88 protein-coding genes and 6 pseudogenes (1 of these 94 running past the window's edge) are annotated in these 115,343 nt (G+C 59.9%); 42 read left to right on the top strand and 52 right to left on the bottom strand.

Features of this window, described 5'->3' with window-relative positions; all coding sequences use genetic code 11:
* A protein-coding gene (locus tag P3T25_RS17210) for an indolepyruvate ferredoxin oxidoreductase family protein (protein WP_429358480.1) crosses the window boundary here: on the bottom strand, positions 1-1,321 show its start. 2,267 nt of this gene lie to the left of the window's left edge; only the first 1,321 of its 3,588 coding nucleotides appear in the window; the start codon lies at positions 1,319-1,321; its stop codon lies off the left edge, out of view.
* 98 nt (positions 1,322-1,419) lie between these two features.
* Here P3T25_RS17210 and P3T25_RS17205 point away from each other — a divergent pair, with 98 nt between their 5' ends.
* Positions 1,420-2,325, top strand: coding sequence for a LysR family transcriptional regulator (locus P3T25_RS17205; protein WP_154559499.1), 906 nt, complete (start codon positions 1,420-1,422; stop codon positions 2,323-2,325).
* 229 nt (positions 2,326-2,554) lie between these two features.
* The gene (locus P3T25_RS17200; RefSeq protein ID WP_429358479.1) at positions 2,555-4,441 is read left to right on the top strand and encodes an alpha/beta fold hydrolase; all 1,887 of its coding nucleotides are present in this window, start codon (positions 2,555-2,557) and stop codon (positions 4,439-4,441) included.
* Between the two features lie 16 nt (positions 4,442-4,457).
* Here the strand turns inward: P3T25_RS17200 and P3T25_RS17195 are convergent, their stop codons facing one another.
* The gene (locus tag P3T25_RS17195) at positions 4,458-4,979 is read right to left on the bottom strand and encodes a phosphatase PAP2 family protein (RefSeq protein WP_266260685.1); all 522 of its coding nucleotides are present in this window, start codon (positions 4,977-4,979) and stop codon (positions 4,458-4,460) included.
* Positions 4,980-5,771: 792 nt separating this feature from the next.
* On the opposite strand from P3T25_RS17195, the gene P3T25_RS17190 reads away from it, so the two are divergent.
* The gene (locus tag P3T25_RS17190; RefSeq protein WP_429358478.1) at positions 5,772-7,217 is read left to right on the top strand and encodes a sigma 54-interacting transcriptional regulator; all 1,446 of its coding nucleotides are present in this window, start codon (positions 5,772-5,774) and stop codon (positions 7,215-7,217) included.
* A gap of 5 nt (positions 7,218-7,222) precedes the next feature.
* On the opposite strand, the gene P3T25_RS17185 is transcribed toward P3T25_RS17190, so the two are convergent.
* Positions 7,223-8,683 (bottom strand): mannose-1-phosphate guanylyltransferase/mannose-6-phosphate isomerase, encoded by a 1,461-nt coding sequence (locus P3T25_RS17185; RefSeq protein WP_429358503.1) that lies wholly within the window; start codon positions 8,681-8,683, stop codon positions 7,223-7,225.
* Positions 8,684-9,445: 762 nt separating this feature from the next.
* Here P3T25_RS17185 and P3T25_RS17180 point away from each other — a divergent pair.
* On the top strand, positions 9,446-10,255 hold the full coding sequence (locus P3T25_RS17180; RefSeq protein ID WP_154559477.1) for a Crp/Fnr family transcriptional regulator: 810 nt from the start codon (positions 9,446-9,448) through the stop codon (positions 10,253-10,255).
* 35 nt (positions 10,256-10,290) lie between these two features.
* Here the strand turns inward: P3T25_RS17180 and P3T25_RS17175 are convergent, their stop codons facing one another.
* Positions 10,291-10,548 carry a hypothetical protein gene (locus P3T25_RS17175; protein ID WP_429358477.1) on the bottom strand — a complete coding sequence of 86 codons (258 nt, stop codon included), beginning with the start codon at positions 10,546-10,548 and terminating at the stop codon, positions 10,291-10,293.
* Between the two features lie 283 nt (positions 10,549-10,831).
* On the opposite strand from P3T25_RS17175, the gene P3T25_RS17170 reads away from it, so the two are divergent.
* The 3 genes from P3T25_RS17170 (at position 10,832) to wbaP (ending at position 15,251) form a co-directional block, all read left to right on the top strand.
* The gene (locus tag P3T25_RS17170; RefSeq protein ID WP_154559474.1) at positions 10,832-12,319 is read left to right on the top strand and encodes a lipopolysaccharide biosynthesis protein; all 1,488 of its coding nucleotides are present in this window, start codon (positions 10,832-10,834) and stop codon (positions 12,317-12,319) included.
* A gap of 184 nt (positions 12,320-12,503) precedes the next feature.
* Entirely contained in the window at positions 12,504-13,724 is a 1,221-nt protein-coding gene (locus tag P3T25_RS17165; protein ID WP_154559472.1) for a glycosyltransferase family 4 protein, read from the top strand.
* A 45-nt stretch (positions 13,725-13,769) separates the two neighbouring features.
* Positions 13,770-15,251 carry an undecaprenyl-phosphate galactose phosphotransferase WbaP gene (gene wbaP, locus P3T25_RS17160; protein ID WP_266239599.1) on the top strand — a complete coding sequence of 494 codons (1,482 nt, stop codon included), beginning with the start codon at positions 13,770-13,772 and terminating at the stop codon, positions 15,249-15,251.
* A 52-nt stretch (positions 15,252-15,303) separates the two neighbouring features.
* Here the strand turns inward: wbaP and P3T25_RS17155 are convergent, their stop codons facing one another.
* Complete coding sequence (locus P3T25_RS17155) at positions 15,304-16,965, bottom strand: beta-glucosidase (RefSeq protein ID WP_429358476.1); 1,662 nt, start codon at positions 16,963-16,965, stop codon at positions 15,304-15,306.
* A 480-nt stretch (positions 16,966-17,445) separates the two neighbouring features.
* On the opposite strand from P3T25_RS17155, the gene P3T25_RS17150 reads away from it, so the two are divergent.
* The 4 genes from P3T25_RS17150 to P3T25_RS17135 all read left to right on the top strand — a co-directional run bounded on the left by P3T25_RS17150 (position 17,446) and on the right by P3T25_RS17135 (position 22,545).
* On the top strand, positions 17,446-18,603 hold the full coding sequence (locus tag P3T25_RS17150) for a glycosyltransferase family 4 protein (RefSeq protein WP_266260677.1): 1,158 nt from the start codon (positions 17,446-17,448) through the stop codon (positions 18,601-18,603).
* A gap of 136 nt (positions 18,604-18,739) precedes the next feature.
* Entirely contained in the window at positions 18,740-19,912 is a 1,173-nt protein-coding gene (locus P3T25_RS17145) for a glycosyltransferase family 4 protein (RefSeq protein ID WP_429358475.1), read from the top strand.
* A gap of 215 nt (positions 19,913-20,127) precedes the next feature.
* Positions 20,128-21,363, top strand: coding sequence for a flippase (locus tag P3T25_RS17140; RefSeq protein ID WP_429358474.1), 1,236 nt, complete (start codon positions 20,128-20,130; stop codon positions 21,361-21,363).
* Positions 21,364-21,399: 36 nt separating this feature from the next.
* Positions 21,400-22,545 (top strand): hypothetical protein, encoded by a 1,146-nt coding sequence (locus P3T25_RS17135; protein ID WP_154559466.1) that lies wholly within the window; start codon positions 21,400-21,402, stop codon positions 22,543-22,545.
* Positions 22,546-22,703: 158 nt separating this feature from the next.
* On the opposite strand, the gene P3T25_RS17130 is transcribed toward P3T25_RS17135, so the two are convergent.
* The 3 genes from P3T25_RS17130 to glf all read right to left on the bottom strand — a co-directional run bounded on the left by P3T25_RS17130 (position 22,704) and on the right by glf (position 26,859).
* Entirely contained in the window at positions 22,704-24,443 is a 1,740-nt protein-coding gene (locus P3T25_RS17130; protein WP_429358473.1) for a PQQ-binding-like beta-propeller repeat protein, read from the bottom strand.
* A 356-nt stretch (positions 24,444-24,799) separates the two neighbouring features.
* The gene (locus tag P3T25_RS17125; RefSeq protein ID WP_429358472.1) at positions 24,800-25,771 is read right to left on the bottom strand and encodes a glycosyltransferase family 2 protein; all 972 of its coding nucleotides are present in this window, start codon (positions 25,769-25,771) and stop codon (positions 24,800-24,802) included.
* Positions 25,768-26,859 (bottom strand): UDP-galactopyranose mutase, encoded by a 1,092-nt coding sequence (gene glf, locus P3T25_RS17120; RefSeq protein ID WP_429358502.1) that lies wholly within the window; start codon positions 26,857-26,859, stop codon positions 25,768-25,770. Before glf ends, P3T25_RS17125 begins: the two co-directional genes overlap by 4 nt.
* A 1,171-nt stretch (positions 26,860-28,030) precedes the next feature.
* Here glf and P3T25_RS17115 point away from each other — a divergent pair.
* The 7 genes from P3T25_RS17115 to P3T25_RS17085 all read left to right on the top strand — a co-directional run bounded on the left by P3T25_RS17115 (position 28,031) and on the right by P3T25_RS17085 (position 38,342).
* Entirely contained in the window at positions 28,031-29,248 is a 1,218-nt protein-coding gene (locus P3T25_RS17115; protein ID WP_429358471.1) for a glycosyl hydrolase, read from the top strand.
* 307 nt (positions 29,249-29,555) lie between these two features.
* Positions 29,556-31,901, top strand: coding sequence for a polysaccharide biosynthesis tyrosine autokinase (locus P3T25_RS17110; RefSeq protein ID WP_429358470.1), 2,346 nt, complete (start codon positions 29,556-29,558; stop codon positions 31,899-31,901).
* Positions 31,902-32,015: 114 nt separating this feature from the next.
* Complete coding sequence (locus P3T25_RS17105) at positions 32,016-33,179, top strand: hypothetical protein (RefSeq protein ID WP_429358469.1); 1,164 nt, start codon at positions 32,016-32,018, stop codon at positions 33,177-33,179.
* Between the two features lie 237 nt (positions 33,180-33,416).
* Complete coding sequence (locus P3T25_RS17100; RefSeq protein ID WP_429358468.1) at positions 33,417-34,607, top strand: carboxylate--amine ligase; 1,191 nt, start codon at positions 33,417-33,419, stop codon at positions 34,605-34,607.
* Positions 34,608-34,705: 98 nt separating this feature from the next.
* Positions 34,706-35,959, top strand: a complete 1,254-nt coding sequence (locus P3T25_RS17095; protein ID WP_429358467.1) for an NAD(P)-binding domain-containing protein — start codon at positions 34,706-34,708, stop codon at positions 35,957-35,959.
* A gap of 109 nt (positions 35,960-36,068) precedes the next feature.
* Positions 36,069-36,953, top strand: coding sequence for a polysaccharide deacetylase family protein (locus P3T25_RS17090; RefSeq protein WP_429358466.1), 885 nt, complete (start codon positions 36,069-36,071; stop codon positions 36,951-36,953).
* Positions 36,954-37,649: 696 nt separating this feature from the next.
* Positions 37,650-38,342, top strand: coding sequence for a glycosyltransferase (locus tag P3T25_RS17085; RefSeq protein ID WP_429358465.1), 693 nt, complete (start codon positions 37,650-37,652; stop codon positions 38,340-38,342).
* 65 nt (positions 38,343-38,407) lie between these two features.
* Here the strand turns inward: P3T25_RS17085 and P3T25_RS17080 are convergent, their stop codons facing one another.
* The 3 genes from P3T25_RS17080 to P3T25_RS17070 form a co-directional block, all read right to left on the bottom strand.
* Complete coding sequence (locus P3T25_RS17080; RefSeq protein WP_429358464.1) at positions 38,408-40,015, bottom strand: methyl-accepting chemotaxis protein; 1,608 nt, start codon at positions 40,013-40,015, stop codon at positions 38,408-38,410.
* A gap of 447 nt (positions 40,016-40,462) precedes the next feature.
* Positions 40,463-40,870: a DUF2471 domain-containing protein gene (locus tag P3T25_RS17075; protein ID WP_429358463.1), complete on the bottom strand. Its 408-nt coding sequence runs from the start codon at positions 40,868-40,870 to the stop codon at positions 40,463-40,465.
* Between the two features lie 38 nt (positions 40,871-40,908).
* Entirely contained in the window at positions 40,909-41,190 is a 282-nt protein-coding gene (locus P3T25_RS17070; RefSeq protein ID WP_429358501.1) for a hypothetical protein, read from the bottom strand.
* Between the two features lie 489 nt (positions 41,191-41,679).
* On the opposite strand from P3T25_RS17070, the gene groES reads away from it, so the two are divergent.
* Entirely contained in the window at positions 41,680-41,970 is a 291-nt protein-coding gene (gene groES, locus P3T25_RS17065) for a co-chaperone GroES (RefSeq protein WP_007178996.1), read from the top strand.
* Between the two features lie 54 nt (positions 41,971-42,024).
* Complete coding sequence (gene groL, locus P3T25_RS17060; protein WP_154560268.1) at positions 42,025-43,665, top strand: chaperonin GroEL; 1,641 nt, start codon at positions 42,025-42,027, stop codon at positions 43,663-43,665.
* Between the two features lie 264 nt (positions 43,666-43,929).
* Here the strand turns inward: groL and P3T25_RS17055 are convergent, their stop codons facing one another.
* Positions 43,930-44,790 carry a hydroxymethylpyrimidine/phosphomethylpyrimidine kinase gene (locus P3T25_RS17055; RefSeq protein ID WP_154560269.1) on the bottom strand — a complete coding sequence of 287 codons (861 nt, stop codon included), beginning with the start codon at positions 44,788-44,790 and terminating at the stop codon, positions 43,930-43,932.
* Positions 44,791-45,088: 298 nt separating this feature from the next.
* Between P3T25_RS17055 and P3T25_RS17050 the strand changes: the two genes are divergently transcribed.
* The 7 genes from P3T25_RS17050 (at position 45,089) to P3T25_RS17020 (ending at position 51,196) form a co-directional block, all read left to right on the top strand.
* Entirely contained in the window at positions 45,089-45,259 is a 171-nt protein-coding gene (locus P3T25_RS17050) for a rubredoxin (protein WP_006047743.1), read from the top strand.
* 258 nt (positions 45,260-45,517) lie between these two features.
* Entirely contained in the window at positions 45,518-46,927 is a 1,410-nt protein-coding gene (locus P3T25_RS17045; RefSeq protein ID WP_429358462.1) for a hypothetical protein, read from the top strand.
* 265 nt (positions 46,928-47,192) lie between these two features.
* Positions 47,193-47,771: a YqgE/AlgH family protein gene (locus P3T25_RS17040; protein WP_429358461.1), complete on the top strand. Its 579-nt coding sequence runs from the start codon at positions 47,193-47,195 to the stop codon at positions 47,769-47,771.
* Positions 47,768-48,208, top strand: a complete 441-nt coding sequence (gene ruvX / locus P3T25_RS17035) for a Holliday junction resolvase RuvX (protein ID WP_093636449.1) — start codon at positions 47,768-47,770, stop codon at positions 48,206-48,208. The genes P3T25_RS17040 and ruvX overlap by 4 nt, the downstream gene beginning before the upstream one ends.
* Entirely contained in the window at positions 48,195-48,725 is a 531-nt protein-coding gene (gene pyrR, locus P3T25_RS17030) for a bifunctional pyr operon transcriptional regulator/uracil phosphoribosyltransferase PyrR (RefSeq protein WP_429358460.1), read from the top strand. Before ruvX ends, pyrR begins: the two co-directional genes overlap by 14 nt.
* 72 nt (positions 48,726-48,797) lie before the next feature.
* A complete protein-coding gene (locus P3T25_RS17025; protein ID WP_429358459.1) occupies positions 48,798-49,823 on the top strand; it encodes an aspartate carbamoyltransferase catalytic subunit in 1,026 nt (341 codons plus the stop codon).
* A gap of 92 nt (positions 49,824-49,915) precedes the next feature.
* Positions 49,916-51,196: a dihydroorotase gene (locus P3T25_RS17020; RefSeq protein WP_429358458.1), complete on the top strand. Its 1,281-nt coding sequence runs from the start codon at positions 49,916-49,918 to the stop codon at positions 51,194-51,196.
* A gap of 100 nt (positions 51,197-51,296) precedes the next feature.
* Here the strand turns inward: P3T25_RS17020 and P3T25_RS17015 are convergent, their stop codons facing one another.
* Positions 51,297-52,439: an RNA-guided endonuclease InsQ/TnpB family protein gene (locus P3T25_RS17015; RefSeq protein WP_429358457.1), complete on the bottom strand. Its 1,143-nt coding sequence runs from the start codon at positions 52,437-52,439 to the stop codon at positions 51,297-51,299.
* Positions 52,440-52,552: 113 nt separating this feature from the next.
* On the opposite strand from P3T25_RS17015, the gene P3T25_RS17010 reads away from it, so the two are divergent.
* Positions 52,553-53,431: a lysophospholipid acyltransferase family protein gene (locus tag P3T25_RS17010; RefSeq protein ID WP_429358456.1), complete on the top strand. Its 879-nt coding sequence runs from the start codon at positions 52,553-52,555 to the stop codon at positions 53,429-53,431.
* A 22-nt stretch (positions 53,432-53,453) separates the two neighbouring features.
* Here the strand turns inward: P3T25_RS17010 and P3T25_RS17005 are convergent, their stop codons facing one another.
* Positions 53,454-54,365, bottom strand: coding sequence for a symmetrical bis(5'-nucleosyl)-tetraphosphatase (locus tag P3T25_RS17005; RefSeq protein ID WP_154560276.1), 912 nt, complete (start codon positions 54,363-54,365; stop codon positions 53,454-53,456).
* Positions 54,366-54,587: 222 nt separating this feature from the next.
* Between P3T25_RS17005 and P3T25_RS17000 the strand changes: the two genes are divergently transcribed.
* The 6 genes from P3T25_RS17000 to P3T25_RS16975 all read left to right on the top strand — a co-directional run bounded on the left by P3T25_RS17000 (position 54,588) and on the right by P3T25_RS16975 (position 59,795).
* Positions 54,588-55,499 (top strand): GDP-mannose 4,6-dehydratase, encoded by a 912-nt coding sequence (locus P3T25_RS17000; RefSeq protein WP_429358455.1) that lies wholly within the window; start codon positions 54,588-54,590, stop codon positions 55,497-55,499.
* Between the two features lie 260 nt (positions 55,500-55,759).
* Entirely contained in the window at positions 55,760-56,821 is a 1,062-nt protein-coding gene (rfbB, locus tag P3T25_RS16995; protein WP_429358454.1) for a dTDP-glucose 4,6-dehydratase, read from the top strand.
* A 9-nt stretch (positions 56,822-56,830) separates the two neighbouring features.
* Entirely contained in the window at positions 56,831-57,712 is an 882-nt protein-coding gene (gene rfbA, locus P3T25_RS16990; RefSeq protein ID WP_429358453.1) for a glucose-1-phosphate thymidylyltransferase RfbA, read from the top strand.
* Positions 57,709-58,260, top strand: a complete 552-nt coding sequence (rfbC, locus tag P3T25_RS16985) for a dTDP-4-dehydrorhamnose 3,5-epimerase (protein WP_429358452.1) — start codon at positions 57,709-57,711, stop codon at positions 58,258-58,260. The genes rfbA and rfbC overlap by 4 nt, the downstream gene beginning before the upstream one ends.
* An 11-nt stretch (positions 58,261-58,271) precedes the next feature.
* Positions 58,272-59,168 (top strand): dTDP-4-dehydrorhamnose reductase, encoded by an 897-nt coding sequence (gene rfbD, locus P3T25_RS16980; RefSeq protein ID WP_429358451.1) that lies wholly within the window; start codon positions 58,272-58,274, stop codon positions 59,166-59,168.
* A gap of 45 nt (positions 59,169-59,213) precedes the next feature.
* Positions 59,214-59,795 (top strand): GDP-mannose pyrophosphatase, encoded by a 582-nt coding sequence (locus tag P3T25_RS16975; RefSeq protein ID WP_429358450.1) that lies wholly within the window; start codon positions 59,214-59,216, stop codon positions 59,793-59,795.
* Between the two features lie 21 nt (positions 59,796-59,816).
* On the opposite strand, the gene P3T25_RS16970 is transcribed toward P3T25_RS16975, so the two are convergent.
* The 20 genes from P3T25_RS16970 to rfbF form a co-directional block, all read right to left on the bottom strand.
* Complete coding sequence (locus P3T25_RS16970) at positions 59,817-60,626, bottom strand: ankyrin repeat domain-containing protein (RefSeq protein WP_429358449.1); 810 nt, start codon at positions 60,624-60,626, stop codon at positions 59,817-59,819.
* Positions 60,623-61,546, bottom strand: coding sequence for an acyltransferase family protein (locus tag P3T25_RS16965; protein WP_429358448.1), 924 nt, complete (start codon positions 61,544-61,546; stop codon positions 60,623-60,625). The genes P3T25_RS16970 and P3T25_RS16965 overlap by 4 nt, the downstream gene beginning before the upstream one ends.
* Before the next feature lie 133 nt (positions 61,547-61,679).
* The gene (locus P3T25_RS16960) at positions 61,680-61,862 is read right to left on the bottom strand and encodes a hypothetical protein (protein WP_429358447.1); all 183 of its coding nucleotides are present in this window, start codon (positions 61,860-61,862) and stop codon (positions 61,680-61,682) included.
* Positions 61,863-61,953: 91 nt separating this feature from the next.
* Entirely contained in the window at positions 61,954-62,994 is a 1,041-nt protein-coding gene (locus P3T25_RS16955) for a glycosyltransferase family 2 protein (RefSeq protein WP_429358446.1), read from the bottom strand.
* Positions 62,991-64,307 carry a hypothetical protein gene (locus tag P3T25_RS16950; protein ID WP_429358445.1) on the bottom strand — a complete coding sequence of 439 codons (1,317 nt, stop codon included), beginning with the start codon at positions 64,305-64,307 and terminating at the stop codon, positions 62,991-62,993. Before P3T25_RS16950 ends, P3T25_RS16955 begins: the two co-directional genes overlap by 4 nt.
* Positions 64,308-64,370: 63 nt before the next feature.
* Positions 64,371-65,441, bottom strand: coding sequence for a nucleotidyltransferase family protein (locus tag P3T25_RS16945; RefSeq protein ID WP_429358444.1), 1,071 nt, complete (start codon positions 65,439-65,441; stop codon positions 64,371-64,373).
* Positions 65,442-65,693: 252 nt separating this feature from the next.
* On the bottom strand, positions 65,694-67,751 hold the full coding sequence (locus tag P3T25_RS16940; RefSeq protein ID WP_429358443.1) for a hypothetical protein: 2,058 nt from the start codon (positions 67,749-67,751) through the stop codon (positions 65,694-65,696).
* 90 nt (positions 67,752-67,841) lie between these two features.
* Positions 67,842-68,846, bottom strand: coding sequence for an N-acetylneuraminate synthase (neuB, locus tag P3T25_RS16935; RefSeq protein WP_429358442.1), 1,005 nt, complete (start codon positions 68,844-68,846; stop codon positions 67,842-67,844).
* 84 nt (positions 68,847-68,930) lie between these two features.
* Positions 68,931-70,706, bottom strand: coding sequence for a thiamine pyrophosphate-binding protein (locus P3T25_RS16930; RefSeq protein ID WP_429358441.1), 1,776 nt, complete (start codon positions 70,704-70,706; stop codon positions 68,931-68,933).
* Between the two features lie 45 nt (positions 70,707-70,751).
* Positions 70,752-71,366, bottom strand: coding sequence for an acetyltransferase (locus tag P3T25_RS16925; protein WP_429358440.1), 615 nt, complete (start codon positions 71,364-71,366; stop codon positions 70,752-70,754).
* 25 nt (positions 71,367-71,391) lie between these two features.
* On the bottom strand, positions 71,392-72,564 hold the full coding sequence (gene neuC / locus P3T25_RS16920) for a UDP-N-acetylglucosamine 2-epimerase (RefSeq protein ID WP_429358439.1): 1,173 nt from the start codon (positions 72,562-72,564) through the stop codon (positions 71,392-71,394).
* A complete protein-coding gene (locus P3T25_RS16915; RefSeq protein WP_429358438.1) occupies positions 72,561-73,706 on the bottom strand; it encodes a DegT/DnrJ/EryC1/StrS family aminotransferase in 1,146 nt (381 codons plus the stop codon). Before P3T25_RS16915 ends, neuC begins: the two co-directional genes overlap by 4 nt.
* Positions 73,703-74,692: an NAD-dependent epimerase/dehydratase family protein gene (locus P3T25_RS16910; RefSeq protein WP_429358437.1), complete on the bottom strand. Its 990-nt coding sequence runs from the start codon at positions 74,690-74,692 to the stop codon at positions 73,703-73,705. Before P3T25_RS16910 ends, P3T25_RS16915 begins: the two co-directional genes overlap by 4 nt.
* A 95-nt stretch (positions 74,693-74,787) precedes the next feature.
* Positions 74,788-76,176 (bottom strand): nucleotide sugar dehydrogenase, encoded by a 1,389-nt coding sequence (locus tag P3T25_RS16905; protein ID WP_429358436.1) that lies wholly within the window; start codon positions 76,174-76,176, stop codon positions 74,788-74,790.
* 14 nt (positions 76,177-76,190) lie between these two features.
* Positions 76,191-77,276, bottom strand: coding sequence for an NAD-dependent epimerase/dehydratase family protein (locus tag P3T25_RS16900; RefSeq protein WP_429358435.1), 1,086 nt, complete (start codon positions 77,274-77,276; stop codon positions 76,191-76,193).
* 7 nt (positions 77,277-77,283) lie between these two features.
* A complete protein-coding gene (locus P3T25_RS16895; protein WP_429358434.1) occupies positions 77,284-78,225 on the bottom strand; it encodes a glycosyltransferase family 2 protein in 942 nt (313 codons plus the stop codon).
* A complete protein-coding gene (locus P3T25_RS16890) occupies positions 78,222-78,653 on the bottom strand; it encodes a GtrA family protein (RefSeq protein ID WP_201128588.1) in 432 nt (143 codons plus the stop codon). The genes P3T25_RS16895 and P3T25_RS16890 overlap by 4 nt, the downstream gene beginning before the upstream one ends.
* 49 nt (positions 78,654-78,702) lie before the next feature.
* The gene (rfbH, locus tag P3T25_RS16885) at positions 78,703-80,022 is read right to left on the bottom strand and encodes a lipopolysaccharide biosynthesis protein RfbH (protein ID WP_429358433.1); all 1,320 of its coding nucleotides are present in this window, start codon (positions 80,020-80,022) and stop codon (positions 78,703-78,705) included.
* The gene (rfbG, locus tag P3T25_RS16880; RefSeq protein ID WP_429358432.1) at positions 80,019-81,086 is read right to left on the bottom strand and encodes a CDP-glucose 4,6-dehydratase; all 1,068 of its coding nucleotides are present in this window, start codon (positions 81,084-81,086) and stop codon (positions 80,019-80,021) included. The genes rfbH and rfbG overlap by 4 nt, the downstream gene beginning before the upstream one ends.
* Positions 81,083-81,853 (bottom strand): glucose-1-phosphate cytidylyltransferase, encoded by a 771-nt coding sequence (rfbF, locus tag P3T25_RS16875; protein ID WP_429358431.1) that lies wholly within the window; start codon positions 81,851-81,853, stop codon positions 81,083-81,085. The genes rfbG and rfbF overlap by 4 nt, the downstream gene beginning before the upstream one ends.
* A 763-nt stretch (positions 81,854-82,616) precedes the next feature.
* On the opposite strand from rfbF, the gene P3T25_RS16870 reads away from it, so the two are divergent.
* The 4 genes from P3T25_RS16870 to P3T25_RS16855 are packed head-to-tail and all read left to right on the top strand — an operon-like array spanning position 82,617 to position 87,339.
* Complete coding sequence (locus P3T25_RS16870; protein WP_429358500.1) at positions 82,617-83,462, top strand: glycosyltransferase family 2 protein; 846 nt, start codon at positions 82,617-82,619, stop codon at positions 83,460-83,462.
* Positions 83,459-84,415, top strand: a complete 957-nt coding sequence (locus tag P3T25_RS16865; RefSeq protein ID WP_429358430.1) for a UDP-glucose 4-epimerase family protein — start codon at positions 83,459-83,461, stop codon at positions 84,413-84,415. The genes P3T25_RS16870 and P3T25_RS16865 overlap by 4 nt, the downstream gene beginning before the upstream one ends.
* A 9-nt stretch (positions 84,416-84,424) precedes the next feature.
* Positions 84,425-85,444, top strand: a complete 1,020-nt coding sequence (locus P3T25_RS16860) for an MraY family glycosyltransferase (protein WP_429358429.1) — start codon at positions 84,425-84,427, stop codon at positions 85,442-85,444.
* A 17-nt stretch (positions 85,445-85,461) separates the two neighbouring features.
* The gene (locus P3T25_RS16855; protein ID WP_429358428.1) at positions 85,462-87,339 is read left to right on the top strand and encodes a polysaccharide biosynthesis protein; all 1,878 of its coding nucleotides are present in this window, start codon (positions 85,462-85,464) and stop codon (positions 87,337-87,339) included.
* 289 nt (positions 87,340-87,628) lie between these two features.
* Here P3T25_RS16855 and P3T25_RS16850 read toward each other — a convergent pair whose 3' ends face one another.
* The 11 genes and pseudogenes from P3T25_RS16850 to P3T25_RS16800 form a co-directional block, all read right to left on the bottom strand.
* On the bottom strand, positions 87,629-88,828 hold the full coding sequence (locus P3T25_RS16850) for an acyltransferase family protein (protein ID WP_429358427.1): 1,200 nt from the start codon (positions 88,826-88,828) through the stop codon (positions 87,629-87,631).
* 248 nt (positions 88,829-89,076) lie between these two features.
* A complete protein-coding gene (locus tag P3T25_RS16845; RefSeq protein WP_429358426.1) occupies positions 89,077-89,382 on the bottom strand; it encodes a hypothetical protein in 306 nt (101 codons plus the stop codon).
* 215 nt (positions 89,383-89,597) lie between these two features.
* Positions 89,598-90,919: pseudogene (locus P3T25_RS16840) on the bottom strand (IS5 family transposase).
* A gap of 111 nt (positions 90,920-91,030) precedes the next feature.
* Complete coding sequence (locus P3T25_RS16835) at positions 91,031-91,999, bottom strand: DMT family transporter (RefSeq protein ID WP_429358425.1); 969 nt, start codon at positions 91,997-91,999, stop codon at positions 91,031-91,033.
* Positions 92,000-92,271: 272 nt separating this feature from the next.
* A pseudogene (locus tag P3T25_RS16830) lies at positions 92,272-92,635 on the bottom strand (IS110 family transposase); the annotation flags it as partial.
* 111 nt (positions 92,636-92,746) lie between these two features.
* Positions 92,747-92,913: pseudogene (locus P3T25_RS16825) on the bottom strand (IS6 family transposase); the annotation flags it as partial.
* 189 nt (positions 92,914-93,102) lie between these two features.
* Positions 93,103-94,263 carry a dTDP-4-amino-4,6-dideoxygalactose transaminase gene (gene rffA, locus P3T25_RS16820; RefSeq protein WP_429358424.1) on the bottom strand — a complete coding sequence of 387 codons (1,161 nt, stop codon included), beginning with the start codon at positions 94,261-94,263 and terminating at the stop codon, positions 93,103-93,105.
* Positions 94,264-94,270: 7 nt separating this feature from the next.
* Positions 94,271-95,143, bottom strand: a complete 873-nt coding sequence (locus tag P3T25_RS16815) for a class I SAM-dependent methyltransferase (protein ID WP_429358423.1) — start codon at positions 95,141-95,143, stop codon at positions 94,271-94,273.
* A gap of 6 nt (positions 95,144-95,149) precedes the next feature.
* Positions 95,150-95,539, bottom strand: a complete 390-nt coding sequence (locus P3T25_RS16810) for a GtrA family protein (protein WP_429358422.1) — start codon at positions 95,537-95,539, stop codon at positions 95,150-95,152.
* A gap of 93 nt (positions 95,540-95,632) precedes the next feature.
* Positions 95,633-96,511 carry a methionyl-tRNA formyltransferase gene (locus P3T25_RS16805; protein WP_429358421.1) on the bottom strand — a complete coding sequence of 293 codons (879 nt, stop codon included), beginning with the start codon at positions 96,509-96,511 and terminating at the stop codon, positions 95,633-95,635.
* Complete coding sequence (locus tag P3T25_RS16800; protein WP_429358420.1) at positions 96,508-97,509, bottom strand: glycosyltransferase family 2 protein; 1,002 nt, start codon at positions 97,507-97,509, stop codon at positions 96,508-96,510. The genes P3T25_RS16805 and P3T25_RS16800 overlap by 4 nt, the downstream gene beginning before the upstream one ends.
* A gap of 281 nt (positions 97,510-97,790) precedes the next feature.
* On the opposite strand from P3T25_RS16800, the gene P3T25_RS16795 reads away from it, so the two are divergent.
* The gene (locus P3T25_RS16795; RefSeq protein ID WP_429358419.1) at positions 97,791-99,803 is read left to right on the top strand and encodes a type II secretion system protein GspG; all 2,013 of its coding nucleotides are present in this window, start codon (positions 97,791-97,793) and stop codon (positions 99,801-99,803) included.
* Between the two features lie 493 nt (positions 99,804-100,296).
* On the opposite strand, the pseudogene P3T25_RS16790 reads toward P3T25_RS16795, so the two are convergent.
* From P3T25_RS16790 to P3T25_RS16780, 3 genes and pseudogenes are all read right to left on the bottom strand, one after another.
* A pseudogene (locus tag P3T25_RS16790) lies at positions 100,297-100,829 on the bottom strand (IS6 family transposase); the annotation flags it as partial.
* A gap of 281 nt (positions 100,830-101,110) precedes the next feature.
* The gene (glmS, locus tag P3T25_RS16785) at positions 101,111-102,928 is read right to left on the bottom strand and encodes a glutamine--fructose-6-phosphate transaminase (isomerizing) (RefSeq protein ID WP_429358418.1); all 1,818 of its coding nucleotides are present in this window, start codon (positions 102,926-102,928) and stop codon (positions 101,111-101,113) included.
* A 174-nt stretch (positions 102,929-103,102) separates the two neighbouring features.
* Positions 103,103-103,576 (bottom strand): annotated as a pseudogene (locus P3T25_RS16780) (glycosyl transferase); the annotation flags it as partial.
* Positions 103,577-103,931: 355 nt separating this feature from the next.
* Here P3T25_RS16780 and P3T25_RS16775 point away from each other — a divergent pair.
* Entirely contained in the window at positions 103,932-104,600 is a 669-nt protein-coding gene (locus P3T25_RS16775) for a nuclease-related domain-containing protein (RefSeq protein WP_171926807.1), read from the top strand.
* 566 nt (positions 104,601-105,166) lie between these two features.
* On the opposite strand, the gene P3T25_RS16770 is transcribed toward P3T25_RS16775, so the two are convergent.
* A complete protein-coding gene (locus tag P3T25_RS16770; protein ID WP_429358417.1) occupies positions 105,167-105,535 on the bottom strand; it encodes a hypothetical protein in 369 nt (122 codons plus the stop codon).
* 9 nt (positions 105,536-105,544) lie between these two features.
* The gene (locus P3T25_RS16765) at positions 105,545-106,639 is read right to left on the bottom strand and encodes an integrase domain-containing protein (protein ID WP_171926805.1); all 1,095 of its coding nucleotides are present in this window, start codon (positions 106,637-106,639) and stop codon (positions 105,545-105,547) included.
* A gap of 2,175 nt (positions 106,640-108,814) precedes the next feature.
* Between P3T25_RS16765 and P3T25_RS16760 the strand changes: the two genes are divergently transcribed.
* Both P3T25_RS16760 and P3T25_RS16755 read left to right on the top strand, forming a co-directional pair.
* Complete coding sequence (locus P3T25_RS16760) at positions 108,815-109,435, top strand: hypothetical protein (RefSeq protein ID WP_429358416.1); 621 nt, start codon at positions 108,815-108,817, stop codon at positions 109,433-109,435.
* 63 nt (positions 109,436-109,498) lie between these two features.
* Complete coding sequence (locus P3T25_RS16755; RefSeq protein ID WP_429358499.1) at positions 109,499-110,209, top strand: nuclease-related domain-containing protein; 711 nt, start codon at positions 109,499-109,501, stop codon at positions 110,207-110,209.
* A 45-nt stretch (positions 110,210-110,254) separates the two neighbouring features.
* On the opposite strand, the pseudogene P3T25_RS16750 reads toward P3T25_RS16755, so the two are convergent.
* Both P3T25_RS16750 and P3T25_RS16745 read right to left on the bottom strand, forming a co-directional pair.
* Positions 110,255-110,672 (bottom strand): annotated as a pseudogene (locus P3T25_RS16750) (glycosyl transferase); the annotation flags it as partial.
* Positions 110,673-112,374: 1,702 nt separating this feature from the next.
* Entirely contained in the window at positions 112,375-113,046 is a 672-nt protein-coding gene (locus tag P3T25_RS16745) for a hypothetical protein (protein WP_429358415.1), read from the bottom strand.
* Between the last annotated feature and the right edge of the window lie 2,297 nt (positions 113,047-115,343).

Here is a 115,343-nt window from a genome sequence, read left to right as displayed (position 1 = left end):
GTTCCTTCGCTTCGATGATGGCGATGCGTGCTTCGATCCGGGCGCGTACGTCCGCAGGCAAATCGGCTTTCGCGAGACGCCGCGCGATCGCCTTCGCGATCAGCGCCGGCGACAGTTCGTATTGCATCGGCAACAGCGCCTGACCGCGCGGGACCGACCACTCGCCGCCGGCGTCATCGCGTTGATCGAACTTGCCGAATACCTTCGGGCGCACGTCGTCGCGCCAGTTGTAAAGCTCTTCCTTCAGTGCGTATTCGAGGATCTGGCGTTTCTCTTCGACCACCAGAATCTCGTCGAGTCCCGTTGCAAAATCGCGCGCGTTCTGCGCATCGAGCGGCCACACGCAACCGACCTTGAGCACGCGAATGCCGATCCGTGCGCAGGTGTCGTCGTCGAGCGACAGGTCTGCCAGCGCTTGACGCACGTCGAGATAGGCTTTGCCCGCGGTCATGATGCCCAGACGCGGCGTCGGGCTGTCGATCACCACGCGGTTCAGCTTGTTCGCGCGCACATAGGCGAGCGCCGCATACCACTTGTGGTTGAGCAGACGCGCTTCTTGCGCGAGCGGCGGATCGGGCCAGCGGATGTTCAGCCCACCTTCGGGCATTTCGAAGTCATCCGGCAACACGATTTGTAAGCGGTCCGGATCGATGTCGATCGACGCGCTGGCCTCAACGACGTCCGTCACGCATTTCATCGCGACCCACAGACCGGAATAGCGGCTCATGGCCCAGCCGTGCAGGCCATAGTCGAGATATTCCTGCACGCTCGCCGGATAGAGCACCGGAATGCCGCTCGCGACGAACATGTGCTCGGACTGGTGGGCAACGGTCGACGACTTCGCCGCGTGATCGTCGCCCGCCAGCACCAACACGCCGCCATGCGGATCGGTGCCTGCCGAGTTGGCATGCTTGAAGACGTCGCCGGTGCGATCGACACCCGGTCCCTTGCCGTACCACATGCCGAATACGCCATCGACTTTCGCGTCGGGCCACAGGTTGAGTTGCTGCGTGCCCCACACCGCGGTGGCGGCGAGGTCCTCGTTAACCCCAGGCTGGAACACGACGTCGTGTTCCTTCAGATGCTTCTTCGCTTTCCACAATGCCTGGTCGAACGCCCCGAGCGGCGAGCCGCGATAGCCCGATACGTAACCCGCCGTGTTCAGTCCCGCGCGACGGTCCCGTTCTTTCTGCAGCATCGGCAAGCGGACCAGCGCCTGAGTGCCGCTCATGTAAACGCGGCCTTTCTCAAGCGTGTATTTGTCGTCGAGTGAAACGGTGGCAAGCGCGTCGTGCAGCGGGGGCGATAGGGGGGCGTTCATAGGCGGCGTCTCCGGGAGCTTTATTGTCCTGGCGAGTATAGGAAGCCGAATTCCCATCGTAAAATCACAAATACCGAACCCTGCTATGCGAAAAACACATGTCAAAAGACGTCACTTTGCGGCAGATGCGTTACTTCGTTGCGGCCGCGCAAAACGGGCAGTTTTCGATGGCGGCGGCGACCGAACACGTGTCGCAATCCGCGATTACCAATGCGGTACTTGCCCTGGAGGAGACGCTGGGAACCCGGCTTTTCGAACGCCTTCCACAGGGTGTCGCGCTGACGCCGGATGGGCAGGACTTTCTCAATCACGCGCGTCACATCCTCGATTCCGTGCGTGACGCGATCTACAAGGCGCCGTTTCGCTCACACGACCTTAAGGGCACGGTGCGTATTGCTGCCTCGTACACCTTGCTCGGTTATTTCCTGCCGGAACTGTTAGGGCGGTTTCGCGCGACCTACCCGCACGTCGAACTGGATCTGCGCGACGCCGATCGTCCCGAGATCGAGCAGGCCGTACTCGACGGCGACATCGATCTGGGCGTGGCGTTGCTGTCGAATGTGGATCATCTCAAGCGGTTTCAGCATCACGTGCTGATTCGTTCACGGCGTCAGTTGTGGACCGCGCCGACGCATCCGCTGGCACAGGTGAACTCGCCGTCGCTCGCGGATATTGCAGCGTATCCGTATATCCTCATCACCGTCGACGAGAGCGAACGAGCGACGCTGCGTTACTGGAAAGAAAACGGCGTCGAGCCGAATATCGCATTTCGCACGAGTTCAATGGAGGCGTTGCGCGGACTGGTGGCGCATGGCTTCGGCGTGACGATCCTGTCGGACATGGTGTTTCGGCCCTGGTCGCTGGAAGGCAAGCGGATCGATGCCCGGCCGATTCTCAATGCGATCCCGCAGATGGATGCGGGGATGTTGTGGCGCAAGGGCGCGACGCTGGATGCGCCGGCTTTGGCGTTCCAGCAGTTTCTGATCCATGCGTGCGGCAGCTAGATATCGGCGCATTAGTTCTGAGTGGCCACATCGGTAGCGTCGGCCTGTAGCAGCGGGTGCCGGGACAGGAGGCGATCGCTCGGGCGCCGGATCGTGTGTGTGAGAGCGCACTTAACTTTGGCGGGGAACGGCGCTTACTGGGCGCGTTAGTACTGTCTGAGGTAACGAGCATGCCATTCGGTAATCCAACCCTGACGCGAGACGTTAACCGCTACCAGCGCTTAGAACAATGAAACCTGTCATTTTCAATGGGCATTTTGGCTGGCTGCATCCGGCCGACGGTAACAAGGGTGTGGTGCTTTGTAACCCCTTCGGGCACGAGGCAATGTGGCTGCATCAAGCGCTGCGCGAACTCGCGCAGCGTCTGGCCGCACGCGGCGTTCCGGTTTTGCGTTTCGATTATCGGGGGACAGGCGATTCCATTGATGGCGAAGGTCTGGTGTGTCCCACCGATTGGGCGGACGAAGTTATCGAGGCAATCGACTATTTGAGGAGCATCACCGGCATAGAGAGGGTTTCCCTCGCGGGGTTTCGCTTGGGCGCAACGGTCGCTGCATGGGCGGCGCGCAAGCGCGAAATCGAATCGATCGCCATGCTCGCGCCGGTTCGGTCGACGCGTCTTTTTTGGCGCGAAATGAACATCCTGAATCAGACCTGGAAACAGACCGCAGGTGTTGGCGCAGACCATGAGAAGACGCAGCCTGGGGCGCGGGACATCCTGGGCCATAGGGTCAGTGCGCAGGCGCTTGAAACAATCGGCGACCTCGACCTGTGCAATGAGCCACAGGTACCCGCGCAGCGGATCCTGATCGCTCACAGCGGCCAGCGCGACGGCAGTCACCAGCTCAGTGCCCACTATGAACGCAACGGCGCCTGCGTGGAGTCTGTAGCCTTCGAGAACTACACACAGGTACTCCAGACCGCATGGCTGACCGAACTCCCGGAATCACTGTTGAACAGGGTGGCGGACTGGCTGTCGGAGGGGGGTGAGCGGTGCGTCCGGGCGCCGGCAGTGTCGGTTGACGCGAGCCCGGTTCTCGTCAGCACGTCCGCCATGGAATACCCGGTGCACGTGGCGCGCGGGCGTGTTTTCTGCATCCTGTGTGAACCTGCCATGCGGCGCACAGCGCGTGAGCACACGCCCGTGCTTCTAATCGCCAATACGGCCGCCACGCATCACGTCGGCGACGGACGTTTTGGTGTGGAGCTCGGACGGGAACTCGCGAAGCGCGGTTTCGCGTCGCTGCGAATCGACGCCGAAGGGCTTGGCGACAGTTGTTCTGCGGCACACACCGGCGGTCCTGGCCAAACGGTTCTCGATGCGATGGGGGGGGATCTGTCCCGCGCGGCGGATTGGCTTGCCGGACGCGGTTACCGAGACGTCGTAGTTTTCGGCATCTGCGCGGGGGCATACGCGGCGCTGCAGGCGACGAGACTGAACCGCGCGGTGCGTGGACTCATTATGGTCAATCCGGTCGCCTTTGTCCTGCCGGACGGATGCACGATGCAAGGCGCGGCCGAGCGTAGGCCGGGGTCGCCGCGAGTCTATCTGCGCTCCATGATGCGCGCCGGGAAGTGGCTCGAGGTGATCCGCGGCCACGCGCGGCTTGGACCCGCCCTGCGCACGATGTGGCGACACGCAATTGCGTATGTACAGGACATGGTGGCGGCCTGGAGTGGCGAAGTGCTGTGCCCGGCGACGGAAAGCCACGAGGTCCGCAAACTGTTTCAGCGACTGGACGCGGACGGTGTTCACATTCGTCTGCTCTTTAGCCCGCGGGACCATAGCCTCGGCGAACTTCATATGCACTTTGGTGTGAATGGTCGCCGTTTGAAAAAGCTCTCGCGTGCGCATGCACTCATTGTTCGCACCATGGATCATGAGGTGCTGAGTCGAATTGCACGGGAAGATGTGATAGCCGTATGTGAGGAGCTGCTACGCGCAGTATTCCATAGCGCCGCCACAGACGACAAAGTCTCCCCTGCAACGAAAGCGGTCGGCGCCGCAGTTGCATCGCGCCCAGCTCATGCCGGCATCGGCGCTGGAAAAAATAGAAGCGCGAGTCGCGAATCGGACGTCCCGGCAAGTTCTCCCCGGGCCAAAAACTCGGCATGACGCGACACAGTTCTGTCTAGCGCGGTTCAACCGCTTGCGCTTTGCTCCATTGCGTCACTTCGGACGCGTTGCTGTCGAGCCAGCTGGAAACGGGCACGACCTTACCGTGACAAATCACGATGAGCGCCATAGCGACCGCGGCGAACGGCGTGGAGTCGTGCATCGAGAATTTCCCGACTGAAAAGGTGCGGACACGTGACTGAGCCATCAGGCTGCATGTCATGCCGGCGATAAGCGTGCCGAGCAGCCACCCGGTCACGACTTCGGCGGTTGAATGCAAGCCCATGAGGACCCGCGATACGCCGATCGCTAATGCGCAAGCGAGGCCGAAAAGATAAGCCAGCGCAATAGTGCGTGGTTTCGCCTGAGTCGCGCAGAGGCCAAAAGTCGTTGGATAGACCGCGCTGGCCAGCATGGAATGACCGCTGATGACCGCAAAGTTCAGCGCGGGTATTTCGACCCCCCAGGCTGCGTGGGCAATCCGGCTTGCTGCGACGGCCAATACTCCCACACTAAAACAGCACGTCCAGGCAAGCAATGGTCGCCACGCCCGCGTCGCTGCAAGCCACAGCATGACGACACCCGCGAGGAGCGACGTCAGGTAAGGATCGCCGAAGTTGGTGACATAAGATAGCAGCCGCACAGTAACTCCTTATGTCAGACAGATCATTTGTCTAGTTAGAAACTAATTGCGCGATTTCGTGCGACCTGGCGCAATGGCATTCCGCGCAATCCGGCGCTACGCAAGCGGGTAAATGCTGCGCTCAGCGGCCACACTACCCAGAGCGTTCGCGCCTGTCACACGCCGTTCAATTTTTTTCCATATAACATGGCTGCGTGACTCGCAACGCGCGGCACGCAACCCACAGGGACCGACCCGCTATGTCGACTCGCTCGGTGCGCCTGGTCATCATCGCAGCGCTGCCAACTGCATATCGCGATCTCCAGTGCGACCCCGGCGTTTCCTGTTGATTGATTAGGAATGCGGTGATTCGCGCCCAGTTGGTCAGGCGCACGGCGCCAATAAGAGCGATAGTTTGGCGGATGTTGATGCGCATAATGGACAACCCTAAGTGGCGTGAAAAAGGTGTAATTCGTCTTATTTTATTAAAGCTTCCTACGGAGTCTGGAAGCTGCGTGTTTTGTCTGATAGTTAGCACCTGAGTTGGTGACGTACAACCTACCCGACCAGTCGACAAGAATTGCTGTTGCGTGGAAGTCGATTTTATTTACGGATCCGCATACGACAATTTCAACAATCCGCATACCAAATGGGGTGATAGTCCTGGCAGTCCTGGGTAAAGGATCATCAACAGGAAAAGGTTCCGATTTGGACAACCAATCTTATCGATCGTTAGTTTATGTGTCCCGTTCACCCGAGCGGAGTCTGTGCGACAAACTCGGACAACGTGGCTGGGAGGTTGCGCCGCTGAGATCCGGTCGGGCGGCAAGGGCTTATCTCGCCGCGCACCATCCAACCGTAGGCGTGTTCGATTTCGCGAGCGGCTTCTCGTCACGCGAACTTGCCAGTTTCCAATCTTGCTTCGCCACGGGGGGGATAGGCTGGGTCGGCATCCTCGCCGTGCCTCAGCTAACGAACGAACTTCAGCGCAGTGTGATCCGGCGGTATTTCTCACGGTTTGTCACCGTTCCTTATGAGCTCGACAGCCTTGTCGATACCATTGGGCATGAGCATGGCATGATGGTACTCAGCACGGAACCAGATCCGCTCACGGTTGACAATGAAATGGTCGGTACCTGTCGTACGATGAAAGAGCTGTTTCGCGCCATAACCAAAGTTGCGAACAGCGACGCACCCGTGCTGATTTCCGGCGAGTCGGGCACGGGTAAGGAATTGACGGCCGTGGCCATCCACAAGCGTTCGGTGCGGCGCAATGGCCCCTTGGTAGCAATCAATTGCGGGGCGCTTCCCTATCATCTCGTGCAATCCGAGTTGTTCGGGTATGAACGCGGAGCCTTCACGGGTGCGTTCCAACGTAAAATTGGCCGCATCGAGGCTGCGCACGGCGGCACGCTGTTCCTCGACGAGATCAGTGATTTGCCGTTCGAAAGTCAGTCTATCGTGCTGCGTTTTCTGCAGGACAGGAAGATTCAGCGGCTCGGTAGTACGGAGTCCATCGATGTGGACGTGCGGATCATTTCCGCAACTAATGTCGCGCTCGAAAAGGCCGTCGCCGAGCAAACGTTTCGCGAAGATCTCTATCACCGGCTGTGTGTGTTGCGCATAGCGGAGCCACCGCTCAGGGAGCGTGGCGAGGACATCGAGGTACTCGCATATCACATACTGGAAAAATACCGCGCCGACGCCGCTCATCGGATCCGCGGATTCTCCGGTGAAGCGATTAAGGCGATGTACGCGCATAGCTGGCCCGGTAATGTTCGCGAGCTCGTGAACCGCATCCGTCGTGCGATCGTGATGTCGGATAGGCGCGTGCTTGGCCCGGCCGAGCTGGAACTGCACTATCTGTTGAGCGAAGGCGACAACACGCTGACCCAGGTGCGCGAAGCCGCGGAACGAAATGCCATTGCAGCGGCCCTGCGTCGTCATCGCGGCCGGTCACTTCACGCAGCACGCGAGCTCGACATCTCGCGTGCGACACTCTACCGGCTAATGGCGAACCACGACGGCCGTGCGCATCGGGACGGCATTGCCGCTTCCACGCGATGCCCGGATGTCCCCGCCGCATGCGACGCGGAACAGGAAGCGTGGGAGGATCGCTACGCCAAAGTGGGCAACACCCGGCGCAAAGATTGAGCGCGTCAGGAATGCATGCGTCCATAGTTGTCCTCGAACCTGACAATGTCATCTTCGCCCAGATACGTACCGGACTGCACCTCGATCATCTCAAGCGCTGTCTTTTCCGGGTTGCTCAGGCGATGCACCGTGCCGAGCGGAATATAGGTAGACTGATTTTCACTCAGCAGGAAGGTCTTTTCGCCGCACGTCACCTGCGCTGTCCCGCGAACGACAACCCAATGCTCTGCCCGGTGGTGATGCATCTGCAGCGACAGGCTGCCGCCCGGCTTGACGACGATACGCTTCACCTGAAAGCGATCGCCCGAGTCCAGCGAATCGTAAAAACCCCACGGCCTATGCACCATGCGATGGTGATCCGCTTCTGAACCGTGCTCAGCACGAATACGTGACACGACGGACTTGATCTGCTGGGCGCTCTGCTTGTCCGCGACGAGGATCGCATCCGCTGTTTCGACGACTACTACGCCGTTCAAACCAACGCACGCAATGAGACGACCTTGGGAGTGCGCAAAGGTGTTGACGGTGTCTTCGAAGATGACCCGGCCGCGCGCCACGTTTCCACTCGGATCCTTCGGCATCATCTGCCAGACGGCATCCCATGAGCCGACATCGGACCACGACGAATCCATCGGCACAACAACGCCGCAGGTGCCCTTACATTCGCCGAGTCGTTCCATGACACCGTAATCGATCGATTCGTCAGGACAACCGTCGAAGTCTCTCGCAGCGAGATGCACGAACTTGCCGACCAGTGAACGGTTGCGGTGTGCGGCCTCGCAGGCGGCGTAAATCGCCGGGTGCAGCTCATGGATAACCGATAGCCAGACCGAAGCCCGGACAACGAAGATGCCGCTGTTCCACCAATATTCGCCGGACCGAACGTACTGCTCCGCAAGCTCACGGTGTGGTTTTTCGACGAACCGGTCGATGACGAAGCCGTCATCGCTTCCCAACGGCACGCCTACCCGAATGTATCCGTAGCCCGGCTCGGCGTGGCGGGGCACGATGCCGATGGCGACGACGGCGCCGTCGGCGGCATAGTGCGCGGCGCGCGACACGGCGCCCTGGAATGCGGGTGCGTCGGGGACAACGTGATCTGCAGGCATCACAACGAGCACGGCATCCTTGTCCCCGGCGACCGCCTCCAGCGCCGCCGCAGTGAGCGCAGGCGCTGTGTTGTGTGCTGACGGTTCAAGCAGAATGCGAGACGGTTTGCCGCACTCGCCTAGCTGTTCCGCACTGATGTGGCAATGATTCTCGCCACACACTAAAAGCAGGGTGCTGGAAACCGGCCACAACGTTTCAAGGCCATCAAGGCGTCGTGCGGTCGTGGCCAGCAGGGACTCCTCTCCAATCAGCTCGATGAGTTCTTTCGGATATTGCTCGCGGGAGAGGGGCCACAGTCGCGTGCCGGCCCCGCCCGCCAGAATCACCGGCTGGATCGATAGTCGCTCGTCAGTCATGGACGTGAACTGCAGCAGTTTCGATTGAGGCGCAAATGCGATAGTCATCCGGCGGCTCCGTTTTAGGTGGGCAAGCCTTCGTCATTGCGAAGGGTCTCGCCCTGATTCAGACAACGAAGTGGTAACGGGGACACCATATGTCGGTAACAAGAGCCTCTCTGTGCGGATTCGAACTTAACGGTTTGCGACGTGGTTATGTAATACGCGAAGCATGGTTAGCCACGCTAATCCGCGCGTCGTTTAAAGTGATGATTCGTATGATTAGAAAGAGGAACGCAGGATAGCGAATTAATCATCCAGACGTGATGTCTGGAGTTTAAGCATGGTTCAGAACTGAGACACTTTTGGTTCGAACTCGGGTGTTCGGCGCTGCCCTCTCTCGCGCTCGCGGGGCATATTGCGAACCCTATCTTCCGCCATAGCCCGCAGGGCGTACGTCTATCTCGAAACGCACCGCGTCGCAGCAATTATTGCGCCGCGCCACAGAAATTCGCTGAGCCCGCAAAGTTGTTCAGATATGAGACGGTTCGCGGACCGAATCCGGCGCCCGATCGACATCTATTAATAAAGTCCTTTAAAAACAGTCGTTTGAAACGTATGGCACGCCTCTGGCTAAAGAAGGGATGCCCATGGGGTAATGCCTTCGGGCATTTCTACCGGGCACTTCAGTGGACTATCGCAGTGCAGTAATTTTTAGGCGGTAAACCGTTGCCCTCACACTCTGCATGCCTTTTGGTGTGCTAAGACCGGCAGGAAACGACCATGCTCGACTTTACGAACTATCCATTCGCGAATCACCTGCTAGCCGTCGTACCGGAGCCCGAGATGGCATTGATGGCTCCTCACCTCAAGCTTCAGCGATTACGCGCTGGTGAATTACTCTCGGACTCAGGCGAAACCGTCAAACACGTGTATTTCCCGACTACGGCGATTGTGTCGATGCTCTTTCTGATGGCGGACGGCGCGACTGCGGAGGTGGCCGCTGTCGGTAACGAAGGCGTGATCGGCGTTCCGGTGTTGATGGGCGGCGCGACCATGCCCAACCGTATCGAAGTGCGCAGCGGCGGCTATGCCTACTCCATGAGCGCCCAGATATTCAAGCGCGAGTTCGAGCAGCATGGCCCCGTGCATAAGCTGATGCTGCTTTACATCCAGGCGTTACTCACCCAGATCGCTCAGAATGCGCTTTGCAACAGGCACCATCACATCGTCAAGCAGGTGAGCTCCTGGCTCCTGCTCACCCATGATCGGCTGAAGTCGGACGAACTGGTCGTCACCCAGCAACTGATCGCGACCATGCTCGGCGTCCGTCGCGAGGGCGTGACGGAAGCGGCGGGCAAGCTCCAGGACGCCGGACTCATCAGCATGCGTCGGGGTCACATTACCGTACTCGACCGCGAAGGTCTGGAAGAGCATGCCTGCGAGTGCTATGGGATCGTCAAACGGGAATTCCGCCGGCTGCTGCTCGCTAGTGCGGCAGAGAAAGAAGGGGCCACACCGATTGCCTCGCCACCGCCCGTGTACCGCAGAGACAGGGAGCGCGAACGCCAGGTGGTCTGTAGCGGACGTTGACGTCTGAAAGTCACGTGGCGGGGCAGCACCCAGAGTCAGTTGCCGCTTTTGTCATGATCGCGAGTTCGCAGCACGGCCGCCAGCCAGCGCCACGTCATGCGCTTGCGGAACGGGGCCCGCCGCACGTGCCGACGCACGTCGTCAACCTGCCGTCGGGCCTCGACTTCGTCGTGCGATAGCGCGCGTTCCGTTCGTTCATCGGTGCGCCGCGCCGCCACGCATAACGATACGGCAAAAATTACCGCAACGATTTCGAGTATGGCAAGGATGGTCAAAAGGCGCATGGCGTCCACGAAAAGTCGCGCTGTGTCGCGCGGAATAATGGGTTGACAGTCATAGTGTGACATACGGCTCGGGCCGGGCATTTTTGAAAGAACTGCCAATATTCGCCGCTATTCGACGAATAGCCCGTGGTCTGCGATCGGGCGGTGGCCGGTTACGATTCGGCATCCGAACCACTTTGTAGTGATCCTGATGCGGAGTCGCCGGAAGGGGCTGTGTTCGCATTCGCACATTGCTCATGATTTGGGGCGGCTACAGTCACTGCGCAATGTATTCCCTCCTCCTCTTACGACGATGCTTAGACGCAGCCTGCTCGCCAACTATGCTGGCCAGATTGCTACCGTTGCGCTCGGCATCGTCATGGTGCCGGCGTACGTTCGATATCTTGGCGTCGAAGCGTATGGTCTGATCGCGCTCAATGCCGCGTTGCAAGCGTGGGTGCAGATATTGGATCTTGGACTTTCGCCCACATTGTGTCGCGAACTTGCGCGCGCGCAGGATGAAGCATCAAGGAAGGAGGCGAGTGTCCTCCTGCAGTCACTCGAAAAATTCGTGGCGGCCATGTGCACGCTGCTCTTCGTGCTTTCTTTGCTGGTGGCACCGTTCTTTGCGAAAGACTGGTTGCACGCGGCGGGGTTGCCTGCGCACGAAATCGAAAGCGCGTTTGTCTTGATGGTTTTAACCGCTTCGTCGCGTTGGCTTTCTTCGGTCTATCGAGCAGGCATGGTGGGCATAGACAGGCAAGCCACGCTCAACGGAGTGGTTGTGGGCTTTGCCGTCATCCGGGCTGCGCTCGTTGTTCCCGTCATCGCGAGGTGGCCGCAAATCGACGTTTTTTTCCTGTGGCAACTGGGCGCAATTGCCGGCGAAAGTCTGGTCATGCGATTGCTGCTTGCCCGCGTGATAAAAGCGCCGCTACTCACGCGAACGTTTTCGCGCGCCGCATTATCGGCGCGCGCAAGATTGTCACTGTCCATCGCGTTCTCCGCGCTCGTGTGGGCGACCACCACGCAGATCGACAAGGTCATTCTGTCGAAGGTTCTGTCTCTGCAAGCATTCGGCGTATTTAGCATGGCCACGCTTCTCGCCAGCGGTATCCTGCTGCTGGCCAATCCGGTCCAGCAGGCGTTTATTCCGCGCTTTGCCGCCAACGGCGTGGGCGATAGCCGGAACATCATACCGAGCTATCTGCTCGCGAGCGAGATCACGATGATCGTGGTCATTCCTGCTGCAATGATCTTTGCGATAGCGCCTGACCTCGTTCTCAGGCTGTGGTCAGCGAGCGCGCCCTCGACGCCGGAAGCCTGGCGTGTCCTGCAGTGCTATGCGATCGGTAACGCATGTTCCGCTATTGCGGAGTTGGCTTTCCTCGTGCAATGCGCGCAAGGAAATCTGTCCCTGCAGATCAAGGGTAACGTCGCATTCCTGGTGATTCTCGTACCGGCCGTTTTCCTGGGTTCGCTCAACAATGGGGCAGTCGGCGTGGCTTACGCGTGGCTTGCGTTAGGTCTGTTCCGGGTGCTCGTCTGGGTCAGTATCGTGCACCGCAAATTCCTGCCAGGAATCAACGTGAGGTGGTACAGGGATATGGTCGCGCGCACTGTGGCGACGGGATTAGTAGGCTTCGCATTTCACTACACAACCCTGCTTCGCGCATCTAGAACTCAGATTTTCGTTTTCCTTCTCCTCATGTGGCTGTCAATGATGGTGGCCGCCGTGGCTGTCTCACCGATCTCGCAACGCAAAGCGCGCAGTCTCGCCGGGCGTCTCGTCTTCAACTGAACGCGTTGCATGTTCTCTTCGACGTGATCGTCGGTGACGTCGCAAATTCATCGTTCAGCCGGAAGGCCTTCTGTGCGAATCCGAACCGAAGGGTAGCAAGGTGCCGCCTAGGATCGGCAGTAATGGCGCACTGCGGCATGACCGCGCCACGGTTGCTGAACCGTTCAATCATGGAGGTATCGCGATGCGGGTTGCAATTGTTCATGAATGGTTAGTGACATTTGGCGGGTCCGAACGCGTGGTTGAACAGATGCTCGAATGCTTTCCTGAAGCCGACGTCTTTAGCTTGATCGACTTCATGGATGATCGTGCTTTTTTGAAAGGGAAGAGGGCGACGACCTCGTTCGTGCAAAAGCTGCCGTTCGCCAAACGCAAGTACCGTAACTATTTGCCGCTCTTTCCGCTAGCGATCGAGCAGTTTGACCTGTCTGCTTACGATCTCGTTCTTTCAAGTTCGCATGCCGTTGCGAAGGGCGTGTTGGTAGGACCCGATCAACTTCATATCAGCTATGTTCATTCGCCCATCCGCTATGCGTGGGATCTGCAGCATCAGTACCTGACGGAAGCGAATCTGCTGAAGGGCTTTCGTTCGTTGTTCGCGCGCGTCGCGCTGCACTACATACGCACGTGGGACGTGCGTACGGCGAACGGAGTCGATACGTTCGTTGCCAATTCGGACTTTATTGCGCGCCGTGTTAATCGTGTTTACCGCCGCGATGCGACAGTCGTTTACCCCCCGGTAGACACCGAGGCTTTCGAGTTAGGCACGCACAAGGAGTCGTTTTACGTCACGGTCTCCAGAATGGTGCCGTACAAAAAGGTGGATCTGGTAGTGGAGGCCTTTTCGGCCATGCCTGAACGTTCGCTGGTGGTGATCGGGGACGGTCCCGATATGGAAAAGATCCGTTCCAAGGCGGGACCCAACGTCGTAATCCTGGGGCATCAGCCCTTCCCCGTCCTCAGGGACTACCTGCAGCGTGCGCGGGCATTTGTATTCGCTGCAGAGGAAGACTTCGGCATCTCGATTGTGGAGGCACAGGCATGCGGCACCCCTGTGATTGCGTTCGGTAAGGGCGGGGCGTGTGAAACGGTGATCGACGACACACAGCCGCAGCCGACGGGTGTGTTCTTCGACGAGCAGACAGTCGAATCAGTGCAAGCTGCGGTACGCAGATTTGAAGCGAGCGCCGATCAATTTTTGCCCGACAGTTGTCGCGCCAATGCGGAGCGGTTTTCCGAGGCGGCTTTTCGTCGGGGGTTCCTGGCAGTCGTCCTGAAGGCCATGGAATCGCACCGGAATTCTCGCGTCTGGCGCAAGCTCCGTGCGTCAATTCGACCGCCGGTGTGCGCCATGGCAGTCGAAGAAGAACCGGCGGAGTTTGGCGTGACTTCGCTTCCATCCTAATCGGTCTGGAAGGTCTGCCGGCTGCTCAACACGAGGAAATGCCAAGTGAACTCAACCATCAGAATCGAATACGCATCACTGCCTGAACTGGGCGTCACTCCATTTCCTGCCCTGACGAATAAAGTCGCACTGGCGGCCGCGGACATTGTTGGCTTTACTGTGGCACTCCTGGTGACGAATCGCGTGCTGGGCAGCTTTGTCGCCGAGTCGCAGAAGAGCGTGTGGTCGATCTTTTCACATCAGCCCATGCTGATCTACCTGGCGCTAGCCTGTATTGGAACCGTGTGGTTCTGGGCGAGGTTGCGGCACTACTCCTGTCGCAGGCCCATGTGGCGTGAGCTCCAGGAGATTTTCCGGATGTTGATCGTGCTCGCGGTCATTCATCTGGCGCTTACCGCGCTGGCCAAAGGTACGTTTTCGCGCGGATGGTGGGCCTTGACCTGGAGCGGCGCCCTGATCTGCGTGCCCGTGTTCCGATCGGTGACAAAGCGCGCACTCGACTGGGCAAACCTGTGGAAAAGGCCAACGCTCATTGTCGGGTGTGGGGAAAGCGCGTTGGAAGCCAGGCGGGCACTGTCGAACCAGTCGTTTCTGGGTGTGGACGTGATCGCCTATGTCGCGCCGGACGCCCAGGCCGCGGTGGACAAAGAGGCGATCTTTGTCTCGGACGCCCCCATTCTGCAGGGCATTACCCCCGCGACGTTCAGATCGTTGCCTGGCATACAGGTTGTGATAGCGCTGGAGCACGATCACCGCGCTTTGCGCGATATGTGGGTTCGTGGACTCACGAAGTACGGCATTCGCGACGTCACTGTGATGGCATCAATGCGTGGCGTGCCGTTATGCGGTACCGACATATCGTACTTCTTCGGCCACGAAGTGATGATGTTGCGCGTGCAAAACAACCTCGCGCGTTTTTCGGCCAGAGTTCTCAAGCGGAGCTTCGACGTCGTGGTGGGAGGATTTCTGTTACTCATGCTGCTGCCCATCTTCGCGATCATTGCGGCCCTGGTGGCCAAGGACGGTAGTTCCGCGTTTTTTGGGCACACGCGTATCGGACAAAACGGCAAAAAGTTCAACTGCTACAAATTCCGTTCGATGGTGCCTGATGCCGAGAAGGTGCTGAAGGAATTGCTCGAACGCGATCCAGTCGCAAGGGCCGAATGGGAGAAGGATTTCAAACTGAAGGACGATGTCCGGATCACGTCAATTGGTGCGCTACTGCGCAAAACAAGCCTCGACGAATTGCCGCAGTTGTGGAACGTGCTGCGCGGGGATATGAGCCTTGTGGGACCGCGCCCGGTAATCGAAAAGGAGATCGTCCGGTACGGAGAGGAATCCGCTTACTATTTCCTGGCAAAGCCGGGCATGACGGGTCTCTGGCAGGTGAGCGGTCGCAATGATACGGATTACGCGCGGCGCGTTTTCCTGGATGCGTGGTATGTGAAAAACTGGTCGCTTTGGTACGACATCATGATCATGTTGAAGACGGTCGCCGTGGTGATCCGGCGCGACGGCGCATACTGATCGACGGGATGCGGATACCGGCGCCGGCTACTCGGACCGACGACACCGTAGGTTACTGTCTATCTGCAATGAGGTAACGGGGCATCGGGCCCACTCGCCAGTCGAAGCTTTGTGCGGTGATCGTTACAGGCGTATCGACACCTTGCCAGTCGCGCTGAACATATCTTCCGGCCGGCAGGTGTAAGGAGGCCGTACTTTCCTTGCCATCGGTGGTCCAGCCGACGACGACTGGATCATCGGTTCCGTACTGATACGCCTTGACGCTCTCCGCGTCGACTAGCGCCTTTGCCCAGTTACGCTTGCCGACCGTGCTGCTCAATACCGAAGCAGCGACGAACGCCGGTTTGGGCGTCAAATCGTGGTGCAGCAAGCCAAAGTTGTGCTCGATGTTGTTGACGTCGGTGCCATCGTCGACAAAGTCGTACCAAAACACCACCTTGACCGTGCCATAGCGCCGCGACAGCAAATAGGTGCGCACGAGATTGGACGCCTGCGTTGCTTCATCTTGCCCCGGGTCTTTAGGATTCACAGGCCAGCCTAACTCCGTCACCCAAATCTGTAGTGGTCGCCCATCTGCTTTCACATTGTCTGCAGTCAGTCGTTTCAGGTAGGGCCACACCGTTGGAATGCTCACGAAATCGATCGGCGCGCCCGTGGCTCGATAGCCTCTCTCTGGCGTATTGGGCGGCATATAGGGATGTACGCTAAAGCCGTCCTGGTCGTTCAGCCCTCCGCCCTTCATCAATCCAACAATGCAATCACCCCCCGGGCCGCCGCCCGAGCCGCCGCCGCCGCAGGAAATCACGGATGCGTCCGGACTTCGTTGCTTGATGGCGCCGAACGTGTCCTTCAAAAGGGCAAGGTAGGTGGGGTAGTTGATCTTGCCGAAATCCGGCTCGTTCCAAACCTCCCAATGCTTAACCGTCCTACCGTACCGGGCGACCACAGCATCAACGTATCGGGCAAACCGCGCCCGGGCCTCGGGTGACTGCGGAAAGTTCGATTGCGAAAAGAGCGCCGGGTAAGCAACCGGGTTACCGTAGTCGAGAACGACTAAAGGCGAAATGCCGAACTGGGCACATGCGGCAAGGTACGTATCGAAACGCGCGGGAAAGTTAAAGCGTCCTGGCGTTCGTTCGATTGCCTCCCAATAGAGTTCGTCTCGAATCCACGAGAACCCGGCCTGCTTGACGAGCGGCAACAGTACCGAAGGCGGCGGTGTGCCGCCCTGAGCAAAATGGGTGACGACACCGAAGTCGGAAGGCCCCACTTCGTCGCGTTTCGTGACGACGGCCAGCGTGGTCGCTGTCTTGTCGAGCGTTTCTCCATCTGGTGATTTGAAGGTCGCGTCGACGCGGAACAAACCAGAGCGCGGTACGGCTATGCTGACGTCGATCGCCTTGCCTCCCGGTATTTCGCTGATGGCTTTCTGGTACGTGGTGAGCGCAGCCGGCATCAATTTGCCGTTGCTGTCATAGGGGAACACGCTAACCGTTAACTTTGCCTGGCGCATATCGTCCGGCGTCGCGACGACGAACCGGACGATCTTCTTTCCGTTTATCGGCATGACTAGCGAGCCCGGCGGACTAGCGAGGCGTATCTGAAACTGAGCATATGAGGCGCTCGAGAAAGCCAGAAAAAAGAATGCGGACAGCGTAGTGCGCCGGAGTAGGGATGGTTTTAAAAGGCTTCGATGGAGGTGAATCGTCAGCATGGGATCATCCTCGTTGAATCGCTCGTGGAAATAGCCCGTTCGGTTCGACGAGCAAAGATGCAGGTGCTGAGAGGCCACGCGGGACGCCGCTTTTTCTGGGCAACAGGCCAGACCAAAATAGGGTGCCCGGCTCCACTCATCAGTACGGAATCGAACTTTCAAAGCTGTCGGCGGCGCGCTTACGTTTGCCGCCGGGCCTTGTGTGTGAAACCGTACTGAGGGAGCTTCCCGCGAGATTGCTTAATGCAGCCTTGGGATGGCTGGCGACCGGCTTCGGCACCCGCACCGTCTGGCACGCCGGAATGGTGCGACAAATCGGCAGGCGACGTAATTCGAACGTCGCGGGCGAAACCTGGGCGCACGGCGCTGCGGTCTCAGGATCATCTGGGGAGATATCTGATGGACGAGTTTGCGGAGCGATCCAACACTCATCGGAAAGTTGTTTCCGTTCAGACGGCGACGCCAACCGACGCTGGCGCGATGCAAAGTCGCAACTGGCCGGTACCGTTTGCGGGGTTTGCAATTAACGGCAAATTCGCATCGCAGCGGATCACTGGCGTGCAACGCGTTGGCTATGAACTGGCGATGGCGTTTCAGCGGCTGTTTCCCGAGGACACCGACCTCCCGTTGCTACTTCCCGTTGACGCGCGCACGGACGTCGCGCTGCCGAAAGCAAAAACGGTCGGGCGCTGGTTGAAGGGTTCTTCGTGGGAGCAACTTGCGCTGCCGTTCGCGACCGGCGGGCGAACACTGCTTAGCCTCTGCAACATGGGGCCGTTGTTCGCACGTCGTCAGGTGGTCATGATGCATGACGTGGCAGTCTACGATTTGCCGGAAAACTATTCCTGGAAGTTCAGACTCTGGTATCGCTTCGCGTTTTCAATCTTGAAGCACAGCGCCAGTCACATCGTGACGGTGTCGGAATTCTCGAAGAAACGAATCATGGCGCGTCTCGGGATAGACGCGTCGCGTATTTCGGTCGTCTGGAATGGCGTGGACCATTTCGACAGAATCGCGGCGGACAAGTTGATTTTGTCACGGCTGAATCTACAGCACGACGGTTATGTCCTCGTGGTCGGCAATCTGTCAGTAGGAAAAAACCTTGCCCGTGTGCTTGCCGCAATCGAGCGCCTGAGTGAGCGTCACGACTGGAAGTTTGTGGTTGTCGGCGGGTGCGATTTGCGGATCTTCAATCCTAAAGCCAAGGTGGGCTACGACCTCTCGGAGAACATCGTCGCCGCCGGCTTCGTATCGGACGGTGAGTTGCGTGCGCTGTATGAAAATGCAGCCTGTTTTGTGTTTCCCTCGCTTTATGAAGGCTTCGGCTTGCCGCCGCTCGAGGCGATGTTGTGCGGTTGTCCGGTGGTTGTATCGCGAGAAGCCTCGCTGCCGGAAATATGCGGCGATGCCGCGGTCTATTGCGACGCGCGCTCTGTCGAAGACATCGCCGACAAAGTGGCGCAGTTGATGGGCGACGCAGCGCTACGCGACGTCTGGCGCGCACGCGGCAGAGAGCATGCGCGCCAGTTCCGGTGGGAGCGCTCCGCACGTCAGTTGCTGGATGTTCTCGAGCAACAGCTCGGGGCGGGCGGGGCCGCTCGCCCGGTCTGCGCACCTCCCGTCGCATCAAGGTTTTGACTTGTTACGCTTGCCTGGTAGCCAGGGATCAGAACCGCAACCTGAGCCTCGGTGCGATTCCGAACATAGCGTTTCATATGCCACCAAGTACTCTTGCTTGGTGGAGCGCACCGCGCTTGCTTGACAAGAGGCAGGCATGCAGCAATACAGAGTCTTGGTTATCAACGATTTCGAGCAAAAGGGCGGGGCGGAGGTCGTCTATCGGCAGTCCGCTGACCTTCTACGCGCAATGTCCGGCGTGGAAGTGGAATGCTTTGACGTCAGTCGATTCCAGGGGAGTTTGTCGTTGCTATCCAGATCGTGGAACCTGGCGGCCGCGCGCGCGCTCAAGCAAACTCTTGGCGCCTTCCGGCCGGATAGGATTCTTGTCCACAACTACCACAATGCTTTATCAGCATCGGTACTCGGCGTGATCGCTCGACATAAGCGAGAGTTAGGTTACGCCGCGTATATGACATGTCACGATTTTCATCTTATCTATTACAACCCGACGCTGCACTACATGGTGAACGGCAATATCGAGCATTTGACGCTCGACGCGTTGCAAACGGGGCATGTCTTGATGTTGCGCGTCAGCGCAAAAGGCGCACTCCATGACATCTTTTCGAAAGCCTACTGGCATACAGTGCGCGCGGTGTACAAGCCAGAGCGCATCTTCGATCGGATAATTTGTCCAAGTGATTTCATGCAGGAGGCTTTGCATCGCAGAGGGATCGACAACACGGTGGTCCTTTACAACCCCTCGGTCGTCGGTGTGACGAACAAGCCGGTGAGCGTGCGCGATCGGGAGCGCTTCAGCCTTGCATTTGTCGGACGCGTTGTACGCGAGAAGGGTCTCGCGGAATTTATCGCGCTCGCGAGCTCGATCGATTTTGCGCGTATCGAGCGCATAGGTGTTTTCGGCGACGGTGCCGACCGCGAAGAGATCGAGCAACGATATGCGCCGCTGATCGAGTCGGGAAAGCTTGTTTTCTTCGGCAGCCTGCCGCAGGACCGGTTGTTCTCGGAACTGCGACGTTTTGCCGATGCGATCGTCCTGCCCTCAGTGGGGGTGGAAGTCGCACCGCTTGTCATTGTCGAGGCGGCGATGCTGGGGTTGCCCACGCTGATCCGGGAGGGTGCCCATCGGTTGGATTTTGGCAATGCCGTCGGCAGCAAGATAACGTATCGCGATGACCCTGAAAGTCTTCGAGCGGCGCTTGATGGGCTTGCCGCGCATCTCGCTACGCCGGAGCGGCGTTACGACGTTAGCCCATTTTTGCCCCAGTGCTATGCGGAGCGGCTGGCACATATCATGCGGATGACATAGACCCAGACACGGACCGCCGGCAGCACGCATGGCAGGCGGTTTCCATGGGTGACGGTGGTCGAAAACTATTTAGCATATCAAAGCGTAGAAAAGTCGATCGGGCAACTGCTCTGTGGTGGATGCGCGCGTAACTCGCGCACCATCTCCTCCTGCATTCAGAGAATCGGTGAATAACCACGGACTGACCCACTATGGCGCACGGAATATTGCGGAACATGCTGGCCCTGTCGGTCTTGCAAGTGGCGAATATGGTGCTGCCGCTCGCGACGTTACCGTATCTGTTCCGCGTGCTGGGTCCCAACCACTTTGGCGCCTACGTTTTTGCTCAGGCGGTGGTGACCTATCTGGTCCTGCTGGCCGACTACGGCTTTAACTGGTCAGCTACGGGCGAGATTGCAAGGGTGCAGAACGACCGCGACGCTGTTTCGAGAATTTTCTGGAAAACGCAGGTGGCCAAAACGCTGGTAGCGTGCGTTGGCCTTGCGCTTCTGGTACTTGGCGTTTTGCTGGTGCCGAAGTTCATTGAGATTCGGCCCATCATGTTTGCGACCTTTCCGTTGGTGATCGGCACCGTGTTATTTCCGCAATGGCTCTTCCAGGGTTTGGAGCGGATGTCCTTTGTCACCATATCAACGTTGAGCGCACGCTTGCTTGTCATACCCGCTACCTACCTCCTCGTCCACTCGCCCGACGACACGTGGCGAGCGGCGCTCATCGCATCAATGAGCACCGTCGTCGCCGGGCTGATCTCACTGACGCTGATCGCGCGCATGAGATTGATCTCGTTCTGGCTTCCGGGCGTAAGCGATGTCATCGGAGCCTTCAGGGACGGATGGCACGTGTTCATGGCGACCGCTGCAATCAGTCTTTATACGACGACGAACAGCGTGTTGCTCGGATTTCTGGCAGGCAACGTAACGCTAGGTTACTTTGGTGCCGCCGACAAGATTCGCAACGTGGCGCAGTCCCTGATCGCGCCGCTCAGCAACGCCATGTATCCGCGCGTCAATGCACTGTTTGCCGAGGACACCGTGAAGGCCTATGCGCTCGTGCGCAAGGCGCTTTACGCGATGAGCACAATCATGTTCGCCGTATCGGTGATGCTCTGGGCGCTTGCTCCATGGATCGTTCGCATTGGTATGGGACCTCAATATGCGCCGGTGGTCGACGTTCTACGGTGGATGGCGTTTGTGCCGTGGATGGTGGCGCTAAACAACGTGCTTGGGCTCCAGATGATGCTACCGCTCGGCATGAAGAAAAAATTCAGCGAGATCCTGCTGGGATCCGGTGTGTTCAACATCGCGCTGTTGGTGCCGCTTTCGATTCGTTTTGGGGCGCAAGGCGCAGCGATGTCGATACTTGCGACAGAAGCGCTTGTCACCGGCTGCATGGCGCTTTACCTGGTTAAGAAAAGAGTTCCGATTTTCCTGGCAAGGGCATCGACTGATTAATGCCAAATGCACGAGTTTGTTAAAAGGAGTTGACGCATGAACACATCGCATCCAGACGTTGAGGCACGCAGAATGGCTGTAGTGATACTTGCGTGTCGCGACTATGCGGCGCTCGAGCTGGCGCTTGCGAGTCAAATGGCCTACCGACCGCCGGGTGTGCCGTTCTACGTGCTGCAGAATTGCCGCGGCGGGTACGACGCCGAGCGCACCCTCGGTGTGGCCCGGCGCTACGAAAGACTGTTTCCCGGTGTCGTCAACGTCGTCGACGACATCGTACCAGGGGACCCCTATCGGTCGATCAGGAAGTTACTGTCCAAACCGGAGTTCGAAAACATCGACCTGGTTTGCAAGGTCGACGACGATGCATTTCCGATTGCGCATCAATGGCTCGACCAGATGGTCGAGGCCTATGACAGCGCTGAGCGGGGAAATGGCCGGAAGCTGGCGTACGTGACGCCGCTCATCAATAACAACGCATGGGGTTTTCCTCAGCTGCTGAAGGCGATGAATCTGGAGCAGGAGTACTTTGCCACGCAGGCGCATCCGCATTTCGTCGGTTCGGGCAGCAGCGGGCGCTTTCCGCTGCGGATCATTCCGGCGGAGCAGATCGAGACCGGTACGAACGGCACCATATGGGGCTATCCGCACATCGCGCGCTGGCTGCACGAGCGCACCACCCTTCAGCCTGACGCATTCATCGCTGCGACGCAATCGCTGGAGCAGTGCGATGTGCCATCGCAATCTCGCTATTCGATCGGCTGCATCCTGTTTCGCAAGTCGCTGTGGAATGCGATCGACGACGGGGGCCGCGATGACGAGCATATGATGCACATGCATTGCGAACGCAACGATCTCCGTATCGTCTGCGTGCGCCGCGTACCGTTTGTCCATCTTGCGTACTTCACGCAGCGCGAGGAGAACCGCGACATCGTGGACACGGCGCTCGCGCTCTATGGTCCGCGGCTTGCGCACCCGTTTCCTCTAGTGCTCTACGCTGATCGTGAGCGGGAAAATGAGGCGCGATTGCGCTGGCTTGAAGATCGATTGAATGCACCGGCCGCGCCCAGGCCGGAGTGGCTTGGGAAGCTTACGCCGAAACGGATAAAAGGTGCCGTGCGGCGGCGCCTGGTTTGGCTTTGGCCGGCGCGCAGCGCGCGTGGCGTGCCAGGGGAGCTGAGATAATCGGGCGCGAAGGCATTTTTGAAATTGGGGGGCTGAGTAGATCCGGCTTTAGCGATAGCGGGAGAGACGCAAGGGAAAGAAGACGGGTGGATGACGAGGGCTGCCCGAGACGCGCGCGTGAGTTGACGTGCACGGCTTGCCCCGGGCAGCTTGATCAGTTAAAGGCCATAGGCATGAACCACATGGTCGCTGCCCGCGACGAAGACCTGCCCGTTCACGACCGACGGCGATGAGAAGTTACCCTCGCCGGATTGAACTGGCGTGTAGTGGTCGTGGAAAAGTATGGCTCCGGTTGTCGCGTTGAATGCATACACATCGTTGCCCATCCCGTCGGCGTAGTAGACCACACCGTTTGCGGCGACCGGCGGAATAGCCGGATTGAAGTTGGGGCTGTTGATGCCGACTTGCGTCTGCCACACAGGTTTGGGGGTGACGGAACAGGTGCTACCGATGGACAGTGCAATGAGCCCGTGTTTATATAAAGTCCCCGAATCGGAGGGAGACACGACGTAAAGCTGATTGAGCACCGGGTCGAACGCAGGCATGCCTATGTTGCTGCCGTCGTTCGAACTCTGGGCAATCGTCAACGTTTGAATGGGACCCGCCTGCTGAATGGTGGCCCGGTTATAAATGAACAGAGGGCCCGACTTGTTGTAGGCAGCGAGCATCGTCGGGCAGTTGGGACGCTGGAACAGCAATGCCGTAGCGCCGAAGTCGATGTCTGCGTTGGGCGAGGGAGTCAGTGGCGAGTTCGACGCGGCCACCGCCAGGGTTGGGGTGAGCTTCACGACGTGTTCGGCGAACCCTGCGTTTTCGGGAGTGGCGAATGCGTTGCCCGTCAGTGCATAGACGACTGTACCGTCAGGTGGAATCGATACGCCCCCAAAGCCCCATATGCCGCCCCCGTTCGGTCCGGTTGCCCCGGTGGGGAACCAGCGTTGCAGAATGGCGGCTGGGTTGGTGGTCGAGGCGCGGATAACCTGTCCGTGGTACGGCTGCGTATCGCAGGGGTCACCGGCCGTCGCAACGTATATTGAGGAACCGTCGGGACTGAGCGTCAAACCGCCGTACACCATCGTTAGCGGAGAAGCATTCGCCGCGTCGAGGAGAGGCAAGTTGAAGCCCGGGAGATCCACGCCGGTCGCCATATCGTACGCATGCAAGTAACCTTTCCCGCTCGCGACGAACAGGCGGTTGTTGGCATGGTCGATTACGGGCGTCCCCTGCACACCAATCTTGCCTTGGAATAGCCCGCTACAGCCCTGCGACAGAATTGCCTGAGGGATGGGGGCACTCTTCCAGATGGTGGCCCCCGTCGTGGCATTCAGCGCCCACGTTGTGTTTCCCTCCGTCGCAACATAGACGATATCGGTCGGAACGTTGTTGATCAACACGCCGGTAGCCAAAACCGGCTGAGTCAGGATGGCGCCGTCAAGAACAGGGGACGCCCAGTGTTGTTTCAGCGTGCTCACGTTGGTCGCGTTCAGCACCGTCTCGACAGGGTTATACCCGGTCCGCTGCCTGTTCATGCCATACGTCGGCCAGTCGGTTGCTGCAAAGGTCGCGGCGGTGGAGGCTCCCGGTGTCCGGGCCAACGTAGCAGCGGTTGCCAGTTCGGGAGCCTGGAATGGCGTATCGGCGGCCGGCCCGCTATCGTCGCGGAATCGATTCGGATTGACCGTGTTTCCGCCGTTCTGTTTGTCTATCTGCGATCCGTCGAGCGCGCTGGCGGGCGCGACGTGCGGTCCGTTGCCGAACGGGTGGAGGCCATGAGGGAACGGGAACGGTACCTTTGCTGCCGCCGCTGCGGCTGCCGCAACATCCGGCGCGAGCGCTGCTGCTGGTGCTGCGTTCGAGCTTTGCGCCTGTACGCCTGAACCGGCCATGCCGGTGAGCATCAAAGCGGCAACAAGTCGAGCAGCGTTGATTATGCTTAGTGCGTTAGCCATAAATCCACCTCCTGAACTTCAAGTTATTGCAATGTTGAGAAGTCCGCAAACAGGCGACTTCTAACCACGATTTACGACAAGGACGCGCGTTGCAATCGTGAAATCAATCCTAGGAGGCGATCAGAGCCGAAGCGCGAGAAAAGGCGTTATTTGACTAAGCTTTGTCGAAACGACAGTTCTCCTTACGAATGATAAATGTTCATAGCGCGCTCCATGCGAGGAGGAAATGACGCTTCAACTGTAATGTACGGGTATGCGGCGGTAGGCCTATCAAGGGAGGTCGCCTGCTGCGGGCCCGGTCGGGCTCAGGAATCACCAAGAGATCTCTTCCAGTCGGTCGGTCTGACTGTATCGAACTGCCTTCGACCCACTGCCTGTTCAAAGTAGCGGACATAGAGCACGATGACGCTAAAACGGCGATCGCCGAAGACGAGAATACGAGCAAGCCTTCTTGCAAAAATCGATGCGGCCCAAAACGGTGCGGGACCGCGATGCCTGAACACCATATCGACATAGTTGCGCAGCCCGCACGCGTACTTCCACTGCGTTGCTGCGGGCATGCGCCTGGTCTCGATCCACGCGCGCAAAGAGCGCGGACGCTGGATCAAATCGCGGTTTTCTCCGTCCTTGTGTGTCATCTGGGAGGCGGTTACGCAACGCAGCTCACCAATGCGGCTCAGGCGCGCGGTATATTCGACGTCGTCGTTCCACACAAAGTACTCGTGGGCGGGGAACCCTACGCGTTGAATCGCATCGTGCCGGATGCACGCTCCAACGAACGACATATAGTCGGTCTTGAAGGAGGCGGCCGCGTGGTGCTCGGGCATTGACACAATGAGTCGCATCCGTTCGTCGAACGTTCCCTGATGCCAGAACTGCACACGCCGATCGATGCCAAATACCGTGCCGCACAGTGCAACAACGTCAGTGCGTGCGGCGTCCTTGGACACCAGCAGTTTTTCGAGCGCATCGGGCATAGGCTCTGCGTCGTCGTCCATGAGCCAGTACCAATCGAAGCCTTTGGCAAAGGCAGTGCTGATGCCCCTTGCGAACCCGCCGGCCCCGCCGGTGTTGCTCTCCGACAGAACGACGAAAACCCTGTCGTGCTTTGCCTCAACGGCAGCCAGATACTCGCGCGAACCGTCGTTGCTGCCGTTGTCGACTACGTAAATCGCATCGACGGGCCACGTTTGAGCAAGCAGCGCTTCGACGCATTCTTCCAGCAAGGCTCGCCGGTTGTACGAAACAACGATTGCGGCAGCGCTTACGGGGTTCATTCGATCAGCTCCTCGGCGGCTTTCAGCGCAGCGCCCACAACCTGGTCCATGTTGTAATAACGATATTGCGCGAGCCTTCCGACAAACGTGACGTCGGGCGTGGCCTCCGCGAGTTCGTGGTAGCGCTTGAAAAGCGCCTCGTTCTCGGGACGAGGAATGGGATAGTACGGATCACCTTCGGCTCGCGGATACTCCCTCACAATCGACGTGCCGCTATGCTGCTGGCCGGTCAGATGCTTGAATTCCGTTATCCGCGTGTATTCCTGGTCGTTAGGGTAGTTGATCGTCCCGGTCTGCTGGAAGCGTTCTACTTCGCCCAGATGTTCATGCTGAAAGAACAGGCTGCGGTAGGGGAGCTTGCCGAAGCGAAAGTCGAAATAGGCATCAATGGGCCCCGTATAGATTGTGTGCTCGCGTTCCACGATCGACCTGATGGCGCGAAAATCCTCTGACAGGCGCACCTCGATGTTCGGATGTTCGAGCATCTTCTCGAACATCGATGTGTAACCCTGGGCGGGCATGAACTGGAACGCATCGGTAAAGTAGCGGTCGTCGTCGTTTGCGCGGGTCGGTATGCGTGCAGCGACCCCCGCTGACAGTTCAGAGAGGTCGAGTCCCCACTGCTTTTGCGTATAGCCGCGGAAGAATTTCTCGCAGAGATCATGGCCGACGCTGCTTAACACCACGTCTTCGCTCGTCGCGACAGCGTCCCGGGGCTCGCGAACGGATTCGAGGTACGCCGTCACGCCCTGCTCGTCCAGATCAAGGTCGTATAGCCTGTTGATCGTCGTCCGGTTGATAGGGATGGGATAAAGCTCTCCGTCCACATGAGCGAGTACACGGTGCTCGTAGGGCCGCCAGTCGGTGAAATTCGACAGATACTCGAAAATTCGCTTGCCGGATGTGTGAAAGATGTGCGGACCGTATGGATGGATCAGCACGCCGTTCTCATCATGACAATCGAACGCGTTTCCGCCGATGTGACTCCGCTTGTCGATGATCAGCACTCGCTTGCCGGCAGCGGCAAGGCGCTCAGCACACACTGCGCCCGCAAAGCCGGCCCCCACGATCAAGGCATCATATTTCATCTCTCGAAGTCCTTTAGAGAAACGCGCAACGGTGGCGGCCATTCAAGTCATCAGCAGCACATGAACGGCCGTGGAGAGCTCGGGCACCCAACGGCACCGCGGTGGAACGGGCACGCGCCGGATCCGGCACTGGTCACCTTCGAAAAACGCGGCCGCGCTGCAAATCAAAAGCAGGCATGAGCAGGACGGGGCCGGGAATGCGGTGTCTTGCGCGCGACCGTGCAGACAACGTCACCGAGGAGAAGGGTGCCCACTTGATATTTCGCCTTCGGTACGTTTGCGCACACAGCGCAAATCCCGTCGTGTACCGCGCGTTCGGGTGTCGCGAGCTAATTTCTTGCGGTTGACTACTTTGGCAGTGGTCGATGTTTTTGTATGGAGAGCGAATCACATGGACCGCGTCACCTTCAGTCTGCCGAACGGATATTTATAGTCGGTTTGATTGGGGTCGCATGGGATTTTGATGAGTCCGCTGCACCTTTGATTATTTAATGTGAAGAAAGCGTAAATTGGATTCGCTAAATGAGGGGAATTACCTGCTTAATCAATTTGTCCGGATGCCGGCTTTATTAATCATACAAATTGGAGGAGGCGATCTGCTTGCATATTCGTATGAATAAATCCATTGCCGAGTGGTTTTTTATAAGGGGCGGATAGCGTGGAAAACCGGGGAATCGCCCGGCGGCAAGGCGCGAGCACAAAATTAAACTTCTGTGAATAGATAATTAACGGAACTAATTCTTTTTTTTCACCGCGTGAATGCAACAAAGATATGTGCGCGAGCACACACTCGTTCTCATTTTGCGTATCAGTAATGCAGATATTTACCTTTTGTATTAGGTATGGAGAATGATCGCCTTTTCGTCGGATTTTTACATCCAGTTACAACATCGGAAAAAGTGTGACGCATATACTGCGATCCCCAAACAGAAATGCGTAAGTTGTACTCATGACCTTATCTAAACGATCAAGGAATCAGACACATCTTCTGGATTCCGTCCCCGCTTTAATTCCCACTGCATCTGTCCCTCGAAGGAAATTTCTCGCCGGCCTGGTTGCGGGCGCAGGGTCCTTCGCCCTTTCGGCATGCGGTGGCGGTGGCGCAGACTCGCCCGGCGCGGTAGCCAATAGCGCGAAGGTGGCTAACACGGCAAGCCCAGGCAGTTTTACGGTGACCGCCCCGACAGCCAACGCGACTGTATCCGGTTCTGTCACGGTGACAGGCACCGCGGGCAGCAATTGGGTCAACGTATGCATATTCGACCACGCGAGCGGCGCCAAGATTGGCGCCGACACGAAACCGAGCAACGGTACGTTCGCTATCAAGGTTGACACGACCAAACTGTCCACAGGCGCGCATCAGTTCGACGTGATGGGATTTACCGTCGCGGCCGGACAGCCGGGCGGCACCAAGACCACGACGTCTGTTCCAGTCACCGTCGCCGCACCGAGTTCCGGCGCGCTGTTCTACGGCATGAACGGCCATCTTGCCTACCCGAGCGGCATCTACCACACCATGTCGGCGGCCGCGCAACTCGCATTGCTCAAGGATCTCGGCGTCACGAATTATCGCGTTGACGTCGCCGATGGCGGAATGGCTCAAACGGTCGCCAACGCACTGACCGGTGCGTTTGCCGGCAGCGGCGTCGCCATCATGCCGGTGCTCAATCCTATTTCGGCTGGCTGGAATAAGAACGGCTCCGAATCGGCGGCGTACACCTTGGGCTACAACCTGGCGGTCGCATGCACCAAGCCGCTCAAGGGGCTCGTCAAGTACATCGAGTGTGGTAACGAACTCGACGCGACTGGCCTGATCACCACGGGTAACGGCAGCCTGACGAGCAACTACAGCCCCGCCATCTGGCCGGCGTTCCGCGGCGTTATCCGTGGCATGATCGACGGAGTCAAGGCGATCGACTCGTCGATTCAGTGTGGCGTGAATGTCGGTATCCCGCTTGCATACCGCGGCTTGCAGATGCTGTGGTCCGGCATCCAGCCTGATGGCAGTGCCAACGGCGTTTCGGGTCAGCAGCAAGTCCGCTGGGACTACACGACGTACCACTGGTACCAAAGCTCAGGCGATATCACCTGTGGATGGCAAAACAACGCGTGCCTGAACGTACTGCAGGTTCTGAAGGACTCCTTTAACGTGCCGATCTGGTTGACGGAATGGGGTTGGTCGGGCAGCCAGGACAGCGCAGCGCAAGCGGCCAGCTACACGACCGCGGCGCTGAAGGAGTATCGTGCGCTCAAGGATCAATACAACATCCAGTCGATCATGATGTATTGCCTGATCGATCCGGCTTATGGCCTCGTGCAAGAAGATGGTGTCACGAAGAACCCGGCTTACACGAGCTTCAAACAATTCGTTGCCGCGAATCCCGTCTGATCCGCCATTTCGCTAGCCTGCTAGCGTAACAAGCCTCTACCCGTGCAGCCTACGTGCTTTCTGCAAGCCGTAGGCTGTTCTTTTTTCGGAAACACCATGGGTGGCGCGATTTTGGAGTCGTGTGCGGTAAAGCACAGACCGCGTTGCTGCGACGCCACAATCTGCGAAGCGAGACACCACCCGCATGCGAGCTCGCCGGACCCATAGATCCAGTCTTTTGCGCACTACAGTCGGCGCAGCGCTTTCGAGGAAAGCGGTTCGCGAGCCAGCGATTCGTTCCGGTCCCAACACACAAGGAGTCCGACGTATGAATACGAGTGTTTCCGGTAATCCGCCGGTTGTGCTGCGGAATAACGTGGACGCGTTCTCCGGCGGCGAACTATGGCGGCTGATAGTCGACAATCTTGGGCTGGTCATCTGCATTGTTCTCCTGGTGACGGGCGCGTCTGCGCTGTACGCTTTTATCGCGACGCCTATGTATTCCGCGGATGCATTGGTCAAGGTCGATTTCCCTCAGCCCAACGCGCTCGGTGAGGCTTCGAAGGCGCTGGAGCAAGTCGTCCCGTCCACGCTGCCTACCGAGGCGGAGATCCAGATCATCCAAAGCCGGAGCGTGCTTGTGCCGGTGATCAGTAAATTCAAGCGGGACACCTCAATTACGGCGAACGACATCCCGGTTATCAGCGCGATCACCCGCCAATTCGCCACGCCGGGCACGCCTATGCCGGCACTGGGCGGTTTGAGCAGCTATGCATGGGGCGGAGAGGACGCGTCCGTCGGTTCACTGACCGTTCCCGCCATGCTTGAAGACAAACCGCTAACGTTGACCGTCCTTAACGGCGGCCGCTACCGGCTCGCCGTTGCCGGGCGCACGCTCCTCGAGGGCGCCCCCGGCATACCGGCTGAGGCCAACGGCGTGGCACTCACCATGGAGCGGCTCGTAGCGCGCCCTGGAACCCAATTCACGCTCGTGCGCTTTAGCGACGTCAAGGCAATCGAACGTCTCTTGCACCAGTTGAAGGTCAGCGAGTCGGGCAAGGAGACGGGCGTCGTACAGATCGTTTATGAAAACCCCGATCCAGAACTGGCCCAGGCCATTGCCAACGGCATCGCCCAAGGCTACATCGCTTCCCACATCGCACAGCATCGCGCAGAGGCGCTCCAGACCCGCGAGTTCATCGTCGGAGAATTGCCGCAGCTTCACGCCAACCTGACCCATGCAGAGGCCGAACTGAGCCAGTACAGAACCGCGTCGAGTTCGATGCAAGCGGGTACCGAAGCTTCGTCGTACCTTCAGGGCAGCATTGAATTCGATCGCCAGATCGCGATGCTCAAAGTACAAAGAGCGGCGTTGGCCAGTCACTTCACACCGACCTCACGTGACGTGCAGACCGTCGATAGCCAGATCGAGCTTCTGCAAAAGGCTAAAAGCGCGTTCGAAGCGCGCTTCGACCAGTTGCCCGCCTCCGAGCGCCGGGCTGCCGATCTCACTCGCGACGTAAAGGTCGCTGAGGACATTTACGTCGCGATGGTCAACAAGTCCAACGAGCTGGCTGTGACGCAGGCTGGCACGCTTGGGAATGTGCACATCATCGACACCGCGCTGTTGCCCGTGGATCCCGTGAAGCCGAAGCGGGCCCTGGTGATAGGCGTGGGTGCCGTCGGCGGTTTGATGGCGGCGATTCTGTATGTCTTTGTCCGGCGCCTATGGTCGTCCACGCTTGAGCACTCGACGATGGCCGGGCGCCATCTGAACCTGGCGGTCTTTGGTCAGGTGCTGTTCAGTGACGAGCAAGCCCGACGGGATCGTGCGCTGAATTCGAACTCGCAGTCAACGAAGGGTCGCCTCACTGGTGGAGCGCAACAGAAAGTAGCCGGAGGCGCAACCGGATCGCCTCCCAGATTGGCCTATAGTGGCGCTGCTTTGCGAGACGCAGAGTGGGCCACCGGCCGCTTCCTGCTCGCGACCGACGGGCACGATGACATACCGCTTGAGGCGTTGCGGGGTATATGTGTGTCGTTGCAGCGGCAAATTCAGGACGCGACGAATAACGTGCTCGTCGTGACGGGTGCGACGCCCGGCACGGGGAAAAGCTTTGTATCGTCAAATCTGGCGGTCATCAATGCGCAGGCCGGCAAGCGCGTATTGCTGATCGACGGCGATATGCGCCGGGGCCAGTTGGCCGCCAATTTCAAGCAGACCGGTGCCGGCGGCCTCGCCGAAGTCCTGAACGGTCATGTCAACGTTGATCACGTGATTCGGAACACCGATGTTTATGGCCTTTCGTTTATTGCCGCAGGCCGGTTCCCACACAATCCGTCGCAGTTGCTCTCGACACCTCGCATGCAGCAACTCGTCGGCCATCTTGGCAAGCTGTATGACTTGATCATTATCGATACACCGCCGGTACTAGCAGTCAGCGATGCAAATCTGATCGCCTCTGTCGCGGGATCGACGCTGCTCGTGGTACGTCCGAACGCTCAGAGCGAACGGGAACTGGAAGAAACCGCGCAGCGTCTCGATCGCGCCGGCGCGCGTCTGGTCGGCATGATCTTCAATGCAATGCCGCGACGGCGCAGCGAGAAACGCAGCTACGGCTATGCGGCAGCCTATTCTGCAGCGGGTGTCCCGCAAGAGCATGCCGAATCGTGATCGTCGCCGGCGGGGCGTGTAGAGTTGCCGGATGAGCCGGCTAGGACCATTCCGCGCGACTGGAGGAGTCAAGAGTAAGCGTCTTGCCCCGCGCGTTTTTGCATTGAGAAAACAATGTACTCCAGACTGATATCCGCGCTGTTCTACATGTTTTTTACCTGCGTTATTCTGAATCCGCAGGTGAACGGGATCACGTTATATTTTTATCTCTTGATCCCGTTTCTCGATCCGGAGTTCGCGCGCTTCCTGAGCGGCACGGCTCGTCGTTGGGCCGGCCCGTTGCTCATCGCGGTCGTGGCAAGCGGGTTGACTTCGCCTTCGGCTGCAGTGCGGGTCCTCTCGATTGCCATCTGCATAGGCTACCTGATGTACACGGCTGAACGCCGCATCAGCTATCTTCATCCATGGATGGTCATCAACATCCTGTTCGCAATCGTGCAGTTCGCGATGTACTACATCGACCGTGATTTCGCGATGCAACTCGGACCGACGAATCTCGCGAAACTGATCTGGGGGAACTATGCGACCAGTACCTATACGAACTTCTTCGAGGTGTTTTACTTTGCTCGCGTCTCGGGATTTTCGCGTGAGGCGGGATTCTTCTCTTCGCTGCTGGTGACGTCTTTTATCGTGTACCTGCTTAGCGATTCACCGAACAAGAAAATCATTGCTATTTACCTTATCGGCCTCTTCATTAGCTTCTCGAAATCGTCGATGACGCTGTTCCTCTTTGCCGCGCTCTATCCCGTGCGTGCAAGATTGCGGTCGGTCCACCCACTGATGACAATGGTTGCGTACTTTGCGGTGACCGCGGCCATTTCGCTGTACCTTGCATCGAACGATTTCTTCGACTCAGAAACGTTTGGCCACCGGCTGGCCGGCTACGCGTTCCTGTTCGATGCGCGGCTGGGGGATATCGTCAGCGGCATCACCGCACACGACATCATCACGCACTACAAGTACCTTCCCTACATCCGTTTGATCCAGGGCGAAATGGAGGACGCCGGTGTGCCATTTGCCGGTCTGGCTGCCACGGTCGCTGAAATGGGGATCTTCAGTGCGCTGATTCTTTTTGGTGTCATCGCGTTTACCGCGAGCGACGGCTTCGTCATGCTGATTTTCCTGCTCATCAGCGCCACCGTGAGCGTGACCACTGTCACATCCTTTATTCCGCTTGCGTACGTGATTTGCTACTGGCCTCGGTTTTCGGCATACAGCGCTCACCGCGTGGAGCTTTCGCGGCAGTTCGAGCCACTGCCACGGTACGGCAAGACTTAGTCTTGCTGTCTCGTGCGACGCGTTGCCGCTGGAGGCCGGCTGTGACGCGTTATCGTCTCGATTCGTCCTCCCATTTTTTCGGCGATTGTGCGCCCGCGCATCGAGCGGGACTGCGGCGCGCCCCTCGAGTTATCGAGCAGAAGGCCCGAGCCGCGGAACGGCGAGACTGTCGACAGCGCGACTTCCTGCGATGCTTTCGAAGGCTCACGTTCGTCCGATGATCAAGGAATCGACAGTATGGTGAGCCGATACGGTTCTGATCGAATAGCAGGGGTCGTCGTGGGTGCCTCGCTGAACGGCCTCGGCGTGGCGAGGTCTCTCGCGTGTGCACGCGTTCCGCTCGTCGTAGTCGATACAAAAATCACGCGCTCAGGCATGTGGTGCCGCTACGTACGCGCGCACTACATCAAAAGCCTGATCGGAAAAGCCTTCGCGGACGACATGATCGAACTCGGCAAGAAATTCAAGCAGCCCCCGGTTCTTATATTGACCGAAGAAGAGGCGGTGCACGCGGTGTCGGAAAATCGCGAAGCGCTTGCGAACTGGTTTCGCTTCCGCCTTCCGGCGGACTCGACCGTCAAGATGTTGTGCAGCAAGGCAGGATTTCACGACTTCGCGCTGAAGCACGACTTTCCGGTTCCACGGTCCGTGACTATCGGGAGACTGTCCGACTTGGAATATCTATCGGAATTACGCTATCCGTGCGTACTGAAGCCGGACGACAAACGCAATGTATTGAGGGGCGAGAGGGAGCGGGCGGTTCGGGTCGACTCTCTCAGCGCTGCGCGCGCGCGAGCTATCGCCATGCTTGCCACGCCCGGCGGCATCATTGCGCAGGAGTGGATCGAGGGGCCCGACAGCAACATCTATTTCACGCTTTTCTATCGGGGGAGCGGCGGGAGTGTGATCAGCATCTTTACTGGGCGCAAGGTCCTCAGTTCCCCGCCGGGTATCGGCAATACCGCCATATGCGTTGCCGCACCCGAAGCGCGCGAAGTGCTCGAGTCGTTGACATTGTCGTTCGCCGAGCGGGCCGGCTTCGAGGGCATGGGGAGCATCGAATACAAGTGGGACGACAACCGCAGGCGGTTCGTGATGGTCGAGCCGACGGTCGGCCGTACGGACTGGCAGGAAGAAATCGCCACGCTGTGCGGCGTCAATATTCCGCTTGCCGCTTACCGGCATGAACTCGGTCTGCCGCCCATACCTGACCAATCGTGCCGGGTACCGGTCGCGTGGCGCGCGACGTTTGCCGACCGGGTGCCGCCTCATCTGCTGGGCGAGCGCACGAAGATCGTTGACGGATATTTTCGCTGGAGCGATCCCGCTCCGGCGCTGCAGTTTTATGGCCTGCTCAGTCCGCTGCGGCGCTTGAAGCGCGCGTGGAACGTGACTATGGCACTCAAGCTGCTGCAGGTGAAAGTTTAGCGTGGGCTGGTATTTGACAACGTGTCGCGCTTCGCGACGCTGGCCTCGAGCGTGGGCGCCTGGAAGCCCTGAGTGCCGTCCCTGGATGGAGATGAGCAATGTCCTTTACCGACACCGCAATAATTGGCGCAGGGCCGTATGGGTTGTCTTTGTCCGCACACCTGAGCGCCGCAGGTGTGGTCCATCAGATTCTCGGGCAGCCGATGCGTGCCTGGATCAATTTCATGCCACCAGGCATGCTCCTACGTTCCGAGGCGTTCGCTTCGAACCTCCATGCGCCGCTGTCCGGATTCACGCTCGAGGATTACTACCGCCAGAAGGGTATGCGCTATCAGCCGATGGGTATGGAACTGCCGCTCGAGACGTTTGTGGATTACGCGCGTTGGTTTCAGTCGAATCTCGTCGAAGATATCCAGGCAGTCGACGTTGTCAACCTGCGACGCGTCGACGGGCATTTTCAACTGGCGCTGAGCGACGGCCGCTCCCTCCTCGCGCGCAAGGTGGTGATCGCTTTGGGACTCAAGGGGTTCGCGCAAACCCCTGTCGCACTGCGAGGCCTGCCTGAACGCTATGCATCTCATTCGGCGCTTTATGGGGACCTCGCGTGGGCGCAAGGCAAAGACGTCGCGATAGTCGGCGGCGGACAGTCGGCGCTGGGGCTCGCCGCGCTGCTGCATGAGCAAGGATCGCGTGTTCACGTGCTCATGCGCGAAGCGGGCGTGATATGGCATCCACGGCCTCAAGCTTCTCGCGGCATCCTATCCAGACTGGCGCGTCCTGACGCTGGCTTGGGACGAGGCTGGCGCTCACTCTTCCTGTCTGAGTATCCGGGCCTTTTCCACATGCTCGATCAAGGGCGGCGCAAGCAGATCATGGAGCGGTCGTACGGAGCGTCCGGCGCCTGGTGGCTGCGTGATCGCGTCGTCGGCAAGGTGAAGATCTCGTTTCGGACGGAGGTTCGCTCCGCCGCTATCGACAACGATCAGGTCATCCTGCGCGGGATAAGCGAGGACAAGGAATCGGCCGTTGCCGCCGACCATGTCATCGCCGCGACGGGCTTCAGGACCGATATGAGGCAGCACGCGTTTCTATCGAAAGAAATCGTAGACGCGATTTCGGTCAATAGTGGGCTGCCCGAACTCACCTCCAACTTCGAAACACAGGTTCGTGGCCTCTATGTGATCGGGCCGGCTTCCGCTCACAGCTTTGGGCCGGTCATGCGTTTTGTCTACGGGGCGAGGCACGCAGCGCCCAGTGTGGCGCGGCATATAGCCCATTCGTTGAAAGCGGACGCCAGAGATGGCGTGTGGTCCTCTGCCGAAGGCCATGTGCTCGGGCGAACGGGCGAGTAGCCGCATGCGTTCCGGCAGTCCGCCCGGTCCTTGATGTCGCGATTCAGCACAAGACAGCGCAATTATCGCGGCACCAGGTTCTTCGAAATGCACAGAGCGGAGAGGTGAAATGAATCGGGGTAAGGCATTACTTAAGGAGATCCTTGCTGCGCTCGTCGTCTTGACGGGCATTGCCCGAGCGACGCGCGCATGGCTATGGCGCGACCGGGTGGCGGTCCTGCTCTATCACGACCCCGACCCGGCGACACTCGACAGGCATCTCACCTATCTTCGAGAAATATGTGATCTGGTGCCGCTGACAGACGTCGCTGCGCCCGGCCGGGGACGTCCACGCGCGGCCATTACGTTCGATGACGGGCATGCGGGCAACGCAGCGTTGCTGCCTATCTTCATCAAGCACAAGGTGCGGCCGACGATCTTCCTCTGCAGCAGCATCGTCGGCCGTCCGCGCAGCCATTGGTGGTTGCATCCCGGCTCAGTGCGGGCGGGCCACGAACGGCTGAAGCGTATGACGAATGCGGAACGCCTGACCGAACTCGCGGCACATGGTTACCGCCAGGACGCCGACAATCAGGCGACCGGCCTTAGCATCGAGCAGATGGAAACCATGCAGGCGTACGTGGACTTTCAGGCTCACACACGATTCCATCCCGTGTTGACTCGTTGCAGCGATATCGAATGTGCGGACGAAATCGGCAACAGCAAGCATGAGATCGAGGCGCTGCTGCACAATGTCTGCGAGCACTTTGCCTACCCGAACGGAAACTATGGCGATCGCGAAGTCAGTTTCGTAGAAGCGGCGGGATACAAGAGTGCACGCACATGCGATGTCGGTTGGAACGATCACCAGAGTGACCCGTTTCGACTGCGCGCGATCATTGTCGACGACAGTGCGTCGACGCGGCGATTCGCGGCGCAATTGACCGGTATCCCGCTCTTCTTGCATTACCTGAAGAAAGGTGGCGGTTGGAGCGGACGATTTCCTCAGTTTTGATGGTGCGCTGCACATCCTGTTGCGCTACGTGTCCTGGCAAACACAGCCGTTGGGTACGACACGCTAGCATCTTCCGAGCGAGGAATTCCAGCTATACCGTCCACGTTTTGCGTGATCCCATTTGTGCAGTCAAAGAGGAGCGGGGAGATGCAGCGCTGGCGGGTATTGCTGATCAACGATTTTTTGCATATGGGCGGCGCGGAGATTGTCTATAAACAATCCGCAGGGCTTCTGAGTACTCTATCCGGGGTTGAGGTCGAGCGCTTCGACGATAGTCGATTCGTCGCGCAGACTTCCATGTTGTCGAGAATATGGAATGTTGCTGCCGCTCGCGCGCTCGAGAAAGCAATTCTCGCGTTTCGGCCGCATCGGGTGCTGGTGCATAACTACCATAACGCTCTCTCGCCTTCGATCCTGAGCGTTATCGCACGATACAAGCGCGATCTGGGGTACCGCACGTACCATACGTGCCACGACTACCATCTCGTCTATTACAACCCGATGATGCAATACTTCGAGAAGGGCAAGCCCCTGATTCTGCCGCTTGAAATGTTGAGTACGCGCACGGCGTTCAAGCTTCGTTCGTCGCCAAAGGGCCTCATGCATGACCTCATGACAAAGGCGTACTGGCATGCCGTGCGTGCGGCGTGCCATCCGTCGCGCATATTCGATCAGATTCTTTGCCCCAGTGCCTTCATGCAGGAGGCACTGCACCGCTGCGGGATCCGCAACACGGTGATCCTGCATAATCCGTCCGCTGTTCCGGCTGCGCTGATTCCCTCGGCCGTCCGTAACAAAGACCGCTTCAATCTTGCGTTCGCTGGAAGAATCTCGCAGGAAAAAGGCCTCGCGCAGTTCATCGAGCTCGCGCAAGCGGCGGATTTTGAGCATATCAACGCTATCGGTGTTTATGGCGAGGGTCCCGAGCGCGCGGTTATCGAGCAATGCTTCGCATCACTCATCGAATGTGGCAAGCTGATTTTTTTCGGCAGCTTGCCGCAGGAACGCTTGTTCTCGGACCTGCAGCGCTTCGCCGACGCGGTCATCGTACCCTCGGTGTGCGCGGAAAATGCGCCGCTCATCATCATCGAGGCGGCGATGCTTGGCCTGCCTGCGCTCGTTCGCGATGGCGGAAGCATGGCGACGACCGCGGACGCTGTAGGCAACAAGATCAAATTCCGCACTGATCCGGAGAGTCTGAAGCTGGCGCTTGGGCAACTGGCCACGCATCTTTCGAACCCTGAGAGAAGATACGACGTCGACCAGTATCTTCCTGAGTATTATGCTGAGCGCCTTGCCGAAATCATGTGTATCGGCGAAGGCGCGCCACCTTCCGCATACCCTGCGTTCGCCGCAGACAGCTCCCAATCTTCTAGCGTGTTGCGATAGCCGCGAACGCTGCCTGAGCCTGACTGTCTGCAAGCGCGGCGGATGGGTTGCGTCAGTGCCGCGCGTTAGACAAGCTCGCCATGCATGGAGGCGTTCACTTCATGTGTATCGCCGATTCTGAAGACAGCCACTGTATCGCGCAGACCGCTTGCCCGGCTGGCCATGGATCGCGCCGCAGTAGAAACCTGCTCGACGAGTGCCGCATTCTGCTGGGTGACCTTATCCATTTCGGCAACGGCGTGGTTGACCTGCTCGATGCCCGCTGTTTGCGTGGTCGATGCATGCGCGATCTTGCCCATGATGCCGGTGAGCTGATGCACCGATCGCATGACCTGGTCAATCGTCGCGCCTGCCTCGGTAACGAGGTGGGCGCCGGCTACGACATGCCCGGCCGACTGTTCAATCAACGCCTTGATTTCCTTGGCCGCTCCCGCGCTACGCTGCGCCAGCATGCGGACCTCACTCGCGACCACCGCAAATCCACGTCCTTGATTACCGGCGCGGGCCGCTTCGACAGCGGCGTTCAGTGCAAGGATATTGGTCTGGAACGCGATGCCTTCGATCACACTGATGATCTGCCCAACTTTCGAAGAACTCGTGGAGATGTCCTGCATGGTCGTGACGACGCGTTTGACGACGTGGCCACCCTGGACGGCGGTGTCGGAAGCCATGTTCGCAATCGCGCTTGCTTGCATGGCGTCCTCGCTGTTCTGCCTGACAGTGGTAGTCAATTCTGCCATGCTGGCAGCCGTCTGCTGCAGCGAGGCGGCTTGCTGTTCGGTACGCTGCGAAAGATCGACATTGCCTTCGGCCGTCTCGACGGCACGTACAGCGATCGACTCTGCTGAAGTCTTGATTTGCGTGACGATGGATGTCAGTTGCACGCGCATCGTCTCGAGCGAGGCCATCAGGCTATGCGCGTCGCCTTTGTGCAGTTTGACTGTCACCGCAAGATTGCCGGCGGCGATCTCCCGTGCGATGCGCTGTGCCTCGGCGGGTTCCGCACCAAGCTGCCTGAGTATGCCGCGCGTAATCAGAAACGCCGCCGTCAAACCGATCAGCAGCGCGGTTGCCACCGAGGCGGCGGTGACCACCTGCAAGGTCGCATAGGTGGAAGTGGCGCGGTTCGCTGCGGCCCGACTGCGGGTTTGTTCCAGTGCAAGCAGTTCGTCGAGGGTGGATAGCCACACGAGCTGTTTCGGACGTACTTCACTCACGAGGACCTTCACTGCCGCGTCCTGATCAGTCGACAGCGCCCAACTCCGTGCTTCCTTTTCGACGAGCGGTAAGGTTGCGGCTTCTTCCTGCCTGAGCATGGCGAATAGCCGGCGCTCGTCGTCGGTTGTCAGGGGGGACGCGTTGAACAGGCGCCCAAGCGCCTGATAGTTCTCTGTATAAACCGCTTCCTGTTTCGCAATGGACGCCTGCTCGCTCGCAACGTCTTTCTCGTCGGTCAGCAAGGCCATATTGCGGATCGCAATGGCGATGCCGCTCACCGCGCCCCGCAGGTTAGTCACACGAGCCGTCTCGACGTCGTGGACCTCGACGATGTCGTCGAGTTTGCCGCGGATACTGGCCACACCGCTCGTCCCCACAGCGGAAATGGCCGTGAGCAGCAGGAGGACGGTGCCGAAGCCAAGCGCCAGTCGTGCAGACACATTAATTTGAGCCATGACGGTTCTTTTTTTTGGGTCGTTAGGCTGCGCGTCGATTGACGTATTTGAATGCGTGCGCTCGCCGGTTTATTGTTAGCCGGGCAATCCTAGTGCACTTATCGTAGTGGAAATAACTGTTTTTTTGACATTTGCAGTACGTGGATTCGGGCGGTACGGGTTTCGCCTGGCGCGATCAATTTCTTCGGCCTGGAGTGTGCCAATCATGAGGTGTTCTACCCCAACGGAAATCTGGCGTCCAAGCCCTATATCAAACCTGAACTCGCAGCGAACCCACAGATTTTTCCAAGCGAGACTGAGTTGGCCACAATGTATCCGGAACTGTCCTTGCCGGCAGACTTTCTGCGCTTGCGCAACCGGCTCTGGCAGAAACTCAAGACCGGGTATTGAACGTCTGTAGTGCAGGCCGGTGGAGTGATCTCCCCCGATCGATACGGGCTTGGCGCGTTAGTCCTGCGTGGCCACATCGGTAGCGTCGGCGGCCTGTACCAGTGCACGCACGAGCAGGTACACGGCTGGCAAGTTGTCGTCGTCACGTCGCCAGTCGACGGGTTCGTCGAGATCCATTCCGGACAAACGACTGTCCTCAAACCGGACAAACGTGGAGCGCACTGTCTCGTTGTGCCTCGCCAGGAAGCCCCGATTCTCAAAGACCTGTTCGTCGATTGTCAGCAGCGTGCGCCAGGTCGGCAATCGCGCGCCGCTTGAGTAACGGCGACGGCCACTGTCGAGGTGACGACCTGCGACCGTGGCAATGATCTGCTGGAGGTCGAGCGACGCGCTGCGGAGTGCGCGTTCGAGGGCGACAGGATTGATGTCGTGGACATCCCTATCAAGAGCAGAGTCGTTATTCATACCGTTATCTTCCTGAGGACTCGCAGCAACTCGCAGCATCAAGGTTGATGCTTCAACAACGCCTGGTTTCGCTGTGCCAGCAACTGGCGGATCTGGGCAAGATAGTTATCGCCGACCGTGCAGTCTTCAACAGGCCGGATATGTTGATGAGGCGTTGGTGGACGTACGCCGAGATAGCGGCACACCGCGGACAGGTAGGGTTTGCCGTTGCCTCCCAGGTGTCGCGCAGCAGCAGCCACGCGCACGTCTCCGACATGCTTGCGCAACCAGGCAAGCGTTTCGCGATCACCGTCGTTCAAGATGCGGATGAGCTGGTTCATGACCGATCCTGTATATAAAAACAGTACTGTGAATTTATACAGTATTTGATCGGGATGCAAGTCAATTCGCAGGTCTACTCCACCAACCGAACGGCCATCGTGTCCAGGCTGGAGCGAAATATTCTCGATTGCCGGCCGGTCAAGGGATTTCCCTGGTCCAGGGATTACGCACATATTTCGCGCACCTGGCCGAGGAATGGCCGCCCGCGAGCGCACAACGCGCAACTTGATGGTGGCGAGCGTGCACGGATAACTTGCTGTATTTAAAGGCGATCCGTGCGGTATGTCCGGTTTTCGCTGCGGTGCAAGGTTCAGGCTTGAGCGGATCTCGATGTCGACAACTGTCAAAGCGACATCCCTTCTTGAATTTGTCACCACCCGTCCATATAATTAGCACTCGCTGCACGAGAGTGCTAACAACATCGCCGGTTGGCTCAGCCAGCCGGGTTTTCTCAGCGTTCTTCAGTCTCAATCAAGAGAGGAGTATGTATGAACCTTCGTCCTTTGCATGATCGCGTGATCGTCAAACGTCTGGATCAAGAAACCAAGACCGCGTCGGGCATCGTGATCCCCGAAGCCGCAGCAGAAAAGCCGGATCAAGGCGAAATTCTGGCAGTCGGCCCGGGCAAGCGTGACGACAAAGGCGCACAAATCGCCCTCGACGTGAAAGTTGGTGACCGCGTCCTGTTCGGCAAGTACGCAGGCCAGACCGTCAAGGTCGACGGCAACGAACTGCTCGTGATGCGCGAAGAAGACATCATGGCCGTGGTGCAAAAGTAAGCGCCAGTCGCTACTTTTCCCGGTCATATCCCAAAGAATTCAAGGAGTTAGAAGATGGCAGCTAAAGACGTCGTATTCGGTGATTCCGCCCGTGCCAAGATGGTTGAAGGCGTGAACATCCTCGCGAACGCTGTGAAGGTCACGCTGGGCCCGAAGGGTCGCAACGTTGTCCTGGAACGCAGCTTCGGCGGCCCGACGGTCACGAAGGATGGTGTTTCGGTCGCGAAAGAGATCGAACTGAAGGACAAGCTCCAGAACATGGGCGCACAAATGGTCAAGGAAGTCGCTTCCAAGACCAGCGACAACGCAGGTGACGGCACCACGACCGCAACGGTTCTGGCTCAGTCGATCGTCCGCGAAGGCATGAAGTACGTTGCATCGGGCATGAACCCGATGGACCTGAAGCGCGGTATCGACAAGGCTGTGACCGCAGCGATCGAAGAACTGCGCAAGATCAGCAAGCCGTGCACGACCAACAAGGAAATCGCTCAAGTTGGCGCGATTTCGGCAAACAGCGATTCGTCGATCGGTGACCGCATCGCTGAAGCGATGGACAAGGTCGGCAAGGAAGGCGTGATCACGGTTGAAGACGGCAAGTCGCTGCAAGACGAGCTGGACGTGGTTGAAGGCATGCAATTCGACCGCGGCTACCTGTCGCCGTACTTCATCAACAACCCGGACAAGCAAGTTGCCGTGCTCGACAACCCGTTCGTGCTGCTGCACGACAAGAAGGTTTCGAACATTCGTGACCTCCTCCCGGTCCTGGAACAAGTCGCAAAGGCTGGCCGTCCTCTGCTGATCATCGCAGAAGACGTCGAAGGCGAAGCGCTGGCTACGCTGGTTGTGAACAACATCCGCGGCATCCTGAAGACGGTTGCTGTCAAGGCTCCGGGCTTCGGCGATCGTCGTAAGGCCATGCTGGAAGACATCGCGATCCTGACCGGCGGTCAAGTCATCGCTGAAGAAACCGGCCTGACGCTCGAAAAGGCAACGCTGGCTGAACTGGGTCAAGCGAAGCGTATCGAAGTGGGCAAGGAAAACACGACGATCATCGACGGCGCTGGCGAAGGTGCAACGATCGAAGCGCGCGTGAAGCAAGTGCGCACGCAAATCGAAGAAGCTACGTCGGACTACGACCGTGAAAAGCTGCAAGAGCGCGTGGCCAAGCTGGCTGGCGGTGTTGCAGTGATCAAGGTCGGTGCTGCGACCGAAGTCGAAATGAAGGAAAAGAAGGCACGTGTCGAAGACGCACTGCACGCAACGCGCGCAGCTGTGGAAGAAGGCATCGTTGCTGGCGGCGGCGTCGCACTGATCCGTGCACGTACGGCAATCGCTGGCCTGAAGGGCGCTAACGCCGATCAGGACGCAGGTATCAAGATCGTGCTGCGCGCGATGGAAGAGCCGCTGCGCCAGATCGTCACGAACGGTGGCGAAGAAGCCAGCGTCGTGGTGGCGGCTGTTGCTGCTGGCACGGGCAACTACGGCTACAACGCTGCAACCGGCGAGTACGTCGACCTGGTTGACGCAGGTGTCGTGGACCCGACGAAGGTGACGCGCACGGCGCTGCAAAACGCAGCTTCGGTCGCTGGCCTGCTGTTGACCACCGACGCAGCTGTTTGCGAACTGCCGAAGGAAGATGCTCCGATGGGCGGCGGTATGCCCGGCGGCATGGGCGGCATGGGCATGGACATGTAATTTCCGATTGAGCCTCACTCGGGCCTCGTTTGAGGCTCCGTTGGAAACACATGGGGAAGTGCGTCGCGAGGCGTGCTTCCCAAAACGAAAAACCCGCAGAAATGCGGGTTTTTTGTTTTGGGGCAAGGGGTTGGGTCGTCCGGTATTACGCGCGCTTCGCGCACGCGGGATTCGTCAGACAGTTAGGCTGGTCGGGCTGGGGCTGAAGTGGAAACGCTTCCCCGGCGCCTGCCGCTCGCGCAGCAGACGCTTCGAGTCGTCAAATTAATGCCGTGCTTCGCCCGGTGTCGCATCCTTGCCGGTTGCAGGCGGCGTGTCGTCGTCGCTGCTGCGGGCCCAGAAGAAGCGATCGGGCAGATATGCGCCCATGCCTGGCCGGAATGCGTTGCGCATCGCCTGATACAGATACTCCTGCGCCTCGCGTACGGCTTCAGCAGGGTCCTGGCCGTTGGCCAGCAAGGCGGCAATCGCGGCGCCGAGCGTGTCGGTAATGCCCATAATCCGATGAGCGCCGCGGTCCCACATATCCTGGCGAAGTTGGCCGTCTTCGCTGAACAGCGTATTGACGAGCCGGTGCGTGCCGGTTTCCGTCGACAGAATGTATTCGCAGCCTTGCGACAGCAGATGCGAGATCGCCGCGTCGAGGCTCGGCGCCTCGGCGTCGCCGTCCGGCTGGGCGAGAGCGAGCAGTGTGGTCGAATCGGCAACCAGCAAGGTGGTTTGCGGCGCCAGCAGGTCAGCGATCGCTTCGCGCAGTTCGTCGGCGGCGAGCACGTGTTCGTCGTCGAGCGTGAAATCGGGGGCGAGGATCAGCGGGATGTCGTCGTAATCGGCGACCACCTCGGCAATCGCGCTCACCACTTCAGCGCGCGTGCATGCGCCGACCTTGAACGCGGCGATCGGCATGTCTTCGAGCAGCATCCGAGCCTGGGTCGCGACCACTTCAGGGTCGAGTCCGGTGACTTCGTCGCAGCTTGCCGAGTCGCGCACGGTATAGCCCGTGAGCACGGAGACGCCATGGCAGCCCATGCTGGCAAGGGTCATCAGGTCGGCTTGCAGGCCGGAGCCGCCGGTGGGATCGGAAAGGCCGAAGGTGAGGACGATCGGAGGCGTGTCGCTGGGCATGAAGATTTACAAAAAGGAGCTGTATTTAGGCGCAGACGGTGCGCAATCGGCTCAATTATGCGGCCTAAACCGTTATGAAGGCGGTTTTTCGCAGTCTTCGGCGCATTGCCGCACGCCAGCAGCACGTGAGCGGCAGCCAGGCGCGACCCTACGCGCAAGCGCCAACCAAACCGACGCAACCCTCTAGCCAAAGGCCGCCGCACGCTACGATTGCGCGTTTCTGTTTGCTAGGCATTGGGGCGGCAACACGGTACCATCATGGCTCCCGTTTCCACGGACTCTACGACGCGACACAAGAATGGAATATCAAAGCTGGATGTGCCTGATTTGCGGCTGGATTTACGACGAAGAAGCCGGCTTGCCGGACGAAGGCATTGCGCCGGGCACGCGCTGGGAGGACGTTCCCATCAACTGGACCTGCCCGGAATGCGGCGCGCGCAAGGAAGACTTCGAGATGGTCCAGATCTGAGGTCCAGGGGGCAAACGGCAGTCTCCAGCTGAGCGCCATGCCGTGTGGTTGCGGCGCGGCGTTTTGCGGGCAGCGTCGGCCGGATCGAATGCGATCCACGCGCTCGGAGCGCAGCCCCAACGCGGCGGCGCGGAACATCCCCGGTTGCACCGTGTCGCAGCGGTAATCTGTCATTGTTCTGTCGCCAGTTCGCGCGTTAGCCGATCAGTCTCTCGTGCAGCGCCGGGTGGCGGCCCGTCAGCTTCCTGTCGCCTGCCCATGACTCTTCGATCCGCTGCACCCGATTCCTTCGATGCATTGCCCAATCCGCGCGGCGGCGCTGTTCGTCCTGCGGAGCTGGCGCTGGCCGAGGCGCTGCTGGCGTTCGAGCAGCACCGCGAGAGCACCTCGGCGCTGCTGCGTGCGTCGCACGCGTTGCGCGAGGCCGGCTGGCTGAGCGCGCAGCGCTTCGCGGACGCGCTGGTGCGGCTCTCGCCTCTGGCCGAGGGCGACCCGGCTGACGCGGACAGCGCGCGGCCCGTGTTCGGCGGGGCATTGCACGATTTCCGCGCGGCGCTCGAGCGCCACAATCTGCGCGAGCTGTCCTGCTCGTCCACGCTGTTCAATCACTATCACGCGCTCTGTGCCCATCTGTCGGAGCACACGCCGGGGTCGACCGTCGCTTTCGAAGATCTCGCGCTGAGCGCACGCCCGGTGCCGCCGGTGTCGCTGCATAACCAGTCCGCGGATCAACTCGCCCATTTGCGGGCGCGCTACGAGCGCGCGCTGCTGCCGGTGTTGCGCTCGCAACCTGATAGCAGTGGTGCTGCGCTGGCGTTCACGAACGCGGCGCTCGACGAGCTGGATGCCGTCCTTACCGAGCTCACCGGCCCGGATCCCTACGATTTCTGGCGCCTCGCCAAAGCTTGCGCCAAGGCGCTACGCGTCAGCGGCCGCGCCACCGGAGATGCCGACGCGCGGCGTTTCTACGCGCGCTGCAACCTCACCCTGGCCGATCATGCGCACGGCATCGAGCGCGCACCGCGTTCGCTGGTGCGCGCGACGCTGGCGCTGCTGTGGCGCGATTACGCGCTGTTCGGCGCTGCAGCGGAAGACGCCGATCAGGTCGAAGTGCTGCATGACTACGGCTTGACGGTCGATTGGCACGTCGCGGGCACCCAGGCATCCGAAATGCTTTGGGAAGCTGGCGCCGTGCAGGCGCAGGCGGTCAGCGCGACGCGCAGCACGCTGACGCGCGAGCTGGGCGTGTTAACCGTCAACGCGCACGCGTATGAAGATTTCCTGCAAACGGCCGATGCCGCGATTTCGGCGCTGACCGAGCACGCCCGCGCGGCCGACCAGCCCGAGAAAGCCGATCCGAGCGAAGCGTTGCAGGCGGGCGACGCCGCCTACCGGCTCGGTGCCGCCGCGTGCGCGCTGGGCCTCGGCCACGTGGCGCTGGTTGCCGACGCGCTCGGGCTCGCGTGGCGCCGCCGCGCGCACGCCGGCGTATCCACGCCGGCGGTGCGCTCTCACGTCATCGTCGGTGCACCGGCAGCGAGCACGCTCGAGCAGGCCGCTGAAGCGTTGCGTGCGATGCTGCACAAAGTTGCTGCGGGCGTCGCGCCGACAGGCAGCAACGCTGCGCTGGCCGCCTTGACGCGTTCGATCGAGCAGGGCGGTGCCTGAACTGCTGGCTGCTGTATCAATCAGCAGCATGCCCTGCGCGCCGGTACAACTCCTCTGCCGGCAACGGCGAGGCGCCATGTTCGAACCCGGAGGCACGCGATATGCGTGTCGTCAACACCGCTGAGCGCGCCATGGACAAGGCCTGCGTGCGTGATAGAGTGCAACTTGATTCGCCGTCGATGGCTCGCGGCGCAGGTCATCGCGCACATCGCGGTTCCGCGCTCAAAGCCCGCCATCCTGCACCGTCTTTGCTAAAATCCGAACTATGTCCAAGAGTACCGATCGCATCAATCTGACCAATCAGTTCCTGATCGCCATGCCAAACATGGCGGATCCCACGTTTTCAGGAACGGTGGTCTACCTTTGCGATCACAGTGAGCGCGGCGCGCTCGGCCTCGTGATCAACCGGCCGACCGATATCGACCTTGAAGCGCTCTTCAGTCGCATCGATCTCAAGCTCGAGATCGAACCCCTTCTCCATGTGCCCGTGTATTTCGGCGGCCCGGTGCAAACCGAGCGCGGCTTCGTGCTGCACGATCCGAAAGGCGGCAATACCTATACGTCGTCGATGGCGGTGCCGGGCGGGCTCGAGATGACCACGTCGAAAGACGTGCTCGAAGCCGTCGCGAGCGGCACCGGTCCGGAGCGCTTCCTGCTTACGCTCGGCCATGCCGGCTGGGGCGCGGGTCAGCTCGAAGAAGAGATTTCGAAAAACGGCTGGCTCACGGTTGAAGCCGACCCGAAAATCGTTTTCGACGTGCCGGCCGAAGAGCGTCTGGAAGCCGCGCTCGCGCTGCTCGGCATTTCACTGTCGATGCTGTCGGGCGAAGCAGGCCACGCATGAGCCTGGCAGCCGGACGTGAGGCGACGCTGCTTGCGTTCGACTATGGTGAAAAGCGGATCGGCGTGGCAGTGGGCAACTCGCTCACCCGCAGCGCACGGGCGCTCGTGATCGTGCAGAACCGCAGCCGCGAATACCGTTTCGAGGCGATTGGCAAGCTGATCAGCGAGTGGAAGCCGGACGCACTGGTGGTCGGTTTGCCCATGCACCCGGATGGCACGCCGCACGAAATGACCCAACTCGCGAAGCGCTTCGGCAATCAGCTGAATGGCCGTTTCAATCTGCCGGTGACATGGATCGACGAGCGCTATTCGTCGGTTGAGGCGAAGGCGGAAATCCGCGCCGGCAACGGCCGCGCCGACATGCTCGACGCCGAAGCCGCCAGCATCATCCTCCAGCAATATCTAGACGGACTTTCCGACGATCATGAGTTCCATTGACGCCGAAGCGCTTTATCGCGCCGTGCTCGAACAGGTTCGCGCGGCGTATGGCGACGCCTTCGGCGCAGCCGATGGCCCCGTGCTGGCCGGCATCTACAGCGGCGGCGCGTGGCTCGCCGAGCGCCTCGCGCGCGATCTGAAGGCGCCGAGCTTCGGCGTGGTGAATGTCGCGCTGCATCGCGACGACTACGCGAAAAAAGGCCTGCACGCGCAGGCAAGCCCGACCTCGCTGCCGTTTTCCGTGGACAAACGCCGCATCGTGCTGGTGGACGACGTGCTGTACACCGGCCGCACGATTCGAGCTGCGTTGAATGAGCTGTACGACTACGGCCGCCCGGCATCGGTCGAACTGGCGGTGCTTGCCGATCGCGGCGGACGCGAGTTGCCGGTGGCGGCGCGTTTTGTCGGTGGCGTGGTGGATGTGCCGGCCGATGCGACGCTCGTGCTTGCCCGCGAAGCAGGGGGCGCCGATGGCACTCAGCGTTTCACTTTTCACACCGAAGCACGCGTCGATTGAACGCAGCTTTGCGCATTGAGCAAGGCATCGACGCCGAACACGTTGAAGCCCGTATTTGAAGCAGGTACCCCAATGAACACCGCCACCCAGGCCTCCCAGGATTCCGCCGACAGCGCCACCGAGCGCTTCCGTTATGGCTTCCTGAAGGGCAATCCGCAGCTCACGAAGAACGGCGAGCTCAAACATCTGTTGTCGATCGAAGGTTTGCCGAAGGCGATCGTCAATCACATTCTCGATACCGCCGACCAGTTCGTCAGCGTGACCGATCGCGAGGTGAAGAAGGTGCCGTTGTTGCGCGGCAAGTCCGTGTTCAACCTGTTCTTCGAGAACTCGACGCGCACCCGCACGACCTTCGAGATCGCCGCGACGCGTTTGTCAGCCGACGTGCTGAATCTCAACATCACCGCTTCGTCGACGAGCAAGGGTGAGTCACTGCTCGACACGATCAACAACCTCTCGGCGATGCATGCCGATATGTTCGTCGTGCGTCATGCCTCGAGTGGCGCACCGTACCTGATCGCCCAGCATTGCGCGCCGCACGTGCACGTGATCAATGCCGGCGACGGCCGTCACGCACACCCAACTCAGGGTCTGCTCGACATGTACACGATCCGCCACTACAAGAAGGACTTCACGAATCTGCGCGTGGCGATCGTCGGCGACATTCTGCATTCGCGGGTCGCGCGTTCGGACATTCATGCGCTGACCACGCTCGGCGTGCCGGAAGTGCGCGCGATCGGCCCGCGCACGTTGTTGCCGGGCGGTCTGGAGCAGATGGGCGTGCGCGTATTCCACAACCTCGACGAAGGCCTGAAAGACGTCGACGTGATCATCATGTTGCGTCTGCAGAACGAACGGATGAGCGGCGCGCTGCTGCCGTCGGCACAGGAGTATTTCAAGAGCTGGGGTTTGACGCCGGAGCGCCTCGCGCTCGCCAAACCCGATGCGATCGTGATGCACCCGGGGCCGATGAATCGTGGCGTCGAAATCGATTCGCAGGTGGCCGACGGTCCGCAATCGGTGATTCTGAACCAGGTCACGTTCGGCATCGCGGTGCGCATGGCGGTGATGGGAATCGTCGCGGGCAATCACGATTGATCTCACCACGGCACGCGATCACACACGCACCACCACACGCGACAAGACACGCAGAACTTAGCTGAACGCTTGGCTAAACATTAAGGCAGCGGATGAAGATTCACATTCAAGGCGGCACGCTGGTCGATCCGGCGGCGGGCACCGAACAGCAGCAAGACATTTTTATCGCAGCGGGCAAGATCGTCGCCATCGGCAACGCGCCTGCTGATTTCAACGCAGCGAAGACGATCGACGCTAAAGGCCTGCATATCGTGCCGGGCCTCGTCGACCTGTCCGCGCGCTTGCGCGAACCGGGCTACGAACACAAGGCCACGCTCGAATCCGAAATGGCCGCGGCGCTCGCGGGCGGCGTGACGAGTCTCGTGTGTCCGCCAGACACCGATCCGACGCTCGATGAACCGGGCCTCGTCGAGATGCTCAAGTTCCGCGCGCGCAATTTGGACCAGGCGCATGTGTATCCGCTCGGCGCGTTGACCGTCGGCCTGAAAGGCCAGGTCATCACCGAGATGGTCGAGCTGACCGAAGCGGGCTGTATCGGCTTTTCGCAGGCCGATGTGCCGGTGGTCGATACGCAGGTGTTGATGCGCGCGTTGCAGTACGCGAAGACATACGGCTACACGGTGTGGCTGCGTCCGGTCGATGCCTATCTCGGCAAGGGCGGCGTGGCCGCGAGCGGCGCGCTGGCGTCGCGGCTTGGGCTGTCGGGCGTGCCGGTATCGGCTGAGACGATCGCGCTGCACACGATTTTCGAACTGGTCCGCGTGACGGGAGCACGGGTGCATCTGTCGCATGTGTCGTCGGCGGCGGGCATCGAGTTGATGCGCGCGGCCAAGGCGGAGGGCTTGCCGGTGTCGTGCGACGTCACCGTGAACCACGTGCATCTGATTGACCTCGATATCGGCTACTTCGACGCGCAGTTCCGGCTTGATCCGCCGTTGCGCCAGCAGCGCGATCGCGAAGCGATCCGCGCGGGCCTCGTCGACGGCACGATCGACGCGATCTGCTCCGACCACACGCCGGTCGACGACGACGAAAAGCTGCTGCCGTTCGCCGAAGCCACGCCGGGCGCAACAGGCTTGGAGCTGTTCCTGTCGCTAACAGTCAAATGGGCCGACGAAGCGGGCGTGCCGTTGGCCAAGGCGCTGAACCGCATCACCACGGCGCCGGCCGACGTGTTGAAGCTCGAGGCGGCTGGCCGCATCGCCGTGGGCGCCGTCGCCGATCTTTGCGTGTTCGACCGCAACGCGTATTGGCGCGTCGAGCCGCGTGCATTGAAGAGCCAGGGGCACAATACGCCGTTCCTCGGCTATGAACTGCCGGCGCGCGTGCGGACGACCATCGTGTCCGGTCACGTTGCATTCGAACAGCGCTAATATCCGCAGCATTGCTCAGTTACGGAAAGCTCCAACATTGACTGCTCCGCTCCCTAAAGGAAAGGGATTCCCACTTCACAGACGGCAACCCAACTTCATCTCAAAGAGATATGGGACTTACGCTTTCTCCATGGGCTGACGCCGCCAGTCCGGCGGCCAAAACATTACGCGCAGCGTTGATGTCGCGATCATGGATGCTGCCACATTCCGGGCAGGTCCATGCGCGGATGTTCAGCGGCATCTTGACCACTGTATGTCCGCAATCGCTGCATCGTTTGCTTGAGGGGTACCACTTGTCGATGCCGACCAACGTGCGTCCGTACCACTGCGCTTTGTACTCCAGTTGCCGAGTGAACTCGGACCAGCTTGCATCGCTGATCGACTTTGCAAGGCAACGGTTCTTCTGCATGTTGCTGACGGCAAGGCTTTCGATGGCGATCACTTGGTTTTCGTTTATCAGCCGGCTCGAAAGTTTGTGCAGGAAGTCCCTTCGGGAATCTGCCGTCCTGGCATGCATTCGTGCAACTTTGAGCTTCGCCTTCATGCGATTGGCGGAACCCTTTTGCTTCTTCGCTAGTCGCCGTTGCAGCTTGGCGAGCTTGGCGAGCTTGGCCTCGTTCTTTCGGAACGTGTTAGGGGCCGTGATCTTCTCGCCGGTAGAAAGGATGGCGAAGTGCGTCAGACCTAAGTCGATGCCAACTTTGCCGGATACCTCTTGCTTCGCGCTTACTGCGTCATCGCACAGCATCGAGACATGGTATCTGCCCGATGCGTCTTTCGATACCGTGACGGTCGTTACCTTCGCTCCCTTCGGGATCGTGCGTGACCATCGAATCGCAAGCGGTGCATCCATCTTCGCGAGTTTCAATGACGCACCATCCCACTTGAAAGCGCTCGTCGTGTACTCGGCAGACTGCGCGCCGTCCTTGCGCCTGAAATTCGGGTACTTCGCGCGCTTGGCGAAGAAGTTCGCAAATGCCGTTTGCAAGTGGCGCAAGGCCTGCTGCACCGGAACCGAACTGACTTCGTTCAGCCATGAGTGCTCGGGTGTTTTCTTGAGCGCCGTAAGCGCTGCGGAGGTTTCGTGATATCCGACTCGTTCCTGCCGCTGATACCACGCATCGGTACGCAACCGAAGCATGTGGTTATAGGCAAAACGCGCGCACCCAAACGTCCTGGCAAGAATCGCTTCTTGCTCGGACGTCGGATAGAACCGGAATCGGTATGCTCGCTTAATGTCCATGATTCACACAATATCATTTGTTTGTGTGAGATTGAGAATCTGGAGAGCAGCCTCGCGGCTGCGCTCCTTTCACTCCCCACCCCTGAGAGGCGGGGTTTCTCGGAGCAAATCTGATGAAGCTTGCGTTGCGCAAGGCCCGTCTCGTCGCCCATCTGCTGCATGGCATGTGGATCGTTGCGACGCGCTTTTCCAAGGTCGGTGCGGATGGCCGGCAGACGCTCAACCGCGAATGGTCGCTGAAAATGCTGCGTCTATGCGGCATGCGGCTCGTCGTGCATAACGACAGCGCGCGGCTTGACCGCGGCGTGCTGGTGGTCGCCAATCACATCTCATGGATCGACATCTACGTGATCAATGCGTGGCGGCCCACGCCGTTCGTCTCGAAGGCCGAGATCCGGCAGTGGCCGGTGGTCGGCTGGCTGGCGCAGCAACTGGGCACGGTGTTCATCCAGCGCGAGAAGCGCAGCGACGCGAAACGGATCATGCACGAGCTGTCCGACCGCCTGAGCGCGGGCGAGCTGATGTGCGTGTTTCCTGAAGGGACGACGACGAACGGTCTGGCGCTACTGCCGTTTCACGCGAATATGTTCCAGGCCGCCGTGTCGGCCTCGGCGCCGGTGCAGCCGCTGTGCATCATGTATGAAGATGCACAGGGCCGGCAATCCACCGCGCCGGCGTATATCGACGATCTGACGCTGGCTGATTCGCTGAACATGCTGTTGAGCGGCGGGCCGTTGACCGCGCACGTGTATGTCGGCGCGCCGCTCGCGCCGGGTGCGGATCGGCGTACGCTGGCGGCGGAGGCGGAAGGGGTGATTGCAGCGGCGCTGCGGGAGATGCAGGGTGGCATGACGAGGTCCGGTGCTGCGATCGCGGCGTCGATTTCATCGGCCGACGCGTACAGCGCGCCCTACACGCACAACGCCTCTGATGCTTCCAACGCTTCGTCGGCGCTGATCGAACCCGTCGACCAGTCCGGCCGGTCGGCTTAACGGGGCGGCTTAGCGGGTCGGCTTAGTTGCCGCCTGGCGTGCCGCACGCCTCGCAGTCGACCTGCGTCAGCGTGCGCTCCGCGGGATTCTGCGCAAGGCGCACGGCCGAGAGTTTCTCACCCCAGACGCAGCCGGAATCCAGCCCGATCAGGTTGTCGCGCAAGGTCAAACCGAGCGCGGCCCAATGGCCGAACACCACCGTGATGTCCGCGGTCTTGCGCGACGGCACGTCGAACCACGGCATGTTGCCCGGCGGCGCGGAATTCAGACCTGCGCTGCTGCTGAAATCCATCGCGCCTTCGGCATTGCAGAAGCGGATGCGCGTCAATGCGCTGCACGTCAGGCGCAGCCGCTCGATACCCTTGACGCCGGGCGTCCAGCGATTCGGCTCGTTGCCGTAGAGTCCCGCGAGCGTTTCCTTCCAGTTCGGCGCGCGCAGCGCCCGCTGCAATTCGTCGGCGAGTTCCATCGTCAGGGCGGCATCCCATTGCGGTAACACGCCCGCATGCACCATCAGCATGCCGTTATCGAAATGCGCGATCGGACGATGGCGGACCCAGTCGAGCAGATCGGCGGCATCCGGTGCGGCGAGAATGTCGTCGATCGTGTCGCCTTTCTTCGATTTGCGAATCCCCGCCGACACCGACAGCAGATGCAGGTCATGGTTACCCAGCACCGGCACCGCACGGTCTCCCAGCGCGATGATGTCGCGCAGCGTGGCGAGCGATTCGGAGCCGCGGTTGATCAGGTCGCCCGCGAACCACAGCGGCGTGCCTTCGGGCGGCGCGGCTTTGGCCAGCAGTTGCTGGAACGGCTTTCGGCAGCCTTGCAGGTCGCCGAAAGCGAGTGGTAGCAGGTGCGGCTGCGGAACGGCACTAGATCCGGCACTAAACGCGGCAGGAGAAGCGACGGTGGAAGCGGTGGAGGATGTCATCAAGAAGTCGGTGCAGTTCGATACACGCGGTTACGAACAAGGCGTGCCGCGTTGGGCGGTGCAGCAAATTAGCGTGACATAATAGCCCGTTTGATGCACGGATATCGTGGCAAGCGCCGTCGGGAGCGGCCAGCAAGTGGCATTCCCGGGGCGTCAGGCGCACCGCAAGGGCCGCGCGCGATATTGCACCACAACAGGATCACCCTCGTGAACGGAGAAAGCATGTCGTCTTTTCATGCGAATCAACCTATCCGCACGCTCATCACCGGGGCGAGTGGCTTCACGGGCCGCTATCTGGTCGACAATCTGCTCGGCCGCGGCCATACCGTGATCGAAACGGTGGCCGGGCGCAACGAGCCTGAAACGCCGACGCGCCTCAGGCTCGACATTACGTCGCCCGACGCCTGCCGGCGCGTGATCGAAACCGCGCGGCCCGACTACATCGTGCATCTGGCGGCGATCAGCTTCGTGGGCCATAACGATCCGCTCGACTTTTACCGCGTCAACGTGATCGGCACGCTGAATCTGCTGGAGGCCTGTGCGGCTGTCGGCCATACGCCCCGCAAGCTGTTGATCGCGAGCAGCGCGAATGTTTACGGCAATGTCACCAGCGACGCCATCGACGAAACCTTCCCCGTCACGCCAGTGAACCACTACGCCGCCAGCAAGGCGGCCATGGAAACGATGGTGCGGACCTGGTTCGACCGCCTGCCTATCCTGATCGTGCGGCCGTTCAACTACACGGGCCGCGGGCAGACATCGAACTTCCTTGTGCCGAAGATCGTCGAGCATTTCGCGCGACGCGAGCCGGCGATCGAGCTCGGCAATATCGATGTGGCGCGTGATTTTTCGGACGTGCGCTACGTGGCGAACGCTTATGAGGCTTTGCTCGACTCGGAGGCCGCTGCTGAAACGGTCAATGTGTGTACCGGCACGCCTTATACGCTGAGGGAGATTCTCTCGGCGGCGAGTGAACTGACCGGACATGAGCTCGAGATTCAGGTCAATCCTGCGTTCGTGCGACAAACCGACGTGAAGATGCTGGCTGGGTCGCCCGCCAAGCTGCGCTCGCTGGTGCCGGAGGTTGAGGCGATTCCGTTTATGGATACGCTGCGGTGGATGTTGGCGGCGTAGGGAAGATTAGCCGCCCATTATGTCAATTGTCCTGCTCGCACCTAACAGGAAACCGGTTTTATCAAGTTGTTTCAATTTGTTGGGGCTCGGGTTTTGACCGGCGCGGCTCTATAATCGGGCCTTAATAAGATCGGCGTTTCAGCGTCTGTCCGCGAGGGGCAGGGGTTGCCGCGGGCGTCGACACACAGTGAACACCACAACGCTAGGTGAGCGCGTCGGCAGGCCGAGTCGATCCGCCACTGCATCTGGAAGGATATTTCATGATCCTGGTAACAGGCGGCGCGGGCTTTATCGGCGCCAATTTCGTGCTCGACTGGCTCGGTACGTCGGACGAAGCGGTTCTGAATGTAGACAAGCTGACCTACGCCGGCAATCTGGGTACGCTTAAATCGGAACAGGGCAATCCTCGACATGTCTTCGTCCGCGCCGATATCTGCGATGGCGCCGTGCTCGACACGCTTTTCTGCGAGTACAAGCCGCGTGCCGTGTTGCATTTTGCCGCTGAAAGCCATGTGGACCGTTCGATCCATGGCCCGGCAGATTTCGTGCAGACCAACGTGGTCGGCACCTTCACGCTTCTCGAAGCCACCCGTCAATACTGGAATGCGCTCGGCGAGGCCGACAAGGCCGCGTTCCGTTTCCTGCATGTCTCGACCGACGAAGTGTTTGGCTCGCTGTCCGCTACCGATCCGCAATTTTCCGAAACCACGCCGTACGCGCCGAATAGTCCCTATTCGGCTACCAAGGCGGGTTCCGACCATCTGGTGCGCGCCTACCATCACACGTATGGCTTGCCGGTGCTCACCACGAACTGCTCGAACAACTACGGCCCGTATCAGTTCCCCGAAAAGCTGATTCCGCTGATGATCGCCAACGCGCTCGGCGGCAAGGCGCTGCCGGTGTACGGCGACGGTCAGAATGTGCGCGACTGGTTGTATGTCGGCGACCATTGCAGCGCGATCCGCGAAGTGCTCGCGCGCGGCACGCCGGGCGAGACGTACAACATTGGCGGCTGGAACGAAAAGAAGAACCTCGACGTCGTGCATACGCTGTGCGACCTGCTCGACCAGTTGCGTCCTAAGGCGGGCGCCTCGTACCGCGACCAGATCACCTACGTGACGGACCGTCCCGGCCACGACCGCCGCTACGCGATCGACGCGCGCAAGCTCGAACGTGAACTCGGCTGGAAGCCGGCGGAAACCTTTGAGACCGGACTCGCAAAAACGGTCCGTTGGTATCTCGACCATCAGATGTGGGTCGACGAAGTGGCTTCCGGTGAATATCGGAAGTGGGTCGAAACGAACTACTCCCAACGGTCATAAGGGCTCGAGATGGCGCGCAAAGGCATTATTCTTGCCGGCGGTTCCGGCACTCGCCTGTACCCGATCACGCAGGTTGTATCGAAGCAACTCCTGCCGGTGTACGACAAACCAATGATCTACTACCCCCTGTCAACGCTGATGATCGCCGGCATCCGTGATGTGCTGATCATCTCGACACCCGAGGACACGCCGCGTTTCGCGGCGATGCTCGGCGACGGCAGCCAGTGGGGAATGAATTTCCAATACGCGGTGCAGCCGTCGCCGGACGGGCTCGCGCAGGCGTTCGTAATCGGCCGTGAGTTTGTCGGCAACGAGGCGTCGGCGCTGATTCTTGGCGACAACATCTTCTATGGCCATGATCTCGCGAGCCAACTCGGCCACGCGAACCAGCGCACCGACGGCGCGACCGTGTTCGCGTATCACGTGCAGGATCCCGAACGATACGGCGTTGTTGAGTTCGACAAGGATTTTCGCGCACTTTCGATCGAGGAAAAACCACTCACACCGCGCTCGAACTACGCGGTCACGGGTCTTTACTTCTACGATCGCGACGTCTGCGACATCGCCGCCGACATTAGGCCGTCCGCGCGCGGCGAGCTCGAAATCACCGACGTCAATTCGACGTACCTGGAGGCCGGCAAGCTGAGCGTCGAGCTCATGGGGCGCGGCTACGCATGGCTCGATACCGGCACGCACGATTCGCTGATCGACGCGGCGACTTTTATCGCGACCTTGCAGAAGCGCCAAGGCCTCGTGGTCGCGTGCCCTGAAGAAGTGGCGTTCCGTCAGCGTTGGATAGGCGCGGAACAGGTCGAACGGCTCGCCAGACCGCTCGTGAAGAACGCCTACGGTAAATATTTGCTCAAACTCGTTTCGGATCCTCTCGTATGAAGCTCAACGTCATTCCGACCTCGCTGCCGGAAGTGAAAATCATCGAACCCAAGGTGTTTGAGGATGCCCGCGGGTTTTTCTTCGAAAGTTTCAACGCGAAGGAATTCGCGGAAGCGCTCGGCGTCAAGGTCGAGTTCGTGCAGGACAACCACTCGTTGTCCGCGAAGAACGTCGTGCGCGGTTTGCACTATCAGCTCGTGCGGCCGCAGGGCAAGCTTGTGCGCGTCGTGTCGGGTGAAGTGTTCGACGTCGCGGTTGATATCCGCAAAGGCTCACCGACCTTCGGTCAATGGGCGGGCGAGCGGCTGAGCGCGCGGAACAATCGGCAGATGTGGATTCCGGCCGGTTTCGCGCACGGCTTCGCGGTATTGTCCGGGCAGGCCGAGTTGCTGTACAAGACGACCGACTACTGGTTCGCCGAACACGAGCGCTGCACGCTGTGGAACGATCCGCAGATTGGCATCGAATGGCCGCTCGACGGCGAACCGCTGTTGGCCACGAAAGACGCCGCTGCACTGCGGCTGGCCGACGCCGAATTACCGGATTAACGGGGTAGGCCATGAGTGAGCAGCGCGTCGTGTTACTGACCGGCACCAACGGTCAGGTCGGTTTCGAATTGCAACGCAACTTGCAGGGGTTGGGCAAAATCGTCGCCCTTGACCGCAGCCGGCTAGATCTGCGCGACCCGCAGCAGATTCGCGAGGTTGTGCGCGCGACTAAACCGGCGTTGATCGTCAACCCGGCTGCGTACACCGCGGTCGATGCGGCGGAAACCGACATCTCGGGCGCCACGCAGCTCAACGTCGACGCGCCGCGCGTCTTCGCCGAGGAAGCCAGGCGCGTGGGCGCCGCTCTCGTCCACTACTCCACCGATTACGTGTTCGACGGCACCAAGCAGGGCGCGTACGTCGAGAGCGATCCGACCGGTCCACAAAACGTGTACGGCCGGACCAAGCTCACGGGCGAGGAGGCGATCGCCGACACCGGATGCGATCATCTGATCCTGCGCACAAGCTGGGTGTATGGCACGCGTGGCAAGAACTTCCTGCTGACGATGCTGCGGCTCGGCGCGGAGCGCGACGAACTGAGCGTCGTCGCCGATCAGCACGGCGCGCCGACGTGGGCGAACACGATCGCGTCGCTAACTTCGAACGTGCTTGCGCAATCCGTCGTCGGCGATACGGACGAGGTTCGCGATTGGTGGCGCGCGCACTCGGGCGTCTATCATCTGACCGCGGCTGGCGCGACGTCGTGGCACGGTTTCGCCGAGGCGATCTTCGAACTGGCGGGCGGCAACAAGCGTCCGCTGGTCAAGCCGATTCTCGCAGCCTCCTATCCGACGCCGGCCGCGCGGCCGGCCAATTCGCGGCTGTCGAACGACAGGTTCGCTGCTGCGTTCGGGGTTCGCGCGCCGGACTGGCGCGACGCGCTGCGCCTGTGCCTCGAAGGCCGTTGACGAGGCCCAGGGTCATTCCCGTTTCGCTGAGCAAGGAGAACGACAATGTCAAAGCGTGAGCGCATCCGGATGCTGTCGGTGGACGCGTTGTCCAGCAAGCGGCAACGACTCGATTTTCAAACCTTCGAGTACGAACGCGACGACGGCAGCAAGCAGGTTCTGAGTCGCGAGATCTACCATATCGGCGACGGCGCGACCGCGCTGCTCTACGATCTCGCGCGGCGCACGGTGATCCTCGTGAACCAGTTTAGATTGCCCGCATATCTGCGCGGCGAAAGCGGCTGGGTATTGGAGACGCCCGCCGGATTTCTCGACGGCTCGGCGCCGGAAGTGCGCGCGCGTGACGAGGTGGCCGAGGAAGCCGGCTATCGCGTCGGCGAGATGCGCAAGGTGTTTGAAGCGCTGATGATTCCGGGCTGCGTGACGCATGTCGTGCACGGCTTCGTCGCGCCGTACACCGAGGCCGACCGGGTCGACGCGGGCGGCGGACTTATCGACGAAGGCGAGGACATCGCCGTCGTCGAACTGACGATCGATCGCGCGCTCGGCATGATCGTCAGCGGCGAGATCACCGATGCGAAGACGATTATGCTGCTCCAGCACGCGGCGCTTCATCTGTTCCGCTAGGCGTGAAGCACGCGCCGCGCGTCAGCGGAGTTCCGGTACGATGAACTGCCGGTAGTCGAACGACGCCGGTAGATTCGAAAAATACTCGGGCGCAACGCCGCACGAGCCCAGGAATTTCACACTCCAGCCGGCGTCCTGTTTGCGCGCGAAATGCAGGCGCTTCTGTGGCGAGCAATGCATATCTTCGTTGTCGAGGTTCGACAGCAATTGCCGTTCGACGCTGACCGTATTGCCGTCCACCTTGCAGATCTTCCCTTGCAGCAACAGCTTCGTCGCGGGTTTCGCACAGACGCCCGGACGGTCTTCCGCCGGCGAGAACGCATACGCGACCCGGCTGCCCGGTTCGACATACGCGAGCGGCGAGCTCAGGAAGCGGTGGCCCATTTCGTCGACGGCCGGCGCGCCGAACAGGTCGGCGAAACGGTTCAGCACGCGGCGCTTGTTGAGCTTCGTCGCGAGGCCGAGAGATTGCGCGACTTGCAGTGGATCGTCGCGCACCAGCACGGCGGGCAGGCTGTCGGCGTCATCCGCGAGCACGGCCTCGGTGGCGGCCGAGTGATTGCCGGTGTTCAGGGGCAACAGGTCGGGCTGATACTGCATCAGCAAATCAGTGATTTCGCGGTCGCGCGAGCGGATCGCTTGCATCAGCGGCGTATCGCCGGCAGCATCCTGCACATTCTGTTTTCCACCTTTCGTGATCAACAGGCGCACCAGAGGTGGATAGTGCGCGGCGACGGCCTTCGTGAAGTCGTCGTTGTAGTCGTATTGCGCGAATCCCGGCAGCGATACGAACAGCAACGTGGCGGCTGAGAGTCTAATGTGACGGTTCATGCCCGAGCCTCCATGAATGAACCGATGACCCGTTTGCCGACGCCGATACACGGCTTCTCGACGAGCCGGTAGGTGGTCTCTGCGAGCGCGAATGCGATCGCGAGAAACAGCACGAACTGCAACGCGTAGCCGGTGCACGTCAGCTTGAGAAAATCGGAAATCTGTTCGTAGTAGCGGAAGTAGAGATCGTTGTAGACGAGGATCAGCAGCACGTGGCCGAGGTAAATCGAGTACGAGCGCGCGCCGATGCATTCGAGTGCGCCGGTCAGGCCGGGAATGTTCAGTATCCAGCCGCGTTCGAGCGATGCGAGGGTCACGAGCGCGACCGACACCAGCGCATAGCCGCAAAACGCCGCGCTCGAGAAAAGGAACTGCCTTGAAGCGCCGCCGAGGATATCGGTGTTTAGCACGCCCGGCAGCAGCGCGAGCAGCGGACAGAAGCCGAGGCCGACCAGCGTCTTGAGCACTGCGCGCACGCGCGCATTGCTCAGCGTGTCGATTAGCGCGGACGGACGGTCCGCGCTTGCATCGGCGATGGTCTCGAATCGCCACACCGGCAGATGCCGGTATTTGTCGACCAGCAGCGCGATGATCACGCCATACAGCAGTTCGTCGAAACGCGTATGCGACAGATCGACGATGCTGACCGCCGTCATCGGCCGCGCGACGAACAGCACCAGACAAACACCGATCGCCAACACCGTCAACCGATCAGACGTGCGGCCGCACAGCACCTGCAGCAACGGTACCAGCAGGTAGAAATGCTCTTCGATGGACAGGCTGTAGTAGTGCGATATGTTGGTTGGGATGCCGCCGTGCACCATCGCGTAGTTGTAGATGCCGCCCGCGAACGCGACGCCTTCGCGAAAGATGTCGGCGGGCCGCGCGAAGATCGCGATGCTGCCGGTCGTCTTCATCACGACCGCGACAATCCAGTACAGAAAAATATAGAAAACTCGGACGGAGCGATTCGGAAGACCCGCCGCAGATAGGACGCGATGATCGGCTGCTTGCAGTGTTCGAGACGCTCGACCGGCGACGCGCCGAGCGTCTCTAGCAGCGCCGCGAGGAACGAGCGCGATACGACGAACCGGAGATCACGAAGAACAGATCCACGCCGGTGAACGGCGAGTACAGATGCGGGCTGAACAGTTGCTTGAACGGCGCGAGAACGATGATCGTGAGCAGCACCGCGACTGCACGCAACCGCTCGATTTCGAGGTTTTTATGGCTCATGTGAATTGCCGCCAGTCGGGACCATTGGAACGAGGCACTCGGTTCATCTTTTGTGCGCAAGCTGCGTCGCCGCCGGTCGCCCGTACCGTCGTTACGACGCAGGCGGATTGCGCCGGCGCAGCTTGTTCCACATAAAATGCGCGCCGCGGCGCAGGTCGCCGTTCGCGAGCCGGCCGACCAGCGTCGCCATCATGCCCCAAGCCAACGCGAACGGACGCGGCCAGCGGATGATCGGCGCGACCCAGCACCGAAACAGCAGCCGCTTGCCAAAGCGCGCCGAGAAACGCCGGTACGTTTCTCGTAGATCGCCCTGCCGTGCGAGCCGCTGCCGAACCAGATTGAAAGGATGATACGACTTGAGCATCCGCGTTTCGAACTGCTCGATCGCATGTGCGCTGAGGCCGGCGGGACGGTAGGAATCCAGAATGCGTCCAAGCCGTTCGACGAAGACCTCGGAGAAATCGTAGCCGCCCGAGTTGGCGCGCTTGCAAGCGAGAATATAGCGCTTCAGATACATGTTCCGGCCTACTTGCAATGCCGCGTTGACGACCAGGTGCACCTGCACCAGATTGCTGCCGCAGAACTGGCGCGCATCGATATCCTGCTGAACACGCCGGTTGATTACGCACGACGAGATGAACGTGATGTAAGGTCCGATTGCGGCGAGAAAATCGCCGACCTGATCGTACTGTTCGACGCGGGCGTCGCCGCCCGGATGCTCGGCGATCGGGTCCACTTCATAGCCGAACGGACGCAGGCAGACCACACCGTACTCCGCCTTCTCCAAATGATCGATCAGATACGACAGTGTACCGGCGACGTAAATGTCGTCGTCGCCCATGATCTGCACGTAATGGCCGCGCGCTTCGTTGAAGCACTGCGCGATGTTCGCGTCGGAACCGATATCGATCTTGTTGCGGATATAGCGGACCGGCAAGCCTTGCGCGATTGCGTTCGCGACGACTTCGGGCGTCGAGTCGGTCGAATGATTGTCGGACACGATCACTTCGAGCACGCCGGGTGCGAGCGAACGCGACTCTTCGACGAGACTCTGCAAATTCAGTTCGAGATAATTCGCCCGCGTGAAAGTCGGAATAGCGATGGTCAGCAGAGGTGAGGCTTCAACGGTCACGAATCTTGTCTCCAAGTCCGGTTGCACCGGCACCAGATGAGGAAGGCAATGGGCAGGTTCAGGAATAGATTGACTGCTGCGAGAACGGTCACGAGCCCCGCCGACGAATAATGCGCCGCCGCCCACACGATGAGCGGTAGCGTGAAGATCGTGGTGGTCGCGAGCGTCGACATGAACGGCTCGCGGCGGAAGCTGCGCAGATGCGCGGCGAGCCCGCCGATCAACTGGTTGCTGAACACGAACACGAGCAGGCCCGCCAGTTGCCAGAACGGCAGCACGCGGTGTGCGTATTTCGTGTCGGCGAACAGCAGGTCCATGGCGAGCACCCCGACCGCCATCACGACGAAAATCACCGAGGACATCGTGAAGTCGCGCTTGAACATGTGATCAAGCGTTGGCCAGTCGCGCATCGCGGCGGCGCGCGCCATCAGCGGCACGCGCCGCGTGATCCACGATTGCGCGACGAGTCCGAGCGTGTTGACGATTGCGAGCGACAGCCCGAGCTGACCGGCGATCACCGCGCCTTGCGTATGGAACAGGATCGGAATGTTGATCTGCGTGAGTAGATAGCCGCACAGCAGATTGATGCCGAGCCGCCATTGCAGCGGCCAGACTTCACGCCGCCAGTCGAAGCCGTGCCCCGCGCTGAGCGATGCGATCTGCAACAGACCGCGCCGGTAGCGGACCAGCCATATCAATGGGATCAGCAGCGTCGCCGCGGGCACCATCACGGTTGCCCATAAGCCCGCGCCGCCGGCCAGCGTCGCCCAGCAGGCAATCGATCCGCAGACCGCCAGCGACAGCCGCAGTGCGTACACGCGGCTGATCTGCCCTGTGCCTTCGAGAATCGATAGGAACGGCGTGATGAGCAGGCCGGCCGCGGTTAGTCCGCACAGCACGAGCCACGGCGCGACCCAGTGGATTGTGGCCGAATTTTTCGAATCAAAGAACAGCATGCCGCCAGGCACGATCGCGACCGCGAAGACCAGCGCAGTCAGCGCGTACCAACGCAATGCGCTGTGGACGAGCGCGTGGAAATAGGGAGTGGCTTCGCCTTCGACACTGCCGTCGGGCTTCCAGTGCAGCCCAGTGAACGCGTGCGCCGACACCTGCACGAGCACCATCGACAGGCCGAGGTCGAACAGTGTGTAGAGCGCGGCGACGCTGATGAAGCTGTAGTACCAGCCCTGCGTTTCCGGCGACAGGAAATGCACTGCGAGGATTGTGGTCAGCAGGCCGGCACTGGCTTGCCAAAGCCGCAGCGACAGAACGAGAGCAAGATCGCGCGAAATGGACTGCAGGCGCAGGGACACGCTGCTCACCGGCGCCGCGCTCGGTGTTCGACGTCGGTCATGTTGCTCATACCGGTCCTTCGCCTAGAAAATCTTCGAAGCGAGCTCGTAGTCGCTGGGCCGGCCAACATCGAGCCAATGTTCGAAGATCGGGAAGCACGACACCGGGAGCGACGATTTGATCAGATTGTGAGCGACATCTGTCATGTTGTAGTGGCCCGACGCCGGAAGCGTGTCGAACACGCGTTTCGACAGAAAGTAGATACCACTATTCACGAGGAAGCTGAAGTTCGGTTTCTCTTCGATATGCGTAACAAACGAATTGTTTTCGCTAATCACGCCGAACGGAACCTGGAAGCTGTACTGCGTTGCAGCAATGGTCATTGCCGAATTGCTGCGCAGGTGAAATGCAAGGAACATTCCGATGTCGAGATTCGTCAGAATGTCGCCGTTGAAGACCAGCGTATTCTCGTCGTGGAACGGCACGAGCGAGAGCGCGCCGCCGGTGCCGAGCGGGGTCTTCTCGTGCACGTACTGAATCTCGACGCCGAATTTTTCACCATTACCGAAGTGTTCGGTAATTTTTTCAGGCAGATAGTGCGTTGAGATGAAAATCCGGCTAGCGCCATGGTTGACGAGCTTTTCGATGCTGATCTCGAGCATCGGCCGGCCGTTCACGCGCAGCATAGGTTTCGGCATGTCCTCGGTCAGCGGACGCAGGCGTGTGCCGAAGCCGCCTGCCATCACGACCGCCGTGAAACTGCGGTCAATGTAATTCGGCGCGTGATTAACCGCGTGGTGATCGATTACGGAAACCGGCTTGCCGTCTGCATCGGTCAGGATCAGTTGGCGCAGCGAATGCGTGCGGAACAGATTTTCCCGCTCTTCGCGCGACGAATGCACGCTCGCTGTGATCGGCGCTGGGCGTGCGCTGCGGGTCTTGATCTTGTGGATTTCGATCGCGGCGTCGTCGAGCTTGTTGCCTTCGAGAAATGCGCGCCGCACATCGCCGTCCGTGATGATGTTGACGAACTTGTCGTGGTCGAACAGCAGTGCGCAGGCCACTGGGCCGCTCGCCTGAATCCGAGCAATGACGTCGGATATCTTTGAGTCGAACGATACGCTTAGGCTATCGATATTGTCGAAGTTCGTCATGATCTTACTGCAATGAAAACGTGGGGATGTTTAGGCCGGAGGCGATGCGCGTGAAATACACGGCACGCCAAACTAATCAGTGTCAGCCACTGATGGCGAGGTTTCGCGCTGCATAGAGCGGTGGGGAGACATGGCGTGAACGCGCGTCATTTCGGCGTTCACGGACATGTGACTCTCACAGCGCCGTATGGAGGACGCCGCTATTTGAGTTTATCCTAAGGATAGCATGTTGATCCACTTCATATTAGGGCTTCACCAGGCACGAGCGCCGAGCGTCCAGACGCCATAGGCCTGCCGTTGGCGGTCGATCAGCGCCGGATGGGACTGCTTTGCATATGCATAATCCGGCGGGTTTGCGTAAATCAGCTTGTAGTCCTGGCCGTCCGAGATATACACGTATTCCGGCGTGCCTTGCGGATGGGGTTGCATCGTGGCGGGGCGCGCCATGTAGTCCGGAAAGAGGCTTGGAATGTCGCCATGCACTTCGGCCGGCACAGGCTTGTTCGATAGTATCTGGCGATACGGGGTTCCGTTCGCCGCCAGCGGCACTGCGGCTGGATACGCGCCGTGTTCACGCTTGTAGCGCGCGAGCTGCTCCGCGATCGCATACATTTCCGCGACGCGGTCTTCCGCCTCGATCTGCTCGTACGCCATGTCGATCGTCGTGAAGCGATCGGCTTCGCGGCGCCAGTTTTCGCCGTGTAGATACATGTTTACCACTTCAAGCACATGCAGCGTCTTGAACGGCACGAGTCCGTTATACAGCGTGATGATCGCGTGCGGCTGCCTGAAGTCCAGGTTGGCGATGTTGTAGCGCTGACGCAGGAACGTATTGGTCAGCAGCGGCACCGCAGGGCTCCAGTCCGTGTATTCGGTCACCCCGACGCCGAAGCGGTCGCGCGTGCCGTACACCGTAATGAGGTTGCCAGTGTATTCGTAATTCCAGACCATCCGGTTGCCGATCCGCGTGTCGAACGATTTGTCGTCGATTACGAAAGTGCGCACGTCTTTCAACTCGGCCTGGTGATCGCGGACGAAGTCCATGATCGCGATCTGACGGAACCAGTCGCGCCACAACTCCGATCCCGTGTTGAACGCGCTGCCGACCGACGCGCCCACTACATATGCGACCAGCAGGTTGCGGCCGAACCAGCGCCACACTCGCCATCCGCCGAATGCAAGGTCGGCGCAATTGATTGTCGCGATGATCAGCAGATCCAGCCCGGCGATGGCCGGCATGATGTGTCGGCTTTCGTAGAAGCTCGTGAGATCGGGCACTTTCCCGACGACGATGTAGGGGTACGTGGCGGCCGCGAACAGCAGCAGGCCGAGCACGACCTGTATCGCGATGAAGCGCAGCGTCGGGCGTTCCTGCGTACGCGGAAGCAATTGCAGCAGCACGAACGAGATCACCACGCCACCGGCGACCAGCGGCCCGGGTGTATGCGAAACGGCATATGAGAAGAAGTCGCGCAGCACCGGCGCGACGAGCGTGAACGACGTGACAATCGTCGACAGCACTTCGTGGCGGGCGATTTCGTTGTAGCTATCGTACAGTGGGGATTTGATCGTCGTGAGCCGCTTGGTCAGCAGAAAGACGAGCGGCAGCGCGATCAGCAGCGCGTTTCTACGCGCGAACGCGAGCAGGTGCGGCAGGCCGCGGCGCGCGATATCGCGCAATGCGGGCACGATGACGCGGGGCGTGCGAGCGACGTCGGCCACTTTCGGCAGCGGCGCGAGCGCCACCTGTCCACGCAAGTCTTCGTAGAGCAGGAATGCGAACATCAGCGCGTAAAGCAGCAGCAGCGAGTTCAGATAGAACGAGAAGAAAAAGAACGGAATGCTTAAGATGATCGCTTTGTGGCGGCTGCTGTTCGCGACGAAAACGGCCGCGCCGATCCAGAACGCGGCGATGTAAACGTTGTAGAACGCGACGCTCGTCAGGAAGCGGACCAGCGACACGTGGGTCGCGCAATAGATCAGGAACAACTGGAACGCCTCGGGTCCGAGCACGCGTTTTCTGCTGCGCAACACATAAGCGAACGCGGCCGCGGACGCGACCCAGGCGACGAGCGCGACACCGCGCATCGCCAGCGACGGCGAGGCCAGGGAATTGATGAAGTTGGTCGCGTAACCGCCCCACCAGATGCCGAGTTCCTTGCCGATCCGGATCATTTGAGTCGGATCCTGGAAGATCCAGACCCAGTCGTCCCAGAAATAGCCCGGATTACAAAGGATAAATGCTGTCCCGCCGAACATTGCGAAAAAAGCGATGGGGAGGCGTCGAATCCAGAGATCCGCCTGATTCATTAAGCTACTTCCTTATTGTTGGCGACTGAGCACGGTGCGCACAGGCGCGCCTGCTCTGGGGCAGGCGCGCCTGTCGTGCGGGTGCGATTATTAGATCAGTTCGTCTTGCGCGTAGTCGCGGCCGGCCGGATGGCCGATCAGCGAGTCCCAGCGGGCCGGGGAAATGCCGTTGCCGGGCCGTCTGATGGAGAGGTTCTGTTCGGTGAACGTTTCGCCTTTCGCGATCGGGCGAGCGGCGACGATGCTCTTACGCGCGATTTGCCGGTTCGGCAATTCGGAAGCGGTGGGGCGCTTGCGGCCGTCACCGAGTGCGACGCCGACGCGCCGGATCGCACGAACCATCGCGGCGAGTTCGGCGGGCTCGAGGCTGGCCTTGTGATCCGGACCTTCCATCGTGCGGTCGAGCGTGAAGTGCTTTTCGATGACCTGCGCGCCCATCGCGACGGCGGCGATCGGAATTTCGATGCCTTCGGTGTGGTCCGAGTAGCCGAAGGTTGCGCCGGGGAACGCGGCCGCGATCGTCTGCATCGCACGCAGGTTGATCTCTTCGGCCGGCGCCGGATATTCGGTGGTGCAATGCAGCAAAGTGAGCTTGTCGATCGGCACGCCGGCGCGTTCGCAGGTGTCGACTGCTTCCTCGAGTTCGCCGAGCGTCGCCATGCCTGACGACAGGATGATCGGCAGGCCCATGCTCGCGAGTTCGCGCAGGAACGGAATGTTCGTCAGGTCGCCCGACGACACCTTGAACGCGCTGACGCCGAGCGTCGTGAGAAAGCCTGCGGACTCGATGTCGAACGGCGTGGACAGAAAACCGATGCCTTTCGACTTCGCATAGGCCGCCAGTTCGCGGAACGCGTTTTCGTCCAGCTCAAGTTTCTTGAGCATCTCGAACTGGGTTTCCGTGTGACCTGTTGTGCGCTTCTGGTAGTCGGCCTTTTGCGCTGTGCGCGTAACGAGGGCCTCGGTGCGGAAGGTCTGGAACTTGACGAAGTCCGCGCCGGCTTGCGCCGCCACGTCGACGAGTCGATGAGCCAGATCCAGTGAACCGTTGTGATTGACGCCGGCTTCGGCGATCACTATGCAACGCTCGCTCATGTCAAGCATCCTTCAAGAATCAAAATGGCATTCGATGGTGTGCGCGGGGCGCCGGCAGCGATGCCCGTGGACCCGCGCGCCGGATCAGAGCGATTGCGCCAGGCGGCGGTTTTCTTCGATCTCGTCGGCCGGCAGGAACGGGAACATGTCGTCGAGCGGCTTCGATTCGATCTTGCCTTCGGCGTTCTTGAACGACGTCGCCTTCGGCGAAATCCACTGTTCCGGCGAGACCATGACTTCACACAGCACCGGGCCGTCCGCATTCACGACGTCGGCCAGCGATTGACGCAGCGTGGAATGCTGGCTGACCTTCACGTAGTCGAGGCCGAACGCTTTCGCGAGCGCTTCGAAGTCCGGATTGTAGACGTTGGAACTCGGACCGCTGCCGACGAAACGGCCTTCGAAGAAGTTGTTCTGTGTGGCCTTGATCGAGCCGTAGCCATCGTTGTTGAATACGAACACTTTGACCGGCAGCTTGTTTGCACCGATGGTCAGCAATTCCTGGCCGTTCAGCATCAGGCTGCCGTCACCGGTGATGCACAGCGTGCGCTTGCCGGTCGCATAGTGCGCGCCGACCGCGGTTGGCAGATCCCAGCCCATCGACCCCCAGTTGCCATTCAGCGCCGCGCGCTGGTCCTTCTTGATCTTGAACGCCTGGTAAAAGCTGACGCAGTCGAGACCGTTGCCGGTGACGACCACATCGCCTTCGGCCGCGACGTCCGACAGCGTGTCCATGAACACGTACGAGTTGATGAATTCGCCGTCGGCGCGGAGCTCCTCCGGCACCATCGGGTAGCGCTTCTTCCACGTCGCACACAGGTCGAGCCACGGGCGATGCGCGCCTTCGTAGCCGCCGAGAGCGCCGAGCAGGCCCGGTACGAAATCGCGCAGATCGGAGAGGATCGGCAGATCCGCTTTCAGCGGGTGCCCTTCGAGTTGGCCGGCATCGACGTCGACGAAAATCTTCTTGGCGCCGACCGCGAATTTCTTGGTTTCGAAGCCCGTCTTTGCGACGCAGAAGCCGACGCCGAGACCAATGACCAGATCCGAGTTCTGAAGGATGATGTTCGCGTGACGCTGACCGGCCGTGCCGAACACGCCGAACGAATATTCGTTGTCCCACTCCAGCAGGTCTTTGCCGGTGTACGGGATCAGCGTCGGGATTTCGAGCTTGTTCACGAGTTCGAGCACCGCCTCGTGCATGCCGGACAAACGCACGCCGTTGCCGAGAACGAGCACCGGGCGCTTCGCCGTCTTCAGCGATTCGAGGATTTCCGGCAGATGCTGGGCGCTCGGATCGGCCTTCGCTTCTTCGCCTTCCCAATGCGGCAGCGCGTCCCAGTCGACCTCGGCCGACTGCATGTCGAGCGGCAGTTCAAGCCACACCGGACCCGGGCGGCCCGATTTGGCGATGTGATAAGCCTTTTCCAACTCGCTCAGAATCGTGTTCGGATCGCGCAGCGAGACCGCATACTTCGTGACCGGCTTGACCATCTCGAGCACGTTGCCTTCCTGCGGACCGACCTGGCGCACCTTCGTGTAGTCGGCGACCAGGTTGGAGCGCACCTGGCCCGACACGACCAGCATCGGCACCGAGTCGTACCATGCGCCGACCACGCCGGCCAGCGCGTTGACCGCGCCGGGGCCGAAGGTCGCGAAGCAGACGCCGAAGCCGTTCATCCGCGCGTAGCCGTCGGCCGCGATCGCGCACGCCTGCTCGTGGTAATTGCAAACATAGCCGAGCTTCTTGCTCTTGCCGAGCGCATCGAGCAGATACATGATGCCGCCGCCCGACAGCATGAAGACTTTACCAATGCCGCGTTCTTCGAGAAAACGGATAACTGCGTCAGATACGTTCATAACCAGCTCTTTAAGATGTTAGGTGTAGCGCTGCTTGCCGAAAAATTAGCGCTGAAAATAATCGCCGTCCGCGACGTCGGCGTCGACTACCGCGCCGGCCGCGACCAGTGCGTTGTTGCCGACCTTCACGCCGGGCAACAGCGTCGCGCCAGCGCCGACGAATGATCCCTCGCCGATTGTCGCGCCGCCGCACAGCGTGACCGAAGGCGCGATGAAGCAGTGCGCGCCGACGACGCAGTCATGGTCAATGCTGACCGCCGTGTTGATCACGGTGCCCACGCCGATCTTCGCGTGCGGCTGCAAAATCGCCCCGGCCATGATCTGGCAACCCTGCGCGAGTTCGACTTCGGCGCTGACGATCGCAGACGGATGCACGACCGACACGAACGAGAAGCCTTGCGTGGACCACAGGTCGAACAGCTTGCGGTTCACGCGGCTCTTCACCGTCGCGCCGATGCCGTTCGCGAGCTGCGCGCCTTGCGGATCGAGCTTCGTCATCCATTCGTCGCCGCCGATCACCGGCACGCCGAGCACAATCGCACCGACCTCGAGCCGCGGATCGATCAGGCCGGCAATAGTCGCGCCGCCTACCGTCAGCGCGTCGATCACGACCTTCGCGTGACCGCCGCCGCCTAGCACATAGAGTTTCGTATTCGTCATACTTCGTTCGCCGACATCGCTGCCGTCATAGGTGAAAATCGAAGAACTTCTTCATCAGAATGTTCGACAGATCGCAGGTCTTCAGCACCTGCTTGATCTGCGGGGCCGCGTGCCCCTTGCCGTACAGCGACACGTCCGCCGGCAATTGCGCGCGGAACTGCGGCGATAGCGCGCGCTCGACAGCCTGCACGATCGATTCGGTGTCGTCGGCGCAATCGATCACCGACACGGCCTTCAGACGGCCGCGCTGGCGGTCGCCAATGTTGACTGTCGGCACACGCAGCGCGGGTGCTTCGATTAACCCGCTCGACGAATTGCCGATCACCACGTCCGCGTTCTGCAACAGGCTCAAATAGCGCTGCTGGCCGAGCGAATCGAAGAACCTGGCGCGCGCCGGATTCACCACGGTGAACTCGCGGATCACGCGGGCGATCGCTGAATTGCCGGGGTCCGCGTTCACGCCGGTAAACACGATGTTCGCCGTCGGGAAGCGTTCAAGTGCACCGATCAGCGCGTTGGCTGCGATGGCCGGATCTTGCGCGTTCAGGGTGACCGGGTGATAGGTCACGGCGAACACCGGTGCGTCCAGCGGCAAACCGGTGTGTGCGGCTAGTGCGGCGCGGTCTGGCAAAGGCGTGCGGGTCAGATGGTCGAGCCCTGGCGCGCCGAAATCGAATACCGCGGCTGGGTTCTCGCCGAGTTGCAGCACGCGGTCGCGATACGCGCGGGCCGCCACGAAATGCAGATGCGACAGTTTGGTGACCGCGTGACGGATCGATTCGTCCATCGCACCTTCGCTCGTCTCGCCGCCGTGAATATGCGCGACCGGGATTTTCATCAGCAGCGCGACTTGTGCCGCCGCGAGTTCTTCGTAGCGGTCGCCGAGCAGCACGATCAGATCCGGCGCGAGGCGTTCATACGCGTCGGCCAGGCCGATGACCGCGAGGCCCGTCGACTTCGACGTGGCGACACCGGAGTCGCCGGACAATTGCATGTCGACTCGCGCGTCGATCGGAAAACCGTCGCGCTCGATCACGTCGACCGTGCGGCCCCATGCGTTGCACAGGTGTGCGCCGGTGACGATGACCTGCAACTGCAAATCTGGATCCTGCTGCACTTCTCGCATCACCCAGTACAGGTGACCGTAGTCCGCGCGCGTGCCCGTGACGAAGCAGATCCGGCGTCGCGTCGTACTCATGAACCGGCGACCTCGCGGCGAACGGCGGCCACCACCTCGTTCAGTTGCTCGTCGGTGATGCCGGTGGAGCAGGGCAGGGTCACGATGCGTTGCCAGATGGTCTCGCACGCATGCAGATCGCCGCGCGGCGCATCGGCGAACGGCGCCTGGTAGTGCAGCGGCTTCCAGAACGGGCGAGCGTCGACGCCCGCCTCGCGTAACGCTGCGCGCAGCGGCGCGGAGTCGCCGGTCTTCAGGATGAAGCCTGAGAACCAGCACGCGCTTTGCGCGAATTCCGGTGACGGAAACGGCAGCGCTTGCGGCAGATCGCTGAACGCTTCGTCGTAGAAACGGGCGATGGCCCGCTTCTTTGCCACGAACGCGTCCAGCAACTCCATTTGCGCGCAGCCGACGGCCGCTTGCAGATTCGTCATCCGGTAGTTGAAGCCGACGCGATCGTGATCGTAGTCAGCGCCGACGCGGGCGGTCGTGGTCAGGTGGCGAACGAGGTCGACCAGCTTCTTGTCGTTGCCGGAGATCGCACCGCCGCCGCCGGCCGTGACCGTCTTGTTGCCGTTGAACGAGAACATCGTCAGGTCGGCGCCCATGTCGCCGAGCGGACGGCCCTTGTAGGTCGCGCCGAGTCCGGCGGCCGCATCGGCCACGATCGGCACGCCGAACTTGCGGGCGGTCGCGACGATCGGGTCCATGTCCGCCGGCATGCCGAGCGTGTAGACCGGGACGATCGCGGCGACGCGCTTGCCGGTTGCGCGATGCACCGGCAGTCCGTCGACGCCCGGCGTGGTTTCGTTTTCGAACGCGTTCGCGAGCGCGACCGGATCGAGCGTCCACGACGCCTCGTCGATGTCGAGCAGCCAGGGCTGCGCGTGCGCATGCGCGACCGCGTTGGCGGTGGCGATGAAGCTCAGGCCAGGAACCACCACGAGATCGCCAGGCTTCACGCCGACCGCGAGCAGCGCGGCGTGCAGGCCGGTCGTGCCAGCCGATGTCGCGACCGTGTACGCGTAGCCGGACGCTTCGCTGATCTGCTGCTCGAAGCGCGTGACGAACGGACCGACGGTCGACACGAACGTGCTGTCGATGCACTCGTTCAGATACTTGCGTTCATTACCGGCGAGATTGGGGATGGCTAACGGGATCATTGCGCGGTCGTCCCATGGCCTTCGAACACGGTTTCGCGATACCAGCGGTACGTCAGCGCGATGCCTTCGTCGAGGCCGACGACACCTTGCACGCCGGTCAGCTTGTCGAGCAGGCGCGTGCTCGGGCAGCGGCGCGCGGGCGAACCCGGCGTGGCTGCCTGCGGCACTAGCGTCAACTGCCGGCCGACCGCCGACACCACGGCGCTGGCGACTTCGCCGATCGTAACTTCCGGAGATTCGTTGCCGATGTTGACTGTCTGGCCGACCGCGCTGTCCGACTCGGTCAGCGCGCGAATCATCCGCATCGCATCGCTGACATAGCAGAACGTGCGCTTGTGGTCGACGCTGAACACGTCGAGCGAGTCGCCGTCTTTCGACTTCCACGCCTTGAACAGCAACTCGGGAATTACGTGCGACATGCCCATGCGCGGACCGTACACGTTGTGCAGGCGGACGTTGGTGACTGGCAGGCCGCTCATGTTGCACATCGCTTCGCCGTACAGCTTCGACAGCATGTAGCTGGTGCGCGGCTGTTCCAGCGCGGTAAGCGCGATCGGCGTCGTTTCCGGCGTCGGGATCGGCATGTCCATGTGGATCAGCGTGCCTGCGTAGACCTCGGAGGTCGAGCTGAACAGTAGGCGTTGCAGCGCTTTCTGGCGGCGCGCGAGGTTGATCACGTTCTCGGTCATGCGCACGTTCGCGGTCAGCACTTCGTACGGACGTTGCAGCACGTGCACGACGCCGATGATCGCCGCGAGGTGGTAGATGTGCGTGTAGTCGTCATCGAGCGCTTGCAGCGACGTTTCGTCGAGTAGATCCGCGTTGATGATCTTCACGCCGTATTTGGCGACGGCTTGCTCGATGAACGGGTCCTGCACGCCGCGTTTGAAATTGTCGAGAAGATGGACCGTGTGTCCTTCTTCGCCCAAGCTGTTGGCAAGATGCCCACCGACGAAACCGACACCGCCCGTAATCAAAACTTTCACGTTCAACTCCTGTATGTTGTATGCCAGCGCATTTCCGTACGCCGTCAGTTCGGTGCAGCCGAGGGCGATTGCCGCGCCCGCTGCCCGCTCTGTGATTAAGCGCGCGTGCCTCGTCCGATTGACTCGACGCGGCAGCCCAGCGCGGCGAACTGCGCGCGCTGGTCGTGCGACAGACAGTCGTTGGCGTCGAGGATGTACGGCTTACGGCCGCCAAGCCACGCGGCCGGCTGCAATGCGCGGAATTCCTTGTGCGGCACAGCAAATACAACCGCGTCGACATCCGGGCAGGCGTCGAGACTCGTCGCGACGTCCAGTTCGAGTTCGTCCCAATGGCCGAGCAGCGGGTCGTGGCAACTCACTTCCGCGCCTTCGATCACCGCGCCTTCATAGAACGGCTGCGACGGCGAATAGCGCGTGTCGGCTACGTCCTGGCGATACGAAATGCCGGCGAGCAGCAGGCGCTTGTCGGCGAGGCTGCCGAGCGCGCCGCGGACCTTGTCGAGCGAATAGAGCGGCATGTCCTGATTGATCTTCACCGCGCTGCGCGACAGCGGGAACTCGATGTCGGTCAGATTGAAAATGTCTTTCGCGGCCAGATCGGCGAACAGCGGGTCTTTGGTCAGGCAGTAGCCGCCGACGCCGAAGCCCGGTTGCTTCATGTTGTTGTGCGTTGGACGTTTGCGGATCGCGTTGATGACTTCGAACATGTCGATTCCGACCTTCTCCGCGAAACGGCCCCATTCGTCCATGAACGCGATGTTGACCGCACGGTAGCTGTTCTCGAGCACCTTCGACGTTTCCGACGCCGTCGTGTGAGACAGTCGCGTCAGCGGGAATTCGGCGACGTTGACGACGTGCGACAGGAAGGCCTCGCATGCGTCGCCGGCTTCGGGGGTGTCGCCCGCGAACACTCGCCAGAAATCGGTGATCGACGCGAGGTAGTTGTCGCCCGGCATCACACGCTCGTAGGCGTGCGCGAGCAGGAAGGCGCCGGCCTTCAGGCCGCGCGCTTCGGCGCAGCGGTCGAGCACCGGACGGATCACTTTCGAGCACGTGCCCGGCGGCACCGTCGTTTCAACGACCACCAGCGTGCCCGGCTGAATGTGCTGGCCGACCGTTTCGATCGCGCGAATGAACGGGCCGAATTCGAGGTGGCCTTCGCCCGTCAGATCGCCGATGTCGAAGTGCACGTCGACCACCACGATCGACGCCGCAGCGAGCACGCTCACGTCGGTGCTGGCCTTCAGATTGCCGGCTTCGTGCGCGTGTCGGGTTTGGGCGATCAGGTTCGTGTCGGTCGTGCCGAACGGGAACTCGCCAGTGTTGATTTTGCTGACGCGGTGCTCGCCGGTTTCAGTGGCGAGGTCGAGTCCGACCACGTCGAATACCGGTGCGCCGCCGTTGCGCGTGCCCGCACGGGCACAGGCGACTGCCATTGCGGCGCCGACAAAGCCAAGGCCTTGAATGCAAACAAGTTGTTTCATGTCGTACTCGGATATCAAATCGGGTTCGTTGCGCGGGTTCGCGCGCGATGCCACGCCATCGTGCGCCGGATCGCTTCTTCAAGCGGAATCGAGACCTGCAAATCCAGTTCGGTTACGGCGCGCTGCAGCGACGGCAGATACGCTGACGGCTTTAAGCCCGACACCGGCGTGCCCTTTATGCGCACCGCGTCCGGCGTGTCCGCGACCTTCGCGACCATGCGCGCCAGCTCGCCGATCGACACGATCTCGTCGCCGCCGATGTTATACGGCACGCCCGAGCGGCCGCGTGCCAGCACGCGGATCAGCCACACGACGAGGTCCGCCGCGTACAGGTACGAGCGCAGCGGCGTGCCGTCGCCGCCAACCACGATTTCGCGGCCTGCGAGCGCGTCGCGCATGAAGTTGCCGATCGCATAGTTGCTGTCGAGCGCGAGGTACGGGCCGACGAACGCGAAGCAGCGGGCGATCAGCGCGCGGTAGCCATGCCGTTGCGCGGCGACCGACGTCATGATTTCCATCATGCGCTTCGACTGGCCGTAGACGATCCGTTCGGACGCGTAGTCCGCGACGCCGGTCGGCCCTTCCACACAAAGGTCGTCGACGACCGAGTCCATCGGCGAATAGACCGCGCCGGAGGTCGTGATCAGAACCGCTTCCGAACGATGCGCTGCGGCCATGTCGAGCAGGCGGCGCGTGCCGTCAATCGCTGCGTCCAGGTGGCGCTGCGCCCAGTCGCCGGACTGTTCGAGGTTCGTCTCCGACGCTGCATGCAGAATGTGGCTGCACGCGTCAGTGGGGGCCTCGAAATCGGTCAGACTACCAGCGATGAAGTTCAGTCCCGTGCGGCCGCGCAGGTGCGGCGCACGCTGTTCGAGGAATTTCTCTGGCGACCGGCTCAGCACCGTCACGCGCAGGTTCAGCGCGTGCTTTTCATTCGCCCACAGCAGGCTCTCGAGCAGCCAGATGCCGAAGAAGCCAGTGCCGCCTGTGATGAAAAGATGGGCGTCGCGCAACTGCGCTAGATCGCCTTCCAGTTGGGCGGCGACATGTTCCAGATCGCGCTGGAACAGCGTGTGGCCGCTCGGAATCGTGTGCTCCATAAAACTCTCAGTCAAAGTTGATGCGTTCGCGCTCGACCACCATCGGCCGCTTCACCGTGTGCGTGACCAGCAGGCCGACGTATTCGCCGAGCAGCCCCATCAGCAGGAACAGCATGCCCATGAAGAAGAACACGCCGATCGCGAGCGGCGCGATGCCCATCTGGAACTCGCTCCACGCCAGCAGCTTGCGCACGAAGTAGTAGATGCCGGTCAGGAAGCTGAGGCCGCTCATCGCGATGCCGATCATCGTCGCGAGACGCAGTGGCGCCTTCGAGTGGTTGACGATGCCGAGCAGCGCGCTGTCGAGATAGACGAGGAACGTTCCCTTCGAAATGCCGCGCTTGCGCACTGGCTTGTCGAACGGCACTTCGGCGCGCGCGTAGCCGATTTCGCAGATCAGGCCGCGGAAATACGGATACGGGTCTTCGATCTTGCGCAGGATGTCCATCACGGCCCTGTCGTAAAGACCGAAGCCGGTGAAGTTCTGCACCTGTTCGACTTCAGAAATACGCGTGATCAGCGCGTAGTAGGCCTTGCGCATGAGCGGCATGAGGCCGCGTTCTTCGTGCTTGCGGCGCACGCCGATCGCCACCTTGAATCCTTCTTCCCACTTGCGGATGAAATCGAGGATCAGCTCAGGCGGATCTTCGAGGTCCGACGCCATGCCGATCACCGCGTCGCCTTGTGCGAGCAGCAGCGCGTGATACGGCGAGCGGATGTGGCCGAAGTTGCGGACGTTGACGATCGCCTTCAGACGCTTGTCTCGCGCGGCGATTTCCCGGATGACTTCAACGGTGCCGTCGGTCGATGCGTTGTCGATGAGCAGGATTTCGTAGTCGAGATGCGGCACCTGCGCCATCACAGCCGTAATGCGCTGATGGAGTTCGGCGATGTTGTCGCGTTCGTTGAAGCAGCCGGCTACGATGCTAATTAGTTTCTTGTCGCTCATCCGCGCTGTACTTTTTTGAAAGTGAATCGGTCGTGGCCGGCGTAGGAAATGGCTACGCTGACACTCATGAGCAAGCCTTGAGCAAGCCAGAACGGGATGCCTAGGACATTCACGAGTAGCCACAATCCGGCGATACCAATGAGCGCGCTGCTGCCGTACACCACGTAGCAGCGCAGGTATTCGCGCAACCAAGGCTCGCGCGAGTTGAATACGAAAAGCTTGTAGGTAATGAACGACTCTGTGATGCAGATTACGTTGGCGATCACACCGATCACAACGATGTGCAGATGCGGTCGCAATGCGTAGTACAAGCCGACGGTCGCGAAATAGCCGAAGGCGGTGTTGAGGCCGCCCACGAGCAGGTAGCGCAACATCTTCTTGCGCGTTTCCCGGTCGCCGGTGAACGCGGCTTTCAGCTTGTTCAACATATTGGCTTGTTGCCTTTCACAGAGTCGCTCCGTTCATTTGCCGGGCCGCTTAGAAATTCACGCCGAGGAAGGTTTCGATCTTCTCGGCGATATAGTCGAGCTGCGGCTGCTTGAGGCCCGGGAAGGTGCCGACCCAGAACGTGTCGTTCATGATCACGTCGGTGTTGGTCAACTCGCCGCTCACGCGGTAGTTGCGGCCGATCATGTAAGGCTGGCGCGTCAGATTGCCAGCGAACAGCAGGCGCGTGCCGATCTTGTTCTGGTCGAGATAGGTCAGTAGGTCGACGCGGCGCAGGCCGGCTTCCGGCTTCAGCGTGATCGGGAAACCGAACCATGACGGATCTGAATTCGGCGTCGCTTCCGGCAGGATCAGGAATTCGGCGCAACTGCTCAGACGGTCCTTCAGGTACGCGAAGTTACGGCGGCGCGCTTCGACGAACTCGGCCGCGCGGTCAAGCTGCGCGAGGCCGCAGGCGGCTTGCATGTCGGTGATCTTCAGGTTGTAGCCGAGGTGCGAGTACGTGTATTTGTGGTCGTAGCCTTCAGGCAGGTTGCCCAGCTTCCAGCAGAAGCGCTTGCCGCAGGTGTTGTCCTTGCCCGGCGGGCAGTAGCAGTCACGGCCCCAGTCGCGGAAAGATTCGGCGATCAGGCGAAGCTCCGGGTCGTTTGTGAACACCGCGCCGCCTTCGCCCATCGTGATGTGGTGGGCCGGGTAGAAACTCAGTGTGCCGATGTCGCCGAACGTGCCGACCATCTTGCCGTTGTAGGTCGAGCCGAGCGCGTCGCAGCAGTCCTCGATCAGCCAGAGGTTGTGCTTCTTGCACAGCGCGACGATCACGTCGAGGTTGTACGGGTTGCCCAAAGTGTGGGCCAACATGATCGCTTTGGTCTTTGGGCTGATCGCGGCTTCGATCTTCGAAGCGTCGATGTTGTACGTGCCCAGTTCGACGTCGACGAACACCGGCACCGCGCCGAATTGCAGGATCGGGTTCACGGTGGTTGGGAAGCCTGCGGCGACGCCGATGACTTCGTCGCCTGGCTTGATCGCGCGGTCGCCGAGCTTCGGCGACGTCAGCGTCGAGAACGCGACTAGGTTCGCCGACGAACCCGAGTTGACCGTGATCAGGTGCTGGACACCGATGAACTTCGCGAGTCGTTGTTCGAACTGATCGTTGAAGCGTCCGGTCGTGAGCCATCCGTCGAGTGATGCTTCGACCATCAACTCCAGTTCGCGCGAGCCAATGACCTTTCCCGACGGTGGAATGACCGTAACACCCGGTTCGAAGTCGGGTGCGCGCGTGGAAAGTTCGCCATACTGGCCGACCAATTGAATGATTTGCTCTTTGATCTGCTCTTTACTGGGATTCATTTGACTTGGTAAGCGTTGATTTGTGAAAGGGACAGCGCGCGCATGTCGGCATTCCGCAGGAAAGCCTGATGCCACTCGACGATGTGGTCGATCGCTTCAGAAAGCGTCCAACGCGGCGACCAGCCGAGCAGGCTCTTTGCTTTCGAGCAATCGAGTTTCAGATAGGTCGCCTCGTGAGGCTGCGGTGCTGCATCGCGCTGCCAGGCGGCGCCGTCGCCCCAGCGTGAAACTAGGTGCTCGACGATCCACTGCACGGGTTGCGTGTCGGAATCGTTCGGGCCGAAATTCCATCCGCCAGCGAATTTCGGGCCTTCCGTATGGAGTTTTTCGGCGAGCAGCAGATAGCCGCTCAATGGTTCGAGAACGTGCTGCCACGGCCGGATCGCATGAGGATTGCGGATCTGCACGGGCACACTTGCGCTGACCGCGCGCATCATGTCAGGAATCAGGCGGTCGCCCGCCCAGTCGCCGCCGCCGATCACATTGCCGGCGCGGCCGCTGGCGAGCGCGACGCGGTGTTCCGCGAATGCGTTCGGGTTGAAGTACGAATTCCGGTACGCGTCGGTGACCAGTTCAGCGCAGCCCTTGCTGTTGCTGTACGGATCGAAGCCGCCCATCGGCTCGGTTTCCCGGTAGCCCCAGACCCATTCGCGATTGTCGTAGCACTTGTCGCTCGTCACGTTGACGACTGCACGCACCGACGGTGTACGGCGCACTGCCTCGAGCAGATGCACCGTGCCCATCACGTTGGTGGAGTAGGTTTCAACCGGTTCTTTGTACGACAGACGCACGAGTGGCTGCGCCGCCATGTGAATCACGATTTCTGGCTGGTTTTCGGCGAAGACGCGTGCCAGATGTTCGAGATCGCGGACGTCGCCGATGACCGACTTCATGCCTTCGCCAACCCGCGCGGTGTCGAACAGGCTTGGCTCGGTCGGCGCAGCCAGCGCATAACCGCTTACCTCGGCTCCGAGTTGTTGCAGCCACAGGCAAAGCCAGCCGCCCTTGAAGCCCGTGTGGCCGGTTACGAGAACGCGTTTGCCTCGCCAGAATTGCTTGTTCATGCCCACACTTTCCACGGCGCTTGTTTCGAATTCCAAAGATCTTCAAGGTGATTCTTGTCGCGCAAGGTATCCATGGGCTGCCAGAAGCCGCTATGGAACCATGCCTGCATCTGTCCTTCGCGCGCAAGCCGCTCCATGGGGCCGCGTTCCCAAATCGTATCGTCGCCGTCGATGTATTCGATCACCTTGGGCGACAGCACAAAGAAACCACCGTTGATCCACGCGCCGTCGCCGTGCGGTTTCTCCTGAAAGCTGCGAATGAGGTTTTCCTGAACATCAAGCGCGCCGAAACGGCCGGGAGGCTGCGTTGCGGTCAGCGTGGCGAGCTTGCCGCCTGCGCGGTGAAATTCAATCAACTTCGTGATGTCGACGTTACCGACACCATCGCCATAGGTAAAGCAGAAGTCTTCGCCGTCGAGATACTGCGCAACGCGCTTCAGGCGGCCGCCGGTCTGGGTGTGCTCGCCAGTATCGATTAGCGTCACGCGCCACGACTCCGCGTTGTTCTGGTGAACTTCCATTGTGTTGTCGGACATGTTGAACGTGACGTCAGACATGTGCAGGAAGTAGTTCGCGAAGTATTCCTTGATAACGTAACCCTTGTACCCGCAGCACACGATGAAGTCGTTGACGCCGTGGGCGGAATACGTCTTCATGATGTGCCAAAGGATGGGGCGGCCGCCGATTTCGATCATCGGCTTTGGCTTCAGATAGGTTTCTTCGGAAATGCGGGTGCCCAAGCCACCAGCGAGCAACACTGCTTTCATTTAAATTGCGTCCTCTTTACCGGGTCGGGGGTCGGTGTTGTGCCGGATCTGTGAAATTCGATAGTCTGGTGCCGCTGCGAGTATCCGAACGTAGGACCGAATGCAGCTTGGCCGGCGCATTCAGCGAACCCGCAAGATCGACAGATTGGCGGTCTGCCATTTGTTAAGCGTCCGCCTAGCGGCCATTAGTACGACGTGCACACCGGGTGACCGACGTTGAGGCGTGCCTCACAGGGGCTCGGACAGCGGGTCTATGTTGTGAGTGATACTCAGCCGACGTAAGAGCGACACTTCCAGAAAACGTCAATTTGCTCGATCCGTTCCTAAATGATTGTCCGTCTGCCTTTAGCATAAACCTTTCATTCCCTTTACACTCCATAATAAGCAATGGGTTTGTAGGACTTTAAGATGCGGGCAGTACGGCCGTCCCGCACACCGCACAGGCCGGCAGGCGAGCACTAAAAATGAAGATTATACACAGTGACTTTTCTTTCCAGTCAACCCCGTCCGAGCCCGAGGACGCACGAATTGAAGCGCTTCCGACGCTTTATCGATCGGCGCGCGCCGAGGTGGTAGACGAGTCTGAGCAAGCGTCGGGCCAGAAATGCTGCTCCCTAGTCGGGCGGTCGGATTGTTGCGCCGGGATGTGGGACGAGAATTGCTTGCTTGGGAGACCAAATTTGCGCACACTTGCGAGCCGTTGCGACCAACTCCAGTTTTTATCAAAAGAACGGCGGGAAGGCGCGATACGTTACTCTTCTATATGAATGTTACAACTGTGCAGCAGCGCAACACTGATGGATTTTCGGTTTCGATTGTAGTCTATCGGCCTGATGCGGAGTTGCTGGCACGGACGCTCGCCAGCTTGGCCGCTGCCTGTGGCGAGTTGCGTCGCGGACGCCCCGAGTTGGCGGTCACGGTGTACCTTGTCGACAACGGAGGGTTGGTGAACACGCCGGCCGGCATGGACCTGCTGAAGGAGCAGGGCGTCTGCTGCAGCGTCGTCAGAGGCCACGGCAATGTCGGCTACGGACGTGGCCATAACCTCGCCATAGAGCACACGGCGAGCGCCTATCATCTGGTGCTGAACCCAGACATCGACCTCGATCCGACGGCTCTTGTTGAGGCGCTGGCGTTCTTCGGGCGACATCCGGAAGTCGGCTTGCTGACGCCGCGCATCGGAGACGAGAACGGCGGGCTACAGTACTTATGCCGACGCTATCCGACGTTGTTCGATCTTTTCGTGCGTGGGTTCATGCCGCACGGCGTGCAACGGCATTTCCGGCGGCGTCTGGCGCGCTACGAAATGCGCGATGTGATAAATGAGCGCGACGTGGTCTGGGATCCGCCCATCGTAAGCGGCTGTTTTATGTTGTTCCGCACGGATCTGCTGAAGCGCCTTGCCGGTTTCGATCCGCGATATTTCCTCTACTTCGAGGACTACGATCTTAGCCTGCGCGCGCATGACGTCGCGCGTGTCGCGTACGTTCCCGGCGTGCGCGTGTTGCATCATGGCGGAGGCGCATCGCGCAAGGGCTCGGCGCATATCAGGATGTTTGCTGCTTCCGCCTTCAAGTTCTTCAACCGATTCGGCTGGAAATGGCTGTGAGCAGAATTCTTGTTACCGGCGCAAACGGCTTCGTCGGCCGGGCTGTTTGCCGGGAATTGCTCTGCGGTGGTCGCGAGGTCACCGGGCTCGTCAGGAGGGCTGGCAGTTGCGTCGACGGCGTGCAGGAGTGGGTGCACGACAGCAAGGATTTCTCGGGGCTCGGCGCTGATTGGCCACAAGGGCTTTCGGTCGACTGTGTGGTGCATACGGCGGCGCGCGTTCATGTGACGCGCGACGCAGCGTTGGACCCGCTTGCCGAGTTTCGGGCTACAAATGTGGACGGCTCGCAACGTGTAGCCGAAGCGGCATACCGGCACGGCGCGCGCCGGATGGTTTTCGTCAGCAGCATCAAGGCCGTTGCGGAAACAGATGCCGGTCAGCCGTTGCGCGAGGATGATCCGACGTCCCCGCAAGACGCCTACGGCCGCTCAAAACTCGAGGCGGAGCAGGCACTGGCGAGCTTTGGCGCGCGTACGGGCCTGGATATCGTCATTGTCCGGCCTCCGCTCGTATATGGACCGGACGTGCGCGCGAACTTCCTCAGCCTGATGACGGCGATCGCGCGCGGCGTGCCCCTGCCGCTTGGCTCGGTCGGCGCGCGTCGCAGCATAGTGTATGTCGGCAACCTCGCGCAGGCGCTTGCGCAATGCGCAACGGATCCGCGTGCCGCCCGAGGCTGTTTTCATGTCGCCGACCGCGACGCCCCCACAGTCGCCGAGCTGGCGCGGTCTATCGGTCGGCACCTGCGCAAGCCGACCCGGCTCGTGCCCATGCCGACCAGTTGGCTGCGTGCAGCGGGCCGGTTGACGGGGCGCACCGAATCCGTCGACCGGCTGGTCGGCGACCTGCGCGTCGACACGTCGCGCATTCAGACGGTGCTTGGCTGGCAGCCACCCTATTCGACCGATGAAGGGTTGGCTGCGACAGCTGAGTGGTATCGCACAACGCATTGAGGCGTATGGATGTTGATGCAACACAACGCGGTTTTACCCTGGTTTTTCGAGCCGCTCGTCGGAGCCGGAACAGCGGTCGCCTGTGCGGGCATTCTTTGGTTTCTCCTCGTATCGGGGATCGCGTGGCGGCTCGCCACGGATATTCCTAACGACCGCTCCCTGCATACCCGGCCGACGCCGCGCATCGGTGGGTGGGGCATCGTCCCTGTGGTCGCGATCGCAATAGCGCTGTTCGCACCGTTGTTGTGGTTGACTGCGGCCGGGATGCTCTTCGTGGCGGCCGTCTCGCAGATCGACGACCGCCGGGGCCTGCCTGCCCGCGTGCGGTTCGCCGCGCACCTGGTTGTCGTGATCGCGGTCGTCGCCGTTTATCCGGCCCAGGTGCCGGTATGGCTGCTTGCGATTGTGGCGTTTCTGATGGTGTGGCTGATCAATCTGTATAACTTCATGGATGGCGCCGACGGTCTCGCCGGCGGCATGACGCTGCTAGGCTTTGCGGGCTACGCCGTTGGCGCTTCGATCAGCGCGCACCCTTCGTCGGAACTGGCCTTGGCCGCCACCGCGGTGGCGGGGGCAGCCGCCGGCTTCCTGATCTTTAACTTTCATCCTGCTAGGATCTTCCTAGGCGACGCCGGCTCGATTCCGATGGGGTTTCTGGCCGGTGCGTTCGGTTACTTGGGATGGCGCGACGATGTGTGGCCGATCTGGTTTCCTGCGCTGATCTTTTCGCCATTCATTGGCGATGCTTCAGTGACACTGCTACGGCGTATGCTTCGCGGAGCGAAAATCTGGCAAGCACATCGCGATCATTACTATCAGCGCATGGTGAGGTATGGCTTAGGACATGCGAAGACCGCTTGCGTCTGGTACGTGGTCATGCTGAGTGGCATAATCCTTGCCGAACTGTCCCTAGGCTGGCCCTCAAGGCTTCAATGGTGTAGCGTTGGCCTTTGGGTGGGTGTGCTGGCGTTGATCGGGATCGGCGTCGATTCGAGATGGCGTCGTTTTAACTCGGTAACTTTCGAATAACCTGAGGTGCGACGCGGATGTTTCGGCACAAAGCTTCCTGGCTATCTTTTAGCGCTTTCCTGTTTGACCTATGCGCGGTCGCCGGAACCTGGCTTGCCGCGTATCTGATCCGCTTCAATGGCTCTGTCCCGAGTGATTTTTGGACCGGCGCCATCAAGGCGCTCGTCTGGACCCTTCCGGTCTACGCTCTGATGTTCCGCGTGTTTGGCCTTTACCGTGGCATGTGGGTGTTCGCCAGTTTGCCGGACCTCATGCGTATCGCGAAGGCGGTGCTGGCCGGCGCCTTCGCCATGATGATGGTGGCGGTGATGGTTCAGCCTCATCCGATCATACCGCGCTCAGTGCTGCTCGTTTCCCCCGCGCTTCTGTTCCTCGTCATGGGCGGTTCGCGCGCGCTGTATCGTGCGTCAAAAGAGTTTTATCTATATGGCGGCTTGATCGGGCAGGGTAAGCCGGTCGTTGTGCTCGGTGCGGGCAACTCCGGCGCGAGCCTCGCTCGTGAACTGTCGCGTTCGAGCGAATGGCGGCTGGTCGGTTTGCTGGACGACGATCCTGCCAAGCAAGGCCGCGAGATATACGGGTACAAGGTATTGGGCCCGATCAGCGATCTGCAGCGTTGGGCAACGGACATGAAGGTCGAGCACGCAATCATTGCGATTCCGTCGGCATCGGTCGATGCGCAACGGCGTGTTGCGACGATGTGCGTGCGTGCTGGGGTGCGAGCCATGGTGTTGCCGGCGCTAACCGCGCTCACGCAAGGCCAGGCGTTTCTGTCGCGCGTGCGTCAGATCGACCTGGAAGACCTGCTGGGTCGACAGCCGGTAAAGATCGACATGCCGCACGTCGAAGCGCTGTTGCGCGGCCGTGTTGTGATGGTGACCGGCGCCGGCGGCTCGATTGGTTCGGAACTGTGTCGCCAGATTCTGCGCTTCGAACCGGCCCAGCTTGTAGCATTCGATCTATCTGAATATGCGATGTATCGCCTGACGGAAGAATTGCACGAGCGATTTCCGGCGCTGTCGGTGATTCCCGTGATCGGCGATGCGAAAGATTCGCTGCTGCTTGATCAGGTGTTGTCTCGCTACACGCCGCACATCCTCTTTCATGCCGCTGCCTACAAGCACGTGCCGTTGATGGAAGAACTCAACGCGTGGCAGGCGGTGCGCAACAACGTATTGGGCACGTACCGGGTGGCGCGGGCAGCGATTCGTCACGACGTAAAGCATTTTGTGCTGATCTCGACAGACAAGGCCGTGAACCCGACTAACGTGATGGGTGCAAGCAAGCGTCTCGCTGAGATGGCGTGTCAGGCATTGCAGCAGACCAGCACGCGTACGCAGTTCGAGACGGTACGTTTCGGAAACGTGCTGGGCAGCGCGGGAAGCGTCATTCCAAAGTTTCAGCAGCAGATCGCGAAAGGTGGCCCGGTGACGGTCACGCATCCGGAGATCACGCGTTTCTTCATGACAATTCCTGAGGCTGCGCAGCTTGTGTTGCAGGCGTCGAGCATGGGGCAGGGCGGTGAGATTTTCATTCTCGATATGGGGGAGCCCGTAAAAATTGTCGATCTGGCTAGAGACTTGATCCGACTTTACGGATTCAGCGAAGACCATATCCGCATTGTATTTACGGGCTTGCGACCCGGCGAGAAGCTGTACGAAGAACTGTTGGCCGACGACGAGGCGACCACGCGAACGCCACATCCGAAGCTGCGCATCGCGCAGGCACGCGAGGTGCCCGATAATCTACTGGACGAACTGCTCCCTTGGTTGATGCAGCATCGTGTGCCTAGCGATCAGGAGGTTCGACGTGACTTGCGGCGCTGGGTGCCGGAATATCAGCCGGCTACTACACCTGCGTTGCAGAGCGTGACCGGGGTTCCTCGAGCGGTGTAACGAGTTGCGAGTCTCAAGGACGCACGTACAAATGGTGCTCTTGATTACCCCCTTAAGTTTGACAGATGCGGGCACTGTTTTTCGACTGGACTTTTGACAGTCCGTTCGCAGATATTCAGAGAATTCATCCATATTCTGGCCGCCGCCGAATGGGGCGACCGCAATTTCGTTGCCGCCCACTGGCACAGTCGATACAGGATATCCGGTCGACGGGAAAAATTTCGTCAAACCAGCAACGACGTCGCAGTGGGCCGCCGCCTGTTTTGACGCGTGCTGTCGTCTTTGGTGTCTATGTATAGGACTGCGATGACTTTGATGGTGTTGTGTAACGCTTGTATAGACTCATGATGAGATTCTTGGATGGCATCTCGACAAAAGCATGAGTCAGAGTAGCGACGATGATCAGTGTCGAAATGAACATGGTCGCTTTCAGCGCATAGCCCATCATGCTGTCCGTCCCTCCGAAGATCGGAATCATCACGCCGTGAACGAGATACAGTGAATAGCTGATCTCCCCAATCCAGAGTGCGATCTTCCCACAGAGAATTTTTCCATTCAAGCAAATGGCGAAGATTGCCAGTGGTACTGCAACTGCGTATCCAATATGAAGGTCGTTCCCTTCGAAGAAATTAGGCAGCGAGAACATACTTGCGTCTAAGAACGCCGTCAGAATATAGGCGAATCCAATCGTCCCCAGCAGGCCCGCAACCCGCTTTTCCGCCGTCGTAAGTGCCCGAGCTGACCAGAGTTCCGAAAGTCCTACTCCTGCGATGAACTCGAATATACGACCGTACGGCGAAAAGTAGATCAGCCACTGGTCTGCTGGCAGCGCCGGTGATTCACCGAAAGCAGTTGCGAGTCGATTGCCCATGCCGCCTGCAAAGTGCACGAACACGATTCGGCCGACGATCCCCAGTACAACAAGCGTGATCCCGCGCTTAAAGCTTGCCGATCCGAGCCGGGCGAACATCGCCAGCGGGATAAACATGAGGTATAGCATCAGCTCAGTGCTAATGGACCATGCGTTGTTCGCATAGACCTGTGAAAGCGTGAGATTTATCGTGCCATGGACCGAATATATCCATGACTGGATGCCGAGAAGATTGACCGGAAGAAAGTGGGCGTATGCCGGAAATGCGCTGTGATTGTAGACGAAGTTGCAGAGGACGAAGATCGCATATAACGGATAGAGTCTGGCAAAGCGCGCAATGAGGAAATCGGATATTCCGCGGCCTCCGACAACGACCTTCGCCGCATAGTTGTAGTGGATCACGAATCCGCTGAGTACGAAGAAAATGCTCATGCCGAGCAAGCCGCATTTGCCCAGTGCTGGCCCGACGACAGTTCCGCGCAGCGGCAGCACCAGCAATCCGACGTGATGGATCACGATCAACAGCGCAGCCAGTCCGCGCAGACCGGTTAGCCCCGGAATATCTGTTTTCTTCAAAATAATGCCCTCTGCGTCGTCACCAGACGTAGTTCCAGTCATCTGCCTCGTTGTATCCAGTCCTCCACGAGACATGCTCGACCGTATGTTTGGGATACGGGTTGACGTGCTTGCGGGCCGCGAATGCCTCTTTACCTAGGCGAACGATGACTGGATCAAGGCTTACTTTCTTGAAAATCCGAAGCCATAGCGACGGAGGCGGTGCGGTCATGTAATTTTTACATTCGCATTGCAACGGTGCTACATTATATGGCGCTACTCAGGGTCATGCGCGTACTGAACGGCGATTCTTACCCCGCCAGCATCGCTTTGAAGATCGGGTAAAGGCTTACGATGTATTGCCCCTCTTTGAATTCATATCCAACGTCAAGCGGATGCACGCAGTCTGGCTGCAGTGTGTTGACCCATTGCGTCAGCTTTGCCTCGTACTGCTTGGGCGTGAACTGCAATTCATCGTTGATCTCTGGCTTGGTGGTGACGATGTCGGTGTCACTGTTCGCCAGTTCGGTCGCCAGCGGCGCTAGCGCGTATTGGGAGGCGCCCTGTGGATCGTCGGCTAACGTTGAGCCAAGTTCTGCACGATCAATCACCGTCACGACTCCCGCGCCAAAAGGGTGTCGAAGTTTGTCTGCATGAGAGCAGTTGGGTTGTTCGGTGTCTGATTTAGCGTGGTCCCGTCGTTGACGCCCGGGTGGGAACCGTAGTTTGTAGAATCGCCCCGGAACAATCACCGTTACGTGCGTGATCGGTGATAACGACTTCGTTGTTGAGCTAGTCGACCCTGAATAATTCGTTTCTCATGTCGCTGGCGTCACGCCATCACGTCGGCAGCAGCGCTGCGGTTGAACAAGGCAGCGAGAATGAAGACACAAAGAGGCCGTAACTTCCTCAGAATCATCCGGAGGTTGTGGCCGGCGCCACACAGTGCTGCGTGCATCGCGTCGTCCAGCGCACCTTTGAGCCAGTTCCTGTCGAGTTTTCCGCCTGTCTTCATGTGACCGATGGCTGGCTCGATCGCGCTGCGTCGCCTGATCATCGCACGTAGTCCGCGAGTGATGCGACGTCGCAAGTCCGGGTGGTAGATCTTCACGCCGTCGAGCGCGACACCCATGTATCCCCGGTCGACAATGGCGACTTCCGGTGTGGCGTCGCACAGGATCGCCGCCTGTTCCGGCGCTTCAGCCAGCGCATGACCGTCGTACGGATTGCCCGGCATCGAACGCATGCCAACTACCAGTCCTTCCTTGTGGGTCGTCGTGATTGACACTTTCACGCCGAATTCGTACGGCTTGCGGGCCTTGCCCTTGGCCAGACACTCGACTTCCGGTGCGTGCAGCGCATAAAGTTTGTTCCTGTCCTTCGGCTTTTGCGCCAGGATGCGCTTCGTGCGGCCAATCAACTCCAATAATGCAGGACGGCCTGGGTTTGCCACCTTGGCGAACTGTCGCTCCACATCGCGCATCACTCGTTCAACGCGTGAACGCAGCGTGCGCAGTGCTTTCCTCATGCGTTTGAACTGCTTCGCGTGAGCGTAGCTGCCAATCTGCAGCCCCAGACGCGGCGCCTCGCGGTTGTAGTTCTGCCGCTGCTTCAGGCCGTGCCGTGCCGCGGCCTTCACCCGATGTTCGCGACACCGCTCCAGCAGGCGTGAATCGGTTGGATGGGCGATCGCTTTTTCCATCACCGTTGTGTCAACGATCACCCGCTTCACGCTCGCGGCCTTGATCACACCGCCACGTTTCGCTGCTTCGATCGTCTCGGCCAGCAGCTCTTCAACGCCGGCTTCGCCCAGCCGCTTGCGCCAGCGCGTCAGGCTCGACGGGTCGATCGGCGGTTCGGTCTGCAAATTGGTCTCGCCCGTGAACACCTGCAAGTACGGGTTCTGCACCCATTGCCAGACGACCTCTTCGTCGGACAGATCGAATGTGTGCTGCAAATACAGCAGCCCCGCAATCAGGCGCGGCGAACTCACCGGTCGACCTTTGCTCGACGCGAAGCTCTCGTTCATCACGCGCCCAGCCGCTCCCAGTTGATCAGGTCAGTCAGGCGCACCAGCGGATGCTTCAGGTTGACCTGTTCGCGCTGCGGATGCCGGAAGAAATCTTGTTCCGGCGCAGGCGTCTTCGGACCCATCTGCAGCTCATCGAAAAATGCAGGATTCCCGCGTTAATGTGCTAGGTTCCTGCAAACTTCATAACATCATTTCCGCTTCAAAGCTCCGTCGCACGACGCCCTCTGGTTTATTCAGGGTGGACTAATTCGTTTGTCAAAGCTCGAGCGCGCTCCGCTCAGTTCGTTGGACGACTGGATATTTACGGCGATTCGTGTGTGCCGCGCAAACGACAGCAGTAACCCACCAACGACAATGATGAGTATGCCGACAATGCTCAAGCCGTCCGGAAAATGACCAAATATGATCCATCCTAGCAGTGCGGCCCAGACCAGCTGGACGTACATGAACGGCGTTAGCGTGGAAACCCGCGCGTACCGGAATGCGTGAATGACACAGAAATGACCGACACCTGCGTACACCCCTAGTGACAAAATCGCAATGTCCTGCGTCCATGTTGGCGTCACTTCTTGCCGGATCCACGGGAGCGCGACACTGAGGCACACGGTTCCGATTAACGCAGTGTAAAAAAGCATCGTCACACTGTCCTCAGTTTGACTCAGTTTTCTCGTTAGTATCTGATAGAAGCTGAATGAGGCGGCGGATGCTAATACAAGTAGTACTCCCGGTAGTGGTAAGTGGCTGCTCGGGCGCGAGATGAGAGCCGCGCCTAACGCTCCTGCCAAGATTGCGCACCAGCCGAGACGCCCCACCCGTTCACCCAACCAAGGGCCAGCCAATATTGTAGCAATCAAGGGCGACATGAATGCCAGGCCCGCCGTCTCTGCCATCGGCAACATGTGCAGAGCTACTAGTCCGAAAATGCTCGTCGCAAGCAAGAGCAGTCCGCGACATAGCTGTGTGGGAAGGCTCTTGGTAGCAAGCATCGAGCGGCCGCGAGATGGCGCGAAGAAAATTACCATCAGCGCCAAGTGTACTGTGTACCGTGCCCAAACGAGCAATGGGACGGAAATGGTCAAAGAAAGCTTTTTCGCCGTCGCGTCCATCGAGACAAGGAAAAATTGAGAAATCAGAAGCAACGCGATGCCACGCAGTGAGTTCGAAGAAGTGAGTGACATCTTTGAGTGAAAATTCGCGGGCACGATTGGCGCTCTTGTCGGTAGTTGGGTCACGAGTGTAGCTGTGAAGCTACTCGTCGATAGAAATGCATGATTTCCTGCCTGGCGGGCATTTCTAGGAAGTGGCGTGTGAGTGTGAAAGCCGAGATTGCCAGCACTAAAAAAGTGTGGATTGGTCGACGACCATGGGAGGTAATCGGCAATGATGGTATTGGGGCCGACTAGGTAGGGTGTAAAAAACCGGTTGAAGGGCGCGTGAGCACACATCACCAAAAGCACGGCCACTGCACGCAGACATCCAGCCGGTCGGTTTTTGCGCGCCGCTGGTCGCGTTCGACGGGAATGCTCGCGGCATCGATCACATAACATTCGATACCGAGCGCCTGAAGTGCTCGATAATCCAGAATGCGTCTTGGCCGGCCTCGTAGCTCACTACGACGCGCACGTCCGCAGGCAGTGCCCATTTTTGCTTGTGCGCGTCGAACAGGTCCGGCACTGCTTGCATGCGGCCAGCGGCATGCGCGTCTGCACCGTGTGGATAGCTGGCTTTTCGCGCTGGCCGTCGTGCACTGCGACCTTCCACTTTGCTATGGCCAGCTCGATCGATACCGCCAGCAATAATTCACCGCTGCCGGTCGACGATGACAGATCTGTGTGCATGATGTTCTCCCGTGAACTGGAATCGACGCCCTGATTTTACGAATCAGGCTGTTAGCGATCCGGCTGCTTCATAGGATCTCAAGATTCGGATTTTTTCGTACGTTAAGGCCTGTCGACTGCGCGCCACAGCACATAGGGTTCGCAACACAGCGACACAAACTTCTCGTCGAGATGCCATGTGGTGCCCTGTGTGCGAAGCCGGCGCCGAATTTGTCAGTCCACCGGTGAATTGATTCATCGATGGCGACCGCGCCACGCTCGAACTGCAACTCTCCGATCATCAGCAGGTCCTGATGCTGTCGTGGCGCTGATGAGGTCGACCTGCTGGTCGATCGACCGTGCCGCCGTACGCGCTGCGCGCGTCGCAATCGTGTTCGCGCTCGTGTCGTAGTAACGCTTCACACCAAGGTGGTCGCGGATCCCTTGTCGTGCCGGAAAATGATGCATCTGCTGGAAGACTGAAAACACTATTTCCTCGCGATCGAGACACCTTCGGTCAATGTCGCCACGATGTACGCCTGCTGTTCCGCCGTCAGGCCGATCCACATCGGCAAACGGATCAGTTGTGCGGAGAGTGCGTCAGTGACCGGCAGGATTGCGGCGGCCCGGCCGATCTGCAATCCCGCCGGTGCGGAATGAAGCGGAACGTAGTGGAACACGGCGTGCACGCCAGCCGACTTCAGATGCTGAAGCACGGCACCCCGGTCGATATCCGGAGCAAGCAGCACGTAGTACATGTGGCCGTTGTGTTCGCAATCGGCCGGGATCACTGGGCGGCGGATGAGGCCGCGGTTTTCGAGTTCCACAAGCGACGCGTGATACGTGTCCCAGAGTGCCAGCCGGCGCCGCGTAAGCGACTCGGCCTGTTCGAGCTGCGCCCACAGAAAGGCCGCGGTGAGCTCGCTCGGCAGGAACGACGAGCCGATCGACTGCCACGTATATTTGTCGACTTCGCCGCGGAAAAAACGGCTGCGGTCGGTGCCTTTCTCGCGGATGATCTCGGCCTGCTGCGCCAACTCGTCGCGATTGACAAGCAGCGCGCCGCCTTCGCCGCTGATGACGTTCTTAGTCTCGTGAAAACTGTACGCGCCAATGTCGCCGACGGCGCCCAGTTCGCGGCCCTTGTATCTTGACAGCACGCCTTGTGCGGCATCTTCGACGACCTTCAGGCCGTGTGCGGTGGCAATCGCCAGCAGCGTGTCCATTTCGCACGACACGCCCGCGTAGTGGACCACGACGATCGCGCGCGTCTTCGGCGTGATGGCCTGTTCGACCAGCATTTCGTCCAGATTGAGCGTGTCGCGGCGAATGTCGACGAAAACTGGCGTCGCGCCGCGCAACGCGAAAGCGTTGGCGGTCGAGACGAACGTGTACGACGGCATGATGACCTCGTCGCCCGGCCGCAGGTCGAGCAGCAGCGCGGCCATCTCGAGCGCTGCGGTGCACGAATGCGTGAGCAGCGCCTGGCCGCTGCCGGTCTGCGTCTTGAGCCACTGCTGGCAGCGCGCCGTGAACGGTCCATCGCCGGCGAGGTTGCCGAGCGCGTGCGCCTGCGCGATGTAGGTCAACTCGTTGCCTGTCATGTACGGCCGGTTGAACGGCACTGCGTACGGTTGGGTCGGATTCATACGAACGTTAAGTTGTTTTCTGGGCGGCGATCAGGAGAGAACCACCGAATGGGAAACGCACACCGAGCCGGATCAGAGCGAACTCGATCGCCATCATGGCGCCCATGATCGCGTTGACCGGTCTGCTCAGACGTAGATCCGCGGTCATGTCGTATTGTGCGTCATCGACGCGGGACCGTTTGCGAGAAGCGACCATCGCGGGAAACAGCAGCGACACGAACGACGTCGACAGCACGACGCGGAATCCGGCCCGCTCGAGCTTGGTCTGTATTTCTCCGCGCGTATAGCGGCGCACGTGACACACCTGTTCGTCCTGCTGGCTCCACAGGAACGGATGCTGTGGGACGGTGAGCAGCAGCGTTCCCTTCGATTTGAGCGCGCCGTGAAGTTCGCCGATGACCGCCTCGTCTTCCTCGATGTGTTCAAGGACGTCGAAGGCGCCGATCACGTCGAATTCGTCGGCAAACGCAAACGACCGCGCGTCCATTTGATAGAGCGACGCGGACGGCACGCGAGCCGCCGCGAACGACAGCGCGTCCGAGTAGATTTCCGTCGCCGAGAAATGCGCGTCCGGAAACACGCGAGCGAGGCCGGCGAGTACGTAGCCGGTACCGCAGCCCACTTCGCAGAAGTTCGCGCCGCGTTTCATGAACGGCCGCGCGGCCCACGAGATGAGCCGGTTACGGGCGCGGAACCAGAAGTTGCGCTCTTCCACGGCGGCGAGCTGATCGAAATGCTCCACCCTGAAGCCGCTGTTCGCCGACGCGAGCGCTGGCGCCAGTTCCAGGACCTCGCCGACGCGGCGCGGCGCCGCACCGCAGGTTGTGCACTTCCATGACGCGTCAACGTCGAGGTCGCCGCAATTTGGACAGCGTTTCATCTACACTCAAACTGAAATAGGCGGGCTTCGGAATACCCAAAGCCGTTGTACAAGAAAAAGAAAAAGCGCGACGACCACCACCATTACGGCCTGCACGACGCGATGCGAAAAGCCTTCGACGTCGACCAGCAGCAGCATAGCGGTCAGATTGATCGCGTAAGCGGCGATGTACGCAATCAGATAACGTAGCATGGCACCGCCGCGCGGTCCATGATAGGCGAACGACCAGCGCTTGTTGAACACGAAAGTCTGCAGCACGCCGAGCGCGAACACCGCCGTCATCGCGACGGTGTGCTGGATACCCATGCTCGTCGCAAGTACGTACAGACCGTACAGCACGGCGTTCGAGACGAGGCCGACGAGGCCGAAGCGCAGGATCTGCGTAGTCAGAACCATATGCAGAAGACGATTTCCAAGAATACACGCCGCGAGGCTCGCGAAATTACGCTGCGGGGCGCAGCGCGCCTGAGCGGACCAACGGCGCCGTTTTTAGGAGAAGCGAGAGCGAAACCGCGCGAGCGGCAATAGCGATGCGCCCGTCGCCGCATCCGTCAATTCGCCGATACGCAGTAGGCCGCTTCCGCAGACGACTACCGGTAAGCCGTCGTCGATACGAATGACCTTGCCTGGCGCGCGGTTCTCGACGGTCACGTCCGCCACCGCCTCTGCGTGGCCGATTCTTGCGGGCACGCCGTTCACGAGCGTGCTAGCGCCCGCATATGGGCTGCCCAGCGCATCGACGATGCGGGCGAGCCGGGCCGCGCTGTCGTTCCAGTCAATCCGGTAGTCCGCTTCGTCGCGCCAGAGGCTGTAGGTCGCGGCTGCTTCATCCTGCGGCACCCCGATCAGCGCCGTGCCGCTCGTGAGTCTGGCGAACACGTCGAAGGCGGTGGCGCGATAGCACGCGGCGATTTCGTCGATGGCGCGCGCGATCGTACAGGGGTACGCGATCTCGATCGACGCTTGCGCGAGAATCGGACCGGCGTCGTATTGCGCGGAGCCGAGCAGTGCGGTGACGCCTATTTGCGTGTCGCCGTTGATCAGACCGCTCACGAGCGGATTGAAGCCACGGTAGCGCGGCAGAAGCGAATCGTGAAAGACGATCAGCCGGTCTTCCGGGAAGTCGATCATCCAGCGCCAGCCGACGGTCATCGCATAGTCGGTATCGATCGCGGGGTGCTGCGTGCGCTCGGTCCACGCGATGCCGTGTTGCTCGCAAAGCGCGACCGTTTGCGCGGCATAGTCGTCGTCCAGAGCAGAATCGCGGCCGACGACCACCTTGGCGAGTAGATCCCGAAACGTATCCACCGTGTCGGCGAGAAGGCGATAGCCTTTCTCGGTCATCAGGAGCAGCGTCAGCGTGTTCACGTGGCGTCCACCCGGCTGTCACTGCAATGCGGCAGGGTGTCGGCGGACGTCGTTTCCGCGACCGAATACACGGGCTTGTCCATGCTTCGGAAATACATGCGCGCGAGGTATTCGCCGATCATGCCGAGAGCGAACAACTGCGCGCCGGCGAACACCGTGGTGATCGACGCGATGAAGTAAAAGCCCGGCACGACTCGTCCATACACGATGAACTGTTCTAGGATATACGCGAGCAGAACGATACCGAGAAGCGTGCAGCCGAAGCCGATGAAACTCGCCAGCTGGAGTGGCAGCGTGCTGAAGCCCGTCATCATATTCATTGCATGCGTGAACAGTTTCCAGACACTGTAGTTGGACACGCCGATCCGTCTCGGCTCGTGGCGCACTTTCAGGTGCGTGAAGCGCGTTGTTCCCCACGTCAGCAACACGTCGATGGAAACCAGCGGGCTCCGGTAATTCTCGAAGGCATCGCGCAGCGACGTTCGAAATACGCGGAATGCGCTGACGTGCCGCGCAGTCTGCGCGCCCATCGCGCTCATCAATGCGATCTTCGTGACGATAGATGCGGTGTCGCGCCAGAAGCTGTGCTGTTCCCGCTCGGGCGCGCCGTAAACGACGTCAAAGTCGCCGCGTTTGAGTTCGTCCAGCAGCAGGGGGATTTCCTCGGGCGGATGCTGCAGGTCGTCGTCCAGCGTCACGATGACCGGGTTTTTCGCGGCGCGAACGCCGCACAGCAGTGCGTTGTGTTGACCGTAATTGCGGCTCAAACGGATGCCGCGGACACGCGCGTCGGCTGCCGCGAGGGACACTATGGTACTCCACGTACCGTCGTTGCCGCCGTCTTCCACGAGAATGATTTCGTGATCCGGTGCCACCGCTTCGAGAACGGCGGTCAGCCTCTCGTGCAAAAGAGGCAGCGAGGCCGCGGATCGATAGACCGGTACAATGACGGACAATGCATCGCTTCCGGCGAGGCTCACTGGGCTGAGAGACGCCATGTATTACGGTTCCCGCGAATTGTGAAAAGAATGAGGTCGGCAAAAGTCGCGACCTGTTGATCAACGAGCGCTTGAGCCGTCCAGATTCCGGCCCCTCGATGCGGCTGCCGGCCGAACCAGAGTATCTCATATTCATTGAGCGGTATTTTGTGGCGGTGACCGTCAGCTTGCGCTCGTATTCCTGCCGCGAGCTTGTACCATACGGGTGCCCTCGACGGCGCCCGGACGCCGGTGTGGTGAGAGTCCGGGATATAGACATTGGAACGAATCTGCTCTTCCCCATGAAAACCGAATTGGATATCCGAAGTAGCCGTTCCGTGCCATTGCTGCTGACGCTTCTCGTGTTGTTCTGCCACTTCCCGCTGTTGTTGAACAACGGCGCTTACTGGGACGGTTGGGTTCTCTACGGCTTGTATCAAAACCACAACGCACCCGAACTCTTCGCGATGTTCAGGGACAACGGTATCCCCTGGTTTGCCTACCTGCACAGGCTGATGTGGTTTGCGCCGAATGTCCTGCTGGCGTACAAGGTCACGGCGTTTGTATCGATCCTCGCGTCGACGCTGATGGTGTATTCGGTCGGACGCCGGACGCGGATGCTGTCGGCCAGCGAGAGCGTGCTGGTGGCGGCGATTTTCTGCACCTATACCGCATATCAGATGTACTTCGAGCTGATCACGCTCCCCTATCTGGTGTGCTATGCGCTGTTTCTGATCGCGCTACGATGCGCGGTGGCGGCTCCGGCGGGACTCGTGGCGCGAGTGCTGTTGAGGCTGACTTCGCTCGTGCTGTTTTTCGCCAGCTTCCTCACGGCGTCCTTTATCGCGCTATACGGCGCGGCATTGCTGTTGCTGGTCCTGCATCGCCGCCGCGATTGGCTCGACAGAAATCCGTTGATGGCGATTGTCCGTCTCGGGCAGTTTGTCGACTACCTGTTGGTGCCGTTCGTATTTTTCTACGTCAAATCCGTTTTTTGGACCAGTTCGGGGTTGTACGCGACGTACAACCAGATCGAGATCGTTCCGGAAAACTGGCCGCCGGCGTTCTATCGGTTCGCGGTGGCGGCGCTTCAGGATCAGTTCGAGCGTGCGTGGACATTGCCTGCCGCGAATCCAGTCGCGTTTGCCGCGCTGTGTGTGTGCGTGGTCGCGTGCGGGTATGGGTGCGTGCGCCTATTCAAGTCGCAACGGAGCGCGGTGCAAAAGCGGGCCTCCGTGGCGGGTACGCTCGCGCTTGTGTTTTTTTGCGCAATCCTGTTCGTGGCCGCGATGCTTCCCTATGTCGTGGTCAACAAGCTTCCGGCCGCGACCGGCTGGGCGACGCGCAACGCGTTGTTGATCAATTTACCCGTCGCCGTTTTTTTGGCGCTGCTCGGCAGAGTCATCGGGATGCTTGTGCCGGGGCGGGCGACCGTGTTTGTGCGAGGCGTCGTCGCCACGCTGCTGGTCAGCGGGTTTGTCGTTGGAACCTGGAGCATCTATCTGAATTGGGAACTGCGCTGGATTAAGGATTCGTCGACCATCGTCAATTTGCGGTCGCTACCGCGCGATCAGATCGAGCGCGCGTCAATGATCTGGGTCGACGACGATACCGCGCGTTGGCATGAGAAGTACATCTACTATGAATACGCCGGTCTGTTCAAAGACGCGTGGCACAAGGAGCGCCGCTTCGGCAATCCGGCCGACGAGCCACTCGATGTCGCCACCTTCGCCAGCGGCCTGCCGCTGCAGCGCTATATGTTGAAGGACCTGAACGTCGCCGCCGTGCGTGACTGCCGCGTGACGCTCCACGTGCGCTTTAATCCGAATGCGCCGCACGACTTGCCGCTGGTCGCGCGTTACTACTGGACGCTGTGGTTCAGGCACGGGCAGATCGATGCCTTCCTCGCGCCGCTCACTACGCTTCGCCTTACCGACTTCTCGTGCTCTGCCGATCGCTACGTGCATGTCGTGGCCGATCTCGAGGCAATCCGCAACGCATTGAATGCGTATTACGCCGATAACGGTGCCTATCCGGTGGGCGAAGTCAGCGTGAACGACGCGTCGCATCCGCCAAAGGATCGCTGGATTCCCGGTCTCGTGCCGAAGTATCTGCCGGCGGTGCCTACCGATCCGCGCGGACTTCCTGCGGCGAATCGCCAGTACCTCTATATGTCCGATGGACGTCAGTACAAGATCATCTCGCACGGCTCGGAAGATGCAACGTATGGTCGCAAGGCTCGTCCCGACCTGGTGGACCCGCTGCGGCCCACGCATGCGTTCGGGTTCTGGACGCCTGGCTTCGCCAATCATTAGCTGCGGGACGATCGCGGAACCGGCGCGGGACTGGATTCTGTCGCAGCAAGGGCGTCTGGACTAAACGAGGCGATATAGACAGGATGACTTAAATCGCGAGGATATAGGGGGTTGAACCACGCTAAGCGCGAATTTCTAGCATAAGCCTGACAGTAGTTATAAGGCCTAGCGTTTTCATAAGAGACATGCGTAGTTCCCCGTGGGCGTTTAGTCACATCACGGGACAAATAGCGCAACAGTGCCCTTCTCGCTGCTCGTCGTCACCGCGTCAGGGTCATTTGGTATCTGACCATTGACACCGACTGCGATGTTTCCGAATAGCGCTGTGTATCTATATAACCCTGGCGCTTGTGATAGAAATTCACGCTCAGCTTGGCTTCCCTGAACTGGTCGGCGTGAAGCATGTGTATATGAAAGCCGCCACGCGGGTGAACAACGGTTCTGGTGAAAATAGCTGGTTCGGTCGAGACGTTTTTTTATAGATATGGATACCTTATCGATTGAACAAGACAGCATTCCAGGCGGCAGGCGAAGTGGTGTCCTTGAGCCCGAGAGCGGAGAGATCAAACTGGCCCTTGCGAATGCGATGTATCAACCCGATGCTTGGAATCGTGCTCGATGAATTCCTGAACTGTTTGAATCCGGGCATTACATTCGTTCTCGACTTGATGTTTCGATGGTCCTGCTCAATCAGGTTGTTCAGGTACTTCGGGATTCCGATTTTGTGTGCTCAGGCAGCAGGCCATCGGCCTTCAGCTCACGCACAACCCGGTGCGGGGCAGCATATCCATCGAGTGTGATCGTCTCCGGCGGCTGGCACTGATGCTTGATGGCCTTGCTGAAAAAGGCCTTTGCCGCAGCCATGTTCCGCTTTGCCCTGAGCATGAAGTCCACCGTCTGGCCGGCCCGATCCACCGCCCTGTACAGATAAACCCATTTGCCGCGAATCTTCGGATAGGTCTCGTCGACGCGCAACGACCGTCCCACGGGCATGCCGAAGGGGCTCCAGCGCCCGCAAATCAGCGGCGTCTGATCTGCTCATGCAGCGTTGTCGTGACCTTTGCTATTGAGGAGGAACGCGCGCTGCGCGGTCGGCCTTGTCGGCACGGGTTGCCAGCGCCACCAGTATCGCGATCACGGTGGCGTAGTAGGAGTCAGTCATTTTTGAGGTCGGACGTCTCCACACCGTGAGGCCGAAACCGTTTTGATGGCCGGCATCATCACGAGATAGGTCTTATCGGGTGTTCTATAGCGTCTTAAATAGTGCCGCATAGCATACGCAATGTCGTCCCGAATCCGCTCATCTCTCATTCCACTGTTACAGACTTCGCCAGGTTCCGCGGCTTATCCACATCCGTGCCTCGCGCACAGGCCGTGTGATACGCCAGCAACTGCAGCGGCACCACGTGCAGAATCGGCGACAGCAAGCCGTAGTGCTCCGGCATCCGGATCACATGCAGGCCTTCGTCATTCACGATCTTCGTATCAGCATCCGCGAACACATAAAGCTCACCGCCCCGCGCACGCACTTCCTGGATATTCGACTTCAGCTTCTCCAGGAGCGCATCATTCGGTGCCACCGTCACCACCGGCATCGCTTCGGTCACGAGCGCCAGCGGCCCGTGCTTCAGTTCACCAGCCGGATAAGCTTCCGCGTGGATATAGGAAATCTCCTTGAGCTTCAACGCACCCTCGAGCGCGATCGGATAATGCAGGCCGCGCCCAAGGAACAACGCATGCTCCTTGCGCGAAAACTCTTCCGACCACGCGATGATCTGCGGCTCCAGCGCCAGCACGCTATTCAACGCCGCCGGCAGGTGGCGCAACTGCTTCAGATACTCGGCTTCCTGCTCCGCGCTCACCTGCCCACGCAGCTTCCCAAGCGTCGCGGCCAGCACGAACAGCGCAACCAGTTGCGTCGTGAACGCCTTGGTCGACGCCACACCGATCTCGCGACCCGCGTGTGTCAGGAACGACAATTCCGTCTGGCGCACCATCGCGCTCGTGCCGACATTGCACACCGCCAGCGTATGTTTATGCCCCAGCGACTGCGCATGCTTGAGCGCCGCCAGCGTATCGGCCGTTTCGCCCGACTGCGAGATCACCACCACCAGCGACTTCGGATTCGGCACCGACTCGCGATAGCGATACTCGCTGGCAATTTCCACCTGGGTCGGGATCTTCGCGACCGACTCGAGCCAGTACTTCGCGGTCAGCCCCGAGTAATAGCTCGTGCCGCACGCGAGAATCAGCAGGTTGTCGATGTCCGCGAACACCTTCCCCGCGCCGTCGCCGAATAGCGCCGCATCGAACGAATCGCCTTGCGGGATCGTGTCCGTAATCGCACGCGGCTGCTCGAAAATTTCCTTCTGCATGAAGTGGCGATACGGGCCGAGTTCGACCGCGCCGCCATACGCCGCGACCTGGCGCACTTCGCGCTGCGCTTCGTAACCGTCACGATCGGCGATACGCACGCCCTCGAGCGACAGTTCGCAAACGTCGCCTTCCTCGAGGAAGATGAAGCGTTCGGTGCTGCCGGCAAGCGCCAGCGCATCTGACGCGAGGAAGTTCTCACCGTTGCCGAGCCCCACTACCAGCGGCGAGCCTTGCCGCGCGCCGACCACCGTATGCGGCTGATCCTTATGCAGCACCGCGATCGCGTACGCGCCGTGCAATTGCCCGACCGCTTCGCGCACAGCGGCAAACAGATCGCCGCGATACAGGCTGTGAATCAGGTGAGCGATAACCTCCGTGTCGGTCTGAGAGACAAACACGTAACCCTTGCCCCGCAGCATTTCACGCAGCAACTCGTAATTCTCGATGATGCCGTTGTGTACCAACGCGAGTGCGTCTTTCGAGAAGATCGGGTGGGCGTTGTCGGTTACCGGCGCGCCGTGCGTCGCCCAGCGCGTATGCGCAATGCCCGTGATGCCTTCGAGGTGGCTCTCCTGCACCTGCTCATCCAGATCGGCCACGCGCGCGACGCTGCGAGCACGACGCGGCCCATCACTACCGAGTACCGCCACGCCGCACGAATCGTAGCCGCGATACTCGAGGCGACGCAGTCCTTCGATCAGGACGGGAACGATGTTACGTTGCGCAACCGCGCCGACAATGCCACACATACTCTCTTGATCCTTTGCTAGAAGCACTCCAACCGGCCCGACGCGTATCCCGGCAGTCGGTGCTAACGGCAGTGCTCATCACCATGATTATTGGTCAAATCCGAAACTATAGATACTAACAGCGACCTCGCGCTGGACAACCTTCGACCCGGTACGGCGGTTGTGGACAATGAGTTAACGGTGACGTGACCCCTTCCTCACCACCATCCACCTCGGCGACTTAAACCGCACGATACTCATATACAGCCACACATAAGTCGCCGCAAACACCACCACAAAGCAAAACAGATGCAACGTATGCCGCCAGAACAACGTCGCCGGCACAACTGCGATCAGACATAGCAACCACAGGTACGGCGACGTGAGCGAGTTCCGCCGCGTCAACTCCCGCGCCGTTCTAGCCCCCACCGCCCAGCGCATCAGCCGCTTATAAACCAGCATATGCAGATGCACGCCGTCGGGAATCCCAGGCGACATCCCGCGGATGAACTTCTTCCGGTAGATCGAAAAGCACGTCTCGAAGATCGGATACATAAAAAGCAGCACCGGATACTACGCCGACACATCGCGATTGCGCATCACCAGCATGATCGACAACTCGGCAAGCATGAAACCGATGAAATACGCGCCACCGTAGTCGAGGAGAATGAATAAAGGCGTTGCCTTGACTTCTTGTTGAACGTGTCATGCTCAAGTCATCGAGACACTGCTCTGCGATGTGACCTTACGTCTGCCTACGTCAGTCAACCGACAGTCTTGGCCCTCAGCCATCGGAATTCGCAACCCGATGGTCGGACTCGAGACTGGTGCGCTAGAAGGCGTTGCAACGCTTGTCGGCCCGGGCGGAGTGACCACGGCTGTCGCGAGAGAAGCTTCTCTCGAGCGCCGATTTGTAGTCATCGAAGATATCGCTACTTAAATCTCATCAATGGTCATTAATATCATTAAGTGTACTAATTGATATTGGAAGTTTGCCCTCTGCAATCAACGAAAGGAAATGCAAATGAAACAGAATGAGGTGCTGTTTTCTCATGCGGGTACAGATGCACCGCGTAGTATCGCCTGTCCACAGGAACTGGCTTCGGATCTCACGGGACCGATCGGCGGCCGCGATGGGTGGATAGGGCGTCAGCGCCGCTTGTCCCTTCCATTGGCAAAAAACGTCGCAGCGGTACTGCAAGCAATGTCCGGACGTGTGGTGGTTGTACGCTGTGGCGTCGTAATTGAGCATGCACCGGGCACACGCAACCCGATGACTTGGATAGACTGCCTTGCTGTGGCTGAGTTCGGAGCATTCGTTATTGATCGATACGATTGGACTGGGACCGTGAGGCGTTCGACAAACGAGGACGAACTCCTTTTACATGAAAAGCCAGGTGTTGTCTCAGTGCAGACGTCTCCATTACGCAGGGCGAAGCCCGCGCTCCGACACTTGCGCGGCTTACTTGCCGAATACGGCTGCCCTGTTGAATGCATTGCGGTATTCGCAGCATCGCACTGCGCGCTTGATCCCACATTGCCGGAAACAATTCTGCAAGCTTCTGAGCTCCGCCATTTTATGCGCACCCGGTTGAATCGATTTCGCGACAGTCATTACCCATATCTCGATTCGGAGAGAATCGGGAAATATTTGCAGTTGCAATGTGCGGATTGGGGCAAGAGCTGCAAATAGGGGCGAAATGTAAGCTTACTGGCTCCTTCATAGGTAACCTGGTGACGCCTCAAGCTCTCCAGGAGCGTCTGCGGCGCGTCGGGCGCGATGAAGCGCTAAGACGATATCCGTAGCAAAACGTGCGGTAGTTCCACGGCGGACATCGGCAATTCGCCGTAAGTTATTCGGTTCGCGCAGTCGCGTTAGGATTCCTAGTTATTACGAATCGCGCGTTTCACGTCATGTGACAAAGTCCCGCTATGGCTCCGGTCATCTCCATCCAGCTCGTCGCCGCTGGGCGGAGTGACCCACGCGACGTCAGCGCGTAAGCGCATTCTGCATCGCAATGAGACACTAGGTCGCCAGAACATCAGGCACGGTTCACCTCCGGCCCCAGCACATTAGCTTTGCGCCGGCGGCGCGCCTATGGCATCACAGCGCGTCGCCCATGCATAAGCGTTGTCCGATTTGCATGCGACACACGGTGGAAGTTTCGGGAAACCATGCCTTGGCTCTCCCACTCGCTTCCGGCCACATTGTCAACGGAGCCGGCTAGGTCATCGGCTTCCCAAACTTGATGGTCATCGTCAGACACAAAGCCTTTTTGCGAATCGATATTTGCCGTTCTCGTCATTGGCAAGCCGTTCCCGCTTGATGCGAACGCTAAGTCCACTTAGCTGGTTGTGGAGGAAACCCGATTCCAGCAGGACCATCCTCATGCAGGTGATTTCCAGCAGAAGTAACTCGACATCAACGCATCGCTTCGAGCGCACTTCGATAAAGCCGGCAAGCAATTCTGGATCCAGTTCCTGCAGCCGAAGTGCATGCGACGAAAAAGGGGCGATAGACTGCTCAAATTCGAGCCAGACTTTGGCCATGATGGCGTGCATCATGTCGTTGCATCCGATTTTGTCGGCGCAACGCTTGACTTGCTCCAGAAGTGAAGAATCGGACATAGAGGTGCCTCAAGGTTTGAACGGATGCTCTTCGATTCGCGCGTCGCCTGCCGACGCCAGGTCGTGTTCCGCAATGGATCTGCCAATAGGATAGCCACTTAACTCGCCATGTCGACGTTTTGCCAGTAGACGCGCTGTCGCGCGCGGTAGTTTGCTTGGTGGGCGGCGACGACCGGCTTCGACATCGTGCAGCGATATATGCCCGTCAAACCTGTCCCTGATCGGCTGGCAGTAGTGTCCGAGAATCATCTGAATGCGTGTAGGGCCGTGTCCGAGCGATTCGCTGAGTTCCACAAGAACCTCATAGGGGGCTATTCCTGCCTCCAGCATTTCGAGTGCACTCCTGAGTGCATAGGTGTAGCGAAGCGAATGAAAGCTGATTGGCCCAACCATACCCGCCCGGCGCAGCAGTCCAGTGAGTCGATTCTTTGCAGATTTGAGCGTCTTGCCGTAGCCCGTAATCAGTTCGAGATTGTGCTCACGAGCGTAAGCGAGCGCGGAACGGACCGCTTCGAGCGTCTGCGCCCGCGCGCTCTGAATGATCCGCACCTGCCTGGGCCTTGCGTTTTTCGAGCCACGCATAAGCGGAAGCGAGGATTCGCCGCGCACGAGTGCGTCGAGCCACATCTCGAGATCGCGCCCGCACATCAGTGCCTCCTTGCGTCGAAGTCCGAGATGCGCTGCGAGCGATATCATGTGCGCTAGCCCTTGGTCTATTCCCTTCGCTCTCTTCATCAACTGATCAATTTCCGACGGATTCATGGCCCGTTTTGTTCCTTTCCGTATTCGTCGGGCCAGTCGAAGTTCCTTGTTGTTGCACGCGTCGTGGATGTTCCGGCCGGCATGGTGCGATGTGACGCGGACAGCCGAAAATATATTCGCGAGCGTGCCCGCAGCTTTGCCCTGTGCCATGCAGTATTGGGCATAGGCATGAATCACCCATGTCGGAATTTCACTGAGTGATGCACGCAGCTCGCCCACCTGCCTGGCAAAGCGCAAAAGGCCCGTTGTGTCGAGCCGCCTGTTCTGTTGTGTTGCAAAGCTGCCGCCTGCCTTTTTGCTGCTTACTGCGGAATTGTGTATGGCTTTGGACATCATGCTCATTGGCTAACTCCCAGCTGTTACCCCGATGTCAACTTATGTTCGCCCACGGGGGAAAGGCGAACACGGCCCCAGTCACGAAGAGCTCGTGACAGATCCGGAATACGTCGGAGGTCTGCAGTGACGGGCTGGGCCGGGGCGGGCACAGCGCGTACGTAAGCAATTGAAGTCGGGAGAGGGCCGGGTAGTGCGTTGAGCTGTGGGATCCAGTTACGGATAAGCCCTCGGGGAATTCAGGTTCTGGATGGGAAAGGGAAGCTCGCGAGCAGAAGCTGCGTTACTGCTGGAGCGGTGAGCGGCTGGTGTCTGGCAAAGACACTTCTCCTGCACCCGTTACGGGAACAGGAATCGCGATTGGAGCGCTTGCGGCCATCATCGACATCTGAGGATGAATGAAACGCAAGGTTTGCTTTGATGGATGCCGCGATGTGTATCGCACGACGAAGATGTATCGTCGCCGTCGGAAATACGTTGACGGCTTCGTCGCGCGGTCGAAAATCGCCCGTGTGTGGGGCGGGAGGGGCGTCAAAGAGCAAGTCCCTGACGCGTTAAAAAATTCGTTTCGTTGGAATTTTGCTTGGAGGGCGATCAGTTATCGCCCGGTCAGTGACTGGCTGAGACGCGACACCGACTGCGGGTCCTGTCTGAAAACAGTGAGAGAGGCATCACTACGGGAGTGACGCGTCGGGAACTTCAGGGCCTTGGACAGGCTTGGGCCCTCATTGAGCCGCGCAGGTTTCGTTCACGTCACTGCTACTGACGCGAATTTCGGAAATGCCTTGCTTTCTGTGACGCCGAGCCAAGCATGTAAAAAAATTGGGCGAAAAAGCCCCCAGCCCCCCACAAAAAGGAGTGTCATGGTCGATGCTCGTGACGTGAGCGAACGTTAATATGATGATTAGAACATACCTGCAGCGATAGCAAAAGGGGGCGTCGTTTTGCCGGCGAGCAGAGGTTGCCCTCAGCAAGCTTGGGGTCTTCCGGCGACGTTGAGCCGGCAATATGTGGCGCCCTGCGCTTGCACACCGTCCAGCAAGCCAGCGATCGCGTTAATGGTCATTTCCTGGTGCCCTTTCCTTGGACGATTGGCGTGTCGGCGGACGCAGGTTAATGCGAACCGGGAGCGAGAGCGGCCCCGTCGTCGGACCATCACCGGTCTCAGCGACCTTTGCGCCGTTCGTCGTCAGTCGGTGACAGCCGCGTTGTCCCAGCGCGGCACACAACGCGGGAATAGGTCGCCGCAACGCTCGACGTAAGAAAGCATGGGGCTGCATCCGAAGACGTTCAACTGAAAGTTGTCGACCCCTGAAATCCCCGCGAAGTCATCCTCTCCGCGCTGCGCCAAGGGAAATATCGCCCGCTTTATGCGTCTCTAAGTGCCTTGCGCTCAGATAGATGGCCGTCAGAAGTACGGCGATTCGCGTGCTGGCCAGTAGGCCATTGGCGCGTGCTGCCGTGCGAAATCCCGGTCGTCGATGGTATGGCCACAATGGGGGCAGTGCAGTTCTCCCGCATGGGAAGCGATGGCGTGCGGTGGCAGCTCTCTTTGGGGCGAAGAGACGACCGGTGGACGTCGCGCAATCAGCTGCTCCCTTCGCTCGCGCGCACCACGTTTCATCGACCAAGCTATTCCTAGAAATATTGCATTGAGTCCAAATAACGGCCATGTGGTATCCACGCTAATCTCCCATCTCAGCATAGCATGCTCACCGTGAGCCGCAGGCTTGCCAGTTTCAATGGCGTCAGAGTATATTTATGCCTACGTCCCCGACGCATCGACCTCAGATTACCATAGCAGTCCGTAATTTTTCGACCCAGCCTGTCGGCAGGGCCGTTGTCGCTACGCCTCCATTTTCATGTTTGGAGACTGTACGCGGCTCCCCGACGCAGTGAGCTCTGGCGGCTGTTTTTTTGGGGCTATCGTTTTTCTTTGTTTCCCTTGCGCAGTTTTGGCGATCGTCCCCATCGCGGTGACGTGTAGCGTCGGCTGCCCCAACTCCACGTTTGACTGCGTCCCGATGGCTGCTAGCCATCGTCTGCACATTTCCTTGTCCGTGGCGCGCGCGGCCCGATAAACGGCGCACTCAAAACGGCAGCGCGCTCGCTCGCGCCGCTGAACGCCGCTCGGTGCCCATGCCGCATCGACCAAGTCACGGTTTCGATACAAGGAAAACACACATGTACGCTCTCTACGACTACCGGTACGTGATTGCCTGCAGCAGTCTGCCACTTGAATTCAGGCGGGAATTCCGCAGGCTCGCCCGAGGTCGGGTCACCTCGACGTATGATCGGCGCACTGGTGCCAGGGATCCGGTGCCGGCGGAAACACAATGTCGGCGGGTGGCAGAGGTATTGGCGGGATTCGAGGTGCTGCGCGCCGGCGGATATGCGTTACAAACGCCGCGAAACTTCTCTAGCAAGCATTTGCGGTTTCTCATCAGTCTTTGGTCCGTGCAGCAGCTGACATCTCAGGAGGTGGCCGAGAGACTCGAGCATTGGCGCCAGTTTTTATTATGGATCAGAAAGCGCGTGCTCATTGCCCTGCTCAATACGCCTCTTGTCACAGGTGCATCGAGTGTCCAGAATGAATATCTCCGACGCTCGCATGCGGCTGCCTATTCACGACCGGACATTCCAGTGCTCACGCGTGATAAGGCCATGGAGGCCATCATGGAGCACCGAGGCAACCTGCGCAAGGCGGCCCGCGCGCTGGGGACAACCACGCATTCCGTATGTGAGGCTCTCAGAGAAGGTCGTCCACAAGAACAGCTTGTTCCGGGGCTCACGATCCTGACCTGACGCTTGACTTCTCCTGGCACTCGATACGCTGGTTTCACCTACGTCAATAAAGGAGAAACCAGCATGCTAATTCAGACAGTCTTCGGGCTGACGGCCGCGTTGTTCTGCGCGTATCTAAGCCTCAACGATAAACGTTTGCCCGATGACGACCCTTCGAAAGGGCGGGCGACCTCTTCCCGTGAGCGGGGGGAGGAGGGCGAGAGGCAGGTGTCAGCCGAATTGCGGTGGCACCTCGCGCGCTTGTGCGGCGACGACTGGTTAGTACTGGACGGTCTTATTCTGATTCACGCGCCGGGGAGCACGTTTCCGACCGCTGAAATAGATCATCTGGCGATCACGCCCTTCGGAATTTTCGTGATCGAAACGAAGCATTGGACCGGTGTCGTGACACATGGCCAAAGCGATGAGACGCTGACGCTAACGACGGTTGATGGTCAGCGGCTCCTGCGCACGTCGCCAATCCGGCAGAACGCGGCAAAGGTGCGGTTTCTGCGCGACTTACTCCCACCTCGCCTGTGGATCGTCGAAGGGCTAGGTGTCTTTTCGCATGAGGCGGCAATGGTAGCTCCCACGCTTCCAGCGGCGCTGCTCGAGCGTGGCGAACTTTACCGGCACCTGAGGGTACGCCAGCAGCAGTTTGCGCGCACCGGGACGGGGCGCCTGCCCATTCGCACGATCGCCGACGTGATCCTGCAACATGCAGACACGCGTCCGGAAGCCCTCACTGAGCACCGGAGACGCATAGAGGAGGCCCGCGCGCGCGGACAAGGCTGAGCCGGACCTAACGCTGCGGATATGGGGAGGGATAAACCGCGCTCGCCGCTTCTCCTTCCCCGCCATCATCCACTTAGGCGACCTGAACCGCACAATGCTCCCATACGGCCAGACATGCGCAACCGCGAACACAAGCACAAAACAATTGCAGCGTATGTCGCCAGAACAACGTCGCCGGCACAACCGCAATCAGACACAGCAATCAGAAATAGGCTGACGTCAGCGAGTTCCGCCGGGTCATTCACGTGCAGTCCGCGTGCCCACTGCCCAGCGCATCAGCCGCATACAACCAGCATATGCAGATGACGCTGTCAGGAATCCCCGGCGACATCTGGCAAATAAACTTCTTCCAGTCGATCGAGAAGCACGTCTCGACGATCGGACATACGAAGAGCAGCACCGGATGTCACGCGGATACGTCGCGATTGTGTACGACCAGCATGATCGACAGTTCGGTACGCATGAGCGATGCCGCTACGCCGGACAGTCGCTCATGCGTCTGCTGGAGGAACTCGTGCGGACGACTCCGCTGCCGTGATTGCTCAAGCCTTTGCGGCGTAGGTCAACGCCCGTCCATTCCCCTCCACGATGGCCGCAGCAGCGCTCACGCACTTTCTGCGGCATACGGCGCGCCTCGCCGTCAAACTGACCGCTGGGACAAGACTCACTGCCGCCAGCATTTTCTCAGCCGGTCGGGACGCGTGTTGGGGGGCACGGCCCTGAACACCCGACAGGTGGCGACGTCGTGATTCGTTGCTTACTGCGGTTGCGCGCTCGACCGGGCTACGGTTTTCCGGGCTCGATGCCAAATTGCAGTTCTTTATATTCCGTGCGACGGTCGAACGACCGAGCTGTCTTGACTTCTCATTGATCTCGGCAAGATGAAATCACCGAAAGCGATTTCATTGAGCCATGCACTCCAAAACACTGTATTGCCGCGGTCCCGGCGTGAGCGAAGGTTACGCGGAACGCAGAGGCGGTCATAAGGGCGTTCGCGACAACCCTCCCGATGGCGTTCGTCACAACATCCGCAATTCTGGGCGCGTCGCAGCTTTACCGCCTGGCCGGGTTTTCATTCGAGCTCGTGGTGCGTCTGGCTGTGCGTTGCTTAATCCGGCTTCGAGCCAGTCGGAGGGCGTCCTCCGATGAAGCCGAAAGCAACGATTGCGCATGAACAACATCGATTGAAGCGGCCCGCGGCGCTCGCTGACGCGGAAATAGCGCATCTCGAAACGGTGGTCTGTTACTTGATCAACAGTCGCGTGGGCGATGCTTCGGAATACTTCGGCCCATCATATTGGCTCGCTCGCATCGCAGGCATCGGTGAGCAGTTTCATCTCGTGCCTGCTCAGCAGCGACGTCTCACCGCGTTGCGGACAATGCTTGTGGGCGCAGCATCGTCAAAACCGGCGGCGTGTCCGCATAAGTGCCGCGTATGTAACCAGTGACATCCGGCAATCCCGTCCGGTGTCTGATTCGCAACTTCGGCAATCACGCGGGGCAAGATCATCGCAGATCTTGCAGATCTCGACCTTGAATCTGTCGGAGATGATCGATGCGGTTCCCAGCCGCACCCGCTCTCCACGAAAACCGCGGACGTAGTGCGCCCAGCAAGTCTCCCGGCTGTTCGGAAAGCTGTGCAGCACCAATCGTCTTGGCGGCGCATTGACTCAGGTCTTTTGTTGCCGGGCTAGGCTCCTTGAGTCAAGTATTTTGCTACCTGTCAGACTGGTGGCGGCACAGACTTATGACGAGGCGGCTCAGCATGACAACAGCACGAGAATTGACCGAAGCAGTCGGCGAGCGGCACGTATGAGCGTTGAGAGTACTGAGTGGTTCTAGTCATGACTCGCAACATGGAACGGCGCGAAGTGAAATCCTCCAGCGGCGATTCAGCTCGAACCCGCCGTCAAAAGCTCCGCAATCTTAGGAAGCGTTTGGGCTTAAGGCGGTGAGCCGGATCGTTTGACCCGCCCGGTGCAGCAGAGCCCGAGAAATCTATGGTTGTCAGGCGCTTAAAGCTCGCGCACGAGAAAGCTGTCTGATTTCGTGCCTCTCTCCCTACGCAGCGCGATCGGGGCGGTCGGAACAACAATGTCATGCCTCACTAAAGCGAAAGTTCCCTTGCTGGTGGTCGCTTGAAACGCTGAGATAGTCCCTTCCTCTCAATCGTCCGCCTCCACAGGTTCTGGACGGGAGCCCGTGACTAGTCGGCAGCCAATCCGCAGGCGCTCACCGATTGCGTGGATGTCGAAGGACTGATTCCCAGTCCAGGCGCGCTCACGTCTCACGCGAAAGAAGTGATGGAGCTCGCTTAGCTTGAGCATTGATGTTGAGACGCCGAATCCGAGGTCGCAAAGTTCGTCGTCGATGATGGCGATGGTTTCAATCGGACATCGAAAGTCGGCAAGCAGCGCGCTGAGGAAGTGAACTGCGGGTGCAGAGTCCGCGACTGGACATGCGTAAATCTCTGATTCGCCGGTTGCCGTCTCGATGCGCACTGTGTTTGCATCGCTACCCCGACGTACCCGTCCCGAGCACGGTACATCTCGGACAATAAATACTCCAAAGGTAGTCAAGACGACGCAGTCAGCCGTGATCGTCCGGCCTGCGAATCCGTCAATCGTCAAGACAGTCAACTCTTCGTAGATGGCGTAGCGCTCGCCCGATAGGGGAACGAGTATGCTATGTAGTTTTTGCGATAATTCAAGGAATTTCCGACGACGTTGCATTACAGCGCGCAGTTTCTTGAAGCGGTTCGGATAACCGAGGGTTGCCTGGGTCGGGATAAAAATGTACGCAGGGTTATGGGCGCTTGCGGGCAATTTTTCGGTCATGCTGAGGCCTTAAGTCCTATCTAAGTGGAGATTTCGGTTTTGACCTGTCTGTGTGTCGGCATCGGCTATCGTAGCAGCGGCTCGGGCGACGTTACGCCTGAAATGGAGACCATATCCCGTAGCCTTTTCTCGTAAGTCGGGGACACTTGCCCGTCAGCCGGCACTGGCTTGCTGCAATCAGTTGGCCGACACGAGGATCGCGCGGCGTCGGCAAGTCCGAGCCGACCGAACAGTTCACGCCGGTGCGAGATGCAAGCATCACGGATGCGCTTGTCCCGTATGTGAAGGCAGAAGCGCGGATATCATCGAGTACGTCAGCAATGGCCGTGGCGACGACTACGGATCGACAGCGCGCCCAGGTTGGGGCTTAGGTTTTTTTGGGATCGCGTGGCTCGCCAGCGAGATCGATAATTGATCCGCTGCGTTGGTGTGAACGGCGGTCGAAATCTGCGAGTGCGCATGCTCGCCGGGCATACGCGAGCTTTCGCTTTTTTCTGCGTCGAAGACTCCGCGGCGTATGAGTTGCACGTGCAAACATCGTTGCTTCGTCCGGCGTTCTGCTTTTTATTCAATGGGTTAGGGCGGCTACGCGGACAGCACGTGTCTGAACCGGTTCAGACACCGTTTTACCCCCTCGGTAATTATCCAGCGGAACTGCGCGCGAAACGGTCGTTTTGTTACGCGCAAGGTAAGAAAGCGGCACGGGGCGTTTGCAGGAACTGGAGAAAAGTGTGCCCGGAAAAGCCGCGCCGTGAGTTCGCTATCACGCCGCTCGTGGTCGCTCGTCGCGCCTGGGTCCAGCGCGCCCTGGTGTGTCTTATGGACGGCCCGATGTCCCCGAGACCAAGGGGCAAGGCCCGGCGGAAGCTTTCTACCAACGATGCGCACACGGGTCTCGCGCCGCAAAGGTGCCCGATTTGCCGGAGCTTTCCGGGTTAGCTGTCTGAACCGGTTAAATCGTCGTCAGGTCATCGGTGTGGCGGGCAAGATGTTCTCGCCTTCCTATGCGGTGCTTGATCGCGTACAGTCATCCGTTCGGTTCCCGTTCCGGACTGTTGCAGCCATACCTGCAGAAATAGCTGTGTCTTCCCAACTGCCGAAGACGCGCTGCGTGTGGGGGCGGACGATAGCGCTCAAAATGACGATGGATGGCTGCGTCCAATCAACGCAGACTTCCTCGAACCCGGCCCTGGTCACCGGGAGTGGGCGACCCCCTGCGGGGACTCAACGCACGCCGCGTGACCGCGTGCCCGCCGCGATTCACGCACAGCAGCGCAGCGAGGCCCCCTCGAATAGTTCTCGCGTGGAAATCACCCACCGCGCTGCGGTTTCGACGTTAGCCCTCCCGCGCGGCTTCAAGTGCCGTATTACCCGGTTTTCGCGCCTGCCAGTCTAATCAGGTGAGATGTTCGACCGACGAAAAAGCGGTGATTCGCGTGCCGTCCCATAGGCCCGCCACGCGTGCTGTCGTGCGAAATCCTGGTCGCCGATGATGTGACCGCAATGCGGGCAGTGGAGCTCTCCGGATTGCAAGGCAGCGGCTTTCTGCACTTCTGACCGGGGAGAAACGATGCCCGATGATCGTCGCCGGATGCGCTGCTCTTTCCGCTCGCGTGCACTGCGGTTCATCGACCAACCTATCCCTATCAGTATTGCATTGAATCCAAGTAACGGCCATGTGAGTTCCATGCTAGTCCCCGCTGTTTGGGCACATTTAGCATAGCATGCGTACCTTTCGCACGGACTTGCCCTTGACCTCATTGGGGGCACATTGTGCTCTGCTTGCACGACAAATCGACCTCGAATTGCCATAACAGCCCGTATTCTTTTGATCGACCTGTCGTAGAGCCGCTCACTCACACGGGCCCATTTTTGCCGGACAGCATCAGGTGGGGTTCCCAAGCTGGCTCCGCTCGGCTCAGCGTCCGCTCTCGGTCGTCCTTTCTCTCCGTTTCCTCCTATGCAGCTTTGGCGACCGTCGTTCGCGCTTGTGGCCGGTAGCGTCGGGTGCTACGGCATCGCCTGTGACTGTCTTTGGGTGGCGCCTGGCCATCGTCAACCTGTTTCCTGCCCCTTGGCGTGCGTAGTCCGATAGACAGCGCATTCAAATGGCAGTTCGCGCGACGCGCCGTCGAACGCCGGTCAGTGCCTGTCGCATCGACTCAATCACGGACTCAACACGAGGAAGACAAGCAGATATTTTTCTCCACGGCTACCGGTACGCGATTGCCTGCGACCGGCTGCAACATGAATGCCGGAGGGAATTCGGCCGGCTTGTCCAAACTGGGGTTTGCTGG

This window comes from Paraburkholderia sp. GAS32, from assembly GCF_050434225.1.
Taxonomy (GTDB): domain Bacteria; phylum Pseudomonadota; class Gammaproteobacteria; order Burkholderiales; family Burkholderiaceae; genus Paraburkholderia; species Paraburkholderia madseniana.
The sequence above is the reverse complement of the archived record's forward strand: the minus strand, read 5'-3'. Positions and strand labels throughout refer to the sequence as shown.

What these genes read in the sequence shown, in the direction of transcription:
- P3T25_RS17200 (WP_429358479.1), top strand. Translation starts at nt 2,555, where the DNA reads ATGAAACCTGTCATTTTCAATGGGCATTTTGGCTGGCTGCATCCGGCC.
- P3T25_RS16900 (WP_429358435.1), bottom strand. Translation starts at nt 77,276, where the DNA reads ATGGAGCACACGATTCCGAGCGGCCACACGCTGTTCCAGCGCGATCTG.
- rfbH (WP_429358433.1), bottom strand. Translation starts at nt 80,022, where the DNA reads ATGAATCCCAGTAAAGAGCAGATCAAAGAGCAAATCATTCAATTGGTC.
- P3T25_RS16970 (WP_429358449.1), bottom strand. Translation starts at nt 60,626, where the DNA reads ATGAACCGTCACATTAGACTCTCAGCCGCCACGTTGCTGTTCGTATCG.
- P3T25_RS17185 (WP_429358503.1), bottom strand. Translation starts at nt 8,683, where the DNA reads ATGACTGACGAGCGACTATCGATCCAGCCGGTGATTCTGGCGGGCGGG.
- groES (WP_007178996.1), top strand. Translation starts at nt 41,680, where the DNA reads ATGAACCTTCGTCCTTTGCATGATCGCGTGATCGTCAAACGTCTGGAT.
- P3T25_RS16895 (WP_429358434.1), bottom strand. Translation starts at nt 78,225, where the DNA reads ATGAGCGACAAGAAACTAATTAGCATCGTAGCCGGCTGCTTCAACGAA.
- P3T25_RS17170 (WP_154559474.1), top strand. Translation starts at nt 10,832, where the DNA reads ATGCTTAGACGCAGCCTGCTCGCCAACTATGCTGGCCAGATTGCTACC.
- P3T25_RS16975 (WP_429358450.1), top strand. Translation starts at nt 59,214, where the DNA reads ATGTCAAAGCGTGAGCGCATCCGGATGCTGTCGGTGGACGCGTTGTCC.
- P3T25_RS17130 (WP_429358473.1), bottom strand. Translation starts at nt 24,443, where the DNA reads ATGCTCACCGGCATGGCCGGTTCAGGCGTACAGGCGCAAAGCTCGAAC.
- P3T25_RS16795 (WP_429358419.1), top strand. Translation starts at nt 97,791, where the DNA reads ATGAAAACCGAATTGGATATCCGAAGTAGCCGTTCCGTGCCATTGCTG.
- P3T25_RS16890 (WP_201128588.1), bottom strand. Translation starts at nt 78,653, where the DNA reads ATGTTGAACAAGCTGAAAGCCGCGTTCACCGGCGACCGGGAAACGCGC.
- P3T25_RS17095 (WP_429358467.1), top strand. Translation starts at nt 34,706, where the DNA reads ATGTCCTTTACCGACACCGCAATAATTGGCGCAGGGCCGTATGGGTTG.
- P3T25_RS16760 (WP_429358416.1), top strand. Translation starts at nt 108,815, where the DNA reads ATGTACGCTCTCTACGACTACCGGTACGTGATTGCCTGCAGCAGTCTG.
- P3T25_RS17140 (WP_429358474.1), top strand. Translation starts at nt 20,128, where the DNA reads ATGCTGGCCCTGTCGGTCTTGCAAGTGGCGAATATGGTGCTGCCGCTC.
- P3T25_RS17020 (WP_429358458.1), top strand. Translation starts at nt 49,916, where the DNA reads ATGAAGATTCACATTCAAGGCGGCACGCTGGTCGATCCGGCGGCGGGC.
- P3T25_RS17075 (WP_429358463.1), bottom strand. Translation starts at nt 40,870, where the DNA reads ATGAATAACGACTCTGCTCTTGATAGGGATGTCCACGACATCAATCCT.
- groL (WP_154560268.1), top strand. Translation starts at nt 42,025, where the DNA reads ATGGCAGCTAAAGACGTCGTATTCGGTGATTCCGCCCGTGCCAAGATG.
- pyrR (WP_429358460.1), top strand. Translation starts at nt 48,195, where the DNA reads ATGAGTTCCATTGACGCCGAAGCGCTTTATCGCGCCGTGCTCGAACAG.
- rfbF (WP_429358431.1), bottom strand. Translation starts at nt 81,853, where the DNA reads ATGAAAGCAGTGTTGCTCGCTGGTGGCTTGGGCACCCGCATTTCCGAA.
- P3T25_RS16960 (WP_429358447.1), bottom strand. Translation starts at nt 61,862, where the DNA reads ATGAGCCATAAAAACCTCGAAATCGAGCGGTTGCGTGCAGTCGCGGTG.
- P3T25_RS17165 (WP_154559472.1), top strand. Translation starts at nt 12,504, where the DNA reads ATGCGGGTTGCAATTGTTCATGAATGGTTAGTGACATTTGGCGGGTCC.
- rfbA (WP_429358453.1), top strand. Translation starts at nt 56,831, where the DNA reads ATGGCGCGCAAAGGCATTATTCTTGCCGGCGGTTCCGGCACTCGCCTG.
- P3T25_RS17025 (WP_429358459.1), top strand. Translation starts at nt 48,798, where the DNA reads ATGAACACCGCCACCCAGGCCTCCCAGGATTCCGCCGACAGCGCCACC.
- P3T25_RS16850 (WP_429358427.1), bottom strand. Translation starts at nt 88,828, where the DNA reads ATGACTGGAACTACGTCTGGTGACGACGCAGAGGGCATTATTTTGAAG.
- P3T25_RS17005 (WP_154560276.1), bottom strand. Translation starts at nt 54,365, where the DNA reads ATGACATCCTCCACCGCTTCCACCGTCGCTTCTCCTGCCGCGTTTAGT.
- P3T25_RS17050 (WP_006047743.1), top strand. Translation starts at nt 45,089, where the DNA reads ATGGAATATCAAAGCTGGATGTGCCTGATTTGCGGCTGGATTTACGAC.
- P3T25_RS17080 (WP_429358464.1), bottom strand. Translation starts at nt 40,015, where the DNA reads ATGGCTCAAATTAATGTGTCTGCACGACTGGCGCTTGGCTTCGGCACC.
- P3T25_RS16765 (WP_171926805.1), bottom strand. Translation starts at nt 106,639, where the DNA reads ATGAGCATGATGTCCAAAGCCATACACAATTCCGCAGTAAGCAGCAAA.
- rfbC (WP_429358452.1), top strand. Translation starts at nt 57,709, where the DNA reads ATGAAGCTCAACGTCATTCCGACCTCGCTGCCGGAAGTGAAAATCATC.
- P3T25_RS17205 (WP_154559499.1), top strand. Translation starts at nt 1,420, where the DNA reads ATGTCAAAAGACGTCACTTTGCGGCAGATGCGTTACTTCGTTGCGGCC.
- P3T25_RS16930 (WP_429358441.1), bottom strand. Translation starts at nt 70,706, where the DNA reads ATGAACGTATCTGACGCAGTTATCCGTTTTCTCGAAGAACGCGGCATT.
- P3T25_RS17110 (WP_429358470.1), top strand. Translation starts at nt 29,556, where the DNA reads ATGAATACGAGTGTTTCCGGTAATCCGCCGGTTGTGCTGCGGAATAAC.
- P3T25_RS16810 (WP_429358422.1), bottom strand. Translation starts at nt 95,539, where the DNA reads ATGGTTCTGACTACGCAGATCCTGCGCTTCGGCCTCGTCGGCCTCGTC.
- P3T25_RS17150 (WP_266260677.1), top strand. Translation starts at nt 17,446, where the DNA reads ATGCAAAGTCGCAACTGGCCGGTACCGTTTGCGGGGTTTGCAATTAAC.
- P3T25_RS17090 (WP_429358466.1), top strand. Translation starts at nt 36,069, where the DNA reads ATGAATCGGGGTAAGGCATTACTTAAGGAGATCCTTGCTGCGCTCGTC.
- rfbG (WP_429358432.1), bottom strand. Translation starts at nt 81,086, where the DNA reads ATGAACAAGCAATTCTGGCGAGGCAAACGCGTTCTCGTAACCGGCCAC.
- P3T25_RS17125 (WP_429358472.1), bottom strand. Translation starts at nt 25,771, where the DNA reads ATGAACCCCGTAAGCGCTGCCGCAATCGTTGTTTCGTACAACCGGCGA.
- rfbB (WP_429358454.1), top strand. Translation starts at nt 55,760, where the DNA reads ATGATCCTGGTAACAGGCGGCGCGGGCTTTATCGGCGCCAATTTCGTG.
- P3T25_RS16775 (WP_171926807.1), top strand. Translation starts at nt 103,932, where the DNA reads ATGAAACAGAATGAGGTGCTGTTTTCTCATGCGGGTACAGATGCACCG.
- P3T25_RS17155 (WP_429358476.1), bottom strand. Translation starts at nt 16,965, where the DNA reads ATGCTGACGATTCACCTCCATCGAAGCCTTTTAAAACCATCCCTACTC.
- neuB (WP_429358442.1), bottom strand. Translation starts at nt 68,846, where the DNA reads ATGAGCGAGCGTTGCATAGTGATCGCCGAAGCCGGCGTCAATCACAAC.
- P3T25_RS16860 (WP_429358429.1), top strand. Translation starts at nt 84,425, where the DNA reads ATGTTGATGCAACACAACGCGGTTTTACCCTGGTTTTTCGAGCCGCTC.
- glf (WP_429358502.1), bottom strand. Translation starts at nt 26,859, where the DNA reads ATGAAATATGATGCCTTGATCGTGGGGGCCGGCTTTGCGGGCGCAGTG.
- P3T25_RS17015 (WP_429358457.1), bottom strand. Translation starts at nt 52,439, where the DNA reads ATGGACATTAAGCGAGCATACCGATTCCGGTTCTATCCGACGTCCGAG.
- rfbD (WP_429358451.1), top strand. Translation starts at nt 58,272, where the DNA reads ATGAGTGAGCAGCGCGTCGTGTTACTGACCGGCACCAACGGTCAGGTC.
- P3T25_RS16940 (WP_429358443.1), bottom strand. Translation starts at nt 67,751, where the DNA reads ATGAATCAGGCGGATCTCTGGATTCGACGCCTCCCCATCGCTTTTTTC.
- P3T25_RS17040 (WP_429358461.1), top strand. Translation starts at nt 47,193, where the DNA reads ATGTCCAAGAGTACCGATCGCATCAATCTGACCAATCAGTTCCTGATC.
- P3T25_RS17010 (WP_429358456.1), top strand. Translation starts at nt 52,553, where the DNA reads ATGAAGCTTGCGTTGCGCAAGGCCCGTCTCGTCGCCCATCTGCTGCAT.
- ruvX (WP_093636449.1), top strand. Translation starts at nt 47,768, where the DNA reads ATGAGCCTGGCAGCCGGACGTGAGGCGACGCTGCTTGCGTTCGACTAT.
- P3T25_RS16745 (WP_429358415.1), bottom strand. Translation starts at nt 113,046, where the DNA reads ATGACCGAAAAATTGCCCGCAAGCGCCCATAACCCTGCGTACATTTTT.
- P3T25_RS17085 (WP_429358465.1), top strand. Translation starts at nt 37,650, where the DNA reads ATGCAGGAGGCACTGCACCGCTGCGGGATCCGCAACACGGTGATCCTG.
- rffA (WP_429358424.1), bottom strand. Translation starts at nt 94,263, where the DNA reads ATGAATCCGACCCAACCGTACGCAGTGCCGTTCAACCGGCCGTACATG.
- P3T25_RS17055 (WP_154560269.1), bottom strand. Translation starts at nt 44,790, where the DNA reads ATGCCCAGCGACACGCCTCCGATCGTCCTCACCTTCGGCCTTTCCGAT.
- P3T25_RS17045 (WP_429358462.1), top strand. Translation starts at nt 45,518, where the DNA reads ATGACTCTTCGATCCGCTGCACCCGATTCCTTCGATGCATTGCCCAAT.
- P3T25_RS16905 (WP_429358436.1), bottom strand. Translation starts at nt 76,176, where the DNA reads ATGAAACAACTTGTTTGCATTCAAGGCCTTGGCTTTGTCGGCGCCGCA.
- P3T25_RS17180 (WP_154559477.1), top strand. Translation starts at nt 9,446, where the DNA reads ATGCTCGACTTTACGAACTATCCATTCGCGAATCACCTGCTAGCCGTC.
- P3T25_RS16945 (WP_429358444.1), bottom strand. Translation starts at nt 65,441, where the DNA reads ATGACGAACTTCGACAATATCGATAGCCTAAGCGTATCGTTCGACTCA.
- glmS (WP_429358418.1), bottom strand. Translation starts at nt 102,928, where the DNA reads ATGTGTGGCATTGTCGGCGCGGTTGCGCAACGTAACATCGTTCCCGTC.
- P3T25_RS17135 (WP_154559466.1), top strand. Translation starts at nt 21,400, where the DNA reads ATGAACACATCGCATCCAGACGTTGAGGCACGCAGAATGGCTGTAGTG.
- P3T25_RS16915 (WP_429358438.1), bottom strand. Translation starts at nt 73,706, where the DNA reads ATGATCCCGTTAGCCATCCCCAATCTCGCCGGTAATGAACGCAAGTAT.
- P3T25_RS16755 (WP_429358499.1), top strand. Translation starts at nt 109,499, where the DNA reads ATGCTAATTCAGACAGTCTTCGGGCTGACGGCCGCGTTGTTCTGCGCG.
- P3T25_RS16815 (WP_429358423.1), bottom strand. Translation starts at nt 95,143, where the DNA reads ATGAAACGCTGTCCAAATTGCGGCGACCTCGACGTTGACGCGTCATGG.
- P3T25_RS17100 (WP_429358468.1), top strand. Translation starts at nt 33,417, where the DNA reads ATGGTGAGCCGATACGGTTCTGATCGAATAGCAGGGGTCGTCGTGGGT.
- P3T25_RS16855 (WP_429358428.1), top strand. Translation starts at nt 85,462, where the DNA reads ATGTTTCGGCACAAAGCTTCCTGGCTATCTTTTAGCGCTTTCCTGTTT.
- P3T25_RS16800 (WP_429358420.1), bottom strand. Translation starts at nt 97,509, where the DNA reads ATGGCGTCTCTCAGCCCAGTGAGCCTCGCCGGAAGCGATGCATTGTCC.
- neuC (WP_429358439.1), bottom strand. Translation starts at nt 72,564, where the DNA reads ATGAGTACGACGCGACGCCGGATCTGCTTCGTCACGGGCACGCGCGCG.
- P3T25_RS17000 (WP_429358455.1), top strand. Translation starts at nt 54,588, where the DNA reads ATGTCGTCTTTTCATGCGAATCAACCTATCCGCACGCTCATCACCGGG.
- P3T25_RS16870 (WP_429358500.1), top strand. Translation starts at nt 82,617, where the DNA reads ATGAATGTTACAACTGTGCAGCAGCGCAACACTGATGGATTTTCGGTT.
- P3T25_RS17070 (WP_429358501.1), bottom strand. Translation starts at nt 41,190, where the DNA reads ATGAACCAGCTCATCCGCATCTTGAACGACGGTGATCGCGAAACGCTT.
- P3T25_RS17145 (WP_429358475.1), top strand. Translation starts at nt 18,740, where the DNA reads ATGCAGCAATACAGAGTCTTGGTTATCAACGATTTCGAGCAAAAGGGC.
- P3T25_RS16770 (WP_429358417.1), bottom strand. Translation starts at nt 105,535, where the DNA reads ATGTCCGATTCTTCACTTCTGGAGCAAGTCAAGCGTTGCGCCGACAAA.
- P3T25_RS17105 (WP_429358469.1), top strand. Translation starts at nt 32,016, where the DNA reads ATGTACTCCAGACTGATATCCGCGCTGTTCTACATGTTTTTTACCTGC.
- P3T25_RS16925 (WP_429358440.1), bottom strand. Translation starts at nt 71,366, where the DNA reads ATGACGAATACGAAACTCTATGTGCTAGGCGGCGGCGGTCACGCGAAG.